Annotated in this window: 109 protein-coding genes, 1 tRNA gene, 1 other RNA gene and 1 other annotated feature (2 of these 112 only partly in view); of the genes, 76 read left to right on the plus strand and 35 right to left on the minus strand. The window is 45.2% G+C overall.

Annotation, left to right across the window (positions count from 1 at the left end):
• From MKX36_RS08390 to MKX36_RS08405, 4 genes are all read left to right on the plus strand, one after another.
• On the plus strand, window positions 1-342 hold the 3' portion of the coding sequence (locus MKX36_RS08390; protein ID WP_340864533.1) for a fumarylacetoacetate hydrolase family protein. The gene continues 282 nt to the left of window position 1, outside the view; 342 of the gene's 624 nt are visible here — the last part of the coding sequence; its start codon lies beyond the left edge, outside the window; the stop codon is at window positions 340-342.
• Window positions 343-505: 163 nt separating this feature from the next.
• A complete protein-coding gene (locus MKX36_RS08395; protein ID WP_025364557.1) occupies window positions 506-1,312 on the plus strand; it encodes a DUF92 domain-containing protein in 807 nt (268 codons plus the stop codon).
• 65 nt (window positions 1,313-1,377) lie between these two features.
• Window positions 1,378-1,956 (plus strand): TetR/AcrR family transcriptional regulator, encoded by a 579-nt coding sequence (locus MKX36_RS08400; protein ID WP_016819715.1) that lies wholly within the window; start codon window positions 1,378-1,380, stop codon window positions 1,954-1,956.
• A gap of 121 nt (window positions 1,957-2,077) precedes the next feature.
• Window positions 2,078-4,027 carry an ABC-F family ATP-binding cassette domain-containing protein gene (locus tag MKX36_RS08405; protein ID WP_340864534.1) on the plus strand — a complete coding sequence of 650 codons (1,950 nt, stop codon included), beginning with the start codon at window positions 2,078-2,080 and terminating at the stop codon, window positions 4,025-4,027.
• Between the two features lie 89 nt (window positions 4,028-4,116).
• Here the strand turns inward: MKX36_RS08405 and MKX36_RS08410 are convergent, their stop codons facing one another.
• From MKX36_RS08410 to MKX36_RS08430, 5 genes are all read right to left on the minus strand, one after another.
• A complete protein-coding gene (locus MKX36_RS08410) occupies window positions 4,117-5,154 on the minus strand; it encodes a M42 family metallopeptidase (RefSeq protein ID WP_016819717.1) in 1,038 nt (345 codons plus the stop codon).
• 13 nt (window positions 5,155-5,167) lie between these two features.
• Window positions 5,168-5,590 (minus strand): LapA family protein, encoded by a 423-nt coding sequence (locus MKX36_RS08415; RefSeq protein ID WP_016819718.1) that lies wholly within the window; start codon window positions 5,588-5,590, stop codon window positions 5,168-5,170.
• Window positions 5,591-5,646: 56 nt separating this feature from the next.
• Entirely contained in the window at window positions 5,647-7,443 is a 1,797-nt protein-coding gene (gene pepF / locus MKX36_RS08420) for an oligoendopeptidase F (protein ID WP_340866086.1), read from the minus strand.
• Between the two features lie 199 nt (window positions 7,444-7,642).
• Window positions 7,643-7,831: a hypothetical protein gene (locus tag MKX36_RS08425; protein WP_016819720.1), complete on the minus strand. Its 189-nt coding sequence runs from the start codon at window positions 7,829-7,831 to the stop codon at window positions 7,643-7,645.
• 7 nt (window positions 7,832-7,838) lie between these two features.
• Window positions 7,839-8,072 (minus strand): hypothetical protein, encoded by a 234-nt coding sequence (locus tag MKX36_RS08430; RefSeq protein WP_014599632.1) that lies wholly within the window; start codon window positions 8,070-8,072, stop codon window positions 7,839-7,841.
• Between the two features lie 173 nt (window positions 8,073-8,245).
• Between MKX36_RS08430 and MKX36_RS08435 the strand changes: the two genes are divergently transcribed.
• From MKX36_RS08435 to MKX36_RS08455, 5 genes are all read left to right on the plus strand, one after another.
• Window positions 8,246-8,443 carry a cold shock domain-containing protein gene (locus MKX36_RS08435; protein WP_016819721.1) on the plus strand — a complete coding sequence of 66 codons (198 nt, stop codon included), beginning with the start codon at window positions 8,246-8,248 and terminating at the stop codon, window positions 8,441-8,443.
• 208 nt (window positions 8,444-8,651) lie between these two features.
• Window positions 8,652-10,067, plus strand: a complete 1,416-nt coding sequence (locus MKX36_RS08440) for an MATE family efflux transporter (RefSeq protein WP_019686905.1) — start codon at window positions 8,652-8,654, stop codon at window positions 10,065-10,067.
• Between the two features lie 237 nt (window positions 10,068-10,304).
• The gene (locus MKX36_RS08445; protein WP_016819723.1) at window positions 10,305-11,384 is read left to right on the plus strand and encodes a tetraprenyl-beta-curcumene synthase family protein; all 1,080 of its coding nucleotides are present in this window, start codon (window positions 10,305-10,307) and stop codon (window positions 11,382-11,384) included.
• Between the two features lie 23 nt (window positions 11,385-11,407).
• Window positions 11,408-12,379: a 6-phosphofructokinase gene (gene pfkA, locus MKX36_RS08450; RefSeq protein WP_016819724.1), complete on the plus strand. Its 972-nt coding sequence runs from the start codon at window positions 11,408-11,410 to the stop codon at window positions 12,377-12,379.
• Between the two features lie 117 nt (window positions 12,380-12,496).
• A complete protein-coding gene (locus MKX36_RS08455; protein WP_017425844.1) occupies window positions 12,497-12,706 on the plus strand; it encodes a DUF3906 family protein in 210 nt (69 codons plus the stop codon).
• Here the strand turns inward: MKX36_RS08455 and MKX36_RS08460 are convergent.
• The 4 genes from MKX36_RS08460 to MKX36_RS08475 all read right to left on the minus strand — a co-directional run bounded on the left by MKX36_RS08460 (window position 12,703) and on the right by MKX36_RS08475 (window position 16,845).
• A complete protein-coding gene (locus MKX36_RS08460; RefSeq protein WP_031463242.1) occupies window positions 12,703-14,073 on the minus strand; it encodes an MATE family efflux transporter in 1,371 nt (456 codons plus the stop codon). The two genes, MKX36_RS08455 and MKX36_RS08460, sit on opposite strands and share 4 nt — an antisense overlap.
• Window positions 14,074-14,266: 193 nt before the next feature.
• On the minus strand, window positions 14,267-15,445 hold the full coding sequence (locus tag MKX36_RS08465; RefSeq protein ID WP_340864535.1) for a putative glycoside hydrolase: 1,179 nt from the start codon (window positions 15,443-15,445) through the stop codon (window positions 14,267-14,269).
• Between the two features lie 217 nt (window positions 15,446-15,662).
• Window positions 15,663-15,851 (minus strand): hypothetical protein, encoded by a 189-nt coding sequence (locus tag MKX36_RS08470; RefSeq protein ID WP_014599634.1) that lies wholly within the window; start codon window positions 15,849-15,851, stop codon window positions 15,663-15,665.
• 172 nt (window positions 15,852-16,023) lie between these two features.
• Entirely contained in the window at window positions 16,024-16,845 is an 822-nt protein-coding gene (locus tag MKX36_RS08475) for a YitT family protein (RefSeq protein ID WP_016819728.1), read from the minus strand.
• 326 nt (window positions 16,846-17,171) lie between these two features.
• On the opposite strand from MKX36_RS08475, the gene MKX36_RS08480 reads away from it, so the two are divergent.
• The 4 genes from MKX36_RS08480 to MKX36_RS08495 all read left to right on the plus strand — a co-directional run bounded on the left by MKX36_RS08480 (window position 17,172) and on the right by MKX36_RS08495 (window position 20,589).
• Complete coding sequence (locus MKX36_RS08480; protein WP_013370492.1) at window positions 17,172-18,749, plus strand: DEAD/DEAH box helicase; 1,578 nt, start codon at window positions 17,172-17,174, stop codon at window positions 18,747-18,749.
• 217 nt (window positions 18,750-18,966) lie between these two features.
• On the plus strand, window positions 18,967-19,728 hold the full coding sequence (locus MKX36_RS08485; RefSeq protein WP_016819729.1) for a YesL family protein: 762 nt from the start codon (window positions 18,967-18,969) through the stop codon (window positions 19,726-19,728).
• 58 nt (window positions 19,729-19,786) lie between these two features.
• Window positions 19,787-19,981: non-coding RNA, 6S RNA (gene ssrS, locus MKX36_RS08490), on the plus strand.
• A 215-nt stretch (window positions 19,982-20,196) separates the two neighbouring features.
• On the plus strand, window positions 20,197-20,589 hold the full coding sequence (locus tag MKX36_RS08495; RefSeq protein WP_039277012.1) for a DUF1499 domain-containing protein: 393 nt from the start codon (window positions 20,197-20,199) through the stop codon (window positions 20,587-20,589).
• A 93-nt stretch (window positions 20,590-20,682) separates the two neighbouring features.
• Here the strand turns inward: MKX36_RS08495 and tpx are convergent, their stop codons facing one another.
• The gene (gene tpx, locus MKX36_RS08500; RefSeq protein WP_013370495.1) at window positions 20,683-21,201 is read right to left on the minus strand and encodes a thiol peroxidase; all 519 of its coding nucleotides are present in this window, start codon (window positions 21,199-21,201) and stop codon (window positions 20,683-20,685) included.
• Window positions 21,202-21,322: 121 nt separating this feature from the next.
• Between tpx and MKX36_RS08505 the strand changes: the two genes are divergently transcribed.
• Window positions 21,323-21,946 carry a rhomboid family intramembrane serine protease gene (locus MKX36_RS08505; RefSeq protein WP_016819731.1) on the plus strand — a complete coding sequence of 208 codons (624 nt, stop codon included), beginning with the start codon at window positions 21,323-21,325 and terminating at the stop codon, window positions 21,944-21,946.
• A gap of 98 nt (window positions 21,947-22,044) precedes the next feature.
• A complete protein-coding gene (locus MKX36_RS08510; protein WP_025364562.1) occupies window positions 22,045-22,974 on the plus strand; it encodes a LysR family transcriptional regulator in 930 nt (309 codons plus the stop codon).
• 97 nt (window positions 22,975-23,071) lie between these two features.
• Here the strand turns inward: MKX36_RS08510 and MKX36_RS08515 are convergent, their stop codons facing one another.
• The gene (locus MKX36_RS08515; protein ID WP_016819733.1) at window positions 23,072-23,743 is read right to left on the minus strand and encodes a zinc metallopeptidase; all 672 of its coding nucleotides are present in this window, start codon (window positions 23,741-23,743) and stop codon (window positions 23,072-23,074) included.
• Between the two features lie 42 nt (window positions 23,744-23,785).
• Window positions 23,786-24,217, minus strand: coding sequence for a MerR family transcriptional regulator (locus MKX36_RS08520; RefSeq protein WP_023988024.1), 432 nt, complete (start codon window positions 24,215-24,217; stop codon window positions 23,786-23,788).
• A gap of 293 nt (window positions 24,218-24,510) precedes the next feature.
• Here MKX36_RS08520 and MKX36_RS08525 point away from each other — a divergent pair, with 293 nt between their 5' ends.
• From MKX36_RS08525 to MKX36_RS08540, 4 genes are all read left to right on the plus strand, one after another.
• Window positions 24,511-25,914 (plus strand): ammonium transporter, encoded by a 1,404-nt coding sequence (locus MKX36_RS08525; protein WP_016819736.1) that lies wholly within the window; start codon window positions 24,511-24,513, stop codon window positions 25,912-25,914.
• 48 nt (window positions 25,915-25,962) lie between these two features.
• On the plus strand, window positions 25,963-27,045 hold the full coding sequence (locus MKX36_RS08530; RefSeq protein ID WP_107734315.1) for a DUF294 nucleotidyltransferase-like domain-containing protein: 1,083 nt from the start codon (window positions 25,963-25,965) through the stop codon (window positions 27,043-27,045).
• Window positions 27,042-27,779 (plus strand): exonuclease domain-containing protein, encoded by a 738-nt coding sequence (locus tag MKX36_RS08535; RefSeq protein ID WP_285695183.1) that lies wholly within the window; start codon window positions 27,042-27,044, stop codon window positions 27,777-27,779. The genes MKX36_RS08530 and MKX36_RS08535 overlap by 4 nt, the downstream gene beginning before the upstream one ends.
• 173 nt (window positions 27,780-27,952) lie before the next feature.
• On the plus strand, window positions 27,953-28,600 hold the full coding sequence (locus MKX36_RS08540; protein WP_340864536.1) for a TlpA family protein disulfide reductase: 648 nt from the start codon (window positions 27,953-27,955) through the stop codon (window positions 28,598-28,600).
• A gap of 39 nt (window positions 28,601-28,639) precedes the next feature.
• Here the strand turns inward: MKX36_RS08540 and cimA are convergent, their stop codons facing one another.
• Window positions 28,640-30,256 carry a citramalate synthase gene (gene cimA / locus MKX36_RS08545; protein ID WP_340864538.1) on the minus strand — a complete coding sequence of 539 codons (1,617 nt, stop codon included), beginning with the start codon at window positions 30,254-30,256 and terminating at the stop codon, window positions 28,640-28,642.
• A 293-nt stretch (window positions 30,257-30,549) separates the two neighbouring features.
• On the opposite strand from cimA, the gene MKX36_RS08550 reads away from it, so the two are divergent.
• From MKX36_RS08550 to MKX36_RS08560, 3 genes are all read left to right on the plus strand, one after another.
• Complete coding sequence (locus MKX36_RS08550) at window positions 30,550-31,830, plus strand: DNA polymerase IV (RefSeq protein WP_090887366.1); 1,281 nt, start codon at window positions 30,550-30,552, stop codon at window positions 31,828-31,830.
• A 160-nt stretch (window positions 31,831-31,990) separates the two neighbouring features.
• Window positions 31,991-32,233, plus strand: a complete 243-nt coding sequence (locus tag MKX36_RS08555; protein ID WP_013309730.1) for a ferredoxin — start codon at window positions 31,991-31,993, stop codon at window positions 32,231-32,233.
• Window positions 32,234-32,389: 156 nt separating this feature from the next.
• Complete coding sequence (locus MKX36_RS08560) at window positions 32,390-33,814, plus strand: L,D-transpeptidase (RefSeq protein ID WP_340864539.1); 1,425 nt, start codon at window positions 32,390-32,392, stop codon at window positions 33,812-33,814.
• A 27-nt stretch (window positions 33,815-33,841) separates the two neighbouring features.
• Here the strand turns inward: MKX36_RS08560 and MKX36_RS08565 are convergent, their stop codons facing one another.
• The gene (locus tag MKX36_RS08565; protein WP_016819743.1) at window positions 33,842-33,988 is read right to left on the minus strand and encodes a hypothetical protein; all 147 of its coding nucleotides are present in this window, start codon (window positions 33,986-33,988) and stop codon (window positions 33,842-33,844) included.
• 218 nt (window positions 33,989-34,206) lie between these two features.
• Here MKX36_RS08565 and MKX36_RS08570 point away from each other — a divergent pair, with 218 nt between their 5' ends.
• The 3 genes from MKX36_RS08570 to MKX36_RS08580 are packed head-to-tail and all read left to right on the plus strand — an operon-like array spanning window position 34,207 to window position 36,718.
• A complete protein-coding gene (locus tag MKX36_RS08570) occupies window positions 34,207-35,301 on the plus strand; it encodes a quinone-dependent dihydroorotate dehydrogenase (protein ID WP_340864540.1) in 1,095 nt (364 codons plus the stop codon).
• Window positions 35,302-35,335: 34 nt separating this feature from the next.
• Entirely contained in the window at window positions 35,336-36,148 is an 813-nt protein-coding gene (locus MKX36_RS08575) for a GTP pyrophosphokinase (protein ID WP_016819745.1), read from the plus strand.
• Window positions 36,149-36,718: a DUF309 domain-containing protein gene (locus tag MKX36_RS08580; protein ID WP_340864541.1), complete on the plus strand. Its 570-nt coding sequence runs from the start codon at window positions 36,149-36,151 to the stop codon at window positions 36,716-36,718. It abuts the gene before it with no gap.
• A gap of 85 nt (window positions 36,719-36,803) precedes the next feature.
• Here MKX36_RS08580 and MKX36_RS08585 read toward each other — a convergent pair whose 3' ends face one another.
• Window positions 36,804-37,331 (minus strand): thioredoxin family protein, encoded by a 528-nt coding sequence (locus MKX36_RS08585; protein WP_016819747.1) that lies wholly within the window; start codon window positions 37,329-37,331, stop codon window positions 36,804-36,806.
• Window positions 37,332-37,494: 163 nt separating this feature from the next.
• Here MKX36_RS08585 and MKX36_RS08590 point away from each other — a divergent pair, with 163 nt between their 5' ends.
• Together MKX36_RS08590 and MKX36_RS08595 are read left to right on the plus strand one after the other, a co-directional pair.
• Window positions 37,495-39,162 carry an RsmB/NOP family class I SAM-dependent RNA methyltransferase gene (locus tag MKX36_RS08590; protein WP_340864542.1) on the plus strand — a complete coding sequence of 556 codons (1,668 nt, stop codon included), beginning with the start codon at window positions 37,495-37,497 and terminating at the stop codon, window positions 39,160-39,162.
• Window positions 39,159-39,941 carry a pseudouridine synthase gene (locus tag MKX36_RS08595; protein ID WP_019686917.1) on the plus strand — a complete coding sequence of 261 codons (783 nt, stop codon included), beginning with the start codon at window positions 39,159-39,161 and terminating at the stop codon, window positions 39,939-39,941. Before MKX36_RS08590 ends, MKX36_RS08595 begins: the two co-directional genes overlap by 4 nt.
• 125 nt (window positions 39,942-40,066) lie before the next feature.
• Here the strand turns inward: MKX36_RS08595 and MKX36_RS08600 are convergent, their stop codons facing one another.
• Complete coding sequence (locus tag MKX36_RS08600) at window positions 40,067-41,248, minus strand: GGDEF domain-containing protein (protein ID WP_016819750.1); 1,182 nt, start codon at window positions 41,246-41,248, stop codon at window positions 40,067-40,069.
• Window positions 41,249-41,453: 205 nt separating this feature from the next.
• Here MKX36_RS08600 and MKX36_RS08605 point away from each other — a divergent pair, with 205 nt between their 5' ends.
• Window positions 41,454-42,578 carry a glycosyltransferase family 4 protein gene (locus MKX36_RS08605; RefSeq protein WP_031463252.1) on the plus strand — a complete coding sequence of 375 codons (1,125 nt, stop codon included), beginning with the start codon at window positions 41,454-41,456 and terminating at the stop codon, window positions 42,576-42,578.
• Here the strand turns inward: MKX36_RS08605 and MKX36_RS08610 are convergent.
• Entirely contained in the window at window positions 42,575-43,681 is a 1,107-nt protein-coding gene (locus MKX36_RS08610; protein WP_031463253.1) for a YkvI family membrane protein, read from the minus strand. The two genes, MKX36_RS08605 and MKX36_RS08610, sit on opposite strands and share 4 nt — an antisense overlap.
• A gap of 141 nt (window positions 43,682-43,822) precedes the next feature.
• Here MKX36_RS08610 and MKX36_RS08615 point away from each other — a divergent pair, with 141 nt between their 5' ends.
• From MKX36_RS08615 to MKX36_RS08635, 5 genes are all read left to right on the plus strand, one after another.
• The gene (locus tag MKX36_RS08615) at window positions 43,823-44,428 is read left to right on the plus strand and encodes a DedA family protein (protein WP_016819753.1); all 606 of its coding nucleotides are present in this window, start codon (window positions 43,823-43,825) and stop codon (window positions 44,426-44,428) included.
• An 85-nt stretch (window positions 44,429-44,513) separates the two neighbouring features.
• Window positions 44,514-45,086, plus strand: coding sequence for a xanthine phosphoribosyltransferase (locus tag MKX36_RS08620; RefSeq protein WP_016819754.1), 573 nt, complete (start codon window positions 44,514-44,516; stop codon window positions 45,084-45,086).
• Between the two features lie 101 nt (window positions 45,087-45,187).
• The gene (locus tag MKX36_RS08625) at window positions 45,188-45,532 is read left to right on the plus strand and encodes a hypothetical protein (RefSeq protein WP_013370520.1); all 345 of its coding nucleotides are present in this window, start codon (window positions 45,188-45,190) and stop codon (window positions 45,530-45,532) included.
• Between the two features lie 139 nt (window positions 45,533-45,671).
• Entirely contained in the window at window positions 45,672-45,893 is a 222-nt protein-coding gene (locus tag MKX36_RS08630) for a hypothetical protein (RefSeq protein ID WP_016819755.1), read from the plus strand.
• Between the two features lie 116 nt (window positions 45,894-46,009).
• Window positions 46,010-46,339 (plus strand): carboxymuconolactone decarboxylase family protein, encoded by a 330-nt coding sequence (locus tag MKX36_RS08635; RefSeq protein WP_340866089.1) that lies wholly within the window; start codon window positions 46,010-46,012, stop codon window positions 46,337-46,339.
• Between the two features lie 135 nt (window positions 46,340-46,474).
• On the opposite strand, the gene MKX36_RS08640 is transcribed toward MKX36_RS08635, so the two are convergent.
• Complete coding sequence (locus MKX36_RS08640; protein WP_019686921.1) at window positions 46,475-47,011, minus strand: hypothetical protein; 537 nt, start codon at window positions 47,009-47,011, stop codon at window positions 46,475-46,477.
• A gap of 222 nt (window positions 47,012-47,233) precedes the next feature.
• Here MKX36_RS08640 and MKX36_RS08645 point away from each other — a divergent pair.
• The 3 genes from MKX36_RS08645 to MKX36_RS08655 all read left to right on the plus strand — a co-directional run bounded on the left by MKX36_RS08645 (window position 47,234) and on the right by MKX36_RS08655 (window position 49,105).
• Window positions 47,234-47,318: transfer RNA gene (locus tag MKX36_RS08645), tRNA-Leu, on the plus strand.
• A 211-nt stretch (window positions 47,319-47,529) separates the two neighbouring features.
• On the plus strand, window positions 47,530-48,042 hold the full coding sequence (msrA, locus tag MKX36_RS08650; RefSeq protein ID WP_016819146.1) for a peptide-methionine (S)-S-oxide reductase MsrA: 513 nt from the start codon (window positions 47,530-47,532) through the stop codon (window positions 48,040-48,042).
• 127 nt (window positions 48,043-48,169) lie between these two features.
• Window positions 48,170-49,105 carry a divergent polysaccharide deacetylase family protein gene (locus tag MKX36_RS08655; protein WP_340864543.1) on the plus strand — a complete coding sequence of 312 codons (936 nt, stop codon included), beginning with the start codon at window positions 48,170-48,172 and terminating at the stop codon, window positions 49,103-49,105.
• On the opposite strand, the gene MKX36_RS08660 is transcribed toward MKX36_RS08655, so the two are convergent.
• A complete protein-coding gene (locus MKX36_RS08660) occupies window positions 49,080-49,835 on the minus strand; it encodes an N-acetylmuramoyl-L-alanine amidase (RefSeq protein WP_340864544.1) in 756 nt (251 codons plus the stop codon). The two genes, MKX36_RS08655 and MKX36_RS08660, sit on opposite strands and share 26 nt — an antisense overlap.
• Window positions 49,836-50,119: 284 nt before the next feature.
• On the opposite strand from MKX36_RS08660, the gene MKX36_RS08665 reads away from it, so the two are divergent.
• Complete coding sequence (locus MKX36_RS08665) at window positions 50,120-50,311, plus strand: YqzE family protein (protein ID WP_016819149.1); 192 nt, start codon at window positions 50,120-50,122, stop codon at window positions 50,309-50,311.
• A gap of 102 nt (window positions 50,312-50,413) precedes the next feature.
• Here the strand turns inward: MKX36_RS08665 and MKX36_RS08670 are convergent, their stop codons facing one another.
• From MKX36_RS08670 to MKX36_RS08685, 4 genes are all read right to left on the minus strand, one after another.
• Window positions 50,414-51,475, minus strand: a complete 1,062-nt coding sequence (locus tag MKX36_RS08670; protein WP_340864545.1) for a hypothetical protein — start codon at window positions 51,473-51,475, stop codon at window positions 50,414-50,416.
• A 258-nt stretch (window positions 51,476-51,733) separates the two neighbouring features.
• A complete protein-coding gene (locus MKX36_RS08675; protein WP_025364582.1) occupies window positions 51,734-52,684 on the minus strand; it encodes a YqhG family protein in 951 nt (316 codons plus the stop codon).
• A gap of 2 nt (window positions 52,685-52,686) precedes the next feature.
• On the minus strand, window positions 52,687-54,579 hold the full coding sequence (locus tag MKX36_RS08680) for a DEAD/DEAH box helicase (protein WP_025364583.1): 1,893 nt from the start codon (window positions 54,577-54,579) through the stop codon (window positions 52,687-52,689).
• Window positions 54,580-54,714: 135 nt separating this feature from the next.
• Window positions 54,715-55,554: a helix-turn-helix transcriptional regulator gene (locus MKX36_RS08685; RefSeq protein ID WP_016819153.1), complete on the minus strand. Its 840-nt coding sequence runs from the start codon at window positions 55,552-55,554 to the stop codon at window positions 54,715-54,717.
• Window positions 55,555-55,718: 164 nt separating this feature from the next.
• Between MKX36_RS08685 and fabF the strand changes: the two genes are divergently transcribed.
• The 4 genes from fabF to MKX36_RS08705 all read left to right on the plus strand — a co-directional run bounded on the left by fabF (window position 55,719) and on the right by MKX36_RS08705 (window position 59,425).
• Window positions 55,719-56,957: a beta-ketoacyl-ACP synthase II gene (gene fabF, locus MKX36_RS08690; protein WP_025364585.1), complete on the plus strand. Its 1,239-nt coding sequence runs from the start codon at window positions 55,719-55,721 to the stop codon at window positions 56,955-56,957.
• 121 nt (window positions 56,958-57,078) lie between these two features.
• On the plus strand, window positions 57,079-57,603 hold the full coding sequence (locus MKX36_RS08695; protein ID WP_235193651.1) for a GNAT family N-acetyltransferase: 525 nt from the start codon (window positions 57,079-57,081) through the stop codon (window positions 57,601-57,603).
• A 20-nt stretch (window positions 57,604-57,623) separates the two neighbouring features.
• Window positions 57,624-58,577 carry a helix-turn-helix transcriptional regulator gene (locus MKX36_RS08700; RefSeq protein ID WP_025364587.1) on the plus strand — a complete coding sequence of 318 codons (954 nt, stop codon included), beginning with the start codon at window positions 57,624-57,626 and terminating at the stop codon, window positions 58,575-58,577.
• Between the two features lie 107 nt (window positions 58,578-58,684).
• Entirely contained in the window at window positions 58,685-59,425 is a 741-nt protein-coding gene (locus tag MKX36_RS08705; RefSeq protein WP_340864546.1) for a zinc ribbon domain-containing protein, read from the plus strand.
• Between the two features lie 85 nt (window positions 59,426-59,510).
• Here the strand turns inward: MKX36_RS08705 and MKX36_RS08710 are convergent, their stop codons facing one another.
• Window positions 59,511-60,746 carry an MFS transporter gene (locus MKX36_RS08710; protein WP_045244227.1) on the minus strand — a complete coding sequence of 412 codons (1,236 nt, stop codon included), beginning with the start codon at window positions 60,744-60,746 and terminating at the stop codon, window positions 59,511-59,513.
• A 194-nt stretch (window positions 60,747-60,940) separates the two neighbouring features.
• Here MKX36_RS08710 and MKX36_RS08715 point away from each other — a divergent pair, with 194 nt between their 5' ends.
• From MKX36_RS08715 to MKX36_RS08730, 4 genes are all read left to right on the plus strand, one after another.
• Entirely contained in the window at window positions 60,941-61,528 is a 588-nt protein-coding gene (locus MKX36_RS08715) for a TetR/AcrR family transcriptional regulator (RefSeq protein WP_017425814.1), read from the plus strand.
• A 22-nt stretch (window positions 61,529-61,550) separates the two neighbouring features.
• Window positions 61,551-61,943, plus strand: coding sequence for a hypothetical protein (locus MKX36_RS08720; protein ID WP_016819160.1), 393 nt, complete (start codon window positions 61,551-61,553; stop codon window positions 61,941-61,943).
• A gap of 32 nt (window positions 61,944-61,975) precedes the next feature.
• Window positions 61,976-62,527 (plus strand): O-acetyl-ADP-ribose deacetylase, encoded by a 552-nt coding sequence (locus tag MKX36_RS08725; protein ID WP_019686933.1) that lies wholly within the window; start codon window positions 61,976-61,978, stop codon window positions 62,525-62,527.
• Between the two features lie 84 nt (window positions 62,528-62,611).
• Window positions 62,612-63,085, plus strand: a complete 474-nt coding sequence (locus MKX36_RS08730; RefSeq protein WP_016819162.1) for an NUDIX hydrolase — start codon at window positions 62,612-62,614, stop codon at window positions 63,083-63,085.
• A 47-nt stretch (window positions 63,086-63,132) separates the two neighbouring features.
• On the opposite strand, the gene MKX36_RS08735 is transcribed toward MKX36_RS08730, so the two are convergent.
• Window positions 63,133-64,317, minus strand: a complete 1,185-nt coding sequence (locus MKX36_RS08735) for an aminotransferase class I/II-fold pyridoxal phosphate-dependent enzyme (RefSeq protein WP_340864547.1) — start codon at window positions 64,315-64,317, stop codon at window positions 63,133-63,135.
• A gap of 42 nt (window positions 64,318-64,359) precedes the next feature.
• Window positions 64,360-64,598: a binding site (T-box leader), on the minus strand.
• 190 nt (window positions 64,599-64,788) lie between these two features.
• Between MKX36_RS08735 and MKX36_RS08740 the strand changes: the two genes are divergently transcribed.
• A complete protein-coding gene (locus MKX36_RS08740; RefSeq protein ID WP_340864548.1) occupies window positions 64,789-65,397 on the plus strand; it encodes a DUF1349 domain-containing protein in 609 nt (202 codons plus the stop codon).
• Between the two features lie 90 nt (window positions 65,398-65,487).
• Window positions 65,488-66,189: a DUF1361 domain-containing protein gene (locus MKX36_RS08745; protein ID WP_017425809.1), complete on the plus strand. Its 702-nt coding sequence runs from the start codon at window positions 65,488-65,490 to the stop codon at window positions 66,187-66,189.
• A 60-nt stretch (window positions 66,190-66,249) separates the two neighbouring features.
• Here MKX36_RS08745 and MKX36_RS08750 read toward each other — a convergent pair whose 3' ends face one another.
• Window positions 66,250-67,179: an ArsR/SmtB family transcription factor gene (locus tag MKX36_RS08750; RefSeq protein WP_017425808.1), complete on the minus strand. Its 930-nt coding sequence runs from the start codon at window positions 67,177-67,179 to the stop codon at window positions 66,250-66,252.
• Window positions 67,180-67,690: 511 nt separating this feature from the next.
• Between MKX36_RS08750 and MKX36_RS08755 the strand changes: the two genes are divergently transcribed.
• From MKX36_RS08755 to MKX36_RS08805, 11 genes are all read left to right on the plus strand, one after another.
• Window positions 67,691-69,034, plus strand: a complete 1,344-nt coding sequence (locus MKX36_RS08755) for an ABC transporter substrate-binding protein (protein ID WP_025364595.1) — start codon at window positions 67,691-67,693, stop codon at window positions 69,032-69,034.
• A gap of 92 nt (window positions 69,035-69,126) precedes the next feature.
• A complete protein-coding gene (locus tag MKX36_RS08760; RefSeq protein WP_013370548.1) occupies window positions 69,127-70,017 on the plus strand; it encodes a carbohydrate ABC transporter permease in 891 nt (296 codons plus the stop codon).
• A gap of 27 nt (window positions 70,018-70,044) precedes the next feature.
• Window positions 70,045-70,887 carry a carbohydrate ABC transporter permease gene (locus MKX36_RS08765; protein ID WP_013370549.1) on the plus strand — a complete coding sequence of 281 codons (843 nt, stop codon included), beginning with the start codon at window positions 70,045-70,047 and terminating at the stop codon, window positions 70,885-70,887.
• 85 nt (window positions 70,888-70,972) lie between these two features.
• Entirely contained in the window at window positions 70,973-72,358 is a 1,386-nt protein-coding gene (locus MKX36_RS08770; RefSeq protein ID WP_117289693.1) for an arabinan endo-1,5-alpha-L-arabinosidase, read from the plus strand.
• Between the two features lie 40 nt (window positions 72,359-72,398).
• Entirely contained in the window at window positions 72,399-73,367 is a 969-nt protein-coding gene (locus tag MKX36_RS08775) for a glycoside hydrolase family 43 protein (RefSeq protein WP_016819171.1), read from the plus strand.
• A 341-nt stretch (window positions 73,368-73,708) separates the two neighbouring features.
• Window positions 73,709-75,817 (plus strand): class I SAM-dependent methyltransferase, encoded by a 2,109-nt coding sequence (locus MKX36_RS08780; RefSeq protein WP_330720420.1) that lies wholly within the window; start codon window positions 73,709-73,711, stop codon window positions 75,815-75,817.
• An 87-nt stretch (window positions 75,818-75,904) separates the two neighbouring features.
• The gene (locus tag MKX36_RS08785) at window positions 75,905-76,435 is read left to right on the plus strand and encodes a GrpB family protein (RefSeq protein WP_290409129.1); all 531 of its coding nucleotides are present in this window, start codon (window positions 75,905-75,907) and stop codon (window positions 76,433-76,435) included.
• A gap of 33 nt (window positions 76,436-76,468) precedes the next feature.
• Window positions 76,469-77,119 carry a hypothetical protein gene (locus tag MKX36_RS08790; protein WP_340864549.1) on the plus strand — a complete coding sequence of 217 codons (651 nt, stop codon included), beginning with the start codon at window positions 76,469-76,471 and terminating at the stop codon, window positions 77,117-77,119.
• A 92-nt stretch (window positions 77,120-77,211) separates the two neighbouring features.
• Window positions 77,212-77,637, plus strand: a complete 426-nt coding sequence (locus MKX36_RS08795; RefSeq protein ID WP_340864550.1) for a VOC family protein — start codon at window positions 77,212-77,214, stop codon at window positions 77,635-77,637.
• 225 nt (window positions 77,638-77,862) lie between these two features.
• Complete coding sequence (locus tag MKX36_RS08800; protein WP_016819178.1) at window positions 77,863-78,336, plus strand: MarR family transcriptional regulator; 474 nt, start codon at window positions 77,863-77,865, stop codon at window positions 78,334-78,336.
• 155 nt (window positions 78,337-78,491) lie between these two features.
• Entirely contained in the window at window positions 78,492-79,727 is a 1,236-nt protein-coding gene (locus tag MKX36_RS08805; protein WP_017425800.1) for an MFS transporter, read from the plus strand.
• Between the two features lie 141 nt (window positions 79,728-79,868).
• Here MKX36_RS08805 and nrdF read toward each other — a convergent pair whose 3' ends face one another.
• The 3 genes from nrdF to nrdI all read right to left on the minus strand — a co-directional run bounded on the left by nrdF (window position 79,869) and on the right by nrdI (window position 83,482).
• Window positions 79,869-80,834, minus strand: coding sequence for a class 1b ribonucleoside-diphosphate reductase subunit beta (nrdF, locus tag MKX36_RS08810; protein ID WP_013370558.1), 966 nt, complete (start codon window positions 80,832-80,834; stop codon window positions 79,869-79,871).
• A gap of 217 nt (window positions 80,835-81,051) precedes the next feature.
• Window positions 81,052-83,136: a class 1b ribonucleoside-diphosphate reductase subunit alpha gene (gene nrdE / locus MKX36_RS08815; protein ID WP_243537100.1), complete on the minus strand. Its 2,085-nt coding sequence runs from the start codon at window positions 83,134-83,136 to the stop codon at window positions 81,052-81,054.
• Window positions 83,123-83,482: a class Ib ribonucleoside-diphosphate reductase assembly flavoprotein NrdI gene (nrdI, locus tag MKX36_RS08820; RefSeq protein WP_016819181.1), complete on the minus strand. Its 360-nt coding sequence runs from the start codon at window positions 83,480-83,482 to the stop codon at window positions 83,123-83,125. The genes nrdE and nrdI overlap by 14 nt, the downstream gene beginning before the upstream one ends.
• 408 nt (window positions 83,483-83,890) lie before the next feature.
• Here nrdI and MKX36_RS08825 point away from each other — a divergent pair, with 408 nt between their 5' ends.
• From MKX36_RS08825 to MKX36_RS08835, 3 genes are read left to right on the plus strand one after another with little or no spacing between them, the layout of a single operon-like run.
• Window positions 83,891-84,253 (plus strand): DUF2500 domain-containing protein, encoded by a 363-nt coding sequence (locus tag MKX36_RS08825; RefSeq protein ID WP_025364603.1) that lies wholly within the window; start codon window positions 83,891-83,893, stop codon window positions 84,251-84,253.
• A 60-nt stretch (window positions 84,254-84,313) separates the two neighbouring features.
• Entirely contained in the window at window positions 84,314-84,874 is a 561-nt protein-coding gene (locus MKX36_RS08830) for a GNAT family N-acetyltransferase (protein ID WP_025364604.1), read from the plus strand.
• Window positions 84,875-84,876: 2 nt separating this feature from the next.
• Window positions 84,877-86,100: an MFS transporter gene (locus MKX36_RS08835; RefSeq protein WP_340864551.1), complete on the plus strand. Its 1,224-nt coding sequence runs from the start codon at window positions 84,877-84,879 to the stop codon at window positions 86,098-86,100.
• A gap of 63 nt (window positions 86,101-86,163) precedes the next feature.
• Here MKX36_RS08835 and MKX36_RS08840 read toward each other — a convergent pair whose 3' ends face one another.
• Window positions 86,164-87,855, minus strand: a complete 1,692-nt coding sequence (locus MKX36_RS08840; protein WP_031463280.1) for an ABC transporter substrate-binding protein — start codon at window positions 87,853-87,855, stop codon at window positions 86,164-86,166.
• Between the two features lie 278 nt (window positions 87,856-88,133).
• Here MKX36_RS08840 and MKX36_RS08845 point away from each other — a divergent pair, with 278 nt between their 5' ends.
• The 5 genes from MKX36_RS08845 (at window position 88,134) to MKX36_RS08865 (ending at window position 93,851) form a co-directional block, all read left to right on the plus strand.
• Window positions 88,134-89,201, plus strand: a complete 1,068-nt coding sequence (locus MKX36_RS08845) for a LacI family DNA-binding transcriptional regulator (RefSeq protein ID WP_340864552.1) — start codon at window positions 88,134-88,136, stop codon at window positions 89,199-89,201.
• A 208-nt stretch (window positions 89,202-89,409) separates the two neighbouring features.
• Window positions 89,410-91,962 carry a beta-mannosidase gene (locus MKX36_RS08850; RefSeq protein ID WP_340864553.1) on the plus strand — a complete coding sequence of 851 codons (2,553 nt, stop codon included), beginning with the start codon at window positions 89,410-89,412 and terminating at the stop codon, window positions 91,960-91,962.
• Between the two features lie 216 nt (window positions 91,963-92,178).
• A complete protein-coding gene (locus tag MKX36_RS08855; RefSeq protein ID WP_019686946.1) occupies window positions 92,179-92,919 on the plus strand; it encodes a DUF1361 domain-containing protein in 741 nt (246 codons plus the stop codon).
• A 69-nt stretch (window positions 92,920-92,988) separates the two neighbouring features.
• Window positions 92,989-93,192, plus strand: a complete 204-nt coding sequence (locus MKX36_RS08860) for a YwbE family protein (protein ID WP_016819189.1) — start codon at window positions 92,989-92,991, stop codon at window positions 93,190-93,192.
• A gap of 26 nt (window positions 93,193-93,218) precedes the next feature.
• The gene (locus tag MKX36_RS08865; RefSeq protein ID WP_107734284.1) at window positions 93,219-93,851 is read left to right on the plus strand and encodes a DUF2238 domain-containing protein; all 633 of its coding nucleotides are present in this window, start codon (window positions 93,219-93,221) and stop codon (window positions 93,849-93,851) included.
• Window positions 93,852-93,884: 33 nt separating this feature from the next.
• Here MKX36_RS08865 and MKX36_RS08870 read toward each other — a convergent pair whose 3' ends face one another.
• Entirely contained in the window at window positions 93,885-95,054 is a 1,170-nt protein-coding gene (locus MKX36_RS08870) for a glycosyltransferase family 4 protein (RefSeq protein ID WP_025364610.1), read from the minus strand.
• 355 nt (window positions 95,055-95,409) lie between these two features.
• Between MKX36_RS08870 and MKX36_RS08875 the strand changes: the two genes are divergently transcribed.
• From MKX36_RS08875 to MKX36_RS08895, 5 genes are all read left to right on the plus strand, one after another.
• Window positions 95,410-96,441, plus strand: a complete 1,032-nt coding sequence (locus MKX36_RS08875; RefSeq protein ID WP_031463284.1) for an FUSC family protein — start codon at window positions 95,410-95,412, stop codon at window positions 96,439-96,441.
• Window positions 96,442-96,801: 360 nt separating this feature from the next.
• Complete coding sequence (helD, locus tag MKX36_RS08880) at window positions 96,802-99,162, plus strand: RNA polymerase recycling motor HelD (protein ID WP_340864554.1); 2,361 nt, start codon at window positions 96,802-96,804, stop codon at window positions 99,160-99,162.
• A 104-nt stretch (window positions 99,163-99,266) separates the two neighbouring features.
• Window positions 99,267-101,108: an adenine deaminase gene (locus tag MKX36_RS08885; RefSeq protein ID WP_340864555.1), complete on the plus strand. Its 1,842-nt coding sequence runs from the start codon at window positions 99,267-99,269 to the stop codon at window positions 101,106-101,108.
• 124 nt (window positions 101,109-101,232) lie between these two features.
• Complete coding sequence (locus MKX36_RS08890) at window positions 101,233-101,814, plus strand: Crp/Fnr family transcriptional regulator (RefSeq protein ID WP_340864556.1); 582 nt, start codon at window positions 101,233-101,235, stop codon at window positions 101,812-101,814.
• 83 nt (window positions 101,815-101,897) lie between these two features.
• Window positions 101,898-102,239 (plus strand): darcynin family protein, encoded by a 342-nt coding sequence (locus MKX36_RS08895; protein WP_025364614.1) that lies wholly within the window; start codon window positions 101,898-101,900, stop codon window positions 102,237-102,239.
• 135 nt (window positions 102,240-102,374) lie between these two features.
• Here the strand turns inward: MKX36_RS08895 and MKX36_RS08900 are convergent, their stop codons facing one another.
• Window positions 102,375-103,223: a copper amine oxidase N-terminal domain-containing protein gene (locus tag MKX36_RS08900; RefSeq protein ID WP_039277095.1), complete on the minus strand. Its 849-nt coding sequence runs from the start codon at window positions 103,221-103,223 to the stop codon at window positions 102,375-102,377.
• A 243-nt stretch (window positions 103,224-103,466) separates the two neighbouring features.
• Between MKX36_RS08900 and MKX36_RS08905 the strand changes: the two genes are divergently transcribed.
• Window positions 103,467-104,744, plus strand: coding sequence for an ABC transporter substrate-binding protein (locus MKX36_RS08905; RefSeq protein ID WP_025364616.1), 1,278 nt, complete (start codon window positions 103,467-103,469; stop codon window positions 104,742-104,744).
• A gap of 31 nt (window positions 104,745-104,775) precedes the next feature.
• Window positions 104,776-106,479: a methyl-accepting chemotaxis protein gene (locus tag MKX36_RS08910; RefSeq protein WP_017425785.1), complete on the plus strand. Its 1,704-nt coding sequence runs from the start codon at window positions 104,776-104,778 to the stop codon at window positions 106,477-106,479.
• 63 nt (window positions 106,480-106,542) lie between these two features.
• Here MKX36_RS08910 and MKX36_RS08915 read toward each other — a convergent pair whose 3' ends face one another.
• The gene (locus tag MKX36_RS08915) at window positions 106,543-107,817 is read right to left on the minus strand and encodes an oligosaccharide MFS transporter (protein ID WP_016819200.1); all 1,275 of its coding nucleotides are present in this window, start codon (window positions 107,815-107,817) and stop codon (window positions 106,543-106,545) included.
• 558 nt (window positions 107,818-108,375) lie between these two features.
• On the opposite strand from MKX36_RS08915, the gene brnQ reads away from it, so the two are divergent.
• The gene (gene brnQ / locus MKX36_RS08920; RefSeq protein WP_340864557.1) at window positions 108,376-109,728 is read left to right on the plus strand and encodes a branched-chain amino acid transport system II carrier protein; all 1,353 of its coding nucleotides are present in this window, start codon (window positions 108,376-108,378) and stop codon (window positions 109,726-109,728) included.
• A 118-nt stretch (window positions 109,729-109,846) separates the two neighbouring features.
• Here brnQ and MKX36_RS08925 read toward each other — a convergent pair whose 3' ends face one another.
• Window positions 109,847-110,776: a helix-turn-helix transcriptional regulator gene (locus MKX36_RS08925; RefSeq protein WP_016819202.1), complete on the minus strand. Its 930-nt coding sequence runs from the start codon at window positions 110,774-110,776 to the stop codon at window positions 109,847-109,849.
• Between the two features lie 181 nt (window positions 110,777-110,957).
• Between MKX36_RS08925 and yicI the strand changes: the two genes are divergently transcribed.
• The gene (gene yicI, locus MKX36_RS08930) at window positions 110,958-113,282 is read left to right on the plus strand and encodes an alpha-xylosidase (protein ID WP_016819203.1); all 2,325 of its coding nucleotides are present in this window, start codon (window positions 110,958-110,960) and stop codon (window positions 113,280-113,282) included.
• Window positions 113,283-113,427: 145 nt separating this feature from the next.
• Here yicI and MKX36_RS08935 read toward each other — a convergent pair whose 3' ends face one another.
• Complete coding sequence (locus MKX36_RS08935) at window positions 113,428-114,381, minus strand: serine hydrolase domain-containing protein (RefSeq protein ID WP_016819204.1); 954 nt, start codon at window positions 114,379-114,381, stop codon at window positions 113,428-113,430.
• A gap of 276 nt (window positions 114,382-114,657) precedes the next feature.
• On the opposite strand from MKX36_RS08935, the gene MKX36_RS08940 reads away from it, so the two are divergent.
• On the plus strand, window positions 114,658-115,343 hold the 5' portion of the coding sequence (locus MKX36_RS08940) for a methyl-accepting chemotaxis protein (RefSeq protein WP_016819205.1). It continues 1,033 nt past the right edge of the window; the window shows 686 of its 1,719 coding nt (coding positions 1-686); the start codon lies at window positions 114,658-114,660; its stop codon lies off the right edge, out of view.

Genomic DNA, 115,343 nt, shown 5'->3' on the forward strand with positions numbered 1-115,343 from the left:
GTACAAAGTACGCTCAAGAAAAAAGGTCATCCATGGACTGCTGCCAAAGGCTTTAAATCGTCTGCACCTGTGACACCGTTCTTGCCTTTAGAGAGCTTGGACATGCTGGAGCAGCAGGATTTTTCCTTGCTCAAAAATGGACAAGAGGTGCAGCGTGGGCATGTCAAGGACATGATCTTTTCCATCCAGCACATCGTTGAATATATAGCGACTCAATATGGACTGGGTGAGGGTGACATTATTTTTACAGGCACTCCGGCGGGTGTAGGGCCTACAGCGAGCGGGGACCACTTTGAGCTTTATTGGGGGAGTGACCGTCAGGGAAGCTTCATCATCGGCTAAATCTACAGACGGCATTAATGAAGATGATTTAAAAAGCCTTGTGAAGGCCGTGTCCTGTGCGAAAGCATGGGGCACGGCTTTTATATAAGCGTATAGCATTGTACAATGATATACAGAACTAAAAGCGAAAAACAGAGATTCATCTCAAATGCGGGGGTATATCATGGACTGGATCATCGGATTACTTTCCGCTGCTGTAGTGGCGGGGGCTGCATTTTATAAAAAATCCTTAACCTTATCCGGCTTTGCTGCGGCTGTACTGATGGGAACTGTGTATTATGGGGCGGGCAACCTGTTTTGGTTCGGCACATTGCTCTTATTTTTTATCACGTCTACTCTATTGTCGAAGTTCAAAAAGGAGCGCAAGGCTGAGCTCGAAAAGTCATATGCCAAAACCGGTAACCGGGATGCAGGACAAGTGTGGGCCAATGGGGGATTAGGCATGCTGCTATGTCTAGGTCATGCGATATGGCCTCATGTTGCTTGGCAACTGGCATTTGTCGGTGTTATGGCTACAGTCACAGCTGATACGTGGGCAACGGAATTTGGAAGCCTGAGTCGTAAGCCGCCTCGTTCGGTGCTTACCGGGAAGGTGCTGGCACCCGGAACCTCGGGAGGAGTATCTGTATTGGGAACGGCTGCGGCCTTGGCCGGTGGCATACTGATCGGTATAGGCGCATGGGGCTTTGGATACGCCGTAGGTATGCCGGAATTGCCAATATGGCTGTGGGCACTGATCGGAGGGTTATCTGGCAGTGCTGGAGCCTTCGCTGATTCCTATCTTGGTGCTACAGTGCAGTTGATGCGTTTCTGCCCAGTTTGCAAACGGGAAGTAGAGGTAGACTTGCATTGTGGGCAAACGACAGTTTATCTACGAGGCTGGCATTGGATGAGCAATGATCGGGTGAATAGCATCAGCTCTATTTTCGGAGGATTGGTCGCTCTTGCAGGTATCTTCTTTATGCTATGAGCCAGGCTGGAGATCGTTCTAGAGAATAACTGCGTGCTTCAATCATTGTTTCAGGAGGTGCAAAGATGGGGGATATGCACGGAGATAAATATGAAGCTATTTTGGACGCCGCTTACACTGTCTTCGGCACCAAAGGCTTTTATGAAAGCAAAATTTCCGAAATTGCAGAACAAGCGGGTGTTGCTAAAGGTACGGTATACTTGTACTTTAAAAGTAAAGAGCAGTTATTTACAGCAGTCACACGTAGAGATTGCGAACAATATCTATCCGAAATGCAAGGTGCATTGGTCAATCGTACTTTGGGAGAGGGACTGCTGCGGATGGCGAATTTGCATCTCCACTATTATTACAAACGCAAGCAGCATACTAAATTATTTTTTATGACTCCTAATAGTGACCCTGATCTTATGGAGTTTATGCGGGGATTTATTCAGGACTATACCGATCTGGTCAAAAATAAACTGGCGTCAGAGGGTGTGCCGCAGCCCGAATTTCATGCCAAGGCATTCATTGGTATGATGGAACGCCTAAAAATGGATATTTTGTTGAACCAAAATTTCCGTGCATGTGACGTGGATCAGACGGCTGCATTGGCAGCTAATTTATTTATGCATGGCTGTGAGGCCGGAGTACAAAAATTCTGACATGTGGTCTTTTAAAACCGTACTGGCTTTGTTCAGCTAACGGTTTTTTTAATCATTGGCTGTGTCTGTGTTAAAATAAACAAGATGCATCACAAAATCGGGGAAGAGTAGGGAATCTGTAATGAATATTATGACCGTTGAACATATAACCAAAAGCTACGGCGAGAAAATGTTGTTCGAGGATGTTTCCTTTGGTATGGATGAGCGCGACAAAATAGGGGTTGTTGGTGTAAATGGTACTGGCAAATCAACGTTTTTACGTGTAATTTCCGGCCTAGAGCCGCCAGATGACGGTAATATTGCAGTGAACAACGATGTGCGAATTCAGTATCTGGCACAAAATCCGGAGTTTGATCCTGAAATGAAGGTACTCCAGCATATTTTTCATGGAAACCAGCTTGAAATGAAAGCAGTGCGTGAATATACAGAAACGATGGAATTACTGGAATTGAATCCGGGTAGCGAGGAGCTCCAAAACCGCCTGCTGCGAGCAAGTCAGCAAATGGATACGTTTCAAGCATGGCAGCTGGAGAGCGAGGCCAAAAATATACTTACCCGACTGGGAATCACTCAGTTTGAGTCTCGTATGGGCGTTCTCTCTGGTGGTCAGCGTAAACGGGTTGCTTTGGCTGCGGCTTTGATCCAACCTTGTGAGCTGCTCATTTTGGACGAGCCTACCAACCATATTGATAATGATTCCGTTGCGTGGTTGGAGCAATATTTGCAAAAGAGACGTGGTGCGTTGTTAATGATCACGCATGATCGCTATTTTCTGGATAGAGTTGCTAATGTCATGTTAGAGCTGGATCATGGTCGCCTTTTCCGTTATGAGGCTAACTATACCCGTTTTCTGGAGCTGAAGGCAGAACGCGAGGAGCGGGAAGCATCTTCGGAACAAAAAAGGAAGAACCTGCTGCGTAATGAGCTGGCCTGGATTCGTCGAGGAGCAAAAGCACGTTCGACCAAGCAGAAAGCGCGTATTGACCGATATGAGCAGCTTAGGGATCAGCAACCGGAAGCTCGTTCTGGATCTGTAGATATGTCCGTGGCCTCCACACGTCTGGGTAAAAAGATATTGGAGATCGAGCATTTGTCCAAATCGGTAGATTCCCGTAAGCTGATTCAGGATTTGAGTTACATTGCGGTTCCTGGTGATCGTGTGGGCATCCTGGGACCTAACGGTAGTGGAAAATCCACTCTGCTCCAAATGATTGCCCAGCGTGTAGAACCAGATTCCGGCAGTGTTGTATTGGGACCAACTGTGAAGCTCGGTTATTTTACTCAAGAACATCAGGAAATGGACGAATCCTTGCGTGTCATTGAATATATTAAGGAAGAAGCGGAAGTGATTCGTACGGCAGATGGTTCGACGATTACAGCTGCGCAGATGCTGGAGCGTTTTCTGTTTGCACCAAGTGCGCAATGGACGGTTATTTCTCGTTTGTCCGGGGGCGAAAAACGTCGCTTGTATCTGCTGCGTGTCCTTATGTCCGCACCAAATGTACTATTGCTGGATGAACCGACAAATGATCTCGATATTCAGACTCTTTCCGTTTTGGAAGACTATCTGGATGAATTCCCAGGCGTAGTTTTTATCGTTTCCCATGATCGTTATTTCCTGGATCGGACCGTGGACAAAATACTGGCATTCGAAGGGAATGGACAGGTACGTGTACATGTAGGCGACTATAGCGAGTATGCAGAATGGATCAGTAAAAATGCACAGCTTTCTGCGAATACGTCTGTCTCGCCGGGCACAGCTTCCTCGAATCGGTCTTCTGCACCTAAGTCTGCGGGTCCTTCCGAATCAGTCAATGGGGCAAATAAACCCAAGCTTAAATTTACCTTTAAGGAACAGCGGGAATATGAGCAGATTGATGAGCTGATTGAACAAGCCGAACAGAAACTGGTCGACATTCAGCGACAGATGGAGGAATCTTTCAGCGATTCGGCACGGTTGCAGGAGCTGATGGCTGAGCAAGCGAAGGCTGAACAGCATCTAGAGTACCAAATGGAACGTTGGACCTATTTGAATGAGCTAGCCGAGCAAATTGAACAAAGTAAATCTTAAAAATAAAAGCAAGTCTCCATTTAGATGGAGGCTTGCTTTTTTGTAGAAGTAGAAGTATGTGCACCTGTTTTCCATGCAGCATAGAATGGTTAGGCTGTTACATAAGCCACGAGCAGACGGGCAGTGTTTAATACGGCCTGCTTATGCGTGCGCTCCATTGCGTGAGAGGCGTGTACGCCAGGTCCGATCAGTGCGGCACGAATGTTATTGCCTGCTTTAAGCGCAGCCGAAGCGTCTGAACCATAGTGCGGATAAATATCTACCGCATACGGAATATTCAGCTCCTTGGCCAGCTCAATCAGACGGGTCGTCATGTTATAGTCGTAAGGGCCTGAGGAGTCTTTGGCACAGATGGAAACGTCCGTTTCCTTGCAGCTCAGATCTTCACCTATGCAGCCCATGTCGACAGCAATCATCTCACTGATTCCTTCAGGTATGTAGGCCGCTCCGTGCCCCACTTCCTCATAGTTGGAAATGAGCAATTTAACAGTATGTCGAGGCTTCCAGCCTCCATGTACAGATGATTCTAATAAACCAAACAGTGCCGCTACGCTGGCTTTATCATCCAAGTGCCGCGACTTGATAAAGCCACTGGGCGTTACGACTGGGCGCGCTTCGAACGAAATAAAATCGCCCACCGAAATACCGAGCTGAAGCACGTCTTCTTTCGACTCGACAAGCTCGTCAATCCGTACCTCCATATGGCTCTCCTTGCGCTCAAAGCTTCGTGCATCATCATAGACGTGCACGGATGGGTGGCTGGATAGAATAGTGCCCGTATACGTTTGTCCGCTTCTGGTATGAATAAGGCAGTATTCGTTCTCAATGCTGTTCATCATGAAGCCACCCACAGATGTCAGGCGTAGGGTACCTTGCGCTGTAATCGAACGAACCATCGCCCCCAATGTATCCACATGCGCGCTAAGCGCCACTGTATGGTCCGTTTCTTCACCTTCCAGAGTCAGGATAGCACCACCTTTTGCATTCCATTCGATGGGTACCCCTAGCTTTTCGGCTTCCTTACGAATCAGCTCCATCACATGATGTGTATATCCGCTAGGACTGGGCGTGTTCAAAAGCTGATTTAAAAAGCTCATGATATAGTTTTCATTGAATTGAATTGTCATTTGTTGCTCCTCCTCATTTGGACAACCGATCAGGGTTAGAGGACGGTTGCTCTATACCTGGGTCGGATGTAGACACCGTGCTGGAAGAACCAGTCGTGTCATTGGACACATTCGCGTATGCTTCCACTGCCGATGTGTGCTCTTCTTGTAGTGTATGAAGCTGATTAGTCAGACGCTTGATCTCTCTCTGAAGCCTATATTGACGGAAGATTCCGAAAGAACCGACAATAAGTCCACCTAAAAGAGTGCAACCGAGAATAAGCAGAATCAAAGGAATGCTGACCCTGCTAAACAGAAGGTTCACTTGAACCGAATTGACATTAATAACAGCAAAAACAGCTGTTAACAAAGCTATAACAAGTGCTGCAATCAAAGACCATTGTGTTTTCAAAATGCCACCTCCTCCCGTTACATTATAAAATCCCTTGTCCTCCATGGACAAGGGATTTATCCGTGCATCTTTTTAATGCGGGATTCGAAGTGTGCACGGTTTTACTTTCCTTCAGTTAGCTTTTCCATTTCCGTAATGACTTCTTCAAATACGCTCATGGCTTCGCGAATCGGCTGCGGAGAGGACATGTCAACGCCAGCTTTCTTCAAAATATTGATTGAATAATCACTGCCACCGCTCTTTAGGAAGCCTAAGTAACGGTCAACGGCTGGCTGGCCTTCTTCCAGAATCTGTTTCGAAAAACTGGTTGCTGCCGAGAAGCCGGTAGCATATTTGTAGACATAGAAGCTGTTATAGAAATGAGGTATTCGTGCCCATTCCATTTCTATGTCTTTGTCTACCTTCATGCCAGGTCCGTGATATTTCACATTCAAATCATAGTAAATCTCCGACAAAAGCTGCGGTGTAAGGGATTCTCCCTGTTCAGCACGCTCATGTACAATCTTCTCAAATTCCGCAAACATCGTTTGACGGAATACTGTTGTACGGAATTGGTCCGCATAGTAGGTGAGAAGGTACATTTTCTCTTTTGGATCGGTAGACTTGTTCAGCAAATAATCCATCAGCAAGGCTTCATTAGTAGTGGAAGCCACTTCAGCCAGGAAAATGGTATACTGTGCATCCCGGTACTTCAATGCGTTGTCTGAATAGTACGAATGCAGCGCATGCCCCATTTCATGCGCAAGCGTGAACATGCTGTTCAGGTTATCTTTATGGTTCAGGAGCACAAAAGGGTGGGTGCCATAAGCTCCCCAGCTATAGGCGCCTGTACGCTTATTTTCATTTTCGTATACGTCAATCCAGCGCTCATCGTAGCCTTTTTGCAATGAAGCCAGATAGTCCTCGCCCAGAGGCTTAAGGCCTTCTTTGGTTTGCTTTTTGGCGTCTTCATACGTAATGTCCATCTTGTATTCGTCCACAAGCGGAGCGAATAAATCATACATATGAAGCTCATCCACACCTAACAGCTTCTTACGCAGCTTGATATAACGGTGAAGCAGGGGCAAGCTTTCATGAATCGTATCAATAAGATTCGTATACACTTCTTTCGGAATATTATCACCGTATAGTGACATTTCCAGTACGGAAGGGTATTTGCGAACACGAGAATAAAAAATATTTTTGTTCACATTAGCACTCAATGTAGAGGCAATCGTATTTTTATTTTTGGCATATGTGTCATAAACCGCTTTAAAAGCACGTTCACGTACTTCGCGGTGTGGACTTTCGAGAAATTGGATGTAGCTACCATGAGTCAGCTCGACCTCTTTGCCATGCTCATCCTTGATTTTCGGAAACTTCAGATCCGCGTTGTTAAGCATCCCGAAAATTGTTTGCGGGGCTTGAGCCAGATTGCCAACCTGAGCGAGCAGTGCTTCTTCTGTTTTGCCCAAAATATGAGCTTTTTCCCGCTTCATTTCTTGAAGTGTAAACTTATAATCCGAAAGCTTCGGATCTTCAATGAAGGCATCAAGCTGATGATCGGGCAGCGCCAAAATTTCAGGTGTCACGAATGAAAGAGACTCGCTGACTTCCACGCCTAGTTTTTTAGCTTTTTGCGAAAGACCCTGATATGTAGGTTCAGCCGTATCTTCATCATGGTGAAGATGGGCATACACATATACACGCTCGGTTTTAAGTGACAGCTCATCTTCGAGTTTGAAGCAGTTGCCAATCGCTTCGGCTGAATTGAGCTTGCCTTGGAATTGAGCAGCCTTTTTGGCCAATTGTTTGACTTCTTCGTATTCTTGATGCCATGCCTTGCGGTTGGGGAACAGGTCTTCCAGTTTCCATGTATTTTCCACTGGCGCATCAGCGCGTTTTACAATTTCACTCATGGAGAGCCTCCTCTGATCGAACGTAATGTGGGATAGGGCTGCGGCGGTAAGGGACGGATGCCAAAACGAAGAAACCGCCACGCTTACCGTAAGCAGCAGGGCAAGAGGTTTTACAGGATGCATGTAACGGCATATCCTCCTTATACCATGGCTTGTTATGCCATAGTATGACCTTTTGCCCCTGAAAGTATAATTTTCCTTACTGTGGGTTGGAACCTATATTTAATAAGCTGTATACAATAAGATAAAAGGCAAGGCAAATCATGATTACGGCAGTGAGGGCCATCCACTTTTTGAGAGGAGTCGGTATCGTTTCACGCTTCATGATCAGCACTCCGCCCAGCGTGAAGGCCAGAATAATGAAGATGAGATAGCTGTTGGACACCATGAATAGGCTACACCTGTTTGAAAGCGTTCATGATCCGCTGCCACTCTTCCTCATTATCTTGAAAGGACTGCTTGGGGAAACGATTTTCAGCCCAATGCATCAGCGCCGGACGGCTCAAAAACGTGTGAGCTTCCTCGCCCCAATCATCAGATATTTCCCGCAGAACGATGTAACGGCCCTGCACCTCGACAGTCATCATATTCCACTTGTCTTTTTTGTATATTTCGTGTTTTTTCATCATATGCATGTCTCCGATTTTATAGATGTTTTGGTTCATGATACCGCAGTTTCTGCCGCAAAAGCAAATCATTCCAGACCGTAAAACCCGGAAAAACACCAATTGCAATGTGAAAAAGCATGAAGTATAATATGGATATTCGCCATAGATGGCGGTATTTTTAGGAGGTTGTTCACTTGAAAGGTACAGTTAAATGGTTTAACGCAGAAAAAGGTTATGGCTTCATCCAAGTGGATGGTGGCGAGGATGTATTTGTACATTTCTCCGCAATCCAAGGCGACGGTTTTAAAACTTTGGAAGAAGGTCAAGATGTTGAATTCGAAATTACTGAAGGCAACCGTGGACCACAAGCAGCTAACGTAATCAAACTGTAAGTGTAACTGAATTGTAAGAAATGTTCCGTTTTTACGGATGTCTTATATATTACGGTTAAACGATGAATTGAGAGCGCAGTTCCTTACATTTAAGGAGCTGCGCTTTTTTGCGTAAAAACGTTTATGATATGAGAAGGTTGGGCCGGAATAGGGTATTATACGTAATAAAACTAAGCGTGAGTTATCTTAAGTTGAGGGAGCTGAGAAAATGAGTGCAGCAGAGGCTAATCGTAATCCTTCCCTGATTGAAGGCCCTATTGCCAAAACACTGTTTATGTTCTCTTTGCCGATGCTGTTCGGAAACATTTTGCAATCCTTGAATGGAACGATTAATTCAATCTGGGTTGGGAAGTTTCTGGGAGAAGCCGCATTGACTGCCGCTTCGAATGGAAATATTATAATGTTCTTTCTGATCAGCTCGATTTTTGGAGTCACCATGGCGGCCACTATTCTGATTGGACAACATATCGGAGCGGGTGACATAGCAGAAACGAAGCGTGTAGTAGGTACAAGCGCTGTCTTTTTCCTGGTGCTTGCTTTTGCTATAGGTATTATTGGGTTTTTGGGCTCACCTTGGATTCTTCATGTGCTCAATACGCCTGCCGAATCAGTCGATATGGCGATCACCTATACGCGCATTATTTTCGCGGGTATGCCCTTTTTGTACGGATATAACTACATCATGACCGTAATGAGAGGGGCTGGAGATTCCAAAACACCATTTTATTTTCTGCTCGTTTCCGTCGTACTGGATGTTTTACTCAACCCACTACTCATATTCGGATGGGGGCCGATCCCTGCTATGGGCATCGGAGGCTCCGCCACAGCTACCCTGATTGCTCAAGGGATCAGCTTTGTATTGATTCTCATTTACCTATATCGTGTAAAATACTTTCTGCGCATTACATCTTCAGAGCTTCACTTACTTCAATTTGATTGGAAGATTATTTGGACTCTTATTCGTAAAGGAGTCCCGATGGGACTGCAGATGATTGCTGTCTCCACCAGTGCGATTGCTTTAATGAACCTGATCAACGGCTACGGGACAGTCGCAGCGGCAGCCTATACAGCAGCTAACAATTTGTCCAGCTATGTGCAGATGCCGGCCATGGCGTTAGGTGCAGCCGTATCTTCCTTCGCCGCTCAAAATATCGGAGCCGGACGCTGGGATCGAGTGCGCAGGACAACCTGGATTGGGATTGTGTATAATTTTGTATTGACTGGTGGGGCTGTAATATTTATTTACGTATTTAACCGTCAAGCCTTACTGATGTTTCTTCCTTCTACGGGAGGGGCATTGGAACTGGGTATGCAGATTAATCTGATCACCTTGTGGTCTTTTGTTATATTCGGTATTACCAATGTCATTACAGGGGTTGTTCGATCTACGGGCTCTGTAATGGTGCCGCTGTTCATTACCATTATTTCATTATGGGGCATTCGTATACCTTTGGCCTATGCATTTGTCGATGAGTATGGGCTGGATGCTGTATGGTGGAGCTTTCCTATTGGTTTTACGATCTCCGCCGTAGCAGTTATTTTCTATTACGTTTTCGGAAAATGGAAGCAGGCTAGCATGGGAGAGGGAAACCAAGGCATGAAGCTGGCCGAGGACAAGGGATAGATAGGACAATTCTACTATTTGCGATTAAAGTTTTATAAGGGTGGATCTAGTTTGACTGTTATTTTTGGCTAATTCAGTGGCACGGCTACAAAGCGTTTTTGTGAGAAGAGCTCATTTTTCTTGAATAGTAAAGAAAAAAGTGAGGTTGTTCATTTGTGCTAAAAGGTCGATCATATTATAATGAATATGGTTTGGATAGGTATAATTACGTAGACAACAATGTGGAGGCACCGTCATTTGAGTTATGTTGAGCAAGGACGTTATCAAGTACCGAGAGGCCCCATAGGTCTAATGAGCCGAATGTACAAGCACATTCTCCCTGAAACGAAACAAGAATTGAGTAACTGGAAGAGCAAGGCCGAACAAATTCCGGACCCTGAGCTGAGAAGTCAGGCGCTTGCGAGCATAGCAGAGAAGACGTTTCACTGCGTGGGGGGAGCGGTTTATGCTGCAGCCAATATGTCTGACCGGCAGACGCTAATTCCACTGATTGTGGCGTACCAGACGATTAGCGATTATCTGGACAACCTGTGTGATCGCAGTACGTCGATGGACCCGGATGATTTCAGGTTGCTGCATCAGTCGATGCTGGATGCGGTTAATCCGACGGCTAGGCCAGTGAATTATTATGAGTTGCGTCGTGAGCAGGAGGATGGCGGTTATTTGACCGGGCTGGTGACAACCTGTCAGTCTTGTGTAAGCAGGCTTCCGGGCTATGAGGCGGCAATGCCTTACGTTCAGGATTTGGCGCGATTATACACGGATTTGCAAGTATACAAGCATATTAAACCCGAGCTGCGGGAACAAGCGCTTTTGGACTGGTGGTCGATTCATAAAGATCGTACACCCGAGCTGCGCTGGAACGAGTTTGCTGCGGCTACTGGCTCAACCCTGGGGGTCTTTATGCTGTTTCTTGCTGCCAGCGACCGGCATCTCACAGATGCGGGGGCTGCCTCAATACATGCATCGTATTTTCCACATGTGTGCAGTCTTCATATTTTGCTGGATTATCTAATCGATCAAGACGAAGACCGGAAGGGCGGAGATCTTAACTTTTGCAATTATTATGAAGATACCGACATGATGCTGGACCGGATCGCCTACGTTGTGAATCGGGCGCGGGCTGATATTGCAGATGTCCCTGCCAGCTCCTTTCACCGGATGATTATCGAGGGATTGCTGGCTTTATATTTATCCGACCCTAAAGTTAGTGAGCAGCAGGATGTTCGCGCTGTTTCGAGACGTTTAATGAAAAATAGTCCGCTCATGCGTTTGTTTTTCTTATTAAACAGTCGATGGATAAGAAGGCTTATATGATTATTTTGAGGAGGTCATAAATCATGACAGCAGTTAAGAAAATTGCAGTATTAACAAGTGGTGGAGATTCACAAGGGATGAACGCGGCAGTTCGCGCCGTCGTGCGTAGCGGATTGTATTTTGGACTGGAAGTATTCGGGATTCAACGTGGATATCAAGGTCTTTTGAACGATGATATTTTTCCAATGGACCTGAGAAGCGTCGGAGATATTATCCAACGTGGGGGTACTGTACTTCAATCTGCAAGATGTCTGGAATTTACGACTGAAGAAGGTCAGAAGCGTGGCGCTGAAATTTTGCGTAATCGTGGAATTGACGGCGTAGTCGTCATCGGTGGCGACGGTTCTTATCAAGGGGCTAACAAGCTGACCAAGCAAGGCATTAAAACCATGTGTCTTCCAGGAACAATTGACAATGATATTTCCTTCACAGACTACACCATTGGTTTTGATACGGCGGTAAGTATTGTAGTGGACGCAATCAACAAGCTGCGTGATACGATGTCTTCCCATGAACGTTCTTCCATCGTGGAAGTTATGGGACGCCATTGTGGAGATATTGCTCTCCATGCGGGTCTGGCTTCCGGTGCAGAAACGATCTTGGTACCTGAGGTAGAATTTGACCTGAATGAAGTATCCGATCGGATGAAACAAAACTTCAAACATGGCAAACGCCACAGTATCATTATCGTTGCTGAGGGTGTAGGCAAAGGCGAAACAGTAGCCAAAGTAATCCAAGAAAACTGTCCGGATTATGAGCCTCGTGTTACAGTGCTTGGACACATTCAACGTGGAGGTACACCAACCGCGTTTGACCGCAACCTGGCAAGCCGTTTGGGTGACTTTGCTGTTCGTCAATTGATTGAGGGTGTATCTGACAAAGCTTGCGGAACGATCGACGGTAAGCTGGTAGCTACAGATATTGGCAAGGTTGTAAGCACCAAAAAAGATTTCAACATGGAGCTTTATGAGTTGGCTCTGCGTTTGTCCCAATAATAAGAACCTTTACGTTTAGTAGATGGGCTCTGATATGGGGAAAATTAAAATTATGCGGATGACCTGAGTCATCCGCTATTTTTTTAGCTTTGAATAGGGGTCAGGAGGTAATCATGCATGTATTTATTCAAAATGGAAGTGGACAGCTCGGAAGGAGCACTGACCGTCATTCTTGCTGCTGAGAATGAGGAACAGGCATTTGAGGAAATGGACCAACATGTGGAGAGACACTTTTTATATCCCCCCGAGCTAAAGGAAGTGGCTATCGTAGAGAAGAAACGAATTACTGCTGGTGTAGCATATGTAATCGAAACACGCAAAGACTAAGTAGCCTTTGCGTGTTGTTTTTGTTCGGCAAAACGATGTTGCACTCTTACCAAACGCCAGAGAAGTAAAATGGCGCCTACGGCCAGACCTGTAATCAAGCCAATCCAGTAGCCGTAAGGTCCCCACGTGGTCCAGCGTGCAAGTATATACCCTACAGGAAGCCCAATTACCCAATAGGACAGGAATGTGAGTAAAAAGGCCGGATTGACATCTTTATACCCGCGTAGCGCTCCTTGTGTTGGTGTAGCGACAGCATCAGAGATCTGAAAGAAAATCGCATAGATTAAAAAGTGCTGGGCCAATTGAATGACCTGCAGGTCAGTAGAGTAAAGTCGAGCGACCTGTTCACCCCAGATAAGCAGTATAATAGCTGTAATCAATGATAGGCCTACTGCGCTGCTAATGCCCATTACGCTATACGTTTTGGCATCTCGTGGACGGGAAGCTCCTGTTTCAAATCCGACCAAAATCGTAAGTGCCATGCAAATACTGAGTGGAATCATATACAGCGTAGATGCAAAGTTCATGGCTGCCTGATGAGCGGCTATGGTAGCTGTGTTATAGCTGCTCATGAAGAGCGTGACAGCTGAAAAGACGGCAGTCTCAAAAAATATAGCAAATCCAATAGGTACCCCGATTTTGATAAGTTCTTTTAAAGCACTGGCCGCAATCCCGTATATTTTGCTAAAGATTCGGTATTCGGCAAATATTTTTCCCCAATGCGCAGTAATACCAGCGACCAGCATAATAATCCAGTAGGTGGTAGCCGTTGCTACCCCGGAGCCTACACCCCCCAAACGGGGAAAACCCCAGTTACCATAAATAAGTAGATAGTTCAATAAAACATTGATGGGCAATGACATGAGCGTGATTAACATCGTAAAACGGGTCTGTCCTAATGCATCCATAAAGCTTCGGAGCACAGTGTAGGCAAATAGAGGGACAACACCAAAGGCCATCGCACAAAGATAGTACAGAGCCACATTATGAACTCTCAATTCCAGATTCATACCGTTTAATATAGGCTTTACCAAAATGATGCCAGCAATTAAAACGACGATGGATAGGGCGAGAGACAGCCAAAGAGCCTGAATGACATAGTAGGAGACTTTATCTTTGCGTTGTGCACCCACCAATTGGGATACAATGGGGGTAATAGCCATAAGTATGCCATTAAGGCCTGTTTGTACAGGGACCCATAGGCTTACTCCGATAGCTACTCCAGCTAGATCGGCAGGGGAAAAGTGTCCCGACATATTCGTGTCGAAAAAAGTCATGGCAGAGAGTGCAAGCTGGGTAATCAGAATAGGGAGCAAAATGTAAAAAAGCTGCTTCCATTTCTGTCCCATGGTTAGAGTCAATTGCATTTTTGTTATCCTCATTTACTAGGGGTTGATTATTTGTACATATCATAACATGTAAATTTTATTGTAAGGGATACTGCAACAATTGAACAGCCATAAAAAAGACTGCATCCGTTCGTCAAACAACGGGGCAGTCTTCGATAATAAAGATATAAGTTCTAAAATTCGTATAAAAAAAGAGGAGTCAGAAGGATAGTTATTTGTAGGTTACTCCGCTTGTATAGCGGTTAGTGGCATTCCAGAGTAAATATTCGTCCACCTTCATGTCCTTAAGCGCGCGAATTTGGTCCTCGACTTGTGTTTTCCCATACTTGGCATAATGTCCGCTTCCTAACCAACTTGCGGTAAAATCCTGAATCCACGGACGAATAATTGGCTTTAGCTTGCCTGTAGGATCGAGTTTTTTGTGTGTATCGGTCATGGAGCCTTTGATCGTCTGGTAGGGGTTTTTATCTGGGTCCTTTACACCAAACCAGCCTGTTGTATAGTGACTTGGATAAACCATCGGTGAAATGACATCCACATTTTCAGAAATTTTAGTGAAATCCTGTCCGATACCCTCGGCAGCAGGAACGGATGCGGCATATCCGAAAATATCTACCGATACCCTCACACCTAGTGGAGCAAGCTCTTTACGGGCATATTGTACGAATTCAGCGACCGTATCCGAGCGGGATTGATCGGATTTGGTATATTTTAGTTTGTCTGCTCTTTTTTCAAAACCTTCAGGGAAACGTACATAGTCAAATTGGATTTCCTTAAAACCGAGTTTTGCTGCTTCCTTGGCAATGGCGATATTATAATCCCATACTTCTTTATTATAGGGATTGACGAACCCATCTCCCTTGCCGTTTTTCCAAACAGAGCCGTCAGCATTGCGGAAGGACATCTCAGGATTTTTGTTGGCCAATACCGTATCCTTAAATACAACAATACGAGCAATCGGATAGACATTATGTTTTTTCAAACGGTCCATCAAACCGGAAATATCTTTAATGAATTTTTGCGGCTTGCCCAATTTCAGAAGCTCGGGGTTGGTCGTTGGATAAGTGATGTAACCTGCATCGTCCTTAATATCGATAACCATGGAATTGAGCTCTGTCTTGTCCAGTAATTCGAGTAGCTGAGTCATACGTGAACCGCCTGCGCTATAGGCTGTGACATAGATACCTTTAATAGCTGGCGTGGTCGGCTGTGGGTCAATTTTAACCGGCGGATTGGAGGCATCTACCTTTGTATTACTGTGTTGTGCCTGGATCATGGCACTGCTGATTGTCGTTGCCACCGTATCTTTTACATTTGGAGCGTTGGCTGACTGGCCCCCGTTTCCGCCTATTCCCATTGCCAATAGCATAATTGCCCAAATCATATTCATTTCCTAACTCTCTCCCTTATGTATGGCGCTTACCTGATTATACGTAAAGTTATGGATCGAAAAAACAACACGCTTGTAACCAATACTGGTATCATCAGGCATAGTCTTATATGATTAACCTAACTATCGCTCGATGAATCCGTAAATAGGCATAAATAATGCCGCTCTCTTCACGATTGTGGATGCAACCGGAAGAAGCGGCACTTGGCAAAAAAATTTATTGAAGATAGTTATTGTCTTGGTGCTCACAAATACTGTACTGAATAATTTCAAGCGCATCCGTTGGCTTGAGTATGGACAACCCGTCTCGAAGCACAATCATCGAGTTTAGCTCATTCTTTTTGAGAGAAGGGAGCATTTCCGGGTACCATCTTAAGACAATGTCGGACAGTTTTACCGTTTCCATTTCCACAAAAATCACCCTTTCCTGCTCGGAATCATTCCAAAAGAATCATTCAATACGATTCGGAAAAGCAAAGTGCCTGTGAAATAGCAGGTAAAGCTGGTCTTTATATACTATGGGAACAGCGCACATACAGTGTACCACAAAAACAGTATTTTGACACTTGGGTTTGTGCTTATCTTCGGCGGAATGAACCCATTACTCCAACCGTTTCCACAATATTGACAAAAGCAGAAGGGTCTACTTCCTTAATGATGCGTTTTAATTCAACAAGCTCGTAGCGTGTCGTAACAGTCATCAGCATGTCCTTTTCGGTATGTGAAAATGCACCTTCAATTTTTATTTTGCTGACACCTCGTGGCGTGGTCAACATTCGGCTGAGTAGCTGGTCAGTGTGCTCTGTAATGATGTAGACGGTGATCTTCGTATGGCTTACATAGATTTGATCCAACACTTTACCAGTCACAAAAATGGATAACATAGAAGCCAGTGCAATATTCCAATCATCGTTCAAATATCCTGCTGCGAGAATGACCAGTCCATTCATGCCCACAAGTACAGTTCCGACGGGGAAGTCACGATATGTGGTAACGATGGAGCCGATAATGTCAAAACCGCCCGTAGACCCTCCTACCCGAAAGGAAATACCCGCCCCAACGCCGACCATTACCCCACCAAAGACAGAGGCCAGCAGGGGATCAGACACAACAGATTGTACGGGTACCCAGGCCAAAATCCACGTGGTAACGATAACCGATAGAATGCTCAGACTAATAAAACGCTTGCCTAAAATAAACCAGCCTGCAATAAGCATCGGGATATTGATGATAAAATACATGGTGCTGATATCGAATTTTGTGAAATACCCAATTAGCATGGAAAGTCCGGCTACTCCCCCGCTCAGTAAGTGATGTGGGACGAGAAACAGATTAAAACCGCATGCTATGGCAGCGGCTCCAAGAATAACAGTTAAGCAGTTTAACACTATTTTTAACAACTTTTTTTCACCTCATTTTAATTATACAGAAAGCAACTTACTGGTATTCATGAATTGTTCTGTGCTATAATGCGATGTGGATATTCTTGAGTAGGGACCTATGTCCAGAGAAACACTTAAAATTTAAACTGTTTTAAAAAGGATAAATTCGTTTAAGATGTATCGGATAGGGTTCCCCGAATTCATTACAGAAAGATGCAGTTATAGAGTTAAATAAACTGTCACTGTATTGGGGAAAACTTATACAATAATATCGCTACTTAAGAATACAGACAACATTGTGGATTGTCCACCACATCCACCATTATGAAGGAGTTTGAATAAATTTGACGACATTTGCAGAATTTGATCTTGAACCGAAGGTAATTCAGGCGATTACGGAGCTGGGGTTTGAAGAAGCAACACCTATTCAATCCAAATCCATCCCGATTGCATTGCAAGGGAAAGACATGATTGGTCAAGCCCAAACAGGTACTGGTAAAACTGCTGCGTTTGGTATTCCGATGATCAATAAAATTTCTAAGAACGATGAAAAAATCAGAGCCCTGATTATGGCTCCAACACGAGAGCTTGCTATTCAAGTGGCTGAAGAAATCGAAAAACTCTCCCGTTTTAAAGGTCTTCGCACTTTGCCGATCTATGGTGGACAAGATATCGTACGCCAGATTCGCGCTTTGAAAAAGAAACCTCAAATTATTATCGGTACACCAGGACGTTTGCTTGATCATATTAATCGTAAAACCATTAAGCTAGAAGACGTAAACACCGTTGTTTTGGATGAAGCAGATGAAATGCTGGACATGGGCTTCATGGAAGATATTCAGTCCATTCTGAAGCAGGTTCCAGACGAGCGTCAAACGATGCTGTTCTCGGCTACAATGCCTCCTAACATTAAAAGATTGGCTGAGCAATTCCTTAAAGATCCTGAGCATGTATCCGTTATTCCTAAACAAGTTAGTGCTCCGCTGATTGATCAGGCCTATATTGAAGTTCCTGAGCGTCAAAAATTCGAAGCATTAAGCCGTTTGATCGACATGGAATCCCCAGAACTTGCTATCGTATTCGGTCGCACTAAGCGCCGGGTAGACGAGCTGGCTGAAGCTCTGCAAAAACGTGGTTATTCCGCAGACGGTTTGCATGGTGACTTGTCTCAAAACCAGCGTGATGCTGTTATGCGTAAATTCCGTGACGGAAGTATTGACGTACTCGTAGCGACTGACGTTGCTGCCCGTGGTTTGGACGTTTCTGGCGTAACTCACGTTGTGAACTTTGACCTTCCGCAAGATCCAGAGAGCTATGTTCACCGTATCGGACGTACGGGACGTGCAGGTAAAGAAGGGGAAGCTTGGTCATTCGTAACGCCTCGTGAAATTGACCATTTGCATTTCATTGAGCGTGTAACCCGTCACCGCATTCCACGTAAGCCTCTTCCAACGTTGGCAGAAGCTCTGGAAGGCAAACAACGTATCATCGCAGAACGCCTTCTAGAGGTTGTAGAAAAAGGCGAGCTGAATGAGTACAAAGGTTTGGCTATTCAAATGCTGGAGCAATATGATTCTGTACAACTACTCTCTGCTGCTCTGAAGCTGATGACTGGTGAGAAGAGAGAGGCATCTATTGAGCTGACTCCGGAAGATCCGATCCGTGCAAAACGTCGTAAACCAGACGTGCGTTCTGGCGGACGCAAGCCTTCCAACTATAGTGGACGCAGCAACGGTGGCTACAATTCCAACCGTGGCGGTAGCGGCAGTAAAGGTGGATACGGCGGTTACAACCGTGGCAAAGAAGGCGGTGGCTACAACCGTGATTCCGGAAGCCGCTATAGTGGAGATCGCAAACCACGCCCAAGCAGCAATGGCGAAACTCGCCGTCCTGCAAGACGTGAAGATTCCTCTTCTGAATAATAAGAAATAAATGATTAAAAAGTCGAAGCTAATGCTAGCTTCGACTTTTTTTGATCGGTAAGTATGAATTTTATGGGATTTACTTTAATGGACCACGTATGGATTTCACTAGCGCTTTAGGGATGAAATACGGTATGATATAGTCAAGAGCCGGAATTAACAGGCATAGCAACATAAGTCTTGGAACTGCCAAGGCTTGCGGAGGGAGAGACTAACATTGGAATTTAAAGGAGCTATGGGGGGGATTTACCGCCTAACCGAGTGGATTACCCGGCTGGCGGCTAGCAATTTGTTGTGGGTGTTATGTTCATCGCCTTTTGTATTCTGCCTCATACTGAAATTACTGGTTATGAATCAGAATTTGGCGAATGAATCGTTACAAATGAACTGGGCGATGGCTATTTTGGCACCGCTTACTTTATTTCCAGCAACATCGGCTTTGTTCTCAGTGGTTCGCAAATGGGTGATGGGCGATACCGATACAGGCGTGTTTCGTACCTTCTTTAAAGGATATAAAGAGAACTATAAGCAGAGTCTGATTGGGGGTATCTTTTACACGTTACTGTTTGTCGTCATGTATGTGGATTACACTGTATATATGACACAGCTCAGCAACTTGCAAATCGTGGGTGTTATCATGCTGATCCTCATCATTATTTTGCTTGTGTCTATGTTTAACTTCTTTTCGATGGTAGCTCATTATCATATGTCTACCGGACAAATTATTAAAAATGCGGTTTTATTGACGCTGATTCGACCATTCCGTGTATTTTCCACCATGCTCGGCAGCGCCGTTGTTATATACATTGGAGTTAAATATCCCGTGCTTTTCTTATTCTTCATCGGCAGTGTAGTTGCCTGGTTCGCTTTTTTTAATTTTTACGGAACCTTCCTCAAAATGCAGGATCAAATGGAGAAAATGAAACAGAAAGACGAAGAAAAGGCAACCATTGAAGACAAGAAAAGTGATAACCTCTAAAAATAAAACATATTTCTCCTAGGATTTACTTTCTGAGTGAGAAGCGCTATAATAAGGTCACATCCTGCGATGCACGTTACGGTCATTTGTTGTTTTGAACCAATGACAATGTCTAGGGAGATCTATACGAATGAATAGCTGAAAAGCCCTGTCAATTGCTGACAAGGGGACTTCAAAAGTTTATTCTGCGGTCACCCACCTGCTAAAGCAGGTTCAGAAGACGCTATGGTCGGACGGCATCGGCGGGTACTCCATAATGTAATGAACACACTCTGGTACTGCTTATGCAGAAACAGGGTGTTTTTTGTATGCAACAATGTTAAACTAAGACATGAGGTACTAAGGTCGCATACCACAGGCATGATCGGACTCAATTTCGGTTGTTTATCGTGTTTTATAAAGCGCTTGCAGCAGAGGAAGCCGATGTGTCGTATGATAGGTAGCGATTATCGTGAAGGAGGAAATGTCTTGTCGTTGAAGAGGACTCTGGTAGGGATTGTGCGCAGCCAAGAAGGTACAAGCGACCGGGTCAAGGACCCCCAAATGAAGACACGCTATTATAACTTATCGAGAGACAAGGCTTGGGAAGAAGTATCATCTATCCTAAAAAAGATTCCTGGCTACAAGGTACTCCATGAGGTAGCATCCGTAGGTGAGATTACGTTGGAGAAGCGAACGGCGTTCGGCAGAACCGTCGACATTACCGTTTCGATTTTATCTGTCTCACCAGTTCGAAGTGCGGTAGATATTTATTCTGCTTCACGTGGATCGTTAGGGGACTTGGGTGCGAATTACCGCATTATTTTGCAACTGTTCACTATGATCGACAAGAAGCTGTCTGCTTATAAGGTCGTACAGTAGTAGCAGGTTGTGGGAGCAGTGATGTGGTAGACAAACATCGAAAAAAGCGAGGAAGGCAATCCTTCACTCGCTTTTTTAATATTCGGTCCTGATTTAGACCAGTTTTTTTACGGCTGCAATCGCTTGATCATAGTCAGGATGCTCGGCCATTTCGCTCAAGTATTCTACGTAAGCGATTTTGTCATTTTGGTCAATGACAAAAATAGCTCTATGATCCAAATGGAATTCCTTAATGAATACACCATAAGCTTCACCAAAGGAATGATCTTTGTAGTCGGACAGTGTCAATACGCGATCAATACCAGCCGCACCGCACCAACGAGCTTGAGCGAAAGGCAAATCCACGCTGACCGTCAGTACCACAACTTGGTCCCCCAGGGAGTCTGCTTCCTGGTTGAAACGTCGCGTCTGTGCGTCACACACGCCTGTATCTAGAGAAGGGACAACGCTAATCAGTTTGACTTTGCCTGCAAAGTCTTGAAGCGTAGCTGCTTCCAATAAGTCTTTCTGTAATTTGAAATCAGGCGCCTGATCTCCAATTTTCAGTTCAGGACCTATGAGAGTCAAAGGATTGCCTTTAAAAGTAGCAACTCCTGTACGTTCTTGTGCCATATGTAATAGCCTCCTTTGGTTTTTGGCATTGGTTATCGTTGCCGAAATCTATTATAATCTTTTATAAAAGACATTGTCCAATTTGAATAAGGTGGAGACACCCCATGAAGGAAGGATTGCCTTGATTTTTTTACGTTATGAGAACTGGAAAAGTTATTTACGGTTTTACCCGGTAACCTGTCTGATTTTGCTTATCAATATTGTGATGTTTATTGTACTGACCGTGCAAGGTGGATCGGAAAATAGTTTGACGCTGATCCGGTATGGGGCTTTGATTAATGAGGCGCCGTTCACTGACCAGCTGTGGCGGTATGTGTCAGCTATGTTTTTACATGCAGGCTTTGATCATCTTCTGTTTAATTCCTTTGCAATACTTGTATTCGCTCCTCCGCTGGAGCGTTTGCTCGGGTCCTTACGATATGTGTTATTGTATCTAGTCACGGGCATTGTAGGGAATATACTGTCCATTGCACATTACAACATGCTGGCGGAAACGACAGTCTCTGTAGGAGCCTCAGGAGCGATTTATGGCATCTATGGGGCGTTTCTGTACGTTGCCTTATTCCAACGTTCCTTGATGGATGATGCTTCGCGCAAAACGCTGTACACGTTGCTTGGGTTTGGTATTCTGTTTTCTTTTGCTGTAGCGAACATTAACTGGACCGCTCACTTTGGGGGATTGCTCAGTGGGTTTTTCTTTTATGGATTATTGATTAGATTAACTGGCCAGCGCAAACGGCACTAAAGACAGCTTTATCGTAAGTTATCAGGGTAAGAAAGAGGATGATGTTCGATGGACATCTTCTTTCGGATGTTGAAAAACAGATTGGAGCGAATATCGGAGTGGAATTACGACAGTTGCAATACTTCATGAAAGTAGCGCAAAAAGAACATGTCACTCAGGCAGCCGAGGAGCTACATGTGGCGCAATCTGCGGTAAGTCGGCAAATTCATCAGCTTGAAGAAGAGCTGGGAGTTAATCTTTTTATGCAAAAGGGTCGCAATCTGCAGCTTACGCCAGTGGGACAGCTATTTTGCAAACGGGTGGAAACGATCATGAAAGACCTGGAGCGGGCTGTTTTGGAAGTGCATGAGTTTTTAGACCCTGAGGGGGGCGAAATCCGTATCGGTTTTCCGCACAGTTTGGGGATTCATCTTATTCCTACAGTGGTGGCTGAATTCCGTAAGCGGTATCCCAATGTTAAATTCAGATTTAAACAAGGAATGTACCCGAGTTTAATTCGTGATGTGTTAGCGGGTGAGGTGGATTTGGCTTTTGTATCTCCTTTTCCAGATCGACATGACCATGTCGAGGGGGATGTGGTGTTAACCGAGGAGTTATTTGCAGTTCTCCCGCCTAATCATCCTTTGGCTTCAGCCGAACACATCACATTGAGCCAGCTTAAGGGAGAAAAATTCATCTTGTTCAGAGATGGATATTCGTTACGCCCGATTGTCTGGCAGGCCTGTCTGGAGGCTGGATTTACACCGGATATTGCTTTTGAAGGCGAAGAGACTGATACGATTCGCGGATTAGTAGCTGCAGGTATGGGGGTTAGTCTTCTGCCTGAAATGGCGCTGTTTCAGACTAACCCGTTGCAACCTGCAAGGGTGTCGATTGTTGATCCAGAGGTGACAAGAACGATTGGCTTGATTCATCGCAGAGATGACAAGCTTCCATTAGTTGCTAAATCGTTCCGAACTTTTCTATTGCAATATTTTGGCCTTCATGGTAATGCTGCTACTTCGAACAAAACGGCAAAAGCAGATTGAGGCTACTAAGTATAGTTTATTGGCTTAAGATCAAGAAAAAAAGGTTGTTCCTCTACCGTCATTGGTGGAGGAACAACCTTTTTTGCAATACAAGTGATTAATCCCGGCTATTAAAGATGCCGATTAGGCGGATCAGTTCCAGCAAGGAAACGAGAGCTGCAGCCACATAGGTCAATGCAGCAGCATTTAAAACTTTAGCTATACCACGTTCTTCATCACTACGGATAAATCCTTCAGAAACCATGATTTCCCGTGCGCGATTAGAAGCATTAAACTCAACTGGCAATGTAATTAATTGAAAAGCAACAGTAGCCGAGAAGAAGATAATACCCAGACCGATCAGGTTCGTAAAGCTAAATAAGAAACCGGCAATCAGCAGAAATGGTGCAATCCCGGAAGCAAAGTTTACAATCGGAAAAATCCGGTGGCGAAGTGCCAGCATAGGATAATGCTCTTTATGTTGGATGGCATGACCGACTTCATGGCAAGCCACAGCAACCGCAGAAATGGATTTTTCGTAATAAACGGGCTCAGACAAGCGCACCACTCGTTGTATCGGGTCATAATGGTCAGATAGCGCGCCAGGTACTGGCTCAATAGGCACATCGTGCAAGCCATTACGATCCAGCATGTGCCGAGCTGCATCATAACCAGTCAGTCCATTTTCGTTTGGAACATCAGACCATTTGTTAAACGTACCTTTTACACGAAATTGCGCCCATAAGGATAATCCGAACGCAAGAATAATCAATATATACATACCCATCATAAAGCAACCCTCCATTATTGTTCATACTACTAGCTCGGGTATCTACATCATAGAACTATGCTCCAACAGATACTTCAAAGCCTCAATACAAGCAGCGCTTTGTGGCAAAAGACCGGTAAGCAGCTTGCGAGCTTGGACAGGCTTGAGCTGTCCGAGAAGAGGTTGTAGTTCATTGACTTCACGCTCTAGACGCTGCATGTGCATTTCTAGACTCGTTAGTTTGTCAGTAACGTGCTCTTCTCCTGCAACGGAGTTCCATTTAATCAGTGTCTGTCTGATTTCCTCGAGGCTATACTTCTCTTGTTTCATTTGGTTAATACGTTCAAGCCTGTTTAAGGTTTCATCATTATAAAGCCGATAATTTTTCAATGATCGTTCTTCAGGTGTGATCAAACCGAGTTTAGTGTAATAATCAATCGTTCGTTCGCTGACACCAGCCGCTTTGGCTAGTTCACCAATTCGATATAGCTTCATATCCCCATCTGTCTTCACCTCGCGCTCTTCGTTCAATCTTCAATAATAACATCTTAAACCGAGAGTTTATAAAGGATATTTTACATGATCCTCAACCATACAGTCAAACGTTATGCTTTTGATGAACACAAACGAGCTATTTATATAGTCAGAAAATATGACATGAAAGATTTAAAGGCTTATTTTTTTAACATAATAAAAAAAATCTTGTCAACTTTCATGTATTCTGCTTATAATGACAATAAGAATTTCACGAAATGTAAAGAAACCTAACATTCGAGGGAGTGGTCTTCATGAGAAAAAAGTGGTTAGTTGTATTATTGGCCATGCTGACGGTTCTGGCTTTTCCTGTAGGTGCGTTCGCTGCTGACGGGCCCACAAATATCCAACTTCAAGCTGGACTAAACACGGCCTTTACGTTCTTGGCATTTATACTTGTGTTTTTCATGCAAGCGGGATTTGCATTGCTGGAGGCAGGCTCGACACGAATGAAGAATGCGGGTCATGTCGCTGGTAAAACGATTCTTACGACGGGTGTTGCGGCTTTGTCCTTCTGGGCTCTCGGATTTGGCTTCGGCTTCGGCAATGATGGTGGTAACGGATTTATGGGGCTGACGGGTTTCTTCATGAGCGGGACAGATGCTGCTGCATCGTTTGATACTCTTTCAGGTTTGGATGTTCCAATTACGATTATGTTTTTGTTTCACTTTGCTTTTGCTGCGGTATCTCTTTCGATCGCATGCGGGGGGATGGCAGAGCGTGCAAAATTAAGTGTATACATTATTTTCGGTATTTTGTTCTCTATCGTGATCTATCCAGTTGTAGCTCACTGGGTATGGGGCGGTGGCTGGCTTGGCAAGTTGGGAATGCAGGATTACGCTGGTTCAACAGTAGTCCATTTGACAGGTGCTACGGCGGCACTCGTCGCTACGCTGCTGCTCAAACCGCGTCTGGGCAAGTTTAATAAAGATGGCAAGCCGAACATTATCCCTGGTCATAATCAGGTGTACTCTATCTTGGGTGTTATTATTCTCTGGTTTGGCTGGTTTGGATTTAACCCAGGTAGTGCTGTTTCTGCGATGAATGACGGATTCTTTGGATATGTAGCCCTGACTACAAATATTGCTGCGGCGGCAGGCGGGGTTTTCGCATTGCTCGTATCTTGGATGGTATACGGAAAAGCAGATATTCCAGCTATGCTAAATGGTGTGCTGGCAGCCTTGGTTGCCATTACGGGTTCTTGTGCCTTTGTGGCACCTTGGGCGGCATTGGTCATTGGCGCAGTTGCAGGAATCGTCACTTTCTTTACAGCGCAATGGTTTGAGCGTGCGAGAGTAGATGACCCGGTATATGCTTTCTCCGTACACGGTGTTGCAGGGATGTGGGGTGCAGTATCCACAGGGTTGTTCGCTACTCCTGAGCTTGTAAAAATAACAGGTGTAGGTCAAGCGGGTCTGTTCTATGGTGGTGGTTTTACGCAATTAGGAGTACAGTTGCTTGGACTGATTGGCACTTTGGCATTCGTATTCGTCATTTCCTTCATTATTTTGGGTGCGATGAAAGCAATTATGGGGATTCGTGTTACGGAAGAGGAAGAAACGATGGGACTTGATATCAGTGAACACGGTACGTACGGCTATCCAGAGCAAATGAAGTTAGTTACCGAAGCTGAAAAGCGTTCTGGAATTGTCAGCTAATATGTAAAATATAAAGAGCCAGTATGGATGAGCGGAGGAGATGGAAGTATGGAACTGCAAAATATGGCCTCTTGGGTGAGTTCCGCCGAAGCGATTGATCATGCAGACACACCTGAGTCGTTAAGGCAGGCCAGGATCGATTCTCAGAAATGGCTGCTGGCTTCCCAAGCCTCCGCTCCGTTATCAGACTGGTTACGAACGGTGAATAAAATGCATGACCGCATCGCAGCCAGAGCTGTACAAATGTGCGAAAAAGGGATGGTTGAGGATGGCTTTGGGCCTCCTCCCGTCCCTTACGCATTTATAGCCTTCGGAAGCATGGGGCGCTCGGAATCGACGCTGTGGAGTGACCAGGATAACGGTATGATTATCAGTGACCTTGTGTCTGCTGACAAAGAATTGTATTTCAGCGAGTTTGGTCGCAGAGTGTCTGCGATGCTAGAGTATTTGGGATATCCCAAATGCGAGGGGAAAGTGATGTGCTCGGAGCCATTGTGGCGCCATACATTGTCTGGATGGCAAGAACAGCTATCCAAATGGTCGGAAGATTTTGCTTGGGAGCCGATTCGTTATCTTATTATCTCGTCTGATATGAGACATATCGCAGGCGATCAGCAATTGTCTGCAGAATGGAAGCGAAGTTTTTATAAGTTGTTCCGAAAACATCCCGATTTACCTTCAGCCGTACTTAGGAACACGGTAAGGCATAAAGCGACACTTAATATTTTAGGTCAGATCGTTACCGAGCGATTCGGTGAGCATGCAGGCGATTTTGATGTGAAATATGGGTTATACATTCCGTTGGTGAACGCCGTCCGTTTTTTGGCATTGCAACATGGTGTAGAGGAAACTTCTACCTTGAAAAGGCTCAGGCGCCTCGCATCACTTGAAGCGGCACCATTACCTTTACTCGATGCTTGCGAGCGAGCCTTTCGGATCGCACTTCAGCTTCGAATGGCTACTCCAGTGAAGGAGAAGGATGGATTGCTTCTCAGTAATGGCTATTTGGCCGTCAAGCCGCTGAAGCAAGGGAAAGGCTGGCATGAGCTGCGCGAGGCTCTTTCGACAGTACGACGGCTGCATCGTGCGTTGCAAAGGCAGCTGCGATTTATGGAAGGGAGAAGGTCATGAAGGAACCAGCGCAGGGAGGTGGCTTCTGGAGTGCTCTCCGCAGAGGAGGGGTACCGTCGGCAATCGCATCTGTAATGGGGGCTCCTACGGCTCAGCAGATGGCGTTTATTCGGTCCTTAACACGGGAACAACGGCGTTCTGAAGTATTGCGTACCCCGCTGGAGCGTTTGGAGACGGTAGTTTTTGATCTGGAGACAACGGGATTTTCGGCACAGCATGGAGATGAGATTTTATCGTTCGGAGCGATTCGGGTAGTCGGGGATGTGATTATGGAAAAAGAGCAGTTTTATACGCTTGTTAATCCGCGGACTGATATTCCTAAACACATCACTGAGCTAACTGGGATTACCCGGGAAATGACGGATGAAGCTCCGCCGCTTATGAATGGACTACATGACTTTATGTCCTTTGTAGGTGGACGGGTGCTTGTAGCGCATGCTAGCGCTCATGATAAGGCCTTTTTAAATGCTGCGCTATGGAAAACATCTAAAGTTCAGTTAACTCACCGTGTACTAGACACAATGATGCTCGCCAAATGGCTGGAGCCACAGCAACACCAAACCTATAGTTTGGATGAATTGTTGGCCTATCAATCCATTCCGATTGAAGGGCGGCATCATGCGTTAGAGGATGCGAAGATGACCGCTAGGCTATGGGTGGCGTATGTTCAGGAAATGCTGAAGCGTAATGTGACCAATTTGGCAGATATCTACGCGCATTTAAGCCATGCCTGATCAGTACAAGGCATAACATCTGACCCCACATAATAACAGCAAGTTCGCGATTTTCGTGGGTTTGCTGTTTTTTTGTGTCCTGTTCAGATTGTAGAAGGTTAGAGGTGGGAGCAGTATGGGCATCCTATGGGGAAGGATAAAGGTCATTGTGATGAAAGGCAGGTGATAGTACTTTGAAAAGATTTCTTTTCATCAGAGCAATAATGGTATTGGTTATGGTTGGAGCTTCATGGGGAATTATTGCAAACACAGTCAATGCAGCAAGCCTGCCCGTGAGAAATGCACCATTGGAAGAAAAGTACAAAGGTGAAAAAGAGCTTGAAATTGAGAAGAATGTAGGGACTGAATCTGATGCGGCAGAGGTAATGAAAAGAATCAAACCTGGGCAACAGCTTCCTTCTATGATTTTAAAGGGATTAAACGGCAAGTCCTACGATGTAGGGGCTCCGCGAAATAAAGCGATGATCATTAGCTTTTGGGCTTCGTGGTGCGATCCGTGCCGATTAGAAGCGCCTATGCTGAATGAATTGTATAGTAAATACAAACATGCTGTAGATGTGTATGGCATCAATGTAACCCGCTATGATCGATTAGAGGATGTGCAGAAGTTTTCCCGTTCTTTGGCCCTCCGATTCCCCATTTTACTGGATGAACAAGGAGCATTTTTTGAACAATTTGGAGGAGCGGCTTTTCCAACTCATGTAATGATTGACCATCATGGACAGGTACGAGAAATCATAATCGGCATGCTCAGTGAACGGGAATTGGAGGGTAAAATAGAAGCTCTTCAAAAAAATAAAGTGACTTTAGGGGCCGATTAGACCGCCAAAGTCACTCTATTAGCTCATGCTTGTATTTGATTAGTGGTTAACTAAACCGTGATGAGTAAGCTCTGTTTGTTCATTTTTTGGAGTTGGCGCTTCCAGCAATGCGTAACGGAAGCTGTCCAAGAGAGCTTCCCAGCTCGCTTCAATAACATTTTCAGATACACCTACGTTACTCCAGACGTCCTCGTAATTTTTGGACTCAATGAGCACGCGTACCTTGGCGGCAGTGGCGTCTTTTTCGTCAAGCACACGCACCTTATAGTCAGCCAAATGCATGTCCCGCAAGGCTGGGAAATATTGAGAAAGAGCCTTGCGGAGTGCGTTATCAAGTGCATTGACAGGACCATTCCCTTCAGCTGCGGTATAGACACTTGTCCCTGCAACATTCAACTTTAAGAAGGCCTCGGAGACGACCGATCGGCCCGCTGTTTTTTCCACTAGCACTTTAAAGGATTCAAATGAGAACATTTCCTTTACTTCACCGCCAGCTTCACGAATAAGCAATTCCAGCGAAGCATCCGCGCCTTCAAACTGATATCCCTGATGCTCAAGTTCTTTGATGCGACTAATGACGCCACGTGCCTCATCACTGGACGGATCAAGGGTGATGCCCAGTTCCTGCGCCTTGGATACAACGTTGCTTTGTCCGGCCAGTTCGGAGACCAAGACCCGCTGCTTGTTCCCCACCAGTTCGGGAGCGATGTGCTCATAGGTTCGTGAGTCGCGCAGAATAGCTGACACGTGAATGCCTCCCTTATGGGCAAAAGCAGCATTGCCAACATAAGGCTGGTTTACAGGCAGATTAACGTTGGCGACTTCGCTCACAAAGCGAGCTGTATTGTGGAGTTGTTTTAGCTTCTCGGGATCTAGACAGTCGTAGCCCAGTTTGAGCTGCAAGTTCGGAATGACGGAGCAGAGGTTGGCGTTACCACATCGTTCACCGTAGCCGTTGATGGTGCCTTGGACCTGCCTTGCACCTGCTTGAATTGCACTTAGTGAGTTGGCTACTGCCAATTCGCAATCATTGTGTGTATGAATGCCCAACTGTGCCTTCGTTACCTGGCTTTGCAGTGTAGTAACAATTTCCTGTATTTCATGTGGCAGGGTACCGCCGTTGGTATCACACATCACGAGCCAATCCGCGCCTGCTTCCTCAGCTTTTTTCATAACGGCAAGTGCATACTCGGGGTTGTTTTTATATCCGTCAAAAAAATGCTCGGCATCAAAAATAACCTCCATGCCCCCTTGCTTTAAAAAGGCGATGGAGTCGTAAATCATAGACAGATTTTCCTCCAATGTTGTCTGTAAAGCAGTGTGTACATGAAAATCCCATGATTTACCGACTAGAGTAGCGGCCTGAGCGCCGGATTCCAGAATCCGTTGCAGATTGACATCTTGCGCTGCGATGCTATCTTTGCGGCGCGTGCTGCCGAAGGCGACAATTTTTGCCTGAAGCCCCAGCTCTTGTACCCGTTTGAAAAATTCGATATCCTTGCTGTTGCTCCCGGGAATCCCGCCTTCAATATAGTGAACACCGAGATCATCGAGTTTTTTGGCGATTTTCAATTTGTCATCAGCAGACAAGCTAATTCCTTCTCCTTGAGTGCCGTCTCGCAGCGTTGTGTCAAAGATAGAAATAGCGGTGGACATGAGGGACTCCTCCTTCGCGGATTGCTCAGATTGGTGATGCTCTGCTTTTTTAAGTACATTAATTTTAGTTGTTTAACGCTTAAAAACAGGAAAGCGTTAGTTTGTCGTGTTCGTATGATAGTCGATTATAACAACTAATGACTTCAAATGTAATATATAATTATCTTTTTTGAACACAAAACCTATATTTTTTATGTAAAATAGGAATAGCATTCAAGGGTAACCCAAGTATAAAATCAAAGGACATATTCCTGATCTAACGAGTGAATTACAGTTAAAAAGAAGGGTTGAGCATGAAAGATGTCAGTGCTTATTATCCGGTCGGTGGACGAGTTATTCTGCATGTGGATATGAACGCATTCTATTGCTCCGTTCATGCAGCAGAGGAGCCGGAAAAATACAAAGGATTGCCTACCGCTGTGGCAGGCAGCAGTGAATTGCGCAAAGGTGTAATTGTGACCTGCTCTTATGAGGCACGACGATTGGGCATTTCAACAGGGATGGTTGTTCAGCAGGCTCGCCGGATTTGTCCGCAACTCATCGTAATACAGCCTGATTTTCATTTATACCGTCGTTATTCCAAAGCATTTATGAGTATTGCTTACTCGTATACGCCTATGCTGGAAGCAACTTCAATTGATGAATGTTATCTAGATATTTCCGGTTCCAAGCAGTTTGGAACACCTTTGGATATTGCCGAGGAAATCCAGCGTAGAGTAGAAGAAGAGCTAGGCTTGCCTTGTTCAATTGGGGTAGCGCCCAACAAACTACTGGCCAAAATGGCCTCTGATCTGAAAAAGCCACGCGGGATATCTGTTCTACGTTTGCGTGATGTACCCAACATTTTGTGGAACCTTCCATGTGGGCAGTTGTTTGGTGTGGGCCGAAAAACGGCAGACAAGCTTCTACAAATGAACATTCGTACCATTGGGCAACTGGCTAAGGCAGATGAACACATGCTGGTTAGCATATTTGGTGTAACGGGTTCTTGGTTAAAATTGGCGGCAAACGGAATTAATCATTCTCCAGTCAGCGCTGAGCGGGAGCCAAACAAATCCATCGGGCACACCACCACCTTGCCTATGGATGTAGTAAAGCTCGAAGAAGCCCAAAGGATACTGCTTAACATTAGTGATCAGGTAGCCCGGCGGCTTCGACGGCACGGTATGCTGGCAGGAGGTATTCAACTGACGATTCGGACCCCAGATATGAAGACCTTTACGCGTTCTCAAGTCAGGAGTACGCCTACGGAAAGTGCAGAAGACATATATAAGGAAGCTTGTGCATTGTATCGTCGCCATTGGGGAGAAGATAAGCCGGTGCGTTTGTTGGGGATTACGCTGCAACAGCTCATTCCTAAGGAGGAAGCGGCTGTTCAATTAGATCTATTTGAATACCAGGACCAGCCTAAAAAAGAGAGTTTACTGAAAACGATGGATGCGCTGCGCGATAAGTTTGGTGAAAATGCGATTTTGACTGCGGGGATGCTGGGAGATGATCCTTCGGTACTTCTTCGTAATTCCAAGCTGCGCGGAACTTCGCTGCAAAAAGACAATCTACCCACTCCAGAGTGAACTTCGGGGAGGGTTATTGTTGTATCAGTAACACACGCTATAAGCGTTTTTTGCATGAAGGATAAAGGAAAATAATTTGTAATAATATTGGGTTTGTATTAATATGTGAATAGAATGCAAAAGCTGGTTTGTTCGATTGTATAGGAGGAAGAGAAAAGTTATGGCTAAATACACTTGGGTAGAAAAAGATACATGCATTGCTTGCGGAGCCTGCGGCGCTACAGCACCAGACATCTATGATTATGATGATGAAGGTTTGGCTGAAGTGATCTTTGAAGGGGATGCAAACCAAGGCATCAAGGCGATCTCGGAAGACCTGTTTGATGATATGCAGGATGCTTGTGACGGTTGCCCTACAGATTCCATCAAAGTTGCAGACGAACCTTTTAATAAAGAAGGTTAAGTGTAAGTTTTTTGGACAGGCATAGCACCGCCAGTACCCTTCGCCGTATAACGGTGAAAGTATGCTGGCGGTGCTGTTTTTTTATGTGCTGTCCATCAGACCTATTGTGACCGATATACATAATAGTAAGCAAGATTACACGATCAGGAGGATCCGATGGACCATTCGCCTCATCTTAAATCGTATGTAAAAAAGCACCCTGATAATAAAATGGCCTGGTATTTACTCGGTAAAGAGTATGAAAGCAGCGGCCAGGAGGGCAAAGCAAATTATTGCTTCAATCGTGCAGGGGAAGTGTTCGAAGCCTTTGAGCATAAACAGATTCCGGCAGACGTATGGATGGAATATCAGGATAAACTGGTCCAGATGTCCAAGGAGAAGGAGCGGAGAACCGCTCGAACACGCCACCTTCTAACTGCGTTAATGGTACTTCTGCTCATCTGGGTCCCTTCAGCCAATTCACCGAGCACTTTACCTGAGAGCGCATCCGTTCCATCCGGAACTGAGGACGCAGCGATTGATCATGCCGAAGTTGCAAAAGTGGCTACTGCAGATCCAAAGGAGGGGGCGCAGAACGGTGAGACTTATGTTGGTGGTGTGTTTACGGCTCAAGCCAGGCAAGGAAGTGGGGCTGGAACAGCGCTTACGGATATGTTGGCAAAGACGAGTCAAATGCCGTCCAAGACCACGGTGCTGGGCATGGAGCAGAGCGGGGCGTGGCTGATCTGGAGAGAAGGGATGAAGCCGTTACTTAGTGTACAGAACAAGGGAAACGGTGGATTAGCTGTTCAGTCTTACGACGCCGCTGCATGTGCTTGCAAGCCGTCAGATAGTGAAACCCTCCGCATAACAGGTCTAAAATGGGCTGCCGGACAGGAAGAGCTGGCTGCGCTGAATAGCGCCATACGTGCTTTTCGCTCGCAGCATCAACGTCTCCCCCGCAGTCTTGAGGAATTGACCCGAGATTTTCCCGATAACACGATGTACGGTACGACTGACGGGATGAAGAAGGCTTTTACACCTATGCGCAATTTACTTGCTTCTCCAGGACAGGGAACAGGGAAAGATCAGAACACTAGCGCAGCGGCTGAGAAAAGTTTATTGCTGGCATCGTCATTGCACGGGCGTCCTTTTCTGGGGCAACCGCTACGAATTGTGATAGACAAATCCAAGCACAGGCTAGCATTGGTGAGCGGCAATATACTTATTCGCAATTATCCCATCGGTTTGGGCGGAGAAAGAACACCGGAAGGGAAATTTGTGATTACCGATAAAGTCGTAAATCCGAACGGCAAATCCAACGGTGAGTTTGGTAGCCGTGGTATGCAACTGTCTGCAACGAATTATGCTATCCATGGTACGAACGAGCCAGACAGTATCGGCAAAAATGAGTCACTGGGTTGTGTCCGCATGGGGAAGGAAGACGTGGAGGAATTGTTTGCATTCGTACCTTCAGGTACGGAGGTGGTCATTGGTAACGGGGGACTGCCTGATCAAGTGCTTGTACCTGGTTCCCGATTTACGAGTGAGCCGCAGCACGACCAGACGAATCCCCGCAAAACCTATCACTGGCTAAATTAACGTTGTAATGCCGCTGCTACTTGTTGATTAACGATTTCCTGCTTGTGCTAAAACAATGACCAGAACAATCACAATGATGAGTAGAACAAAGCTGATGGCGGTCCATACGATCGCTTTCTTGTTCACCTCATCCTTTTTCTTTTGCAGACTGGGCGGTTTGCGCTTGGTCTTCATATCAGCAATCCCTCTTTTCTTGCGGGCTAAGATCCTGTCTTACTATGTCCATTGTAAATGGTTTGGTTATACATTTTCAATGACATCTCCATGACAACTGAATTGTTCTGATGTTGGACCTCGCAAATTACTTTCTTTTTGGTATGGAAAAAGCTAAACTATTTTGTAGAGATGTTTTTTTAGGATTGTGCAAGGGCATAGAACGGAGTGGATGAATCGTGTTGTATCGAAGGATCGCGAAACCTGTTTTTTTCAAAATGAGTCCAGAGAGGGCCCATCATGTAGTCATTGACGGCTTAAAACATGCTGGCTCACTTCCTGGTGGAGCGGCGACGTTGCGAGGGATGTATGGAGTCAAGGAAACGGAAGATCTTGCCGTTGACCTGTTTGGCATTCATTTTCCCAACCCGATTGGACTGGCTGCGGGACTGGATAAAAATGCTGAAGCGGTTGCCGGTTTTTCTTCCATCGGTTTTGGTTTTATGGAAGTAGGCACGGTGACACCTGTCGGACAGCCCGGCAATGATCAGCCCCGTTTGTTTCGACTGCCTCCCGATGAGGCATTAGTCAATCGGATGGGCTTTAACAATCTGGGTGCTGAGAGCATGGCCCAACGTTTGGCTACCCTTAAACATCGACCTGTACCGGTTGCTGTTAATATCGGCAAAAATAAAGTCACTCCAAATGAGGATGCCCATAAGGACTATGAGAAGTGTATTTCCGCACTGTATCCGTATGCGGACTTCTTTGTAGTGAACATTAGTTCACCCAATACTCCGGATTTACGAAAACTCCAGCATGGCAGTGAACTGAAGTCATTACTGGAAGCGGTTCGGGCAGAGATGAGAGTTCAGGCGACAAAGTATGGTAAAGCCAAGTCTGTACTGGTCAAAATTGCGCCGGATGTATCGGACGAGGAATTGGAATATATGACGGATGCGATTGCAGCTAGCGGAGTGGACGGCATTATTGCAACGAACACGACGATATCCAGAACTGGTCTGACGCATCGAAATGCAAGTGAAACCGGAGGATTGAGTGGTAAGCCGCTACGTGACCGTTCCACAGAGGTCATTGGACGGGTGTACCGCCAGACGGAAGGGAAGCTGCCTATTATTGGATCAGGCGGTATTTTTACCAGTCGTGATGCCTATGACAAAATTAAAGCAGGCGCTAGCCTGATTGAAATTTATACAGCATTGATCTATGAGGGGCCGGAAGTAAACCGGGCTATACATGCCGGTCTGCGTGAGTTGCTTCGAAAGGACGGCTTTAGACATATTACCGAGGCTGTTGGTGCAGCTCACAGATAAAAAAGTGTTGTCGGAAGAGACAGGAGGTACGGGGATGGACGGAAGAGACTGGGGAACATTTTTGCTGCCATACGATCAGGCGGTGGAAGAGCTTAAGGTCAAGTTCAAAACAATGCGTGCGGAGCTGAAAAAGCGCGAGGAATACGCTCCTATCGAATTCGTAACTGGACGGGTTAAAAAAATATCCAGCATCCTCGATAAGGCGAAGAGATTACAGGTTCCACCTGATCAGCTGGAGACGGGGATCGAGGATATCGCCGGCATTCGCATTATGTGTCAATTCGTAGAGGATATCCGGCGGGTAGCCGAATATATTCGAAGACGTAAGGATTTGACAGTATTGTATGAAAAGGACTACATCACCAATTATAAAGATAGCGGCTATCGCAGCTTTCATATGATTGTGGAGTACCCGGTTCAGACAGCAGTGGGGTTAAAGATTGTGCTGGCAGAAATTCAGATCCGTACGTTGGCTATGAATTTTTGGGCAACCATAGAGCATTCTCTTAGCTATAAGTATCGTGAGAGCTTGCCGGATGATATGCGGGCCCGGTTGAAAAAGGCGGCGGAGGCAGCCTTTGTGTTGGATAATGAAATGTCTTCCATCCGTCTTGAAATATTGGAAGCGCAGAAGAAGTTTGAGGATGAAGCCAATATCGTATCCAAAGTGCTAACAGGCATGCATCGTCTGTATTTCTACCATAAAATTAGTGAAACGATTGAGGCGCAGCGCAGATTCAATGAACTGTGGGAGCGGCACGACATGGAAGGAATCAAGCAGCTGCATGATGAGGTCAAGGAGATGCTGGAAGCTTCAACTAAGGAAGAAGACAGGGATGAGTTTTAAATGGTGAACCCTTCCTATGAACCGTTGTACGTGACTTATTTGGTATACTTCAATCGGGATCGGGATTACTTTGAATGTCATGAGGTACTGGAAGAGCTGTGGCTTAAGCTGGACCGAGACCCTGTATATAAAGGTTTGCTGCAAATTGCTGTAGGACTGTATCATTTTCGCAATGGTAACTATCGTGGTGGATACATGATGCTGGACAGTGCGGTACACAGGTTGGAACATGCTTCTTCGCAGGCGCTGGGTATTAATATGGCGAAGCTGATAGACGAGGCGCGCGCTTGCGCCCGGCAGCTTGCTGAAGCTGTTATGGAAGGTTCGGAAGAGCTTCATCGTCAACCGCCGATTTATCGGGACTTGACGATTGAAATCATCGAACCTGGGCTGCGTCGGGCCGTGGAGAAGGCAGCGTTGTCCGTTCCGGTCAACGTCCCTCAGCAGAGAGGTCCTCGGCGTGGCGAAAAGCATGAGCAGCGTCAGCAGGCGCTGGAAGCTTCGATTAGGCGAAGACAGGATGCTGGCAGCTTACGCTCAGCCCAGATGGAAACGAAGGATGCGCCTTGATGTTGTAGCGTATAATAAACGAGCAGCCCGATCCGTTTTATAGGGATCGGGCTGCTTTATCATTGTCAGACGTGAGGAGATTTATCTAAGAGGTCACGTTCTTTTTATATTTCTCAAAGAAGGCTTTGAAATCGTCTAGTGTGTATCCGTTGTCTGAAGGACTTTCCTTCAACCCACCTACCATACGTTCCTTTTCCACGCCTTTTTCGTAATAAACAAGCGTGGGAGTATACTCAATCTTGTACTTGTCCCAGCCAGCCTCATACTCACGCAGGTTAAATTCGTGCATCGTGATATTCTCCTGCTTGCTCAAAGGCATGAGCTTGGGAGTAGTGGCACGGCAGTGAACACAGTCGGAAGCGAAATGATAGACGAAAAAGCTTTCCTTTTTGTCAATTTTACTTTGTAAATCTTCTGGCTTAATAATTTGCTGATAGTTCGGATCATTTAGCAGTTCCTGGGTAGCAGGATTTAACGAGGCTGTGGAAACGCCGTACAGCTTGTTTTTAGTGCCCGAGTTTAAAGCGAGCAGCACTCCAAGCAAAATGACAAGCACAACAAAAAAGCCAATGACAGGGATAAGCTTTTTTTTGTTGGATTTTTGTGCGTTCAATGGAATCTCTCCTATCAAAATCTAAAATATGTAACTATGAACCTCATTATTATACAACATTACAGATTGTAGTGAAAGTTTGTAAATCACACAGATATTGCCGGATAACAGGTTGATTATGGTACAATAAAATTTATTTTAACAGGACAGGATGATTACGATTATGGGTGTACAGCTCCCCACAGCATTTGTAAAGCGCATGGAACAACTGCTCGGTGATGAATTTGAGGCTTTTATGGCTGCCTATGACCACACGCCCCATGCCGGGATTCGCGTCAATACATTAAAAATTCCAGTAGAGGACTTTAAGGAACGTTCTCCGTTCGAACTGCGGCCGATTCCGTGGTGCCCCACAGGTTTTTACATTCCGCACGGCACTAAGCCTGGACTTCACCCTTACTATCATGCTGGGTTGTACTATGTACAGGAACCGAGTGCGATGTCTCCGGTTGAACTGCTCAATATAGCTCAGGGTGAAGCTGTTTTGGACTTGTGCGCTGCACCGGGGGGGAAATCAACCCAAATCGCAGCCAAACTGCAAGGAAGTGGCGTACTGGTGACCAATGATATTAGCGCCGATCGAACCAAGGCGCTAGCTAAAAATGTGGAACTGTACGGTGTGCGCAATGCCGTGGTATTGAATGAAAGCCCGGATCGTATCGCAGATGCTTTTCCTCATTTCTTCAACAAAATTTTAATTGACGCACCTTGTTCGGGAGAAGGTATGTTCCGTAAGGATGAAGATATGGCCAAACAATGGGAGACACACTCGGTAGAAAAATGTGTGGTCATGCAACGGGACATTTTGCGTGTAGCGGCCTCGATGCTGAGCGATGAGGGAAGAATTGTCTATTCGACCTGCACCTTTGCCCCGGAAGAAAATGAAGGAATGATTGCGGAATTTCTGGAGGCTCATCCCGATTTTAACGTAGTCCCTGTTCCTTCGGAAGCAGGTTTTGCACCAGGCCACCCGGAATGGATGAATGAAGAGATTGCATCGGCACATCCGGAACTGCGAGGTACAGCACGCCTATGGCCGCATCTTGTAGAGGGTGAAGGGCATTTTATCGCCATATTGCAGCATCAGGGTGGTGGTCGTGTCACTTCGACAGCAGATCACACTAAGTCAGGGGAACTGGCTCCATATACGAACAAGAATGAAAGAATATTAAAAATAGAAGCAGCATATTCGCACAAGAAGCAACATTTGCCCGTCAAGGAAGCGCTGCTCCCAAGTGTCCAAGGAAGGCGCACGACTGATGAGCCTAAACGAACCGGAAAAGGAATGGGCGGAAAGTCAGGCAAAGGAAAGACCACGCGCGGCTTTGATGGTAACAAGTCACGTATGGGCAAAGAAAATGCAAAATCTGCTGTACGCTCCCCGCATGATGTGTTGGAATCTTATCATCAATTTGTTCAGGAGCAGTTGGAGGTTTCATTTGCAGGCTACACGGTGGTCTACGGAGATCGCATTTATCAGTCGCCGCTGGCATCACATCGTTTGGACGGTCTTAAGGTGGTACGTCCGGGTTGGTTTATGGGAACCGATAGAAATGGTCGTTTCGTACCTTCACACCCACTGGCGGTGGCTTTGCGCTCTTTTGAGGCGGTTAGAAGCATCAACCTTTCCAGCTCGGATGCTGAAGCCATCCGGTATTTAAAAGGTGAAACCTTGTCCATCCCTGTTGAGAGAATGGAGCTTCGGAATGAAGTCCAACCAAAGGGCTATACTCTCGTGTGTATTGATGGTTATTCGGCCGGGTGGGGCAAATGGCAGGACGGCATGCTTAAAAATGAATATCCTACAGGCTGGAGGTGGACATCGGTATGAGTGGAAAAGGAAGACAAACTCAGCGTTTGGACAAAATTTTAACCCATATGGGCTATGGTTCCCGTAGTGATATCAAGAGACAGGTAAAGCAAGGTATGATCACAGTAAACGGACGGATCATCAAGGATAGCGGCTTACAGGTTCATCCATATCAAGATCAAATTGAAGTGAACGGCGAACTTGTTGTTTTTAGAGAGTATATTTACATCATGCTGCACAAGCCCCCAGGTGTTATATCTGCAACCGAAGATACGAGGGAACGAACGGTGCTGGATTTGCTGAGTGCGGAGGAACGACATTTCGAGCCTTTTCCAGTAGGGCGGCTAGATAAAGATACAGAAGGCCTATTGTTATTGACCAACGATGGCAAGCTGGCGCACGAACTACTATCTCCGAGGCGTCATGTCCCCAAAACGTATGAAGCTACGGTGTTGGGACTTGTCACGGAGGAGGATATTCTTCAATTTACAGCAGGAGTGGAACTGGATGATGGGTATGTCACCCTTCCCGCGCAGTTGACGATTCTTCGGCATGAACAGCCGCATCAGGCAGATGGGGAAGTCATTTCCTATATTTCGCTTGTAATCCATGAAGGTAAGTTTCACCAAGTGAAGCGCATGTTCGAGGCGGTTGGTAAAAAAGTGACCTACTTGAAAAGAACAGCCATGGGGCCATTGAAGCTGGATGATCAGCTTCCACTGGGCAGCTATCGAGAGCTGACTAGCGAAGAACTGGCATTGATCGGCCGTGATATAGTTTCCGCAACATCAGAAGCTTGATGGTAAGATTAAATATAAATGACGCACAGACTCGTACGAGATTCCTGTGCGTCATTTTAGGATATAGACAATTAGACAGAGCAGTATTCATAGGCAGTCTTCGATAACGAATCGTAATTTGCGAATTATTGTGCGCGTGCTGCCCGATTTTGTTTCACTTCCGCTGCCTTATAAGCTGTAACCTTGTTTTTGCCTGTCGTTTTGGATATGTACATGGCTTGATCGGCCTGTTTGACGAGTTCATCCGGGTTCATTTCCTTCTTCACGGTACTGTGTCCGACACTGATAGTGACGATGCTTTCCTCAGCGACACGTTCGCGGATTCGTTCTGCGACCAGCGCCACCTTGGCCCGACGATCCACAACCATTGCGACCAGTTCCTCGCCACCGTATCGTCCGGTCAGCCCGATTTCATCCAGTTCGTCCTCCATAATCTGTGCGACCTGCTTGAGAACTTCATCCGCACGAGCATGGCCCTGCGTATCATTCAGCTTTTTGAAATTGTCAATATCGCAAAAAATGACCGACACGCGGATTCCCTGGTCCATATATCGTCGTAGTCGTCCCGAAAAATATTTACGGTTATACAGTCCTGTCAGGCCATCGGTAATGGAAGAACGATAAATCCTTTGGAGTAGCTCCACAATCCGTTCAAACAGGATGACAAATAACGTAGTGTAGTACAGCAATGGTAAAAATGACATCCACAGGATTGTGTTTGATCCGTCTGCTTCTTCAGGGATGTCATTTCGCAGCCAGAGAAAACCAAGCCAGAGCAGATAAGTGAATAGGCCTGCCATAAATTTCTTTGGCTGTCCGATTCGCGGGGTGATGAACAGAAGGCTTAATATAAGCACTAACACTCGATAAAACAAAGTGAATCCAACCAACTTCACTGGGCTAATCCAAGTGGGTAGCAAACCTAAAGTCCAAGCCATTACCGGCAGTATTAATAACGCAGCCAGCAACAGCAAGACCCATTTTTCCATAAGCTTTAGCTTTCGGTAAAGCTGAAATACAGCGGCATTGATGAGCACGAAGGCAAACGCCTCCAAAGCATTTTTCCACACGATTCCCTGCAGTTGCATTTGGCCGCCGCCTGCCGAATAGAGATTCATCGCTTCATATGTCATAATAAAAATAGCGGCAGCCGAAAAAAGGATATAGGCTTTTTTTCGTTGTCTGCTATATATGATCACGCACATTAGCGCCATCATGAGTATAATATACAAACCGCAGGCTGCACTTATGGCCCCGGCCAGAGATGGGGAGCCCAAGGTTCCCAATAAGGACAACAACGTCAACATCACCGACTCCATTTGTAAAATTAATCTATCTATTGAACGGACGATATCGTTCCGATACAATAGACAGGATTTATTCCAGTTAAAATGTTATAATTTTCTTTTGTGCCTAACATTTATTCTCAATATATCATCTTTCAGAAAATCCGGAAACCTATACATATATCCTGTGTTCCGGGCAGTTTAATGCTTGAAAGGGGAAGCACTCATGAAATTGCTACAGGCTCTCTTTTTCCCACCCGAGCAACCGGGAGGCGTTTCATCCATGATTCCATATTTGCAAGAGCGATTTACGTCCCCCCGTTGGGAAATGGAGTTATTTTCAATCCCTAAACGGATTCGTAACAAGGGTAGGGACGAAGTAATCTTTGATACCTTCGACTGGACGAGATATGAGCAATATCCTATCGTTCAAAAATATATTCAGACGTACCGTGATTATTTGTGGTGGACTCGGCTTCGTATTCAGAAGCCCTTTGACCTTATTCATGCTCATCATCCGATTGCCGGGCTAGCTATGAAAAACGTATTTCCTGATACCCCGCTCGTACAGACGATTCACTCTTCCTATGAGAAGGAGTTAATTCTGAACGGGAAAATAGAGGAGAACGGGCCTGAACACCAATTCTTAGTGTCACTGTACCGAGAAATGGAGCAGAAGGCGGATCGCCTGATAGCAGTATCGCAATCTTTTCAGCATTACTTAACACCTTATGTACAGCATCCGCAAGATGTTGTGGTTATTCCAAATGGATATGATGAGAAGCGATTTAAGCCCATTCCTCACGAAAATGAAGTGACACAGCTTATAACCGTTTGCCGACTTGTTCCCGCCAAAGGACTTGATATTCTATTACAGGCTTGCGCTGAGCTGAAAAAAAGAAATCAAGAATTTGTACTCCATATCATTGGTGATGGTCCGATTCGGCCTGAGATGGAAGAGATGGCGCGACAGCTGGATATATACCATGAGACGATTTTTTATGGATATACTCTTCACCCGGAAGAGTTTATGCCTTTCTTTGATGTATTTGTATTGCCTTCGCGGGCGGAGGCCTTTGGCTCCGTATTTGCAGAAGCGGCGTTGAGCTGTCTGGCATTGGTAGGTACAGAAGTAGGGGGAATACCGGAGCAGATTGAAAATGGGGTAAATGGTCTGCTCGTGCCACCCGATAATCCGAAGGCACTGGCAGACGCATTAGAAAAGGTCATCGCTGACCCTGCCTATCGTTATGAACTGGCTAGATCCGCCTGCGACAAGGCTAAATCAAGCTATTCATTAAGTCGTGCTGTTAACGAACTGAAGAAAATGTATTTGAAATTTCCGCACTAACCATGACGGGTATCACCTGGTTTGGAATCAGAATGCCGAAAGCTGGAGCGAGGACGTGAGGAGCGGAAAGGTCTTCCGCGTCCTGCTAAGATCAGTTTACTGACCCACATCAGACTGAGCATTCCAAAAATAGGATAAAGCACAGATAACAGTGAGCTGAAGCCGAACTGACTGATTAAAAAACAGGTGAGCATAATGAATAATGTAATGAGCTTGGGCGAAATTTGGACATGCTGACGAATTTGTAGACTGACTCCATAAATGTCGGCCACAAAGGTACTGAAGATCTCCATGAAAATGAGTAGAATGTATATGATTTCAACAAGGGCGCCTAGACGGTAAGCAATGCTTCCCATAGGGATTTCAAATTGCTGAATGCCTGGCATTTGCGCTGACATGACAAAATGTGCAGCCATCAGCATAAAGCCAACACCAATTCCGCCCAAAACACCGCCCCAGCGGATCGTTTTACGGGAGAAAGTTTGGCTGCCTAGAGGGACAAGCACGGCCTGAGCCATAGCCAGATTGAAGGACGTGTACAGGAGCGGAGATATCCATGTGCGTAGCACACTGTGGTCTGTCGTATTCGTAATAAAGCTTTGCGGATTGGGCATGGAAAGGGTACTGTGAACGAGCAAAAGAGATATAGTGATCATCAGCGGGACAACAATGGTGTTCATATGCAAAATCGCTTTAATACCTTTATTCAGCAGCAAGTAAGTTCCGATTAGTGTAATGAGCAGTCCAGTCTGGTAGTGCAGATGAAGGTGCTCCACAAAAACAGAGCCGGCTCCTGCCAGCATGACGCTGTTCACGCCAATCAGCACAAAAAGTGTGAATATGCTGATCCATTTTCCGGCATTGGCACCAAAAAGGTGCTTGTTCAGATCCTCGTAGGAGCGGGCTGAAATATCATGAGCGATCAGCATCATTTTCGTACCCAACCATACAAATATGAGTGTGGACAGCATAATCGTGATTGTAGCCCAACGTCCATATTGCGTAAAGAATTGCAATATTTCTTGTCCGGTAGCGAAGCCGGCACCGACGATTGTACCAATGTATGTAAAAGCAATCTGAAAAACATGAATATTACGTTTCATTCCCAGTCCCCCCTTGCCTGCTTGAATAACGCTGCAGCGAGCATATAATACAAACTATGTTCAACTGAAATAGGACATGACTGGATGAGACTGAAAATAATTATACTGCATTTAATGAATAGCTTGACGGGAGCGTAATTTATGGGTCAAATCCTTGCATGGATACTGGAATACGGATATTTGGCAATGTTCGGCTTGCTTGCCCTTGGAGTAGCTGGTATGCCGATACCCGACGAAGTGCTAATGATCGCCTTTGGCGGGCTCGTGTCTCAAGGACACTACAACTTTATTGCTGCGCTGGCAGTCACATTTTTCGGTAGTATGACAGGCATGATGCTTAGCTACACATTGGGTCGTCTGCTGGGCAAACCACTATTGCACCGATACGGTAAATGGGTGAGGCTTACGCCTTCCAGGATTGCCTCTTCCGAAAATTGGTTCGGGCGCTATGGTACCTGGGGAATTTTGTTCGGATATTTTGTCCCCGGCTTGAGACATGTGTCATCCTATCTGGCAGGTACAACCCGTCTAGGTGTTTTTCGCTATATCGGCTATGCATCGGCAGGAGCGTTGCTGTGGTGCGGTACATTTTTGGGGATCGGGCATGCGGTGGGTATGCACTGGGAACAGGTGGCTAAGCTGATGGAGAAGGTGACTCATCGGGTGGGCCTGATCGTTATTCTTTTAATCGTTTTGGGAGGAATCACCGCATGGTTCTGGAACAAACGTAAAAAAAATATCACATGAATGCATGGAAAGCAGGCTATAGCTTGAAAGCGACGGGTGAAGTATGGTACTTTTACCGCATAGGAATGCCGTGGGAGGTCATGGAATGGAAGTATTAAAGAAACGAATTTTAAATGAAGGTGTGATTGCGTCAGATCAGGTACTAAAGCTGGATGGATTGCTTAATCACCAGGTTGATCCAGAGCTGACAATGGAAATGGGACGAGAGTTCGCAGCCCGTTTTCGGGAAGAGAAGATCACCAGAGTAGTGACCGTGGAATCCTCAGGCATTGCCATCGGGTTTGCGACAGCGTTGGAGTTGGGTGTACCGTTGGTATTTGCTCGTCGTAAAAAGACTTTATTAGCTGATCCAGATGCGCTGTGTGAGCGTGTACCTTCGTTTACAAAAGGGATTGTCACAGATATTATGTTGTCTCGTCAATTTATTCATGAGCATGATCGTGTCTTGTTCATTGATGATATTATCGCTAATGGCGATGCGGCACGAGGCATGGTTAAAATTATTCAACGCTCCGGAGCGGAGTTGGTTGGATTCGGAGTTGCGGTTGAAAAAATGTTTCAGGCCGGAGCCAGAACCATTCGTGAGCAGGGCATTCGTGTAGAATCATTGGTTAAAATTTCGTCATTGGCTGACGGTAAGATAGAGTTTGCTGAATAGTAACAATTCTAAGCTTCGGATCCTTATTTCTAATAATAACCTTTGCATGAGCATCAATTTCGCTTATAATATATATAAGGTTTGGGAGAGGAGGCAGCAACATGGGGAATGAACAATTGACCGAACAGTTTTTTCTGGAAAAACTGGCAGCGGCTAAAGTGCATTTTGAACGCGCCTTGGATTGTAAGCATACGGAATTCGACGATTTGTATCCCTATATGATTGAACATCCTCAGTTTTTTTGGTATAAACGCTATGTGGCTTGGTCTGAGTTGCTGACATTGGTTAACCTATGCGAAGAATTGTCTTTCTCTTGGAAAGAAGAATTTACTGCTCACCAAGTGGAGTATGTAGAACAGCGAGTGTTGTCTGCACAAGTGCTGGACTTCTGGTACGAGAAGAACGATACAAAAGAACATGATCACAGTGTAAATCAGTCGGGATAATTTGTTGCTCTGTTGGCAATCCATATAAGTAGTAAGCGGAAAGAGACCTAAATGATTTGTTTAGGTCTCTTTTTAAACTTTTCCATGCATATAAAATTATGGCCGTTGTGTTGAAAAAATGGATAAGGAGGGGACATGAATGATAATGGACGAAGAATTGGATGCTTATCGACTTTCTGGTGAAAAGGTACGCGTCGTACGCGATGGATTGGAGTCCAACGATGTGGTTGGCATTGTACTGGCATGGGATGATGAACAGGTGCTTATTCGCCGCCAGAATCGACGTGTGGTCAAGTTGGATCGCAGCTATACATATCAGCCGTTCAGCGAGCCGCGTCACAATCCGATAGATCTGGATTAAGAAACGAGTTCCAAATGGGGATTGGCTAAAAAACGGTGTGTTTCATTAGGCATACAGAAACTCTAAATCGGACACAGTAATGAAGGAAAACTCAACAGAGAGGGCGTGCTGTGTCAATGACGGTTATGGACGAAAAAGTACATGCATACAAGGATCAAATCAGCCATTTGGAAGATAAGTTGCCCGAGGTAGTTCATGCCTATCATCGCTTTACCGGAGAATGCTTTCAAGCCGGCAGTTTAGATGGAAAAACCAAGCAACTGATTGCGCTAGGTATTGGCTTATTTTCCAACAATGAGGTGTGTACGTTTTATCATGTGAATGAGGCGCGTTCCAAAGGAGCCAGTGACCAGGAGATTATGGAGACCGTTGCTGTAGCTGCTGCAGTTGGTGGAGGACATGCTCTAAGTCAAGGGGTTACCCGTGTACAGAAGGCGTTACATTAAAGCGAATCATTCATACAGATAACTTATAATCGTAATAGCGGACATAGATTGATCTCAACAAATGATGGTTATGAAAAGAAGCTTCCGAGCACAGTTAGTGCCTGCGGAAGCTTCTTTTTGCGTGTAGTGCGGGGATTATGCTCTTTTACTTGCAGCAAAAGCAGCAGGGCGAGGGGATTTATGCTTGTAGGCAGAAGAGGATGCAACCCAACTTCGCCCAACAACGCGTAGGGGTTTGGGGGTTGAGTTATTGGGTAATTCGGGGCGATATTTCTCTGGTAAAGGTAGAGCTGCCGTATGAGGCAAAGAGGTAGGGAGCCCCAAATAAGCTCGCATTCGTTCATACATTTCTTTGCGGAATGCGGACATAGGCATACGGAACTGTTCTTTGACGCCTTTATATATATAGGTGGCGTGAACGCCGGAGTGGTTTTGTTGGATGTCTAGAACACGAATGTGATACTTCTTAAATTCATGTTTGATTTCAGATAGCAGGATTCCGGTACGATCTATTCCTGCGTTAACCATTTCGACATAAAGATCAGGGGTTTTCAGCACGCCGCTTTCCTCAAGAATTAGACTGTCACGCTCAAATACTTTTTGAATAAAGGTAAGGAGCAGATAACTTTTCACAAGAGAGCATGGATGCTGAGTAGTATCTGAAGAGATCATTACCATTCACCGCCTTAGGGAAATGTGATGATAATTCATAGTCATCGAAGTGAAAGAACATAAGTTAATAGGAACTTATGTTCTTATATTATCGTATTATTCCTTTTTTATCAAGAATAAATAAAGAAAAATAAAAGGTTTGACAACTTTATTTGAGCATGGTATGATCTATCTTGTCGCTAAGAAAGATTGATTCTTTTGAAATAGACGACAAATATATATGCGGTCGTGGCGGAATTGGCAGACGCGCACGGTTCAGGTCCGTGTGGGCTAACCCCCCGTGGAGGTTCGAGTCCTCTCGACCGCATCCATTTAGAAAAGGTTTATAGAATTGCTCTCGTAGCAGTTTTATAAGCCTTTTCTTACGTTTCGGAGTTATTGCAGATTTCCCAGGAAGGACAATATAAGGACTTGAATTTTATTCAAGTCCTTGAGCAATTCTTTTATAAGTTCAATTTTTAAGATATGATAGAAAGTAACACGTTTTATGATGAAGCTATTGAAAGGTTGGATGGAAGATGGAGAAAGCAACTTTTGCAGGTGGGTGCTTCTGGTGTATGGTGACTCCGTTTGAGGAGCAGCCGGGGATTCATAGTATTGTCTCAGGCTATACTGGAGGGGCGATTTCCGATCCGACCTACGAACAGGTTAAAACAGGAACAACAGGGCACTATGAGGTGGTGCAGATTACGTTTGATCCTGAGCTGTTTCCTTATGAAAAGCTACTTGAATTGTATTGGCCGCAAACAGATCCTACCGACGGAGAAGGTCAATTTCAGGACCGAGGCACACAATATAAACCTGCCATTTTTTATCATACGGAGCAGCAACGTGAGCTTGCACAGCAATCCAAGGAACAGTTGGTACAAAGCGGACGCTTTGATAAGCCAATTGTAACGGAGATTCTTCCGGCTTCGATTTTTTATCCGGCAGAGGATTATCATCAGGATTATCACAAGAAGAATGTGAAACATTATAAGGAAGATCGAGCCCAATCCGGTCGTGATGAATTTATCGACAAAAACTGGTAAGCAGCTTTAATATACGTCATTATGCGCACTTCAAGGCAGATCAGAGATTATATCTCAGATCGCCTTGTACATATTTAAACGGTTTTACTCACACAATGAAGGGACAGAGAAGGAGGCTGACCCGCAAATGAGTACACGACGGAAACTGCACATGAGAAATATAATAAAAAAGGCTTTAAAAGCATCACGCAGCCGGAAGGATTCGTCTTATGCGCTTGCACACCATACAAGATCTAGAATGCAAATAATTGTAGTGCTTTGTATTTCAGTCTGTATGTTATTTATGATCTGTAAAACTGCTGTTGCCGAAGCAATAGACCAGCAGAACCAGCAGCAAAAAAGGGTTGCTGTCATTATTGATGATTTAGGGAACAATATGAAAGGTACCGAGGAGATTCTAAATTTACCCGTCAAAATCACCGTTGCTGTCATGCCCTTCCTGCCAACAACCAAACAGGACGCTATGGAAGCGCATAAGCGTGGTCATGATGTTATCGTCCATCTTCCAATGGAGCCCAAGCAGGGCAAGCCTGAATGGCTTGGACCGGGAGCAATCAAGGCTAATATGACGGATGAAGAAGTACGCGCCAAGGTGACAGCAGCAATTAAGGATGTTCCTTATGCCATAGGAATGAACAACCATATGGGCTCCAAGGTCACCTCAGATAAGCGCATTATGTCCGTCGTTCTTGATGTTTGTAAGGAATATGGACTATTTTTTGTTGATAGCCGTACTAATTATTGGTCAGTGGTGCCTGAACTTGCTGCTAAAAAGGGAATGCCACCGGTGCGAAATGATGTTTTTTTGGATGATGTTCATACACTCGCTCATGTGAATCGGCAACTTAGTAAAGTGGTCGAATGGTTGGCAGAGCACGATACCTGTGTAACGATTGGACATGTCGGCGTGTCCGGCATGTATACCTCCTCAGGGCTTCATTCATCGGTCCCTAAATTAAAGGAGCATGCACAATTTGTCGGTATTAGCGATCTGGTGCGTGATGTATGGGGATGGACAGGAGACCCAGCCACGAATACTACCATGCCGTCAGATGCGCAATAATGCCTTCGGCTATAGCTTGAGCAATGCTTTTTTGACCGTGATCCCCGGAAAGCATGGCTCTGTCCTGCTCGTTGCTGATAAATCCGGTTTCCACAATTACAGCGGGATGCTGGATTTTATTTAGAAGATAAAAGGGTTTTCCGTACATGGTTTGTCTATTCATGCAAAATAAGCGGTTTAATGAATGCTGAATCCGTTCAGCTAACAGATAGCTGCTGCCTTCATCCTGATACAGTACAATGGGTCCGCGTTTTTCGGCCCGTTTGGCCCAATTGACATGCAGGCTTACAACCACAGCAGTGGGCAGTTGTTCTGTCAAGCTTTTACGTTGGGCGAGGTCTTTAAGATGCCGTGATTTGGACTGCAACCAACGGTTATCATCACTCAGTGCGTAGTCCTTGTCCCGATTCAGAACAGCAGGGTAACCCTGAGAGCGTAAGATTAGGTACAGTTTTTGAGCAATAGCAAGATTAATATCTTTTTCCAGAAGTCCTTTGTGACTTGTTCCACCATCCACACCACCATGACCTACATCAATCAGGACGACGGGTTTGGCAAAAGCGTGATAGGACCGGTTAAACTGGATTTCTGCATGCTTGTTTGTCTCGGTGCTTTTCTCATCAGGCTGAGTAGTTGCATAAGCTAACGGGGGAAATATAGCACTGCAAAGGATACAAAAACTTAAGCCCAGCCCAATCAGCCATATCCTGTTTAACTTTTTATTCAACACGTTCTATTCCTCCAATGGACGAATTGATTGTTTACTGAAAACCATGCATAACAGACATCAAACCTAAAGAGCACTGCTGCCTTTAAATAGAACCATTAGCCTTGGGGTAACTGTTAGTTGAAGATAGTATGTTCCATTTAAGGGGAACCATGCATAGTTATCCCGCAAGGGTTAGAGCTGCTGAAAACTGTGCAAGCTAGTGGTATCTGAACCTAACGTGTAATTTGGTATTTCCAAGATACGGTGATCGGAAATGTTAGGTCAGATGAAGGAGGTCATGGAGGATGGCGAAGAGTGACGAACTGGTGACGTATATTACAGAGCGGATTGTGCGTTATATGGAAACGCCGCGCGATGTTCGACGCAGCCAAAAACAAGCCAAGGAGCCGTGGGTAAGCAAATGGTTTGGAATGTTGCCTCTCGCTCTGAAAATGTGGATAAAATCCACACGCAGAGAGCGAAGAGAGCAACGTTAAACACGCCAAAGAGACCACAAGAGGCATGGGGTATGCCATTTGAGGTCTCTTTTTATGTTGTTTAGGGATAATTTCGAATTATTTTTAATGGTCCTAAAACTACTAAGATTCCAAACGGTAAAATTGACCATGAGACAACAACTGTTTTAGTGGCACAAATCGGGAAAGACCATCGTGGTAGGTTAATGCATATAAAATGGGTTCGGACGGATGATCTGTAGATACCCAAGCTTGAAACCCGCTAATGGATAAGGGTCCCCCAAAGGCAAAATTGATGCTTGTGGCTGAAAAAATCATACGTGGTGAATTACTTACCGCGTCCATAAATTGGTCTGTGTCATGAATGGAAAGTTTTTGCTTAGGTTGAAGCCAGCCCAGATCCTCATAGGGATCGAAAGGATCAGACGAGACAGTAACTGCTTGGGCCTGAGTTTTCAAAAAGGGTATAGATGAAGAAATCGCGTTGTTCTGAAGCTTATATTTCCAGCTCCCATCTGTTACTTCTGCAGGTAGCGGATCGCCAGTAACAGCATCAATACATATTTGGCTACCCGTAGAGGAACGTACCTGCCAGTAGGCTAATAGAGGTTCCTCATACATAGGTGTAATTTGTAGCTTGTCGATAGAAGAAAATTCGGTTTCTGTGAGCGACTTCAGGGATTGGCGAAGTATATCCATACTATAAGGTCCGCCTGGCCCATTCCCGTATTCGTTGAGTTGATAAGCGCCGTTTGAGTCTGATCCGATAATCAGGTAGCCAATGTATTCTCCTGCATGGTTCACTTGAACAAGCCAGCTATGGGTTCCAGGTCCGAGCGGATGGTAGCTGAGTTCGGCGTCTTTCCACGAAGCAAAAGGGGGTTGCGACGATAGAGATTGGACGGTATCGCTCGCTGTCCGTTTCACGTCCTCAGGCACCCCTTGCTGCTGAGTAGGAGGCTTTGATGAAACGTCACCCGGGGATGTGGAAGAAGTAGTAGGGCTCCTGGATTCCATTGTAGGAACCTGGGAGCTTTCGTTGTAGTTGGATGCTGAGCTTACATTGCTTTCTTGAACGGCTGAGGGAGCCGCATGAATGGAAGCGAACGGACAGACTGCGGACAGGCCGATCAGCACAGCTGCGACCATACCTACGCTATAATGCCCGGAATGATTTTTTTTCAATGGAATCCACCTTTCTGTCGGATGGCTTGCCGACGGAGGCAATCTTTTTTAACCAGCATACAGCTTGTCCGATGAAAAGACTGCTGTACCCTGTCGGTGCAAATGTCGTATCCAGGTTCGCTTTTTGCTGTCGATACATAGGAGACAGGCTAGACTATGCTTGTGTTTGCAGCAGCAGAAACTGATGTAGGCTGAAGCAAGATGTTACAACTTGGCGACATGTCTGCAACTAATCTGCGAAGGAGCGTGAGATATCAGTTACCGCAGATGAAATATGCCGCAGTTAATGGCGGATACGAGTACTTTTGGCTCATATTGCCATACCATTTCTTTACGACGGGCTTGATGCTGCTCTAATACGGATTCTTTTTTATCCTCTTCCTCTTTCTGTTCCTTGATTAGATCTTCGTAGTAGTGGTCAATAACCTCTAGTTCCATGCGCAATCGTTCCTTCGCCTGCTCAGCCCAATCATAATCTTGCTGTCGGAGCTGTTCGGTGAGATAGCTTTCAAGCGAGGTGGAAGCCTCAGGGACAGATAGCTGCGCTGGCTGTACATGCATATTGCCTGCCAGCAGCGGGCTGAGCTGCCGGGTTTCGAGCATAGCGCCAAAATTAGCTACAATAGTGCCACTTTTGAGTGAAATACCTAGCCAATGAAGTTCCTCGCGCTTCAAATCGCAGGCAAACTCAATCTTGTAGCAGACGCTGAGCCAAGCTTCATAGACTACAGGAGAACGGGCAGACAACTGACGGGCATCCGGCTGCTCGAACAAATAAACATATTTTCCTCCATCCCGAGCAGCTTCAAAAATTTGATGCAGCCGACGGCTTCCGTATCGAAGCTCCTCCTGCATAATGCGACCAGGCCCTAATTGCGGTAACGTCGGTACATGACCGAAGTAACGCCCCATGACCTGATCTTGTGCTGCGTTGCCAGCTACAGGAGCTGGTGGCGTCTGATCCGCTAAACGTTCCTGTTCTGTCCGATAGGCTTCCCCATCAAAGATGAATGTGAAGGACATGGTTTGTGCTGGAACGCCAGTACGCTCTACGTATCCCCAATAGTAGGGGCGATTTGTCAAGGCTTTATCTGCCTCTGGAGACAGCTTGACAGTTACATGGTGGGGAGACCTCTCAATGATGCTGCACCCAGTAGATTCCAGATAAGTGTGGACAAAACGCTGGACTTGCTGTGCATTCATAGTCAAGGCTAACGCCCCCCTTTCACACTGCGTCGAGCTTTGGTTGGAGGAACTGCATCACCTGCTAAGCCTAACAAATCCTCGGTAACACTTGAGCTTACTCCTGTTAGCCGTCCTTTAAGCTGTTTTGTTCCAGGTGACTTATCGGTTACTACATTTGGAGAGACTGACGGGTCTGTGCGTATTTGTGCTATTTCTTGTTTGATGGAATCCAGCGAGTGGCCCAACTTTTGCATTTTTCTGCGAATTTCATCATCACTACTGGACTCAAGCATGATTTTATATAAACTCTTTTCAATGGATTCTTTTTTCTCAAACTTTTCCAGAATAACGTCCAATCCGCCAATGACCATCTCAAACATATTAATCTTTTCATGCAGAAGGTGCAGGATATGCTCTTCAATCGTTCCGGTAGTGGATAGGTTGAAGATATTTACGTCATGCTTCTGTCCAAGTCGATGCACCCGTCCAATCCGCTGTTCCACGCGCATGGGATTCCACGGCAAATCGAAGTTAATCATGTGGTGACAAAATTGCAGATTAATGCCTTCACCGCCTGCTTCTGTAGCAATCATGACCTGAATGCGACCACGGAACAGATCCATCATCCAATCTTTGCGGCCCCGGTTCATACCGCCTCGGTAAGGAACGGCAGACAGTCCGCGATCCCGGAAATAGTTTAGTAAATATTCCTGTGTGGCCCGATATTCTGTAAAAATAATCACTTTTTCGTTCATCTTCCGGATGAGCTCCAGTGCTTTTTCTGCTTTGGAATTGGCCTTGATCGCTTTAATGTGTGCGACCAAGTCCCAAACACGATCACGTAGGGGAGAGTCAGGAGCCATCTTTTTGGACAAATTGACCAGCGTGACAAACACAGCGTCCCGGCTACTGCACACCTCCCGTTGAAGGGTAACGAGAGACAGCATGCTGCTTAAATTTCCGCCATTCGCCTGATATTGTTCTTTGACAAAAGAGGTCACCCCATCGTACAGCGCTTGCTCTTCTGGCGAGAGTTCCAAGTGAATGTTGGAAACATTTCGTTTAGTGAATTGAACAGGACCTTCTCCACGACGATTGCGGATCATGACTTTAGACAGCTCATCTTTGAGCTGATCTTCATTTTTGGGCAGACGTTTATCTACAACAAAGTTGGCTGAAAAATCGCCTTGTCTTCCCAATTGACCGGGCTTGAGTAACGTGATCAGATTAAACAGCTCAGATAGATCGTTTTGTACAGGTGTTGCTGTCAGGAGCAAACAATATTTTTTACGCAACTTCATAATGAACTGGTAGTTGGATGTTTTTTTATTCTTCAGCTTATGAGCCTCGTCAATAATGAGTAGGTCATAATCGGTATCTAGCAGGATGTTACTATGTGGCTCCCGTTTGGCCGTATCCATAGAGGCGACGACGACCTCGGAAGACCAGGAATACGCTTTTTTCTGGGCGACTGCGGGAATGCCGAATTTGCTATTCAGCTCACGCACCCATTGCAGGACCAGAGAAGCGGGTACAAGAATAAGCACTTTGGAAGCCAGCCCGCGAACCAGATATTCCTTAAGGATCATTCCGGCTTCAATCGTTTTGCCTAGACCGACCTCATCGGCAAGAATGGCACGTCCAGACATCTCAAACAGTACCTTTCGAGCGGTATCGAGTTGATGGGGCAGTGGAGTGAGGTCTTGCAAATGCTGAAGACATTGAAGCTCATCAAAGCTCGGCACCAGCTTGGCCTTTTCCGCCTCGATTGCCAGCTGATACAGATCCCAATCTCCCCAAGGACCTCCCTTGTGCAGGCGTTGGTCCAGCTCGTCCTGCCAGCTGCGGTCAAATTGTATCGGAACAGGCAATGGTGCTTGGCTTTGTGCGTGCTGGGAACTTGTCGGTTTGGCTTTCATGATGATTCCCTCCCTCCTAGTAGTAGCACCGTTGAAGCTCTTGGCTCTGTCACATATATGACATCTATTTTGCACAGATCGTAGATGTAGTATGGACGGAAAAAGATATCTTCATAACAGGAGGGATAAAATCCTTTAGCTGCCTTCCATTAACTTTTGGAGTTTACTTTCCGTAGAAGTTTGCGCATTGGGGGTGTATATGCTGCAACGGAGATCGACACTGCCTTGTACCTGAAGGGAAGTCAGGTCAAATAACATTTTGCCAGCCTTAGCATGACGAAATTCAATGAGCACTTCTGGAGCGGAGCTTACCTCACTCTGATTCCAAAGCTCGTTAAACTCTGGGTAGGCCTGACTCATGTTTTGTATAAACTGAGCATACCAGGGGTCTGTCACGTATTGCCCGTAATAAGCGCGGAATATAGCAAGAAACCCCTTTACAAAGTGTTCCCAATTCACAGCCAGACTTTTAAACTCCTTTTTGGTAAATAGCAGTTCGATCATATTGCGCTGCTCATGTGGTAGTTCAGCAAAATCCATAAAAACATGAGCAGCAGCTTCGTTCCAGCCGACAATATGGCAGCGCCGATCTGAAATAATAGCAGGACAGTAGTGCAACTCTTGTACGATCTTTTGCAAAGATGGAGAAATGATCGCTTGTTCTTCAGGAGCAGGAAGGTTATGAGACCCGGCTTCCAGCGCTAAATCGTACAAATATTTACGCTCATCCGTGTTCAACTGCAAGGCAGCAGCAATAGCATCCAGCACGGAGGCAGAGACCTTAATATCCCGACCCTGCTCCAGCCAGGTATACCAGGTTGTACTGACACCTGCTAGCTGAGCGACTTCTTCTCTGCGTAAACCTGGTGTTCTGCGACGTGATCCAGGGGGAAGACCAACCATATGCGGATGTAGGCGGGCCCTTTTTGTTTTCAGAAAAACAGATAGTGCTTCCAGACGTGCTTCCGTTTTCATTAGATATTTTCTCTCCATTCGATGAGTGTATCTGAAGTAATTAATTCAGGCGCTTACTATAGTAGTGTTCATTATACCAGGATAAACAAACACTTGTAATAGGATAAGACGAGGGTAAAATGAGGATTATAAGTAAGCCATCGAGCAGGAGGAATGAATAGCTTATGCAAAGAGTAGTGATAACAGGTATGGGTGTCGTTTCGCCATTGGGCAATGAAGTAGGCACGCTGTGGAACAATTTGCTGGAAGGCAATTCAGGTATACGTAAAATAGATTCATTTGATGTGTCCGATTTAAAAGCACAAATTGCTGGACTGGTACAGGATTTTGATGCAGAAAAGCAGTGGGGGCGTAAGGATGCCAGACGAATGGATCGATTTACCCAGTTTGCATTATATGCGGCAGAGCAAGCGCTCAAGGATTCTGGTCTGGAACTGGATCACACTGATCTGGAGCGTGTAGGTGTCTATGTGGGGTCAGGAGTCGGCGGTTTGGATTCGTTGGTAGATAATGTGGACGTGCTGTTACATCGTGGTCCGGGTAGAGTTAGCCCAACGCTGGTACCTATGATGATCTCGAATATGGCTGCTGCACAAATAAGTATCGCGTTCGGAGCGATGGGTCCTACGCTTTCACCTGTAACGGCTTGTTCTATTGGGAACACTGCAATTGGAGAGGCGTTTCGGACCATTCGTACAGGAGATGCGGATGTCATTTTTGCTGGCGGAGCTGAAGCCGCAGTGTCCCGATTGGCCTTGGCAAGCTTCGCTAATGCAACTGCCTTGTCAACACGTAACGAGGAGCCTTCGACAGCAAGCCGACCGTTCGATCAGGATCGTGACGGCTTCGTCATGAGTGAAGGAGCGGGTATCCTGGTACTGGAGTCGCTGGAGCACGCTACCCGGCGTGGGGCGGAAATCTATGGTGAGGTCATCGGTTATGGAGCGAGTTCGGATGCCTATCATATGGTTGCACCGCATCCTGAAGGAACCGGAGCTTACCTAGCAATGAAAGCTGCCCTTCATTCGGCTCGCATCTCCCCTGAAGAAGTGGATGTGATCAGTGCCCATGCAACGAGTACGGCTGTAGGGGATATTGCTGAGACCTTGGCGATCCACAAGCTATTTGGTGAATATGCCTATCAGATACCGGTTACCGCGAATAAGTCCATGCTAGGTCATATGCTAGGAGCCGCAGGCGGTGTCGAAGCAATTGCGCTTGTTCAAAGTCTTCGGGAAGGTATCATTCCGCCAACAATGCATCTAGACAATCCCGACCCTGCTTGCGATCTGGATTATGTACCTAACGAAGCACGCAAGGCTCCACTAAATATTGGGTTATCTAATTCTTTCGGCTTTGGGGGTCATAATGCGGTCATTGTGCTGAAACGCTATGAGTCATAATACGTAATGAGTTTTGAACCTCAGGTGCTCTATCCGACTGGATCTAGCATCTGAGGTTATTTTAATCTAGGCATTATAGATTCAATTTAAATAAGAGATAGAGTAAGATGGAGGAAAACATTTGGAGGGACGGGAAGCCATGATCATAATCAGGAACATAGAGCCAGCAGACGCTGAAGTATTTTGGAATTTAAGACTGGAAGCCTTAAAAATGAACCCCGAAGCTTTTGGAACCTCCTACGAGGAAGCTGTACAAGTTTCGTTATCTGATGTAGTGAAGCAAATACAAAATAAGAGAGACCATTACATACTTGGTGCATTTACAAAGGATCATCAGCTGGCTGGTATGACCGGATTTAGAAGAGAAAACAAAATAAAGACACAGCATAAAGGTGCGATTTGGGGAGTTTATGTACCACCGATTTACCGAGGTCAGGGGATCGCTAAGAAACTTTTATTGGAAGTTATCAGTCGAGGTAGAAAAGTGGAAGGATTGAAACAAATCAATCTGAGTGTGGTGGCTGCCAATCAAGCAGCTATCGAGCTTTATAGGAAATTGGAGTTTAAAACCTATGGTATTGAAAAGAACGCTTTGGAATATCAAGGTCAGGGATATGATGAGGAACTCATGGTTTATTTTTATTAAGGGTGAAAGGTTTTGAAAACATGAAAATTGATCGATTGCTTTCTATCGTCATTTTGCTGCTGAAAAGAAATAGAATACAAGCAAAGGAACTCGCTGATTTGTATGAGGTTTCGATTCGGACGATTTATAGAGATATTGAAGCGATTAGTCTGGCTGGTATCCCAGTAGTAACTTTTCAGGGAGCAGGTGGAGGAATCGGCCTGATGGAAGGATATCGCCTGGATCGTAGTATGTTGACGGATCATGATATCAAGGACATTGTGATGGGCTTGCAGAGTTTGTCCTCGTCGTTGGGCGGTCCCAACGTATCCCGGTTACTTCATAAATTTGAAAGCATTATACCAGAGTCTGAAAAAGAGCAATTTAGTGTCCGTACCACACAGTTTATCGTCGATCATTCGGGATGGGGAAATCAGTCTGTCCAGGAAGCTAAATTAATCAAGATAAAAGAGGCAATGAGTCAAGCCCGTACGGTTGCTTTTACCTATCGAAATGCGGAAGGAGCCCGAACAGAACGGGATGTGGAACCGCATACGCTTGTGCTGAAAGGGCAACAATGGTTTGTGTATGCGTATTGTCCCGACAGGGAGCAATTTCGGTTGTTCAAGCTTTCCCGTATGAATGAGCCTGTGGTTACAGAGACGGCTTTCATTCGCAGGGATCTTTCTAATGAAGTGCTGCCGTGGAATGAGGGGCGGATGACGGCATCCAGCGCTGTACAACCATTTACGCTACAATTTAACCGCACCTCAAGACATCTGGCGGAGGATTGGTTTGGTGTGGAAGCATTGAACGAGCAGGAGGAAGGGATTTACACGGTTTCAGTCCCGTTTCCTGAGGATGCGTGGGTGTACGGATTTATTTTAAGCCTCGGACCGGATGTGATTGTCAAAGAACCAGCCCATTTGCGAGATAAGATTTATAAGATGGCGTTGCGTATTGCGTCTAATTATGAAGAAGAACAGAAATTATAAAATAATTATTAGACTAAAGTAAAACGAACCTGACCCATAGTTGTCAGGTTTGTTTCGTTATACTGGTGGCATACCAGATACGAATTGGCGAAAGGGGATTTACGAGAATGGATAAAGCTTGTCAAAGTTGCGGGATGCCACTGGAGCATGAGGGTCAATATGGGACGGATGCACAACATCATAATACAGATGAGTATTGCAAGTATTGTTACAAGGAAGGTGCATTTGTACAGCCTGACTTGACGATGGAGGGAATGATCCAGCAGTGTGTGCCGATCATGGTAGAAGAGGGGATGCAGGCAGAAGAGGCGATTTCGATGCTGCGTAATTATCTACCAAACTTGAAGAGGTGGCGATCTTCAGAGGATGCAGAGCTTCAATTTGATGGCCCCATTCGGGAGGAGTACCGAGGTGAAATCCATTTAATTGGACTAAAAGCACGTACAAATAATCAGAAGGAACAAACGTCCCACGGGATCATTCCAAACATGTGGGAACGTTTTGTAGGTGAGGATGTGGCAGGCCGGATCAGAGGTCCTCATGGACTTGCTTCCGTCTATGGTTGCTATACTGATTATGAAAATGGAGCTTTGGGCGAGTATACATTTTTTATCGGAAAGGAAGCGGCTGAGGATTTCCAAGCTCCTGACGATCTTGAAGAACTTGTAATTCAGGCTGCACGCTACGCTATTTTTCAGGCAACCCATGAACCTTCTTCTGTCTTCCGTGTATGGCAGACAATTTGGGCATGGGCCGCCACGGGACAAGGAGAGCGGACCTACACAGGTGATTTTGAAGTATATGGCAATCCAGATGAACCTGTTTTGATTTATATTGCAATCAAGTGATGATTTACAGTGATAGAAGAGAACCGTCTAGGCCGTTGTTGAGGCCCGGGCGGTTTTTGTTTGTTCAATCCATATGGATTTACCATCAAGTTGAACGTCGAGTCATCGCCCAAAAAATGAGAGCCAGAGCACTGACACCCGCCCCCAATAGGCAAACTCCGTTCCACCCAGCATAGGTATACATGTGAGTGGAGGTAATGGCTCCAGTGGCGCTACCGATGGAATAAAAGATCATGTAGCCTGCGGTAAGTCGGCTCCGTGCTTCAGGGCGAACGTTGAAAATCAAGCTCTGGTTAGTGACATGTACAGCCTGTACGGCCAAATCCAAAAGAATGACACCAAGAGTTAAAGCGAATAGAGAATGCTCGGTGTAGCGTATAGGTAGCCAGGACAGCAGTAATACAACTAGTGCGATACCTGTCGTTCGTTGTCCCAAGCCTTGATCAGCAAGTCGCCCTGCTTGGGCTGCTGCTAATGCTCCGGCGACTCCAGCCAGGCCGAAGGCCCCAATTGCAGTGTGTGAAAGAGACAATGGGGGAGCACTAAGAGGTAATACAAGCGAAGTCCACAATATGCTGAACGCTGTGAAAATAAGCAGCGCAAGGACAGCACGAATACGCAGAATTCGTTCTTGGGCGAACAGTGCGATAACCGAGCGAATCAGCTGCGCATAGGAGAGTGTGGCGCTTGTGGGTTCGTTCTTTGGGAGTACTCGCAATAGAGCCACAGCCATAAACAGCGTAAGTATAGCAGAAATAAGGTAAACTGAACGCCAGCCTGCCAGATCAGTTAATACACCGGCAACGGTTCGTGCGAGTAAAATGCCGATAACGACTCCGCTGGTTACCAGTCCTACGACCTGCCCGCGTTCAGTCGGATGAGCCAAGGTCGAGGCGAATGCCACGAGTGTTTGAGTCACTACAGCCAGCAACCCAACCATTGCCATGCCCATAAGCAGTATTGTACGGGTAGGGGCAGAGCTAACCAGGATTAATGCCAGCACAGACAGCAGCATCTGTCCTGTAATCAAGCGCCGCCTGTTCAAGAGATCGCCAAGCGGGACGAGTAGCAGCAGTCCTAACGCATAACAAATTTGCGTGACGGTAATAACGATACCGACCGATGAGTGTGTAATGCCAAACTCGTGCGCCAGCGCATCCAGTAATGGCTGTGCATAGTAAATGTTAGCGACAGCCAGCCCGCAGGCTATGGCAAACAAGAGCGCCACAGACCGGGATAGGACCGGAATGGGAGCTATTTCGGCAGTGCTGGCTACCGTTTGATGGGGGAGCAGTATCGCTTTTTCTTCTGACGTCTTCATTTTCACATACCACGTCGCTTTCTGTGATTTACATACCGATCAGTATAATATACCGATCGGTATGTAATAATTTTAGGTCAATATAACTCTCGTAAATAAGAATTGTCAAGAGTTTAATCCGTACAATTTGACAGCCGCTTCTGAAGGTCATACAATCTTAATATACTGAACGATACAAAAAGAAGGGGTTAAATATGGTTCGACCACGAGAATTTGATGAAGATCAAGCGTTGGATGCAGCGATGCAAGTTTTTTGGGAAAAGGGATTCGAGGCCACGTCTTTAAGTGATTTGACCTCCCGTATGGGAATACAACGCCCCAGCATATATGCTGCCTTTGGAGATAAAAAGCAATTATTCGAAGCTGCGCTGCGTAAATATACGCAATCTCATGCAGCTTGTGTAAGGGCTAAACTGCAAAATAGTTCATCTGTAAAAGAAGCATTTTACAATTTTTTTGGGGGAGTGGTGGCGGAAGAGTACGAGAAGGAGTCTAACAAGGGATGTTTTTGCATCAATACAATGGTAGAGTTAGCCCCTCATGATGAGAGGTTTGAAATTTTAACCAGAGAACATCAGATGTATCTTTCTGCTGTCTTTCAGGCGACCCTCGAACGTGGTATTCAATCTGGGGAGCTTGAGGTGACTATGGATGCACGAGCTTTGGCACATACTTTAGTCTCTTTGTTAATCGGGATAACTGTGATGATGAAGTCACGCCCAGCGCGTTCTTTTGTGGATCATGCGGTTGCGACCGCACTTATGTTGCTGGATGGAAAATAATTTAGGACAGGGGAACACTTGGATGCCACACATAAAAGCTATTCAAACACCGCTTGGTGAATTGCATGGACGGGATGCGGTCTATTTGGATCAGGTTCATATGAATTATGTAAAAAAAGAGCTGGTTTTGAAGGGAGAGATTAATGGGAGTTTAGCGCCGGAAGCAGTAGACGATTTTGTACCCTATGAGCTCATATTTACAGGAGTCTATTACTTTAATATGATTGAACTGGATGTGGCTCTAGACATGTCTGAGCAGAAGTATGCGCAAGGTAGCAGTTTTGACGAGCTTACAGATACGCCAATATTAGCGACAATAGCTAGTGCACGGGGGAAAAATCTAAGACACTTTCTGTTGAAAACCTATGACGATATATTAGAAATCGCTTGTAGAGACTATAAGATGACTATATAACAAAGCTGGTTTTTAGAAGAGAAGGAGGATCAATGGATACCCAAATTGAACGATTTAACGTGATCATACGTGTGGTGCAAGGGGATATTACCCGTTGTAAGGCGGATATTATCGTCAATGCAGCAAATACAAGCTTGCTGGGTGGCGGTGGTGTAGATGGTGCGATTCATAGAGCTGGTGGTCCGGCTATATTGGAGGATTGTGTCCGTATCAGAAACAAACAAGGGGGATGTCCGGTAGGAGGCGCGGTTTATACGACGGCTGGCAAGCTGGATGCCCAATATGTTGTTCATACGGTCGGCCCAGTCTGGAATGGTGGCGACCATCAGGAAGAAGAACTATTGGCGACATGCTACCGTCATACACTGCAATTGGCTCTAGAATTGAATGCAAGCAGCATTGCTTTTCCCAATATCAGCACAGGCATCTACCGATTCCCAAAAGAAAAGGCGGCCGAGATTGCTATACAGGAAGTGACATGTTTTGTACAGGAACATGCTGGGTTGAATGAGATTATTTTTGTTTGTTTTGATGCGGAAAATGCTCAGTTATATAGCCGTAAGCTACAGTCACCTAAAGATTAATTTTTTAGTATACATACTTAAGCTCCTCATTTACCTTAATCCAACGAATGAGTTGATGTAAGAGTGCTCAACTGGAGGTGTGTTATGCTGGCTAAGCTGGTAAATAAGATCCCGCGGGATTGGCTTGTATTCATGTATAAGCATACGCCGTTTACTCGATTGAAAAATGCTTTGGTGTACCGGGCACAACATAAATTTTTAATTGCTGTGCTGGGCATTTTCACGAATGAGGCCGGGGAAGTGCTGCTATTAAAGCACGTATACCGGAAGCAGCCGTGGGGGATTCCCGGCGGCTGGATGGAGCTAGAGCAGCCGGAAATTGCCCTGCGGCGCGAAGTCCGGGAAGAAACCGGGCTGGAGGTAGAGATCACCTCATTGGCGCAAGCCCAGTTTGGCCAGTTGCCGAACCGTGTGGATCTTATTTTTACAGGCCGGGTAATCCCGGGTACCTTTCGACCAAGCGCTGAAATCTCCGACATTTGTTATTGCCGCGTAGGGGAATGGCCGGAAGGTTTGCCAACACACCAGAAAAAGCTTATTCAGAAGTTGCTGAAGTAAATGTTCACCCCATGCTCATGTTCAGTCCATGTTATGGAAAATCGGGTTTACAGGCGTTTCAGGAATACGCTGATGCGTTCCAGAGCCATTTCCAACTGTTCACGCGATGACGCATACGAGCATCGGATAAAGCCTTCGCCGCCTGGGCCAAATGCGGAACCCGGGACCGTTATAACTCCTTGTTCTTCCAGCAGTCGCTTGGCAAACTGTTCGGAGCTTAACCCGGTATGCGCAATGGAAGGAAAAGCATAGAAGGTACCGTTTGGTTCATGACATGGAAGTCCTGTCTGACATAGGCCGGCAACGAACCATTTTCGACGTTGATTATAGGACTCCATCATACGATCTTTCTCCTCTAGCCCGTTGCGCAGGGATTCAATCGCGGCAATTTGCCCGATAATAGGAGCGCACATGGCTGTATACTGATGGATTTTCAGCATGGCTGAAATCAATTCTTTCGGACCGCATACATAGCCGACCCTCCAGCCTGTCATGGCAAATGCTTTGGAAAAGCCGCTGATGAGCAGGGTGCGTTCTTTCATTTCTGGCAGAGAAGCGAAACTTACATGCTGCTGTCCATAGGTCAATTCAGCATAAATTTCGTCCGATATGACAATAAGATTATGCTCCTCAACCAGACGGGCAATGGGTAGCCAATCCTCATAGGTCATCACCCCGCCTGTCGGGTTGTTCGGATAACAGAGAATAAGCACTTTGGATCGTGGAGTCAGCTTGGATTTGAGCGCCTCAGCTGTCAGCTTAAACTGCTGGTCGGCAGACGTTTCAACCGTTACGGTATGTCCTCCGTTCAAAAACGTGATAGGCGAATACGAAATATAACAGGGTGCTGGTATGAGTATTTCATCGTGTGTTGTGATGAGGGCGCGTAGCGCCAAATCCAATGCTTCACTGCTGCCAACAGTGACCATGATTTCATCTGCCGGGTTATAGGATGTACTGAAGCTGCTCTCCAGATATCCGGCAATTTCCTCGCGAAGCTCAGGGAGACCTGCATTGGGTGTGTATGAGGTTTTACCATTTTCCAGTGCTGTGATACAGGCCTTTCTCACATGTTGAGGGGTTATAAAATCCGGTTCACCGACACCAAGCGATACGATATCTTTTCTGCCTGCACTATATTCAAAAAACCGACGGATACCTGAAGGCGGCATTTCCCGTACAGCCGGAGTCAAAAAATCAGTTATAGATACTGCTGTCGATACATTTGTCATGTTGATTCCTCCTTATTGAAAAACAAAAAAACCCGCCCCTGTAAAAGGGACGAGTTTATACCCGTGTTACCACCCTAGTTTCATTCCATAGGAAATGACACTCTGTTCACGTATCCATCAATACATGTTCCGGTTAACGCTGGAAAGGCGGCAGAGCTTACTTCAGGTTCAGCCCGCTTCTCAGAGATGGCGTTCAGCTACCCTCGGAATGTTGGCTTTCACCTGCCCCAACTCTCTGCAAATCCGCTGTATAGCTTACTCGTTCTCGTCATTGAAATTTGTTACCGTATCAATTTAGGTGTAATTATAAGCACAACATTTCAGAATAGCAAGTCTTTTTTTATAATTCTGGAAGACAGAAGCATCATCATTGACGACTGGAAGATTACGTATATAGTGGTATCATGGGGAATTCTGCCCCAAAATTTCACTGTGTTAAGACTATATTGGCTAGAGAGGGATGGTGTCCATATGAATGTATTTGAAGGCTTTAACGAAAAGGTTTTGCCTCAAGGATGGAGGTGGATCAACGAACCAACTGTATGGAGCTTCGATGAATCCAAGGCTTTACAAGTCTCTGCACCTTCACAGGCAGATTTTTTTAGAGATCCGTCCGGCGCAGTTATCAAATCGTCCGCTCCTTTTTTGCATACCACCCTACATGGAGATTTTACAATCTGGACGAGGGTTCGTGTCGATATGAAGCAGCCCTATGATTCAGGATGTTTGATGGTGATGGCGGATGATACTCATTGGGCTAAGGTATGCTTTGAATACTTTGAGAATACCCCCTCGATCCTTAGTGTGGTCACACAGGATACATCCGATGATTGTATATCGGGGGCGATGGATGCTTCTAATCCATATTTGCGAGTAACACGAGCTGGAAATTGCTTTGCCTTTCATTATTCCTCGGATGGTCAACATTGGAAACTGGCCAGATATTTTGGCATGAATGTTACCAGCCAGCTAAAAGTTGGGGTTGTCGCACAATCTCCGGTAGGGGAGGGGTGTAATGTTACCTTTGATACTTTGACGATAACAGATCATGTGTTCGAGGATATACGAAACGTGGAATAAATAAAAGCCCTCTTTCTAAATGTGAAAGCGCTATAAGAGAGAACTGAAGAGACGTAAATACGCGTTCTTAGGCAGGAGGTAGATGGAAGTTTGCTGTTAAGAAGGAAGGGTTACAAGCTGCCCGGTTTGTTGGGGGTGATGCTTGTAGCTACGTTGGGCTGTTTCGGACTCATTATGTATCTACAGTCCACAAGCGGGACGAGAATATATCAATTTCTGTACTGGGATATATTCCTGGCATGGGTTCCGGTGTTTATTTCATTGTTCATGGTGGCGTTATTCAGATTGCGAAATGCAAAAGTAAGAAATATTCTTTTATTTTTCGCCGCATGGGTATGGTTGTTTTTTCTGCCGAATGCTCTTTATTTAGTGACCGAACTACTACATGCATTCCGTTTGTACGATGTGAATCCTGGTACGCGTTTTTGGTTGAATACTCAATTTTGGCTAATCTTATTTACGTCCTTTTCGGCCGCTGGAATTGGTCTTTTTCTTACATCCCTTTGTGTATTGATGATCCACCGTATGTTGAGGAAGATTTGTTCAGGTTGGCTTGCATGGGCTGTAGTTTTTGTGATGTTATGGCTGGCCAGCATAGGTGTGTATATAGGCAGATTTGCCCGCTGGAATAGCTGGGATGTGTTGCTGCAACCGCTGGTGCTTTTTGCGGATCTTTGGAGATGGGCAGTACATGCAGGGGAGAAGCTTCATTTGCTGTCCTTTAGCTGGCTGGTGTTTGGGATGGCAATCATCTTTTATCTATTTATTTATATCTCTTTAAGTGAAGATTAGGATTTAGGCCGAGGACATGTATTCAATGAATACAGACTTCGGCCTTTTATCTGTGGCGAATTAGGAGTTGGAGTTATCTTCTTCGTGTACATCGTAAAGCACGCGCACAAGCAAATCTTGGCCGAAATTTCCGAATCTTTTACCAAAAATAGTGAGTCCTCCTTTGTTTTGCGATTGATCAGATACGGATAAACGCAGTGTAATATCGCTTTTGTAATCAAGTCCAATATCGTCTATGGTGACTTCTGATATACGGCACCCGTCAATGAAGCTTCCATGCTGGTTGATGCGAATTAACTTCAGCATGCCGTATTGATTCAAGTGTGGGGGCCACCAATCAGGATTGAGAACCCCGGGAACAGCTCCAAAATCGCCTGGGCTCGTCCAGTGACCGATGGCAATACCATTTATATGAAAACAAATATCAGACGGATAGTCCTCACAATAACACGGTGCTTCTGATCCCAGCTCTGCGGAAAATTGAATTTCGGTAAAGGATTGATTCGCTTTTAAGTAGTTAGGAATGCGGTATTCCAGAAAGCCTTCTGCCATCCAGATCATTTCAGAGTCCAGTCGCGCGGGATCTGCAAAATAGCGTGGATCATCAAAATCGCCGATAATGCTGTCTTTGGTCACTAATCCACAAGTAGGAACCGCCTGGTAGTTACTATAATGACCGATGCGAATTTCTACCTCATACACATTTTTTTGTTCTCTGCTGCGCAGATCTACCATTAGCTTTTCCTTATTTAAATAGCACATTTTTCGGGTCCCGTGTTTACCGCTTACCGTATTGATTTCCACAAGCCCGCATTCTTCCAGTTTGCGAATATGCATCGTAATGGTGCCGTTGCTCAAATTTAGCTTGCTCGCAATATCATTCATACTTTGTCCTTGAACAGCAAGTAACTCAAGAATTTGAATGCGAATTTCCGAGCCCAGTGCTTTGAAAATATCTAACCCCGACATTAAGTCCTTAATATAAATCATAGCTATAGCCCATCCTTATCTATAAAAAATGTAATGTAAGCGCTTATATTTTTACTTTGATTTATGTTAAAATAAAATCATAAAGAAGTAAACTGCTTTTCTGTAAATATTTTTTACTAAAAGAAGAAGAGAGGAAATGACGTTCTAAAATAAGTTGTTTTTTATTATATAAATCGTATTTAAGTATTTTATTTAGTATTTATTGCGAAAATATACTTAAATGCGATTTAATTTTGCTTTTTAAGTTACTCCAATCTATGTTTTATAATTATTTAAAAAGATTGAAAAATGCATTGACGAACCGTAGAATGGCGTGCTATATTTTATTTGTAAACGAATTCATTATTGATAAAGGTAAATGTTAATTATATGGTACATGAGAGGGATGATAATCACAGCGGCAATCAACAACGGGTTGTGTACCGCACAGTTAAAGATTAGGCCGAGTGGTATGAAGTTATTTTAACACTTAATGTATGCGGTTTCATTTTTAATTTTAGGAGGGGTCGCGTTGACAAAGAAAAAAGGTTTTGCACTAACAATGGTTGTTCTGTTGTTGATGGTTGCTGCACTGGCAGGCTGTAGTGGAGGAAGTTCCAGTAGCGATGGAAGCAAGGAATTGACTTTCATGTTCCGTGGAGGAACGGATGAGCAGAAGGCTTATAAGGATGTTATCAAGAAATTTGAAGAAGAACATCCTGGTGTAAAGGTTAAAATGGTCGTGACGGCAGCAGACCAATATGCTACAAAGCTTAGAGCTGCAATTACAGGTAACAATCTTCCAGATATCTTCTATTATGCCCCTGGAGATTTGAAAGCTTATGTTAACAGTGGGGTGTTGAAGGATCTGACACCTTATATTGAGAAGAGCAAGGATATAAATCTGGATAACATTTGGAAATACGGTGTAGATTTGTATCGCTATGACGGTAAAATGGCTGGTCAAGGAAATATTTACGGTATGCCGAAGGACTTGGGTCCATTTGCCTTGGGTTATAACAAAACCATGTTTGAAAAAGCAGGTGTTCCATTGCCTGACAAAGACAAACCGTATACATGGGAGGAGTTCATCAAGGTTAACCAAGAGCTGACCAAAGATACTAACGGGGACGGCAAGCCAGATCAATACGGAACAGGCTTTAACGTTCAGTGGGCATTGCAAGCCTTTGTATGGAGTAATGGCGCTGATTGGCTGGATGAGAGCAAAACCAAAGTAACGATTGATGATCCGAAATTTGCGGAAGCGCTTCAGTTCTTTGCTGATATGCAAAACAAATATAAAATTACACCTGGCATTGAACAATCACAAACATTGGACACATATCAACGCTGGATGAAAGGCGAAATGGCGTTCTTCCCAGTAGGGCCTTGGGATATGAGTACATTTGAAAAACTGCCATTCGAATATGATTTGTTGCCTTTCCCAACAGGATCGACTGGCAAACCGGCAACATGGATTGGTTCTCTGGGTATCGGTGTTTCCTCTAAAACAAAATATCCAGATGAAGCTGTAGAATTGGTTAACTATCTGACTACTTCCAAAGAAGGCATGAAGCAGCTCGTAGATGCCAAGGTACAGATTCCGAATCTGCTGGATATGGCTGATGAGTGGGTCAAAGATACAAAAACAAAGCCTAACAACAAACAAGAATTTATTGATATCGTAAAAGACTATGGACGTGCATTACCAGGTAACTATACGTATAACGCAGAATGGTACGATATTTTCTTCACAGATATCCAACCTGTGCTGGATGGCAAAATTACGGCAGCAGATTATGTGAAGCAAGAACAACCGAAGATGCAGAAACTGCTGGATAAAGCGGTGGAGCAAGAGAAAAAATCACAGAAATAATGCGTAAATAGAGGGAAAAGGATGATGTTAGTGGCTGAATATCATGCTGCTAACATCATCTTCATTCCAAATCAGAAACAGAGGTGAGCCCTGTGATAACCAAATCTAATCTCTACCGCAAAGAGAAGATATATGGATACTTATTTATTCTTCCGCCTATTCTCGGTCTGCTAATCTTTACGTTGTTCCCGTTTGTCTATTCGTTATACGGCTCTTTTACAGACTGGGACGGATTGGGACAAATGAACTTTATTGGGTTCGACAATTTTAAGGATTTATTTAGCGATGAACTCTTTTACAAATCGATGTACAATACTCTTTTCTTAATGTTGGGTATTCCAATAGGTCTTGTACTAGCTTTACTACTGGCACTGGGACTGAATCGCAAGATTCCAGGTACGACAACATTTCGTGTGATCTATTATATTCCGGTCATTTCTTCGTTGGCTGCCGTTTCTATTATGTGGAACTGGGCCTACAACGGAGATTATGGTTTGGTGAACCAATTCCTTGAATTGTTCGGTATTAAGGGACCTAACTGGCTGATGGATAAGGACACAGTCAAACCGGCCCTGATTCTCATGACTGTATGGAAAGGTCTCGGATATACAATGTTGCTATATCTGGCTGCGCTGCAAAGCGTATCTCGCTCTTATTATGAAGCAGCAGAGCTGGACGGAGCTAGCGGATTCCAAATGTTCCGCAATATCACTTGGCCAATGGTGAAACCAGTAACCTTCTTCCTGGTCGTTACCAACATTATTGGTGGTTCGCAAATCTTTACTGAAATGAACATTATGACACCTACAGGGGGTCCGGAATACTCATCCGCCTCAATTGTCTTCTATATTTGGGATAAGGCATTCAAAAACCTGCAAATGGGATATGCCTCCGCGATGGCTATGATTCTCGGCATCTTCATTTTTATCGTAACTTTGATTCAATTTAAAATGAATGAAAAATCATCCTTTGATGGGGATTGATTTTCGCGGAAAGGAGTGAGGCTGATTATGTCCCATAGTCAAAAAACGAAAGTTACCAATATCATTATCTTTATTGTACTGGCGATTGGAGCGATTGCGATGATCGCACCGTTGCTTTGGATGTTGTCCACTTCGGTAAAAGAAAAGCAGGATGTCTTTGCACTCCCACCAGTATGGATACCAGAGGTGTTTCAGTTTGGTAAGTACAAGGAAATTTGGGAAGCAGGTCCTCTATTAAGCGGGATCAAGAACAGCGTGATTGTGGCTGTAAGTGTCACGGTTGTGGGTACCTTCACATCTAGTGTAGCTGCTTTTGCATTCGCAAAGCTGAGATTCCCTCATAAAAATAAACTGTTTTTGGCACTCATCGCATCCATGATGATTCCTTACCCAACAGTTATGATTCCACAGTTTATGATGTTCTCCAAACTTGGCTGGATAGATACGCTGTTGCCTCTGATCGTTCCCGGCTTGTTCGGTAATGTAGTCATGATCTTTTTCTTGCGGCAGTATTTGCTCAGTGTACCGGATGCTATTATCGAAGCTGCTAAAATTGACGGAAGCTCTTATTTCCGACTTTATTCATCGATTACGTTTCCACTCATTAAGCCGGCAGTTGCGGCACAGCTAATTTTATGGTTTATGGGAATTTGGAACGATTACTTGGCACCGATTATTTACTTGAACTCACCAGAAACGCAGACATTGCAGCTGGTTATCGCGAATTTTAATGCGACTTACGCCATTCAGACGGACTATCCACTTATTATGGCGGCTTCCATTATAGCCTTGTTACCTGTGTTGATTATATTCCTAATCTTCCAGAAACAAATTATTGAGTCGGTTGCCATTTCTGGTGTCAAGGGTTAATTGACACTTGCACTTGGACGATTCGGATAATGATGTAACGCAGTCACCCTATGTACTGAGTAAAGGAAGGAGGAGAATAACAGTTATGGTTATGCTGCTAATGCTGGGTCTATCCGGCTGTGGGGATAACACTCCGGACCCTGTATATCCGCAGGCTCCGCCTCCTGATCACTTGTATGATCAAAGTACGATAGACGATGAACAGCGCTGGACTATTAACAATGCTCATGACCCAGCGATTATCAAAACTGATCAGGGATATTATGTCTATTCGACGGATGTAAAGACAGGTGGAGAATTGAGGCCGGGTGTTATGGTGCGCAAATCGACCGACCTGATTCACTGGAGCTGGGTTCAATATGCTTTACCCGGCATTCCAAAGGAAGCGGGGGCATGGTCATCAGCAACGAATCTGTGGGCCCCGGACATTATAAAGATGGGCGATACCTATCGAATGTATTATTCTGCTTCCACATTTGGCAGCACACGATCAGCTATTGGGTTGCAGACATCCAACTCCCCGGAAGGTCCTTGGAAGGATGAGGGGCTGGTTATTAAAACGGATGAGCATGACAAGCTGAACGCAATTGATGCTAATCCGGTATTGGATGCCGAAGGAAATCTATGGATGGTATACGGATCATTTTTTGGCGGGATTCATATTACACCGCTCGATCCGCAGACTGGAAAGCTCAAAGAGCCAGGCTATGGTAAAAATATCGCTGCCAGAGATCGGGCAACCGAGGACGGAGCTGTGGAAGGACCGTACATTGTGTACAATCCTGTGTTCCGTAAATACTACTTGTTCGTCTCGTATGATTCTTTATTCGAGGACTACAATGTTCGCGTAGCCCGCTCGGATTCTATCACAGGTCCGTACGTGGATATAAATGGACATGATATGGCGGATACCAGTTATTTGCCTCAATATGAGATTGGGAACAAGGTGCTGGGTGGTTATCGTTTCAGCGAAGGAGAAGGCTGGGTTGCGCCAGGTCATAATTCCGTGCTGAAGGACGGAGACGATTACTACATTGTTCATCATGCGCGGGGAGAAACGGATAAGAGCTGGCCTTACTTGCATGTGCGCAAAATATTATGGACGGCTGATGGTTGGCCTGTCGTATCGCCGGAGCGGTATGCGGGCGAAAAGGAGCAGGATATACCCAAAAGGTTATTATCCGGCAACTGGGAGCGCATCGTGATAAGGCAAGAAGTAGACGGTCAGGTGGAAGCTGAACCGCTTCGTCTGGAAGCTGGAGGGCGGGCAACCAGTGGTTCTCTGGAAGGTCACTGGAGTTTTGATGGTAGACGTACGCTAACAATGGATTGGAGCAATGCGTCCGAAGGGTCAAAGGAGGAATTGCTATTGCTTCCTTCATGGGACTGGGAGCTCGGTCGTCATACTCTAATTTTCACGGGTATGAATGAAAAAGGAATTTCCATCTGGGGAAAACGTATCACCGATTAATCATATGAACTACATATTACACATAGAGGAGAGAAAAACCATGAATCAACCTGTATCTTTTAATAATCCGGTCATTGAGCAACGTGCAGACCCTTGGATTTACAAGCATAGTGATGGGTATTATTATTTTACTGGATCTGTGCCAGAGTATGACCGCATTGAGGTTCGGCGGGCACGTACTATTCAAGGCTTGAATACAGCAGAACCAGTGGCAGTGTGGCATAAATATGAAACGGGTCCGTTAAGCGCGAACATTTGGGCACCGGAAATTCATTATATTAACGACAAATGGTACATTTATTTTGCAGCAGCTCGTACTACAGAAACGAAGGAAGGTCTGTTCGACCATCGGATGTTTGTGCTGGAAAATGCTTCAGCTAATCCGCTGGAAGGTGAATGGGTGGAAAAGGGACAGATCAAAACTCGCTGGGAGACGTTTGCTCTCGATGCGACAACCTTCCAGCATAATGGCGTTCTATATTATGTATGGGCTCAGAAAGATCCGGACATCGTAGGTAATTCCAATTTGTATATATCAGAAATGAGCAATCCGTGGACGCTGCGTGGTGAGCAGGTCATGATCTCAACACCAGAATATGACTGGGAAGTTATCGGTTTTAAGGTAAATGAAGGAGCAGCCGTTCTGAAACGGAACGGAAGGATTTTTATCAGCTATTCAGCTAGTGCTACAGATCACAATTATTGCATGGGCCTGCTAACGGCAGACGAGAATGCCAACTTACTTGACCCGAAATCGTGGGCAAAGTCTCCTGCGCCAGTATTCTGCACGAATGAGGAGACAGGTCAATTCGGGCCTGGTCACAACAGCTTTACTGTTGCTGAGGATGGTAGTGACGTTATCGTATATCACGCTCGTAATTACAAGGAAATTACAGGTGACCCGCTGTATGATCCGAATCGTCATACACGTGTTCAGCGTTTGAACTGGAATGAGGATGGAACACCTGACTTTGGTATCCCGGTACCAGATGGCGTTTCTGTTGGTTAATCCAGTCGAAATATATGCTAGATGATTGACGTTTCACACAGCGACACTATAATTTTATAAACAACGTAGGAAAATAATTTTGCTGCGTATAACAATGGTGATAAGATACCTTCGACCTTAGGGTTGGAAGGTATCTTTTTGCTTTTGGGAGACGGAGCGAAGTTACGGGTACTTTAAATTATGGGATGCGATACACAGAACATGTCAAGCGAATAATTGATACAAATGTTTAATATTTTCCACGAGATGGAAGCTACAAATGTATGGTAAAGTGTAGGGTATACAAGATATTTTCAAAAGTCTCCTGTGCATACCGAATCGAATCACACGAGGTGAGAAAAATGTTACAATCGTTAAAAGCCATTGCTAATTACAGGAAAGAAAGTGATCTGGCCTGGGATACACCGACCTGGCTAAAGCTACTTGTTTCGGCTGAGGAGCGTATTGTAAATTTGGAGCGCATTCGATCCATAGGTGAGTTAAAGGATGCTAATCCTGTACTGGATTATGTGGAGCGCACACTGCTTATTTTGGACGGCCTTCCATTGTCATTCTGGGTTAAAGAGCTACTGGAGGATGTATTGGTATGGTCTGAGACCGCCAAAGGAGGCACAGTCCGCGAACGGCTACGCTGGCAGCATGAGGGCATTAATTTATTTGTACATAATATTGGCTCCTCCCAGCTGTATGTCAGACAGGCTCAAGCAGAGTCCCCTGCATACCCGCGTAACAGCATGACCCGGATTCTGATTGAGACGCATGGATTGATCGGACAGTATATACGGGGAGAAATACCTTTTGCGGAAAATCGACTGCTGCTTGAAATTACTCGTAAAGGCTGGCTGAGCTCGGAGGAATTGGAGCTTGTGTTACGAGCACTGAACGAATGCATTATCGCTGGTGTAGATCCTGCATTATGGGAGCAAGTACGCGGTGAAGTGGAGCAGTTAATCGGCTGGATTGCCTGGGATAACGCCCCTGTAGTCTGGAGTGTAAAGGAGCGACTGGAGAGATTGCGGTCGGTTTCGATTCATGAAGGTGAGCCGTTTGAGCAGGCTTACGCCGAGCTGGAGCGGGAGCTGAATGTAGAGAAGGCGCTGGCTCCGCTGGAGAATCGGACACTTTGGTATGTAGAATCAGCATTGCAGGATTTTTCACTTCAAGAATTGGTTAAGGTATTTTTACTCACGTTGAGGGATGGCACAGGGCAGGAACAGCCTGCAACGGTACGGCATATTAGTTTTGAATCGCTTATGAATACGATGTATTATGACTATCGTGGTGTTAAGAAAATTAACGTATACAAAAAAAGAATGATAGAAAAATATTTAAGCGCATTGTCCTGGCAGGATATCACAAAAGGGAAACGGGAGCATAATCCTCATTTGAGTGTAGTCGTAGAGCATAAGGAGGAGCTGCCAAGTACCGTATTTTTTAATTTTGTATTTTCATCAGCTGCAGAAAAATTGATCGACTTTTGTATTGAGGCAGAAAAGACGCCTCTGTATGACAAAGCAGTCCTGCTGCTGTTTGATCTGTTCGGATTACGGCGCGATGCCTATGATCGCTTTCACAATGAGGAAACATACCTTACAGATATGAACCAGACCGCCGATTTCAAAAGGGTCATTCTAGATTACGTGACTGGAACCCGTATACTGGATATCGGACCTGGCGGGGGCGTACTGCTGGACCTGATCGAGCAAGAAAGACCGGACTCGAAGCCGTTGGGTCTTGACATTTCTGTGAATGTGATTGAGGCCCTTAAACGTAAAAAGCAATTGGAGCACCGTCGTTGGGATGTCATCAAAGGGGATGCGCTTCAATTAGAAGAGTATGTGGAAACGGAGAGCATGGATACGGTTATTTTCTCTTCGATTCTTCATGAGCTGTATTCCTACATTGAACGAGATGGAAAAAGGTTCAATTCACAAACAGTGGAGGCTGCTTTGCATAGCGCCTACCGTGTACTTGCACCCGGCGGGCGCATTATCATTCGTGACGGTATTATGACCGAACCAGTAGAGCAGCGCAGACGCATTCGATTTTTGGAGCCGGACGGAATGGAATGGCTGATGCGGTATGCGCAGGATTTTGCGGGTCGCCCCATTGAAATAGAGCGCATAGGTGAGCATGAGGCTGTTTTGCCGGTAAATGATGCAATGGAATTTCTGTATACCTATACATGGGGGGCGGAAGCCTATGTGCATGAGGTACAGGAGCAGTTTGGTTATTTTACTCCGTCACAGTATGAAGAGTGTATTCGTAACACACTTGGACCACAGGCGATTATCCGGTTGAGCCGCCACTATTTGCAGGAGGGCTATGCCGAAGCGCTGTCCAGTCGTGTTGAGTTCATGGATGAGCAAGGTCAGCCGGTTCCTTTGCCAGACAGTACCTGTCTGATCGTAATTGAGAAGCCAAATAACAGGGATGAAGCAACTAAATGATTTTTAATTTAAACAAGAGAATGCCTTCTGAGTTGTGCCAAGCGCACTGGGAAGGCATTTTTTTGGAAAACGAATGGAGGTGCGTTCATGTCCGCGCAGGTAGTGATATCCGAATATAATCCGCAGTGGGTAGCAGAGTACATACAGGAACGAGCCAAATTGATAGCGGCTCTCGGAGACGTGTGTGTCGGCGTAGAGCATATCGGTAGTACATCCGTTCCTGGTTTGGGAGCCAAGGCTATTATCGACATTATGGTTGGAGTAGAAGATTTGGCGATGATTCAATCCGAACAGCGAGAGCGTTTGCTAGGTATTCAATATGAATATGTACATAAGCCTGATTTTCCAGAGCGAGCTTTCTTTCGCCGTGGAGAATGGGGAGCTGGGACCCATCATTTGCATATTTACAAGTATAAAGGAGAGCATTGGGAAAACCATCTATTATTCAGAGATTACTTGAAAGCGCATCCTGAGAGCCTGGGAGCGTATGAGACTTTAAAAAAAGATTTGGCTCACCAATTCAATCATGACCGTGCAGCGTATACCGAAGCCAAGGGACCTTTCATTCGGCAGGTGGTTGAGCAAGCGAAGCTTGAAAGACAAAGTAGAGACAAATGAAATTTTAGTACGCGTGGACAAGGTGGAGGAATGATGAAGAATAGGATGCTTGATGCACAGGTAACACCGAATGGTTTAAAAGACAGAATGCTGCTGCTGTCAGCACTGGATATTATATTGTCTCCAGAAGATTGGTTGCGCACGTATCGTATGCAGTCTGAATGGTCTGGTGATGTGTGCCTAGGTGAGGTGAACAACGGCGCTGGAGATACGATTCATATGCTATGGACGCGTGGAGGTGTGCTATTAAAAGGTTTTGACCACGAATCCCCTGTAAGTCCTCATGCAAGAGACGAATATGAGATCTGGCCGGGCATGTACGAAGGTGTACCTGATGATATGATGGAGCTTTTAGAAGATGAAGCGCTGGAGAAGGAGGACGTTACCTTTTGTATGTGGAGGGAAGCGGGAGATAAGGAGTGGCGTATGGGCAACGTGAACATTCCTGATGAATATGACGATGGCTCATCCTTTTTGCTGGGGAAAATTATAGTTACACCGGAGGAATATCAGGATTGGGCTGAAAGTTACTATGAGCTGTCGATTTCTCTAGGGGTGGTAAGCCAGATTTTCAACGGCGTTCCGATCACTGCACAGATGATCTCTGCGCTTCATCCACAGCGTAACGTTAGGGAAGCGATAAAGGAGCTAAAACAGCTTGGCATTCAGGTGCATGAAAGCTAAGAATACAGATTTGTTTTTCTTGACAAGTTTTGTATATCATACAGGAGAAATGGCTGGGCTAATTACCTCGAATTAAAGGAGCTGTGTTGAAGATGTCCAAACGTTTGATTCCTTACATCACGATGGATGGAAATACAAAAGAAGCAATCGAATTTTATGAAAAGGCATTGGATGCTCAACTGCTTTTTATCCAAACCTTTGGGGAAATGCCGGAAAACCCCGATTTTCCCATTCCCGCAGAGGTCAAGGAACGTGTGGGACATGCCACCCTTAAAGTGGGCGAAACAGAGCTCATGTTTTCGGATACCTTTCCCGGATCGCCGTTTAGCAGCGGAAATCAGGTGAGTATCTGTATTACAACCGATAGTGTGGAGCAAGCTCAAAAAATGTTTGATGCTTTACAGCAAGGAGGGCAGGTGGGAATGCCTTTGCAGGCAACCCATTTTAGTCCAGCTTATGGGAATGTAACAGACAAGTTTGGTGTCACCTTTCAAATGTTCACAGAGGCTCGGTCTTAAGAAATGGAAAACGGCTGGGTTCGCTACTTTAGCGATCTGGCCGTTTTTTTGCGTGCATGTCCTCGTCTGAAAAATAAATATACATACATAAAACATGGGGAGTGTTCGGATCTCTTTTTTCATGTATCGCTCAATTTCTAAAATAATTGTTTTAATATTGTTGAAATGGAAACCAAAATATATTATATTAAATTGTTAATGCACCAACGGGTGGGAGGACAGTCCATGAACAAAGAAGAACAGGTCATAATGGGTTTCAGGGACTTATATAACAAGATGGTTTGGCTTAATAAGGACAAGATGGAGGACAGTCTTAAGGGTTATAAGCCTTCTGAAGTACATTGCATGGAATACATTGAAAAAAATGTAGATTCCAACGTGACAACACTTGCGGAGTCCCTTTATATGACTAGCGGTGCCATAAGTAAAATAACTAAGAAGCTCATAAAAAAAGGCCTTATCGAAAGCTACCAGAAGCCGGATAACAAGAAAGAAATTTATTTTAGGCTTACTGAGCAAGGGAAAGTAGTCTATAAAATCCATGAGGAACTGCACAAGGAGTTTCAAGAGCGGGATAAAGCCGTATTTGAGCAGGTAACCGAGGAGCAATTTGACAGTATGCTTAGCTTTTTGGAAAAGTATAGCAGGCATTTGGATGCAGAAATAAAGAAAAAGGATATAGATATCAAGTCGAAATAAATTTGAATAATGAAAATCAAACCACAGGCAGCCGGGCTCTATTGAGAACGGGCTGCATTTTTTTATTATTATTTTGTTTCCAGGGAAGAAAAAATGTGATACGATAATTTTGTTTCCTAGGAAGTAAAATCGCAACTTTTGAGGGGAGAATTTAAGTGTTCAAATTTAGATCACACCATAAACAGACCACAGAACAAACCGTAGATAAACACGCTTTAATATTCGGCCTTATCTCTGTGTTTCTTTGCGGAATAAGCTTCAGTATTATAATACCTGTCGTCCCATTCTTAGTGCAGCCTTATACAAGCAATCCGGGAGAACAAGCTATAGTTGTTACGCTCCTGACCTCTGTTTATGCATTCTGCGTGTTTTTTGCGGCTCCCGTACTTGGAGCTTTGAGCGACAAATATGGCCGTCGACCCTTGCTCTTAGTCTGCCTTTTGGGTTCCGCAATCGGGTACTTAGTTTTTGGTATAGGAGGAGCTGTATGGGTACTATTTGCTGGGCGTATCATAGAAGGTATAACAGGTGGGAGCATAAGCACGATCTTCGCCTATTTTGCAGACATCATTCCTCCAGAACAGAGAACTAAATACTTTGGATGGTTGAGTGCAGTTGTAGGTGTCGGCACTGTCATTGGTCCAACTCTAGGTGGATTACTTTCCAAGTTTGGTTATTCTGTACCTATGTATTTTGGAGCAATAATCACTTTATTGAATGTTGTTTATGGATTCTTTTTTATGCCTGAGAGCCTTGACAAGAAACATAGACTGAAAGAGATTACCTTTGTAAGACTGAATCCATTTACACAGCTTGCAAACGTACTTTCCATGAAAAACGTGAAAAGGCTACTTGTCTCAGCGTTCTTACTTTGGATACCCAACGGATCTTTACAGGCAGTTTTCTCTCAATTTACAATGGATACCTTCAGTTGGAAGCCTGCACTAATCGGACTTATGTTTTCAATTATGGGTTTCCAAGACATCATTTCACAAGGTTTCATCATGCCAAAGCTTTTAAAAAAACTTAGTGATAAACAGATAGCCATTCTTGGAATGTTCTCCGAGATTATAGGCTACAGTCTTATTGCGCTATCTGCTTTGTTCTCATTCTATCCTCTTATTATCGCCGGAATGTTTATATTTGGTTTTGGTGATTCGATCTTTGGGCCCTCATTTAATGGGATGCTCTCCAAGTCTGTCGATTCTAGTGAACAAGGAAGGATTCAAGGCGGTAGTCAATCTATTCAGGCTTTGGCAAGAATGATTGGGCCTATCATTGGAGGTCAAATCTATGTATCACTTGGTCATGCCACACCCGCTTTTATGGGGATGATTCTTATAGCAGTGGCAATACCCGTTTTATATAAGAGAACGGATGTGAATATGTAAACTACCGCTCGAAGCTTTCCGTAATCACCTGCATAGCAGGTAGTTTTAAGAAAATAATAGGGTTTCAGAACTTAGGAACAAGTTCTGAAACCCTATTATTTTACAGTAACGCCTTGCTAAATTAATTTTACGTATGTGTACTTAAACGCCAAAGTTAAAATCATCATCTGTCAGCGGCTCTACATTCATTGCCCGTACATAGCCGTTTCCTTTTTTAGAAAAGAAATCGTGCTGCTTGGTGTGGGTGCTGATGCCGTTGAATACAATGGGATTGACTTCTTCTTCTTCAAAAAGTGGGTCAAAGCCCAGGTTCATCATGGCCTTGTTGGCGTTGTAGCGCAAGAAGACTTTAACATCGTCTACAAGGCCAATAGGGGCATAAATTTGCTCGGTATATTGTTCTTCGTTATTGTGCAAGTAGCGCAGCAAGCCTACCAGCGTCTGGTAGAGGTCACGTTGTTCTTCCTCGTCCAGTTCTGCATAAATCTCCTGTGCCAGTACACCTACATAGACACCGTGAATACTTTCGTCACGCAGGATCAGGTCGATAATTTCCCCGCTGCATGTCAGCTTGCCTTGACCTGCCAGATAGAGAGGGTAGAAGAAGCCGCTATAAAACAAATAGCTTTCTAACAGTACCGACGCAGCCATCGCGAGATACAGGTCTTTCGGTGTATGGATGTTCATATAATACTGACGAATGGTTTCTGCTTTGGTCTGAAGATGCGGATTTTCTTCCACCCAGCGGAATACACCGTCAATTTCTTCCGTGGAAGCCAGGGTGGTAAAGATGCTACTGTACGATTTGGCATGAATTTGCTCCATCATCGCCATAAAGCTTAATACCGCTTTGCGTTGCAGTCCGTCTACATGCTCCATAATTTGCGGCATCCCCACACCGCCTTGAATGGTGTCTAGCAGAGTCAAGCCGCCCAGCACCTTCATGTAGGCTTCTTTTTCGATATCACTGAGGGTTACCCAGGACATTTTATCGTCAGACAGCGGAATTTCATCATCCGTCCAAAATTGCATAATATTCTGATTCCAGAACATCAGTGTGAAATCATCGTCCGAGCGGTTCCAGTTTACGGCTTGTATACCTGTCATTGTTAGCATTCTCCCTTCAGCTTGCGAGATTCCCTAGAAACACACGTGAGATGTTACCGGAGAGTCATCGTATGCTTGACATACGGAAGCTGTATCCGTGAGGGCTTTGTCCAATCCTGTAAAGGTCTGAACCACGCGCTGGATACAGCTTCTAATGCCAAGCATTCATATCTATTCAAAATCTAATTTTATTTTATAGCTTGTTACCATATATGCATTAGATGGAACAAGTGAGGCACTCTTCCACAGACAGTTTTTTGGTACGTGTGTAGTATAACGATTTAAGTCCTTTATGTGCGGCATACAGATAGCAACGTGCTAACTGACGCGTAGTCACGTCACTGTTCACATGAAGTACAGTCGAAATTCCTTGGTCCACGTGAGGCTGGATTTCGGCAATCAGATCAAGCACTTTGAATTGGTCCATTTGATAAGCGGATTTGTAAAAGAATACATTATCCTTTTGCAAATACGGCATCGGATAGTAAGTCGTCGAATTCGCATAGGTACGAGTCTCGATTTGCTCAACAATTGGCATAACGCTGGACGTTGCATTTTGAATGTACGAAATGCTGGCAGTAGGAGCAATCGCCATACGATAAGCGTGGTACAGACCGTTCTTCTTGACGTCTGCTTTTAGTTTGTCCCAATCCGCTTGAGTTGGAATATAAATGTCCTTGAACAATTCTTGCACACGTGCCGTTGTTGGACGATAATCCGTGTTCAGATATCGGTCAAAATATAGACCTGTCGCATAATCTGATTCCTCAAATCCATAGAAGCTTTGTCCGACTGCTTTTGCGATTTCCATACTCTTTTCAATAGAATGATAGTTCATCGTCATGAAGAAGGTACGGACAAAATCCTTCGCTTCATTGCTTTCATATGCAATTTTATTCTTGGCAAGGTAGCCGTGCAGATTCATGACACCCAGACCAACGGAATGCATTTCACGGTTCGCTTTTGCAACACCTGGGGCATTAGCTACTTGGGTCATATCGCTGACCGAGGTAAGAGCAATCATACCCTCATGAACGGACTCACGGATTTTGCCGTGTTCCATCACATTTACAATGTTCAGGGAAGCCAGGTTACAGCTTACATCCCGGCGAATGATATCCTGTTGTCCATAATCTGTAATCTCGGAAGTCTCCTGCAACTGGAAGATTTCCGTACATAGGTTCGACATCTTGACTTGGCCCACGTTTTTAAGAGCATGCGCCTGATTTGCGTTACTTTTGTTCATAATATATGGATAGCCAGACTCCAACTGAATCATGGCAATTTTCGTCAGCATATCACGTGCGCTCATCGCTATTTTTTTCTTCACTCGATCGTCAGCGAGCAGCGTATCGTACATTTCATCCAGATCCATGTCGTCCAAATGTGTTCCATAAGCCTTGAACACACTATAAGGTGCAAATACATGCAGTGGTTCATTATCTTGTGCCAGCTTGTAAAAGCGGTTTGGCACCAGCAATCCGATCGAAAGTGTCTTGAGACGTACTCTTTCATCAGCATTGATTTTTTTACTATCTAGGAACTCCAGCACGTCCCATCCGAAAATGTTGTAATAGGCTGCACCAGAGCCTTTACGTTGACCCATTTGATCCGCGTAGGAGAAACCATCTTCCATCAGCTTCAGCACAGGCATAATGCCTTTTGCTGCGCCTTCTACACCTTTAATTGCCTCGCCGCGTGACCGCAGCTTCGACAGGTTAACCGCAACACCGCCGCCAATTTTGGACAATTGCATGCAAGTGTTCAATACATAGTTGATTGAGTTCAGAGAGTCATCCATTTCGAGCAAGAAGCAGGACACCAATTCCCCACGGCGGCTTTTGCCAGCGTTCAGGAAGGTTGGTGTAGCTGGCTGAAGACGTTGCTCCATCATCGAGCGGGACAACAGGCGCGCCGTATCGGCGTTGCCGCGTCCCAAATGCAGGGCGACAGCAGCCACCCGGTCAGGGTAGTGTTCCAGATAGACTTTACGGTCGTTACTCTTCATTGCATAATCAGTATAAAACTTGGATGCTGCCATATAGGAAGGGAATTTAAAATTATAGCTATGAGTGATATGGAAAATATCATTAATTTCATCAGCTGTATAGCTGTTATAGAAATTTTCGTAATAATCATTCTCAATCATATACAGCACTTGAGCAGCTGTGTCAGCAAACTTCAAACTCCGTTCTTGAACTTCCTTCATAAATTCTGCTACAGCCTCTTGGTCCTTTTCCAATTGGAAAAAGCCGTCTGTATCGCGTTTCATCAACATGTTGTTCAATTCAATATGCCGCAACTCGGCTCACCTCCTGTTTAAAACGCTCTACATCTCCGAACGTTCCAGATAATTCAAATTTGCTAATCACGGGGACATTATAATGGTCGGCAATCAAATCCGCACTTTTGGCAAATTTCTCACCCCAGTTACGGTTGCCGCTTGCAGCTACACCAACAAGGTTTTGTGCATTTTTTTTCAAAAATGAAGATACCCTCTCAGGTATCTGCCCAAACCCGGTTGTATATGTAATGAGTACGTAAGGTTCTTCTATAGTCATTTGCTCCTCAATCTGAACCGCCGGAAGCTTGAGCTTGTTTATAAATCTTTTTACATTGCCGGTCTTGGAATCATAAGCAATCAGCATGGTGTGCAACCTCCTTAACAATTAACGAAAAAAAGAAAACGGCATTGCCAAGAGACCCATCATAGCTGTAATCCCTTGCTGGCTGCGCCATTTAAGATTTTTGACTCTATATTTACATGTATTTTCATACCTTTATCTTCAAGATATCGGGCATAAATACGTTTTTTACACTATATTTAGAGTACATTTTCTATTTTATATCTATATATAGTTTTGTCAATCGGTCTAGAGAGGCTCAGAGGACCCAGATCGGGTGTAAGTCCAAGCAGGGTGCGGAAAAGAGCGAAAGAACTTTTTTTTCGTAAGTATGTTAAAAAAGTATTGGAGTTTTTTAAGCTGAGGATGTACGATTTGTCAATGGGCAATAGAGTGGAAAATTTACATTTTACTGTAGAAAGGATGAAGCAAATGGGAAGTGGTTTTATGGCATTTCAACCGTTTAGTATTATCTTTTTTGTCGTGTTTGGACTCATTGCTTTTGTAATCATTATGGGAATTGTCAAATCGATAAGTGCAGGTCTTTCCAATCAAGCAGCCGAACAGGTCCAACGTTCTTGCAAGGTTGTGGATAAGCGAACGAGAGTGCGTGGGGGATCAGGCAATTTTTCAGCTTCGACCGATTACTATATCACCTTTGAATTTGACAGGGGGGAGCGTAAGGAGCTGGAGGTGAAGGATACGGACTTCGGAATGATTGTAATCGGGGATCGCGGGGAGGTTCATTATAAAGGTACACGTTTCCTGGAGTTTGTGAGATTAATGGGAGCGTAAAAGGGGGACAGGGTGATAGAGTATTACCAGAACCAATACATAATAGGGAGGAAGCTGACGATGCCACATATCATTGGAGCACGAATTGTATTAAGAGAGTACCGTCAGGAGGATATACCTGATATCCGAAGATGGGTTAATGACCCGGCAATCACACATGGATTAAGCGACGTATTTATCTATCCGCATTCACAGGCTAATAGTGAATCTTTTGTACAGATGATGATTGACGGCAACTCTGAGATCAAGGGCTTTGTCATTGCACATAAAGATACACTGGACTATATTGGACAACTCGATTTATTCAAAATCAACTGGGTAAATCGGCACGCCACCCTTGGTATTGTAATCGGGCGCGACGGTGATCTGGGCAAAGGATATGGGCGGGAAGCGATACGATTGATACAAAAATTTGCATTTCATTCACTGAATCTGCATCGGCTGGAGCTGGAGGTCTATGCGTTCAATGAACGTGCATATCGTTGCTATCTGGCATGTGGCTTTAAGGAGGAAGGCCGACTACGAGAAAAGCTATTCAGGGAAGGACAGTACTATGACATCATTCAGATGGGGATGTTGCGAAGTGAATATGAGGCTGTAGAGCAAGCGAAGGAGCCCTGAAAGTGAGGCCACATAAGCTATTTTACTCCGTCAGCTTTCTTCAATTTTTTATGAGTGAAATCACGGGAACTACGCTCATCTTATTTCTGTTAGCTAAAGGACTTTCTCTGCAAAGTGCGAACTTCTTGCTGGTTGTATTCTTTGTAAGTATTTTTCTATTTGAAATACCAACAGGAGCTATTGCAGACAAATATGGAAGAAAAATTTCTATTGTTTTGGGGCTTTGTTGTTTTCTAGTCTACAGTGTATTGTTCGTTTGGACAGATCGCATGTGGCTGCTTGTGTTCGCACAAGTTTTTGGGGGGCTGGCAATATGCTTGCAATCAGGCTCGTTGGAATCCTGGGTTGTGGAAAACAGTGATAAGCCCATGGAAGTTCTTTTTACAACCTCAAACAGTATACAGTACATTTCGGGATTTATTTGTGGTCTGTTGGGGGCCTTCCTCGCAACATTTAACTATTCACTTCCCTGGGCAGCCAGCATTGTCTCTATTATCTTATGTATTATTCTATGCTACTTTTATATGAAAGAGAAGAATATTACCCATCAAAAAGCATCTGCTACTCGTATTACAACGATTATCGGGGAAAGTGTCCGTATCGGTTTTGAAAATAAGTCGATCTGGATTGTGTTTGTTATTGGTTTATTTATCAGCTTTTCGAATTCGGCGGGGAATACATTTCAACAGCCACGTCTGGTCGGTCTTTCTGAACAAGGAATTTGGATTATGGGATTGATCAAGGCGGGCTATTCACTATGTATGACTTTGGGAAGCTATTTGGTTCGAAAGCTAGGCGCACGTTATAGTGATGTACATATACTCATGTATGCTTGCGGGATGATTGGGATATGGCTCATTTTAGCCGGTGCTTTCAACACGTTTTATCCTGTACTGCTTACCTTTTTAATCTATGAAATTGGGCGAGGGATGTACCCGGTTGCCAAACAAATTTTTCTAAACAAAAGAATCTCTAATGAGTATCGTTCAACACTGCTATCTCTGGATTCTGCCATTTCCCAACTAGGTATGTGCATAGGTTTAATCGTGACAGGAGTCGTAAGCCGTAATTTTACCAATCTTGCTTCAGATCAAACACCTATTCAGATATCTTGGGTGCTGTGTGGCGGGATTGCATTGATTCCAATCTTTTTGTTGCTTTATGTCCACCGGGTGTCCAGGAAAAATAATAGCTGGAAAGAAAAAGTAACAAAACAGAATGTTTAGTGTAAAAAGGGGCTGACAGGTCTTGACTGTCAGCCCTTATATACTTTTAGTAGCAATCAATCTCTACTTCTCCCCATACCATAGCTTCAGACGATTTTGAATCAGGCCAGTGAAGATTTCTTCAGCCTTTGGTACACCCGCCTGATCCAGCTCTTGGAGCATGCGGTCATACACGGCATCGAATTGATCTGGCTTGGCGAGTACGGCCTCAGGAATCCGTTTGCGTACAATGTCCTGCGACTTCTGATAAATAACATTGTAATTTGTATTGGTCGGAACAGGCATGTTGTAGGCAGCACCCCACTCTTTTACCGGAAAATCCTTTTCGTTCGGGAACAGGTCTTTCCATGTCCGAGCTTTATATGCCTGAAGGGATTCTTTTTCCGCTTGGCTATAATTTTCGGTAATCATCTCCGGATAATTGGTTGTGTAATAGTTGCCAGTAGGGTCCTTCACGCTATCGCCGTAATGTGGTCCCCATATCCAATACAAACCGATACCTGATTCTCTGCTAAAAGAAGCGTTATCTTTGTTTTTGCGTTCTTGCACAGCTGCAGGAATGACTCGTTTGCCGTTCTCTACATTGTAATGCTGGCCTTCGATTCCCCAATTACGTAAAATTTGCCCTTCATCGGAGGCCAGGAAGTCCAGAAACTTGATCGCTCGCACCGGATTTTTGCATGAAGTTGTAATGCCAATCCCAGACGCAGTATCGAAACCAATGGGCTGGAGGGAATGATCCTCGTATTGCTCATTTAAAGTGACCGGAAAGTGGGAATAGGTGTATTCATCCTTACCTGCTGCCTTGAGCGCATTTTCGGCATCCTGGTAGTTCCATTCCTGATCAATCAGTCCGATGACACGACCTGCGGCGATTTTGGATTTGTATTGATCACTTTTTTGTACAAAAGTATCCCTATCCAACAGACCTTCATTGTACATATGGTTTAACCAACGAAAATACTCTCGCTCCTCCGGGCGTTTGTAGTGAAGAATGGCTTTGTGTGTTTTAGGATCAATATAATATTCTCCATCGTCTGGTCCACCTGTAGCTGTAACTGCCGGGTTTGTCACAGTAATCTGCATTTTCCAGTCCTCGGCATCGAGTGATAGGGGGATGGTAGGTTGGCCATTGGTAGTAGGGTATTTGGCAACATAATCTTTAAGTGCTTTTTCAAAATCTTGAACGGTGCGAATTTTGGGGTATCCGAGTTTCTTAAGGGCTTGATGCTGGATTTCGAAGCCTGCTTGTGCATCAAACGCGATGTGATCTACGCCCAAATTGGTTGGGATGGTGTAAATGGCGGGATCTTCACTACTGTATTTAATACGATTAAAATAATCTCCATACACTTTCTTAATGTTAGGACCGTATTTATCAATCAGGTCGGTTAAGTCAATGAGTGCTCCGGCATCGACCAGCTTTCCAATGTCTCCTTTGGGGTACACGAGATCAGGGTACTCTCCGCTAGCAGCCATTAGGGCAAACTTTTCCTCACCTCGACCGTTAACAGCATGTTCGGCATTTAGTGTAACACCCGTTTTCTTGATAATTTCCTGCCCGACAGCGTCCTTCATGTTGTTCCAGTTGGAGCTTGAGTCACCGCCAAAGAACGTTAATGTAATGGGACTGGTGTCATCGGGGTCTTCCTTTTCTGCCGTACCGCCTTTGCTATTCGCGCAGCCCGTTGTAACAAGCAGCAGCAAAGCCAGAAGCAGGATGGAGCATTGTTGTACCGACCTGTTCGTGAACATCTGCAAATCCCCCTTAATAAGTATGATTTACACAATGTAAGTGCTTTCATTAGTAAATTGTAGGAAATAAAGAACCTTACGTCAAGTTATTTATGTTTATTTGTTATGTGTTTTGTTTTTTATTAAGCAAACATATTTAATGAAAGGTGTGGATTTGTGCAAATCCATCGTTTGATGATCTAAAACAAAGTATGCTACGATGGTACCAGTTTATAGGCATACCTGTATATTTAGAAGACTAAGGTAGAAAAAGATTTCGAATAGGGTTGGGTGAGGAGATGCGTGGAAAAGTAACATTGCAGGAAATTGCGGATGCGGCGGGTGTTTCAAAGTTCGCTGTTTCACGTGCACTGTCAGGCAAACCCGGTGTAAGTGAAGAGACGAGGGCGCTGCTGGTTAAGCTTGCTGCCCAGATGGGTTATTTTCGCAGTCATCCCAAAATGACCGGGGTAGAGCCTCGGGACACAGATGCCAGAGAATGGTCGGGTACCGTGCTGGTGTTATTTCCGAATATTCGACACCAGAATCGGGAGTCCAGATACTGGGGACCTGTATTTGAAGGGATTTCCGAGCGTCTGAACCGCAAGGGATTGGATATGATCACGTTAACGGAGCCTTCAACTGATGATATGTTTTCTTTGCTGAACCCGGAGGCCATTAAAGGGATTATCACAGTAGGAACAATTTCAACTACGTTGTTGCTGAACATTTATCGAATGGGTATTCCAGTCGTCATGGTGGATCATTGGGACTCTGCATTTTTAAGTGATGCGGTGTTTACGGATAATCGCACATGCATGAATGAATTAATGAAGGATTTGCTGTGTAGGGGTTATGCCCACTTTCAGTTTGTGGGTCATATTGACGACGCTCACAGTTTCTATGAACGTTGGGAAGCTTTTCGGTCCGCACTGGAAATGAGCGGAGTAGAATTACGGCAGAACAAAGCCCTTATTTATGGGGGAGCGCAGGCACTTGCCGAGGAAATGGACGAGTTGCCCGAGGATGAGCTGCCAGAGGTTTTTGTTTGCGCTAATGACGTGACTGCTTCGCAAGTCGTGGAAGTGCTGAAAGGAAAGGGGATTGACGTTCCGAGGCGGTGCGGGGTGACCGGGTTTGACGATACGAATGATCAAATGCCGATCTATGCCACGGTGAGAGTGGATAAGGAACTGTTGGGGATGCGAGCGGTGGACCAGTTATTATGGCGCATCATGAATCCAAGCTCGCCTGTGGAAAAAAAGCTGCTGCACGCTGATCTACTCATACGGGAAGTTCACGCGCCACGGATCAGCCGGGAAAATGATGATCGTGATCGTTCCTTTAGCACAATTAAATATAGTTGATGTCCGGATATGTGGGATGAATTCGATCCACAGTGAAGACGAGGGAAGTCGCTTTTAGCCTATTTAGGGGTAGAGGGCGACTTTTATTTTGTGTTTTACCGGTTGTTCCAAAAAAACAATTGACTAACTTGTTAGCTTAATGTTATTTTTGTTATGTTAATGAGTGATCCAGATGTTCCCAATCATCCTTATAGGGAGGCTTGCGACGATGATTAATGTAATAGGATTGGATGGCTGGAGGTTTAGGGAAGCACAAACTGATGAGTGGCTCAGTGCGAAAGTGCCGGGTTGTGTGCATACCGATCTTTTGCAACATGGTAAAATTCCTGACCCTTTTATCGGTATGAACGAGATAGAGGTACAGTGGGTTGATAAGCAGGATTGGATATACGAAGCCTATTTTGAGATAGATGCAAATCAGCTTCAATGTCAATGTGTAGAGCTGGTGTTGGAAGGCCTGGACACATACGCAGATGTAAGAGTAAATGGTCAAGCTGTCTTATCGGCCAATAATATGTTTCGGGTATGGAGACAGGATGTGAAGGCATTTGTTCAGCAAGGGAAAAATCGGCTTGAAATCCATTTTCGCTCTCCGATTACGGAAGATGTGCCTAAGCTGGAAAGGTTGGGCTATGGACTTCCCGCACCGAATGATCAGTCCGAGATAGGTGGCTTGTCCGATAAAAAAGTAAGCGTTTTCGCTCGTAAGGCTCCCTATCACTATGGCTGGGATTGGGGACCAAGGCTGGTGACGAGCGGGATCTGGAGAGAGGTTCGGCTTGAAGCTTGGTCTGGTCTGACTATGAGAGACCTGTTTATTCGACAGGACCAAGTGAGTACCGAGAGGGCTGAACTCACGGCAGTAGTAGAGATTGAAAATGCAGATGAGATTAGAGATGTCGAGTTGTGTATTTCTGTTGACGGCGGGGTATGGTCCAAACCGGTTCGCCTGCGGAAGGGAAAGCAAACAGTGGAGCTGGGGCTGGTGATAAAGGAGCCGAAGCTGTGGTGGTGTCGTGGACTGGGAGAGCCGCATCAGTATACGTTTGTAGCCGAATTGAAGGAGCAGGCACAGGAAGCGGTGATTGCGGAAAAATCAGTGAAAACGGGACTGCGATCAATTCGTCTTGTACGTGAGCGGGATACGGCAGGCGAAAGCTTCTATTTTGAGCTGAATGGAATCCCCGTGTTTGCTAAAGGAGCCAACCATATTCCGAATGACAGCTTTGCTGCCGAAGTTACGTTGGAACGATATCGGCATGAAATTGCCAGTGCAGCCGCCTCCAATATGAATATGTTGCGGGTGTGGGGTGGCGGTATTTATGAACAAGACGTATTTTATGACTTGTGTGATGAATACGGCTTGCTCGTGTGGCAAGATTTTATGTTCGCATGCAGCATGTATCCGGGGGATCAGGCTTTTTTGGACAATGTGACGCAGGAAGCCGAAGATAACATCAAGCGATTGCGCCATCATCCTTGCATTGCGTTATGGTGTGGCAATAATGAGATTGATTCTGCGTGGGCCCATTATGAAGAAAATGCGGGCTGGGGCTGGAAAAAGGCCTACACGCCTGAGCAACGGGAACGCCTATGGGATGATTATGAGACGCTCTTTCACCGGATTTTACCGGAGGCGGTAAATACCTGGGCTCCGCAGACGGCATATTGGCCCTCCTCACCGCTAATTGACCTGACCGGAGATCGAAACCAGCATGCTCATCCGTCCTCAACAGCAGGAGACATTCATTATTGGGGAGTATGGCATGCGTCTGAGCCGTTTGAGAATTATCACATACATGTGGGCCGTTTTATGAGTGAGTATGGTTTTCAGTCCTTTCCTGAATACAAGTCTGTTCGCACGTATGCGGAAGAGAAGGATTTGGAACTGGAATCTGCGGTGATGCTGGCACATCAAAAAAACGGTTCAGGCAATCGGTTGATTCAAGAATACATGGGACGGTACATGCGGCAGCCCAAGGATTTTACATGTTTTCTTCTCATGAGCCAAGTTTTACAGGCAGAGGCGATGAAAATGGCTATAGAGGCCCATCGTCGTCACAAGCCCTATTGCATGGGGACATTATACTGGCAGATGAATGACTGCTGGCCCGTTGCCTCTTGGTCGAGTATGGACTATTTTGGTCGTTGGAAGGCGCTTCAATATACAGCTAAACGCAGCTTTGCCGATGTGCTCTTGAGTGCAGTAGATACGGAACAGGGGAGTAAAAAACTGCATCTGGTTAACGATACGCTAGAGCCGATAGCAGGTACGCTGCGGCTGACGCTTTTGCATATCCGTGGCAGTCAGGCTATTCGTGATGAGAACGTTAAGGTAGAACAGCCGGCGGGCGGCGCAGGGATCGTACATATACTGCCTACCGACCAATGGTTGAATGGCCTGGATCGTACGGAGCATATGCTGGTCGCACGTCTGATACAAAACGGTGAACAGGTGGCCTCGAGCGAAATTTATTTTGCAGGCACGAAAGAGATGGATTTACCTCTGGCGAAAATTGAAGTGACAGAGATACAGGGAAGTGGGGGCAGTAGGTTCATGCTCTGTTCGAATACACTTGCTAGACATGTGTGGTTGACCGCAGAACAGGAGGGGATTTTCAGTGACAACCACCTAGATCTGGCGCCTGGTATTCCCAAAACGGTGGAATTTCTGACCTTGCGTAACAGTGCCTCCGCATTTGAGGCAGCTGCGCCAGGTGCATTGACGGTACAATCATTGGTCAATTGGATACAAGGGTAGAGGACGGTAAAAGCTTATCCGCCTTGAATACAGTAAGCATCTGTCTCCCGGGGACATGAGGTCAACTTCGGGAGAACAGATGTTTTTTTTATCTTCATTTTATGCAGAGTGGAGCGCTTCCATTGAGCTTGAAGCCATTGTGGTGTACACTGTCCAGAACAGGTGTAAATTGGAACGTCAGGAAGGATGGACGGTTACAAGGAGGGAAAGTAACATATGTATGACCGTTTAAGATCGTTAAATTATCCAGTCAAACTTTATATTTTTATTGCACTGGCCTTATGCTCCGTAATCAGTACATTGTGGATCATTAACGTGCGATTGCCCTCAGGGGGCCGCCCTTATTTTTTTATTTGGTGGAATATGATGCTGGCCTGGATTCCTATGTTGCTGACGCTTTTGCTAGATGTCATTCATTGCTCGTGGAGACGGGGAACGAGGACATTTATGCTCTGGATCATAGGGGCTGGCTGGCTTTTCTTTTATCCCAATATACCCTATTTGATTACAGATTTGCTGCATGTATTCGCCAGATATCCATTTCTCGGGGAGCAGCGTTTTTGGGGCAATCCGTACTTTTGGAATCATGTATTAGGGATGCTGCTGGTAGCTGTGCTTGGCCTCACCATGGGGGTTGTATCGCTTGAATCCGTACGACAATTGGTGCAGCGTGCTCGAGGCGGGCTTGTCAGCTGGTTGTTTATGCTGGCGGTACTCCTGCTAAGTAGCCTGGGGATTTATATTGGTCGTTTCTTTCGAGGAAACACATGGGATATTGTGTCTGCGCCGTCCCAGTTGTACACACAAATATCTTCCATATGGGCAGACTCTTTGCAACGCACGCATTTCGTGGAGTTTAGCGGGATGGTATTCGTGATTATGCTCGTTAGCTATGTATCCATGATGTGCGTGGTCTGGATGGGGAACAGCCGCCGGGACGAATGGCATCGCTGGTGATTACGATGGGGCTGAGTGGCTAATTATCATCATAAGATAAAATGTAAAGGCAAAGGAGGAATAGCTACAATGAACGGACAGAACCGATCTGATATCCGCGCTGGTCTTCAGGTGGATATTGTGCTTAAAAAGGATCAGCCCACGGGTAAGCTGACGCGAGGAACGGTGAAGGATATTTTGACCAATTCCCCGCGTCATCCGCATGGAATCAAAGTACGTTTGGCAGACGGGCAGGTTGGACGTGTCAAACATATTGTAATGAAAGAAGGATAGAGCTGTAGGCTTAGGAGGGATGATGTATGAATCAGGCAACGGCATGGTCTAAAAATGATCGTTACCCGCTTGTTTTACTTGTACTGCTGGTGCTTGCTCTCATTTGGTCCTTGGTTCGTCCGGCGGATTATTTTACATGGGTACTGGAAGTTCTCCCAGCCGTTTTGGGAGCTGTACTGCTGGCGGCTATTTACCGTCGATTTCGGTTTACCAATCTGGTATACACCCTCATCTGGCTACATGCATTGATCCTGATTGTCGGCGGGCACTATACCTATGCTGAAATGCCGCTATTCAACTGGATTCGGGATACGTTTGGGCTGGAGCGCAATTATTATGATCGACTTGGGCATTTTGCGCAAGGTTTTGTGCCTGCACTCATTGTCAGGGAAGTGCTGCTACGTAAGACGACTTTGGGAAGCGGGAGCTGGCTCACTTTTCTGACGGTTAGTGTATGTCTTGCGATCAGTGCTGTGTACGAATTGATTGAGTTTGCCGTTGCCAAGGCAACCGGTACAGCGGCAGAGGCCTTTTTGGGAACACAGGGAGATATATGGGATACTCAATGGGATATGCTTCTTGCGTTCATCGGTGCCCTGACAGCGGTGATTTTGTTAAGCGGGGTACATAACAAGCTGCTCAAGCAGCTAAAGGTGTAGCAGGGTTTCTTGAATTTCCAATATTTTTGAGGGTTATATTCGCGTCACAGGGTAACTGTCGAGATGTAGGGTCGCTGCATCCATGTAGCTGTCCAGCAGCCGCTCAAAAATACGGTCCCATGTCTGCTCCAGACTGTATGCTCTACCGGTTCTGGACAGAAAGTCGCGAAGTGGGGCATCCTCGTACAACAGGAGTACAGCTTTGGCAAAGGCAGCCGCGTCCCCAGCTGGACACAGTAGCCCTGTTTCCCCATCGATTATATTGTCTTTGACCCCGCCTTCATTCGCGCCAATCACGGGTGTGCCACTGGCCATAGCCTCCAACACGACGTTACCGAAGGTTTCTGTAGTGGAGGGAAAGAGGAATACATCGGCTGCAGCGTAGAGTTCAGCTAATTCCGCTCCTTTTACAAAACCAAGCCAGTGAACTGTGTGCTCTGGCACCCCGATATCTGCTGCAGTTTTGTACTTAAACAATGGGCCATCTCCTGCAATGACCAGTACTGAGGCTGCGCGGACGTCGTCGGGTAACTGGAGATAGGAATCCAGTAACGTGTCTATCCCCTTTTCCGGTGCAAGTCTGCCCACATATAAAATCACAAATGCGTCTGCATGAACGCCCCATTTTTCCCATATCGCTTCGCGATTCACTGTGGGCTGGAAGCGGTCGGTATCAATTCCTCTACCCCAGATTTCGAGCTGTCCCATTCCTTTATTGCGTAACAATTCCATGGTTGACCGAGAGGGGACATATACCCTTTCACAATGTCTGTGAAACCAGAGCATGTATCTCCATAATGCAGGTTCAAGCCAGCGAAGCTTGTAATATTCGAGGTATTTATCAAAGTGGGTGTGATAGGAGGCGACGAGTGGAATATGGTGTTTGGCAGCGTAGCTTGTTCCATACAAGCCAAGGTTAAACGGAGTAGCGACATGAATTAGATGCGGGGAAAAGGCTGACAGGCGCTCGTTGATTTGTTTGGCATTAGGGATCGCAAGTCTGCATTCCCGGTACAATAAAAAGGGAATACTTCGAAATCGCTCCACGCCCGGCCCCGAGGACAGATGATGATCTGCCTCCGGTGCGAAGACAAGCGTAGATACCCCATGTGTCTCCAAATAGCCAATCCATCGTTCCAGTGTCAGAGCAGCGCCATTGACGTCAGGCGTATACGTGTCAGTAAATAATGCGACTCGAAGCATGCCTTCATTCCTCCTCCGCCATTCTCATTTATTCTATGACGTTCCAGGGGAGTCCGCTTGGAGGCTCCGGCTTTTATTGTGTCATGATTTTGTTTACGGGCTTGCTGGGTTTTGTAAAAGTTGGCCTGCGGACAGGCGCTCTTCTCAGATTTTACTAATCCGTGACACGATAAGTTCCTCTTGTGAGGTTGATGCATATCGGTTAATTCTGTTGATATGTATCCTAGTAGGAGCTGTACATTTCATAAATATTCCTGATCTCCGATGGTTTTGGGTAATAATAAAACATGGACTTTGTCTTGAAATTTCATTATAGTAATTCGGTATGAATAAATTTGAAGGGTAAGCAGGAGGGATGGCTGTGGCTTTTGGAGCACGGGTGTTAAAAACGGGAATCGCAGTGACGCTCGCCCTTTTTCTGAGCACGCTTTTGAACACCCATTCGCCTGTGGGGGCAGCGATAGCCGCTATTTTTGCCATGCAACCGTCGATATATAGGTCGTGGCGTTATTTTCTGGATCAACTCCAAACAAGCACATTAGGTGCAATCATGGCGTTGCTGGGCGGAATGGTATTTTCGAATGAGCCGATTGCGGTCGGACTGGTATGTGTATTGGTACTTATGATATGTCTGAAAATAAACATGGCTGATACGGTTGGATTGACACTTGTGACCGTTGTTTCTGTCATGGAAGCTTCAGGGGACTGGAAATTTGCGGTAACCCGCTTTGCGCTGACTCTGATCGGGATTGTGTCTGCTTTTGTCATCAACATTACCGTTTTTCCTCCCAAACCGAAAAGGCAGTTTATCAATCAGATTCAAAATGTATTTAACAGCATGTCCTTGCTGCTGCGAACTGCCATTTCCGATGAGATTAAGGAGTCTGTCTTTAGAGAGGAAAAAGGAAATTTGGAGGGAGCTATTAAATCACTCTCGGATAAATATCATTTGTTCGAAGAGGAGCAGAAAAAGCTCAAGCGCACCAAGTTCAGTCAGACGAGACAAATGGTCGTATACAAACAAATGCTCGAAAGTTTGCACAAAGGTTACGAGGTCTTGGATGCGGTGGAAAGGCACTACTTCCAATCTTTACGTCCAGAGGGAACAGATGCGTTTTTTGACGACCATCTGGAGCGGCTGATTCGTTTCCACGAGCACGCTCTGCTGAAATTCGAAAATAAACTGAAACCAAATGAGGATGAAAGTGAATTGTTCCAGCAGGCTAACGGTGATTTTATGAAGCATGCAATTACACGTTTTGACCATTGTCAGGAGGGGATGCTACGGCTTTCCATCGTAGCTGCGACGATGTACGACTATGGTCATCAGCTGGAGCGATTGAGCAGACTGGCCGACCATATTCATCCTGTGGAAGAGAGCCGATAGGCGATTTCGGAAAAAAGAAAAGGCGACCGTATTCATCAATCAGATGGACGGTCGCTTTTTTATGTAATGAATTTAATAAAGTAGGAACAGGCTAATGGAAGGTTGCCAGAAAGCACAAAAAAAGCCCACTGGTTGCGAACAGGGACTGAACTTGCTACAATAGAGGATGCTATGTTTTACATAGTAAAACCGTATTGCATAAGTTGTTAACACACTACTTGTTACATTATAGCATGCTTCAAAGGAATAGTCAATTTTCCCGGATCAGGGGGATGCGATGAGTATGCCCGGGTCCATAATAGAGCATAGTTTGTACGCAAGGGAGCCCTGCGCGGAGCAGGAGGAAACGGAACAGGAGCGATGTCAGTGACTACTGAGCAGCAATGGAATGAGGAACAACGAAGAGTAGAAGATGTGACCGCAGTCATTAGCGGGCGTATTCGGAAGCTGGAGACAGAGGTTGGTTCTGTGCGAGGCGATGTCGTCGATATGCGTAAAGACTTCTGGGATGAGGTAACGATCAATTTCAGTGAGGCGGATGATGTGGGAGAGACGTCCACCAGTTTGCGTCAGCAGTCTGAGATTTTGTCTGAGCGGGAACGAAGACACAAGCATTCCACTGAGGCGTTAGGTCGTTTGAAAAAGTTGCTTGACTCACCTTATTTTGCACGTATTGATTTTGCTGAGGAAGGGCAGACTGCGGAGCGTATTTATCTGGGGATTGCCTCCCTGCTGGATAACCAGGATGAGGAATTTCTGATCTACGACTGGCGCGCACCTATTTCGAATCTTTATTACGATAACATGCCAGGTCCCGCTTCTTATAAGACCCCAGCAGGAGAGATGGAAGGAGAACTGACGCTCAAACGCCAATTCTCGATCCGTGACGGACAGATCCGCTTTATGTTCGATACCGGCGTCACCATTGGAGACGAACTCCTTCAAGCCGTATTAAGCCGGAGTTCGGATGCTCAAATGAAAAGCATTGTCGCCACCATTCAAAAGGAGCAGAATCGCATCATTCGTGATGATCGAAGCCGGATGCTGATAGTTCAGGGAGCGGCAGGAAGCGGCAAAACCTCCGCTGCGCTTCAGAGAGTAGCATATTTGCTATACAAGTATCGGGATCGCTTGCGAGCAGATCAGGTCGTGTTATTCTCGCCAAACCCCATGTTCAACAGTTATGTTTCGACAGTATTGCCTGAATTGGGTGAGGAAAATATGCTTCAGGCCACATTTCAGGAATATTTGGAACGGCGTTTGGGCCGGGAGTTTCAGCTAGAAGATCCTTTTGAGCAGCTGGAATATGTGCTATCAGCGTCGTCACAGCCTGGGTATGAGGCTAGGATGGAAGGTATCCGCTTTAAGTCATCCAAGACGTTCTTACATGTGATTACAGGCTACAAAGCGCACCTGGAACAAAAGGGAATGCGTTTTAAACCGGTTCGTTTTCAGGGACGTGAGGTGATTTCAGTAGAGCAATTGGCAAGCAAGTTTTATGGATTTGACTCGGCTGTGCGGCTGGCGAACAGATTGGAGCTGCTGCGTGATTGGATGCTCAAAGAACTGGCTCGCTTTGGTAAGGAAGAATGCTCCGCTCCTTGGGTGGACCAGCAGATGGATCTGATGGAGCCGGAGGATTATCAGCGTGCATATAACCGCATGCGCCGGAAATCCAAGAATAAAGGCGATACCTTCGACGACTTTACGCGAGAAAGAGAAATATTGGCGCGTATGGTGGTCAGTGATCGCTTAAAGCCCCTGCGCAAGTGGATTAAGGCACTTCGCTTCGTGGATACAACCCGTCTATACAGCGAGCTGTTTATGAACGAGACGTTATTAAGCGAACTGTCGAATCATGCAGAGCTGCCCGTCAACTGGAGTGAAATTAGTCGGCAAACTCTGAAACGCATTCAGGCTGGAGAACTAGCGTATGAGGATGTGACGCCCTTTTTATATTTGCGTGAGCTGATGCTGGGCTTCCGCTCCAATAGCAACATCCGTCATGTGTTTATTGATGAGGCACAGGACTATTCACCATTCCAGCTGGCGTTCTTCAAACGATTATTTCCACAGGCTAAAATGACAGCACTGGGCGATTTTAATCAGGCTATCTATGCCCATGCTTCGGTGCTTCAGGATGCAGAACCATTGTATGACCTGTATGGAGCAGAACAGACCGAGATGATTTCCCTGACACGCAGCTATCGTTCCACACAGGAGATTGTAGAGTTTACCCGGGGGATGGTAGCAGGAGGGGAGCATATTGTTCCGTTTAACCGTAAGGGTGAGAAGCCTCTGGTAACCGAGGTGAACTCGCGTGAAAAGCTGCATCAACTGATAACTGAGAATGTTACAAAATTGCTGGCAGAGGGTTATGAATCCATAGCGGTGATCTGTAAAAATGCTGATGAAAGCGCGGCAGCCTACGAAGCACTAGAAGGACAACTGCCAGTAAAGCCAAAATTAATTAAGAAAACAACTCCCGCTTTTGAAAAGGGGATTCATATTATTCCGGCCTATCTGGCGAAAGGCGTGGAGTTTGATGCGGTTCTCATTTATGACGGATCGGCCCAAGTATACCAGCGTGAGAGTGAGCGTAAATTGTTCTACACGGCCTGTACGCGAGCGATGCATTTGCTGCATATCTATAGCATAGGGGAGATTACGCCATTCGTGAGTTCGCAGGAATCGGAGACGTATATCCGTAAAGTGAAATAAAGTGACCAGGTTCTTTAGGGGCGGCTGGCAATATTGAGCGTATTCCAGTAACATAAGCAAATAAGCCATACAGGTAAGAAGCATAAACGGAGGTTACAAACGTAATGGACATGAAAAGAGTATTTCAACGCCCACCGCTGGCGGACTGTGTGCCCGAGTTGGTAGCTACAGCTAGAGGGGAGCGCAAGGCATCGCTGGTGATCCGCGGAGGAACGCTGGTCAATGTGGTATCGGGCGAATTGTTACCGGGCATGTCTATTGCTGTGCAAGGCTCTCGTATCGCCTACGTCGGTAGAGACGTTAGCCATACGATTGGAGAGGACACCGTAATCATTGAAGCGGAAGGCCGCTATATGGCACCGGGTTTACTGGACGGACATTGTCATATCGAAAGTACGCAGCTCACCGTAACTGAATTTGCGAAGGCTGTACTGCCGCTGGGCGTGACGGGTGGTTTTTTTGACCCACATGAAATTTCCAATGTGCTCGGTCTAAAAGGGCTTCGTCTAATGCTGGACGAAGCCCGCACGACACCGCTGGCTGCTTACATGCAGGTAGCTTCCTGCGTGCCTTCCACAGGCCCAGAGCTGGAAACGACCGGTGCCTCTTTCGGTCCGGCGGAAGTCGCAGAGGCTCTAAGCTGGGGCCCAGATATGATTGGACTGGGCGAAGTAATGAATTTCCCTGGCGTCGTCTATGGTGACGACGTGATGATTGGGGAAATTCAGGCCACGCTGCGCGCCGGCAAGGTGGCGGACGGCCATTTTACATGGGCCTCCGATGATTGGCGGCTGCCGGTCTACGCAGCCGCAGGAATTACGGGCGATCACGAATGTGTCACGCCCGAGGATGTAGCCGAGCGCATCCGGCTCGGCATGTATGCCAAGATGCGGCAAGGCTCCGCATGGCATGATGTGGCCGAGACGATCCGTGCCAGCACGGAAATGGGTCTCGACACGCGCCGCATGATGCTGGTGACGGATGATCGCAGTGCGGAATCCCTGCTCCATGAAGGGCAGATGGACTTCGTGGTGCGTCATGCGATTGCGCAGGGCGTTAAACCCGTGACTGCCTTTCAAATGGCAACGCTGAATACGGCAGAGCGCTTCGGCGTAGCACGGGACATTGGCTCGATTATTCCCGGTGCGATTGCCGATATTATCCTGCTTGATGGCCGCTTAGCCGAAGTGAATGTGACGGCTACCATCGCAGCGGGCCAACTGGTGGCTGAGTACGGACAAATGGTCGCCGACTGGGAAGGCTTTGTTTATCCTGCGGAAGTGATGGACACGGTCCATTTGGGTCGAGAGCTGAGTGCCGCAGATTTTCGTATTGCGGCTCCAGTACAGGAAGGGAATGTACCTGTACGGGTAATTCGTGTCACGGAAAATCATGTGGATACGAAGGAAGTGCGGATGACCGTTCCGGTGCGTGATGGTGAAGTTGCATCAGATCCTGCGCAGGATTTGTGCAAAATCGCCGTTTTCGAGCGGCATCATGCCAGTGGCAGCGACGCGGTGGCGCTTGTGACAGGCGTCGGCTTCACCGAGCCGGCTGCAATTGCCATGACCGTAGCGCATGACAGCCACAACCTGCTCGTCATTGGTAATGATGACGAGCTCATGACCCAGGCGGCGAAACAGGCCGTTGCCCTGCGTGGCGGCGTGGTGGTTGTATCCGCCTCGGGTGAGACGCGCTTCCCGCTCCCGATCGCTGGGCTGATGTCCCCAGCTCCGTTTGCAGAGGTGGCTGCGCAGTCCGAAAGTATCAGCCGGGCACTTCAGCAATCCGGCTGCATGCTGAACAACGCGCTGATGACACTGTCGTTGCTCGCACTGGTCGTAATCCCTGAAATCCGCCTGTCGGATCAGGGACTTGTCGTGATCGGAGCCGACGGTATACGCAAGGTGTCTCTTTTCGTGGAAGAGGATGCTACGGAAGCCTGATAGAATACGTCGCTGGGGGTTGTCCTGCAGGTCTACCCAGACCTGAGGGATAGCCCCTGTTTTCTTATATAGTCCGAAAGGTATCTTTAATTCCTTAATCAACGTTTTGTGGGGTGGTGAGCAGATGCAATTATATTATCGTTCATTAGAAAAAATGGCTCATCAAGCCTCAATTATAGATCAGGATTGGAACAGGTTTGTAGAGCAAACCCGTGTGAGGCATGTTCAGCAGGGTACATATCTTATTGAAACAGGGGAACCTGTGAAACATGCTTATTTTTGTTCGGAGGGATTATTCCGGTTGTTTTATACTTTGGTAGATGGTAGAGAATATAATGTTGGTTTTTCACCAGAAAATGATTATGTAACCTCTTATGGCGCTATGGTTCAAGGTAAACCATCCACTTTTACGATTGAGGCCATGGAAGATTCGGTTGTTATTGAAATTCCATATCATGTCCTGAAGGAGCTTATGGATACAAGCCATATGTGGGAAAGATTCGTGCGTAAGAGCGTGGAAAGACTATACATTCGCAAGGAGGAACGAGAACGCGAATTGTTGTATCTTTCTGCTAGGGAACGTTATGATGCCTTTCTTCTCAAGTATCCCGGGTTGGACAAACGAGTTGCACAATACCATATAGCTTCGTACATAGGTGTATCCCCCGTCTCACTTAGTCGTTTGCTGCGCAGCGAGCCGCATTAACCTATGTTAATGCGGCTTGGCAGACAAGCAGCGTACAATAACGATAAATCCATTCAAACTTCACAAAAAAAGGAGATAGGCATATGCGTTATATGATGATTGTATTGTTGGAATTCTACCCTTCCTGGTTGGCTCTACCCCGGGAAGAACGCCGAAAACATGCGGGGGCCTTGCAGGCTCATATTCAGAAGTACAGCGAACATGTTCAGGTTCGTTTTTTTGATGCAGAAGCGCTGCCCGGAAAGGACTATACAGATTTCGTCGTATGCGAAACAGAGGATATGAAGCAATATCACTATATGTGGGAAGAAATTCGTGATTCGGAGCCGTATACGAAAGGCTACATGAAGATTAAAGATGTAGTAATGGGGATGGAAAATGCGTTTCAGTCCTATGAGTCTGAAATGCTACAGATGGACAAATAACCCATCCATACTCCCTTATTATGTAAAAATAAAAGTTCAGCTTGTATAGGCATTAAACAAGGCGAATTCCCAGGCTTTTCTATTAGCTAGGAATTCGCCTTTTTCTATTAAAGACGCTAATAAGACAAAATCGCATTATACAACAGTATTACTTATAACCGTCAGAAAACCATTATTTGTAGCATTATTAATGATCTTATATATGGATTGACTTGCGGTATCGCTAAACAAATACCACTCATTATTGGACACATCATGAACCAAAGTCTCAGGGTATTCTTTTAAAAGTTCAGATGGATAAGTGCGAATTAAAGAATAAACATCATAACGAGCTAAGCTTTTCCCTTTTGGGTCTAAGAAATCGTATTGGGCATTTTTATAATAAGATCCAGGTGTGTCAAGAGTTAAGCTCCAAGAATAGTTTTCAGGTGCTTCAACCTTTTCACCTTTGTTTTTTGCAAACATATTATAAATGGTTTTGTTATATGCATTGCCATGAATTTGCTGAACTACGCCGCCCAAAGTCATTCGGTATTCCTGTTGAAGTGACTTTACTTGTACACCGTTTATGAACAATGGTTCAGTAGTAATAGTCACTATAAGGTTGCTGTAATTGACTTTACATCCAAACGCCTCTGCAATAAAACGAAGTGGAACATATATGCGATTGTTTTTCACGTATGGTTTTACATCAAGCAGTATCTTTTTACCGTTTTTCTCCGCTATGCTTCTGTTTATTGCTAATTTTACTTTCATATCGCTCTTAGCGAGAATAACCCCGGAATCGGACCACACGACGCTAGCCCCCAAACTTTCGCTAATAACACGTAAAGGTACCATTGTACGTTTGTTCTTCATTTCTGGCTTCGCATCGGTTGCAATAGCCACACCGTCAATTTTGATTTGATTTTGTGCTGCATATGTAGTGGACGATGAAATACATAAAAAGATAGCAAGAAAAAAAACAAAGAATGCTTTGTTCATAAATGACTTCTCCTTTTTTAATTAAATTTGTTGCGTAGCAACTTTTCACCATATTCAGACGCGACTGGATAAAATTCGTTGCGCTTTCCTATTCATTAACTTAACGTAACAACCAGTTTGTACTATTTAATCTGATTTCCGATATTTACCAACTAAAAACTTCTAATCTCCCTGGGGAATTATGTCGATAACATTGAATATTGTTCATAAAATTTACAAAGTAAATCTTTAGGGGGAAAGTTAATGAGAAAACAGCTAAAAGTTGCGATTTCTCTAGCATGTTTATTGATGTTTATAGGTTGTTCAGCATCACCAGTATCAGAGCAGACGACTAAGATTACATTTTTGAATTCCAAATCTGAAATAAAAACCCAATTGGAAGAAGTGGCAAAACAATACAATCAAGAGCATCCGGAAGTATCTTTAGAAATTATTACTGCTCCAGAGGGAACGTCTGCATATCAAAAGCTGATGTCGATGTACGGCTCAGGAAGTCCAGCAACGATGTCGATGCTTGACCCGGGAGACACGCAGACATTCCTGGATAAAGCCGTTGATTTAAGTAAAGAGAAGTGGGTAGCCGATACGATAGAAAATGGACTTGACGCCGTTAAGAAAAATGATGCTGTGCTGGGATTTCCATTTGCAGTGGAAGGCTATGGATTAATCTATAACAAAAAAGTATTGGACAAGGCAACAGGGGGTTCTTTTGATCCTTCTTCGGTGAAAAGTAGAAGCAGCCTTAACTCATTAATGGCTAAGATTCAGCAGTCAGGAGTAGCACCGGTCATGCTTTCACCAATGGACTGGTCTCTCGGCTCTCATCTTTTAGCTCTGTCTTATTCTGTTCAACCCGAAGGTTTTCCAGAGTTTGTTAAAGGTATGCAGAACAACTCCATCGATTTGTCCCAAAACAGTGTAATGTCTGGATGGGTACAAACTTTAGACCTGCTCAAGGATAACAGCATCAATAAGCACTCGCCTTTGGACAGTACGTATGACGATGGTGCCAAAGCTTTGGGAGAGGGCAAGGTAGGGCTTTGGTTTATGGGTAACTGGGCTTGGAATGGAATAAAGAGCAATGATACGGCAAATGAGGAATACGGTTTTTTGCCTCTTCCGTTAAATGATAATACGAATGATCCCAACAATTCAAAGATCACAGTTGGTGTGACAAAGTATGTATTCATCGACTCCACAGCTACCACGCCTCAGCAGCAAGAGGAAGCCAAGAAATTTTTAAACTGGCTGGTATACGAAAAGTCCGGTCAGGAACTTTTGGTCAACAAGGCCAATGTTATACCGGCCTTCAAGAGTATTGACTTGGTGCCTACCGATCCCTTGAGTAAATCGATCAAGTCATATTTGTCGAGCGGAAAGACGCTGCCGTTTATGGCAACACTTCCACCTGATCATGGGGCCATCACAGGAGCATCTATCCAAAGCTACATTAGTGGAAAGATAGATAAGGCTGAGCTGTTGCGCCAAATACGCATATACTGGAAAGCTCAGCAGGGATGATATGAGACCAGTCACGGGAAGGAAGATAAGGATGTTTAAATTAACGTTAAAGAAAAAAATAATTAGTGCAGCTCTCATACTGGTTGTCGTACTGTCCCTTTCAAGTGTTATAGGCGTCATTAAGATGTCGGAAATGGGAGAGGCTTCTGATAAGGTAAATAACAGGTCTTTACCTGCGGTTATTCTTCTTCAGGGTATGGATAAGCAGATTACAGAAATCGATAGACTAACTGTTCGATTGATACTCGAAGAGGATGAGGCTATTCGCACCACTTATCAAGAAGAACTAACCAAAGCTACAGCTTCAATGGATAAGAGTGTAAATAAATATCAAAGTTTAGCCTCTACAGCGGAGGAAAAAGAACTGTTCACCAACTTTTATGGTCAGTGGGCAATGTATCTTCGCCATCTAAAGGTGGTTTCCGCTGCCATGGAAGAAAACGACAAAGTGATGGCCTACATGATCGTTCATGGAAATTCTTCTATTTATAAGGCGGCATTAGACGATGTAAATAAACTGAAGGTGCTTAATGAGCAGTATGCCACTGAGGCAGCTAATCAATCGAGTCAATCTTACCATTCAGGTAGACTTTTGATGATTTCTTTGACTATCATATGTACGATCCTGGGAATTATCGGTTCTTTTTTACTGGCTCAATCGTTCACTAAGCCCATATTAAGGATAGCGGAACAGATAAAGCTGGTAACGAGGGGGAACCTGCAAGTGGAACCTCTTAGGGTCCGATCCAAAGATGAGGTCGGGGAATTGGCATCCGATTTTAATGAAATGTGCGATTCACTGCGCAACCTTTTAAAGGAAGTTGTGGATAATTCCTTACTGGTTGCTTCTACGGCTGAACAGTTAACAGCCAGTGCAGAACAGACAAGCATTGCTACCGAGCAGATAGCTATAAGTGCCACTCAAGTCGCAGAGGGATCTCAGACACAGCTTGCAGATATTGCTGAAACGCTGAATTACACGGTAGGTGTTTCTAAAAGTGTAGAGAACATAACCAATCGCTTTGTGAATGTAGCTAATCTCACAATCCAAGCACAAGAAAAAGCAAACAACGGAAAAACCCAAATGTCTTCCACTGTCTCTCAAATAAGAGATGTGCATACCAAGGTAACTCAATCCGCTGAAGTAGTAAATATTCTAGGAGAAAAGTCAGCGGAGATTAGACAGATCACAGCTATGATCAGTGATATAGCAGCCCGAACCAACTTGCTTTCACTCAATGCGAGTATAGAAGCTGCAAGAGCGGGAGAGCAGGGAAAAGGATTTGCGGTTGTCGCTTATGAAGTACGCAATTTGTCGGCACAAGCAAGTGAAGCAACCGGCAAGATTTCCTCTCTGGTCAACGAAATCGCATTAAGAACAGACGAAGTTGTCATCTCGATGAATGAAGGTGTTCAATCACTAAATGAAGGTATGATGCTTGTCGAAGGTGTCGGTAACGTCTTTTCTGAAATTGTCGGTGCCGTTGAAGAAGTGAGCGGTGAGGTAGACACTGCGGCTGTAGAAGCAAGATCCGTAAATGAAGGAACCGTTTCTATGGTGGAATCTATGAAGAAAATTGCCGAAATCTCCGAACGTGCAGCCGATTCTACTCAAACAGTCGCAAGCGTAGTCGAGGAAACTACTGCTTCCATGCAGGAAGTGTCTGCAGGTGCTAACATGCTTGCCAAGCGGGCGGAAGAGATGAATCAAACGGTGTCTGTATTCAAAATTTAAAGTAAGTTGGCGGTAGCCTTGGACGAGAAAAACAAGTCCTAGACTACCGCTGTTACCATTAGATTACGATTGAACGGCTTCAGCTTTTTTAGCAGCTCTTTTCAGATCCTGTTTACGGCGTTCCTCTAGATACCGTTCTCCATTTTTCTTGTCAGCTGTCAGCGTAAAGCAGGAAATGATGGTGAACAGACCGGCAATGGAACCCAAAATAACATAAGTGATCGGGAAATTCAGAACTTCATACATATGTCCGACAATAGGTGAGAAAACAGATACCACCAGGGAGCCCATAAACAAATACAGCAGGTACATGGTGGACGATAAGCGCTGGTCAAAGTTGACGGTAATGTACTTGAAGATGGCGACCAGAATCAGCGGTTTTTCCAGGGAGTGAATCATCTTCATCGCAGCCACCCATATGGAACCGAACGGCAGCGAAGAACCGATAATACGCAATGACATGATCGCTCCGGCAATAATCAATGCCCATTTGGCAGTCGTTTTGTTGACAAACCATGGGGTAACAAACAGAAACACAAATTCCAGGAATACTTGCACAGCACTTAAATCACCAAGGAATTGATTTCCTTCTGCTTTAGAACTGAACTGAGATACGAAATAGGTGGCAAATTGCTGGTCATATACCTCATAAATTTGGGTCACGCCAACCATGAATAGCATTAGAAACCAGAACTTTGTGGTGCGTACGAGATGCAGTACGTCAGTGAGCTTCAACGATTCAGTTTTCTGCTGCTCCTGTCCAGAAATTTCGACTTTGGTCAGGAAGATGCAGATCATAGCAACAACGGCAGATACGGAGGCAATCCAGAAGGTCAGATTCACATTGATATTGATGACCCGTCCCGCAACAAAGGTAGCAGCTGCCCACCCGAGTGAGCCCCACATACGAACTCGTCCGTATTCAAACCCGTATTTGCGTGACACTTTGTCCATATAGGAATCGACGACACCATTACCTGCATTAAACACCAGGCCGATAAATAGGGCGCCGACAATAGCACCAATGACGAACTGCGTTTGAAGCAATGGACCGTACACATAGATAAAAAAGGGTCCGACGAGCAAAAGAATCGTAAAAAGTATGTACAGCAGATGTTTTCTCAAGCCCAGCTTGTCGGATAAGTACCCAAACAGGGGTTGCATGATCAAGGCGACGATAGAGTTAGCCGCGTATAAAAACCCTGTGTAGGTTTCTGAAATCCCCAGGCTTTGTCCTAGCCAAATGACAAAAAAAGACATGGCGGCAGACCATGTAAACAGATAAGCGAAGTTAAAAACGCTCAAAGACCAATAGTTGCGTTTTGCCAAATTCCTCATGTATAAGCACCCCTTCAAATTGTAGCTGCTCAATGTGTTGACAACGTCATTAAGCATTGTCTGTACTATTAATTGTAAGGAGGATTGAATTGAATCCATAGGGCATTTTCCCAAGATTTCCTGTGCTTATTGCAATCAATTGCCAGGTTGGGTTGTACATAACTTTTCTCATCTTGTAAGAAATAAGTCCTACGTGTAAAATTCTTTATAGTTCATTGAGCTCATTTAGTAGGAGGAGAAACACGGCAAGAAGTAGAATTGTTCTAAGGTCTGGCTGACATGGTCATACTGATAGCACAATAAATTGCTAAAGCAAGGGGATGAAGTGGTTCTTTCGCAAGTACAAAGTTACTTGATACCGTGAACGTATATAGAGTATTGTGTAATGATGAGTTATCGAACCCCACATCTTGAATAACGTTTCACACCGGTCGGGAAGGGTTAGCGGATGGCTATCCCTACTTGGTGCTGCTATAACCCTATGAGCATGTACTACACAAAATAAAAAGAAAATGAATGATAACAAACTGTTGTGATTTCATGGTTGGAGGATTTATTATGTCAAAAAGTGTTTCTTCGTCCTTTATTATTATTATAGGATCGATGCTATTTGCCTTATTTTTTGGTGCAGGGAATCTAATCTTCCCACCTATGCTTGGTCAAATGGCTGGAAAGAATGTGTGGATAGCCAATGCGGGTTTCTTGGTTACCGGAGTTGGCTTACCGTTACTAGCCATCACTGCCTTTGTTTTTTCAGGCAAAAGCAATTTACAAACTTTAGCGAGTCGTGTACATCCTGTATTCGGGATTGTCTTTACAACGATTCTTTATCTAGCCATTGGCCCGTTATATGCAATTCCAAGAACCGGTAGTGTGTCGTTTGAAATTGGAGTCAAGCCTTTTTTTTCAAACCATACAGATCATCCTGTCGCACTTTTTGTATTTACCATTCTTTTTTTTGGGGTTGCATGCTTGTTATCACTTAACCCTACAAAAATTATTGATGTGATCGGAAAGTTTTTAACACCTATTAAATTGACATTCATTGGGATTCTGGTGGTCGTAGCCCTTATTCACCCCATAGGAGCCTTCCAAGCACCTGCCGAAGGCTATACTTCGCACGTCTTTTTCAAAGGCTTTCAAGAAGGTTATTTAACATTGGATGCTCTTGTAGCCTTTATTTTTGGAATTATTATTGTGAATGCAATTAAGGAAAGAGGAGTTACTGCCAAAAAAGAGCTGATGATCATTTGTGCCAAATCGATAACCATTGCGGTTGTCCTCTTAGCATTTATCTATACGTCTCTTGCTTACATGGGAGCTTCTAGCGTTGAAAAACTGGGTGTTTTAGAAAATGGTGCTGAGGTGTTAGCCAAGGTTTCATCCTATTATTTTGGATCTTACGGCTCCATTTTATTAGGCTTAATGATTACAGTAGCGTGTTTAACGACAAGCGTAGGGCTTATTACGTCATGTTCTTCCTTTTTTCATACCTTGTTTCCGAAAGTTTCTTATAAAAGAATTGCTCTCATGTTATCCATATTTAGTACCATAGTAGCCAATATAGGTTTAACACAGCTCATTAAGGTTTCAACGCCAGTGTTAATTGCAATATATCCTATTGCGATTTCTCTAATATTTTTAACATTTTTACATTCCGTGTTTAAAGGAAAATCAGAAGTATATCAAGGCAGTTTAATATTAACCTTCATTGTTAGTCTATTTGACGGCTTGAATGCTGCTGGAATAAAAATCAAAGTAATTAATGACTTTTTTACTCAAATTCTTCCGTTATATGATGTAGGATTAGGCTGGTTAATTCCCTCTGTTTTAGGAGGAGTAGGGGGGTATATATTCTACTATATTAAACGAAGAAAAGTTGTCCTCATACTTATGAAGCCCAAAAAATAAATGATTTGCTTATTCGGTGAATTGGACATGTATAACAAAAAGAAAGAACGAACGGAGAACTTGATCTTCTGTTCGTTCTTTCTTTTTGTAACTTTACGCGCAGCTATTCAAAACAAAATCATAAATTTCCGTCTGTTATAGAAAGGACAGCAAGCGCCTGATCTGCTTCGTGCTGCTTGCGGTATAGCGAAGGAGTCAGACCGTTCCATTTTTTAAAGGTTGCAATAAAATAGCTTAGATTTTCAAATCCCACATCCAGCGCAATATCAACTACTTTGCGGTCACTTTGCTCTAGCAACCTGCAAGCCTTCTGAATCCGCTGATAGTTGATATATTCAACCGGACTTTTCTGCACCATCTGCTTGAAGAAACGACAGAAATGTCCCTCACTCATCCCAACCTCATCTGAGATCTCTCGCAAACGAATGGGCTCATGCGCATGGCTGTTGATGTACGCCAGTGCTTTTTTGATCCGTTCGACCTTGTTGCGTTGACTCGCCATAACCACGTCCTCTCCGCTAGCCGGAGTCATGTGCGGGAACAGGCAGGCAATTATGCTATAGAGCTGCGCCTTGGTCGCCAGTTCACGGGCAGGCGCATTCTGTTCATGGCTAGTGATAATACGTTTCAACGCGGTCAATAGCTCCTGCTCCCAAGGCTGCACACCGCGAATGTGAGGGGGAGGGACGAGTTTTTTATTGATAAATGGTTCAATAAACTGCGTCTGAACTGTATCTTGCGTGCGGCTGTGCAGCATATCCGGGTGAAACACCACCGCAGAAAATACACAGCGAGGACTTTTTTGTAAATAACCAGCGTGAAGCTCGCCACTGTGTACAAAAAGGGCTTCACCTTCGCTAACCTCCGTATAGACCATATCCGTCTGAAATATAGCGCTCCCCTGTTCTACTACGATAAACTCCATTTCCTCATGCCAATGGGACTCCAATATACTATTTCCGTTCAATTGCTCTACGCTCGGATATACGCTGACTGGATACATGGGATTGCCGTGAATACGGTTTTCTCTTAACATTTCCCTTTGCATTTTACTGATTCCTTTCGGCACACTGATTTATATAGAAAACATCAAAATATTAATACTAAACGTCAAAATAAAAGAAGTAAACCCTTACATAAATCAATATTATTATAGTAAGGATTTCGAAAAAATCCAATCAGCGATTTGGGAACAAGGAATATAAAAGTCGAGATGGAGGAAGAGACAGATGAAATTTACTGATGGCTATTGGTTGGTTCGCAAGGGCTATGAAATACAAAATCCTGCTGACATCCGTGATATCGTGACGGACGATGCTTCCATGACGGTATATGCAGCAACCCACCGGATCGAGCACAAAGGGGATACGCTAAATGGAGCGTTACTGAAAGCGACCTACAGCTCTCCCATGCCGAATGTTATTCGGGTGCGTCTGAACCACCATAAGGGACGGGTGCATCATGGACCAGATTTTGAAATTCACACCTTGCCGACAGAGGTGGATATTACGGTGGGTGAGGACGTAGCAGTGCTGAAGAGCGGCGATCTGAGTGTGCGAGTCGGTCGTGGAAAGAGCTGGGACGTAGGCTTTTATGTCAAGGATCGTAAAGTCACGGGCAGTGGGCATCGGGGACCCGGCTATATTACAGACCCGCAGGACCAGCCATTTTTCCGGGAGCAGCTGGAACTGGGTATGGGAGAGTACGTATACGGCCTTGGAGAGCGTTTCACTCCATTTGTGAAAAATGGTCAGGTCGTTGATATTTGGAATGAAGATGGCGGGACCAGCAGTGAACAAGCATACAAAAACATTCCATTTTATTTATCCAATAAAGGGTACGGTGTATTCGTCAATCATCCGGAAAAGGTATCTTACGAGATTGCATCGGAAAACGTTTCGAAGGTACAGTTTAGCGTTGCTGGCGAATCGTTAGAGTATTTTATTATTGGTGGAGCTAATCCTAAGGAGGTACTGGACAATTATACCAAGCTGACAGGCAAGCCTGCATTGCCACCGGCCTGGACCTTTGGTTTGTGGCTGACCACTTCGTTTACGACCGATTATGATGAAGCGACAGTAAACCATTTTGTCGACGGGATGGCTGAACGGGATCTGCCACTCTCGGTATTCCATTTTGACTGCTTCTGGATGAAGGAATACCAATGGTGCGATTTTCAGTGGGATCAAGATATGTTCCCAGACCCAGAAGGTATGTTGCAGAGATTGAAGGCTAAGGGACTCAAAATTTGCGCATGGATCAATCCGTATATTGCAGAAAAGTCCATTTTGTTCGATGAAGGTATGGAGAATGGCTATTTGGTCAAAACAGCTGATGGCAGCGTGTGGCAATGGGACATGTGGCAGGCGGGGATGGGGCTGGTTGACTTCACGAACCCGGCTGCAGTTGCCTGGTATCAGGATAAGCTGAAGGTGCTGATCGATCAAGGCGTGGATTGCTTCAAAACCGACTTTGGTGAGCGTATTCCAACAGATGTAGTTTATTATGATGGCTCTGATCCAATGAAAATGCACAATTACTATACGCATTTGTACAACAAAGCTGTGTTTGATGTGCTGGAGGAAAAGCTGGGCAAAAATGAAGCCGCATTATTTGCACGTTCTGCCACAGCCGGGGGACAACAGTTCCCAGTTCACTGGGGCGGAGACTGCTCGTCCACGTATGAGTCGATGGCAGAGTCCTTGCGGGGCGGATTATCGCTTGGTTTGAGTGGCTTTGGCTTTTGGAGCCATGATATTAGCGGCTTTGAACTAACGGCTGCGCCGGACTTATACAAACGGTGGGTACAGTTTGGATTGTTATCCTCCCATAGCCGTCTACACGGAAATGTGTCATACCGTGTTCCTTGGCTGTTTGACGAAGAGTCAGTCGACGTGGTGCGCAGCTTTACCAAACTCAAGTGCTCACTGATGCCACACCTGTATGCTTCTGCTGTGGAATCCTCGGTGAGGGGACTGCCGATGATGCGGGCTATGGTATTGGAATTCCCGCAGGACCCAACCTGTGCAACGCTGGATTTACAATACATGCTGGGGGATTCCATTTTGGTAGCCCCGATCTTTAATAAAGAAGGCAATGTAACCTATTATGTACCCGAGGGACAATGGACGAATTTGTTAACGAATGAAATCGTGTCTGGTGGTCGTTGGGTCAACGAGCATCATGATTTTACAACCTTACCTGTGCTCGTGAAGCCAAACACATTGTTGGCCATCGGTCATGAGGATCGTCGTCCAAATTATGATTATGCAGATCAAGTGACGCTTCATTTGTTTGAGCTCGGCGAAGGGCAACAGGCTCATTCGGTTATCGTGAATACATCAGGCGAAGAAGAGCTCACGGTTACTGCCAGCCGTAAGGATTCTGTCATTACGGTGAAGGCAGAAGGTGCCGTTAAACCGTGGTCGTTAGTACTACGCGGTATCCATGAGGCTGTTCAAGTGGAGGAAGGCAGCAGTCTGGCGGGAGAACAGGGAGTAATTATTACACCAGCCTCCAGCGGACAGCAAGTGCTCACTATTCACTTGGGATAGGCCAGGAGTTCATCCGTGAATGGATAGTTTAATAATGTAGCGATTATATTGCGAAAAAAAAGGGCTTGCCTGATACAAACCAGGCAGGCCCTTTTTAATGTTGCATCTGATAGAAAATATCTTCAATCTAGCTTGATGTTGTTCCCTATGCATTCTCTTGAAGTAGTAGTGGTACAAGGTATTGTCGGAAAATATCCACAGGATTCTGTTTCTTCTTAAACTTATCAGCCGTGAGGACAACTACCAAGTCATAGGACGGGACCACAATAATATATTGCCCACCAAAGCCGAGTGCGTAAAAATAGTCTATTTCGGTTCCTGTTTCTCTCTCATCCGAAAAGGAAGAAGCCCACCAGTGACAGCCGTAATATGCTTTTTGTGGTTTGGAGGCTGGAAGAAATGGACGAGTCGAATATCGGACGGTCTCTGTCTGGATGATCTGCCGTCCTTCCCAGCTTCCTTCGTTCAGATAAAGCCGCCCGAATTTGAGCATGTCCAGCGGTCTGAGATGTAGCCCGAAGCCTCCGGTGTGAGTGCCTTGCGGATCGGTTTCCCAATGATAGTTATCGATACCGAGTGGCTGGAATAATTGCTCCTCAGCAAATTCAGCAACGGCTTGTCCAGAGGCAGAACGCAGCAAGGTGGCCAAAAGTTGAGAACAGCCAGAGCTGTACTCCATTCGCGTACCTGGTATATCCGATAATGGCTGTGAAAGCACAAATTGCACCCAATCGGACGTTTTGCTCATGGTAGGAAAAGAATTTTGTCCCCCAAATTCCGTCCAGTTAAAGCCAGCAGACATCGTCAGCAGGTGTTCAATCGTAATATCACGCTTTCGAGGGTCACTATCTTTGGCCAGCTGGGGGAAAAATTCGAGGATCGGTGTCTCTGGTTTGGGTACCAGTTGTTGATCCATAGCCATACTAACTAATGCGGAAATCACACTTTTGGTACAGGAATTTATTTTATAGAGTTCGTTGGCAATTTGAGGTTCACGGTAGTAATCCATGATCATGTTTCCCTGCTGCTCAATAAGACAGCTACGGGTTTCCAACTTGTTAAGCACGTGAATAAGTGGTTTGAGCTCCAGAATTTTCATGCAAATCCTCCTTGAGGCTTATAGCATACCATTACATAGTATATCATTTTTAACCTTCCAAATCCGACAAGTACAAACGGATAATAGTTCTTATCTTTTTCCCTAATTTGAATTTTTTTGTTTTTTGATATAAAAAAACATATATATGTTCACTTAATAGACACAAATATATTTAAAAATCTATACACTTTTCCGCTTTCATTTAAAAAAACAGACCAATAAAACGATATATAGTAAGTTGAACATTTTATTTTGAAACAACTGGGGGACCAATTCATGAACTTAACAATTAAGGCCAAAATGATTCTCAGCGCGATACTGATCCCAAGTGTGATTGCTGCCATGCTGCTGACCAATTACATTTTAAGTATACATAGTGAGAACGAGTACAAAGATATTATGAATCGTGAAGAGACGATTGCGTATAACTCCAAGTCTCTTCAATTTTTGTTAAACGGGATATCCAATGATGAGCGGGCATATTTGCTGACTCGTGACGAACAGTATGGGAATGAGATCGGAAACAAGCAGAGTGAAGTTGCAAAGTTGCTACAGGAGACAGAAGCTCTACTCAATACAGGTAATGAGGATACAAAGAAGAAGATGACTGAGCTCAAAACAGGGATTAATACCTATATGAATCAGGTTCATAGTCTACTGACTACAGCGGGGTATAAGAGTACAAGAGATGATGCTTTCCCTCCATTTTCTGAATTGCTCGATGATTTTGAAAACGAACGGGTTTTGCGTAAGCAACTTGATACCAAGGTGGTAGCATTTGTCAAGGCGCAGGAAGATATGGTAACGGTGAAAATACAGCAGGCGCACCAAACGATGACGAATACAACTTTGATTACGAGCATTGTAGGGCTTTTGGTTATTATTTACAGCATTGCTCAATCTATCGTTTTGATTCGTTCGATCCGTCCATTACACCATATGAATGAGCAGTTGTTGCAAAT

Source organism: Paenibacillus sp. FSL W8-0439 (assembly GCF_038008995.1).
Lineage (GTDB): Bacteria > Bacillota > Bacilli > Paenibacillales > Paenibacillaceae > Paenibacillus > Paenibacillus polymyxa.

Coding starts and splice junctions, on each gene's coding strand:
- MKX36_RS08395 (WP_025364557.1), top strand. CDS start 506: ATGGACTGGATCATCGGATTACTTTCCGCTGCTGTAGTGGCGGGGGCT.
- MKX36_RS08400 (WP_016819715.1), top strand. CDS start 1,378: ATGGGGGATATGCACGGAGATAAATATGAAGCTATTTTGGACGCCGCT.
- MKX36_RS08405 (WP_340864534.1), top strand. CDS start 2,078: ATGAATATTATGACCGTTGAACATATAACCAAAAGCTACGGCGAGAAA.
- MKX36_RS08410 (WP_016819717.1), bottom strand. CDS start 5,154: ATGACAATTCAATTCAATGAAAACTATATCATGAGCTTTTTAAATCAG.
- MKX36_RS08415 (WP_016819718.1), bottom strand. CDS start 5,590: ATGGAGGACAAGGGATTTTATAATGTAACGGGAGGAGGTGGCATTTTG.
- pepF (WP_340866086.1), bottom strand. CDS start 7,443: ATGAGTGAAATTGTAAAACGCGCTGATGCGCCAGTGGAAAATACATGG.
- MKX36_RS08425 (WP_016819720.1), bottom strand. CDS start 7,831: ATGGTGTCCAACAGCTATCTCATCTTCATTATTCTGGCCTTCACGCTG.
- MKX36_RS08430 (WP_014599632.1), bottom strand. CDS start 8,072: ATGATGAAAAAACACGAAATATACAAAAAAGACAAGTGGAATATGATG.
- MKX36_RS08440 (WP_019686905.1), top strand. CDS start 8,652: ATGAGTGCAGCAGAGGCTAATCGTAATCCTTCCCTGATTGAAGGCCCT.
- pfkA (WP_016819724.1), top strand. CDS start 11,408: ATGACAGCAGTTAAGAAAATTGCAGTATTAACAAGTGGTGGAGATTCA.
- MKX36_RS08455 (WP_017425844.1), top strand. CDS start 12,497: ATGTATTTATTCAAAATGGAAGTGGACAGCTCGGAAGGAGCACTGACC.
- MKX36_RS08460 (WP_031463242.1), bottom strand. CDS start 14,073: ATGCAATTGACTCTAACCATGGGACAGAAATGGAAGCAGCTTTTTTAC.
- MKX36_RS08465 (WP_340864535.1), bottom strand. CDS start 15,445: ATGAATATGATTTGGGCAATTATGCTATTGGCAATGGGAATAGGCGGA.
- MKX36_RS08470 (WP_014599634.1), bottom strand. CDS start 15,851: ATGGAAACGGTAAAACTGTCCGACATTGTCTTAAGATGGTACCCGGAA.
- tpx (WP_013370495.1), bottom strand. CDS start 21,201: ATGGCACAAGAACGTACAGGAGTTGCTACTTTTAAAGGCAATCCTTTG.
- MKX36_RS08515 (WP_016819733.1), bottom strand. CDS start 23,743: ATGATGGGTATGTATATATTGATTATTCTTGCGTTCGGATTATCCTTA.
- MKX36_RS08520 (WP_023988024.1), bottom strand. CDS start 24,217: ATGAAGCTATATCGAATTGGTGAACTAGCCAAAGCGGCTGGTGTCAGC.
- MKX36_RS08525 (WP_016819736.1), top strand. CDS start 24,511: ATGAGAAAAAAGTGGTTAGTTGTATTATTGGCCATGCTGACGGTTCTG.
- MKX36_RS08530 (WP_107734315.1), top strand. CDS start 25,963: ATGGAACTGCAAAATATGGCCTCTTGGGTGAGTTCCGCCGAAGCGATT.
- MKX36_RS08535 (WP_285695183.1), top strand. CDS start 27,042: ATGAAGGAACCAGCGCAGGGAGGTGGCTTCTGGAGTGCTCTCCGCAGA.
- cimA (WP_340864538.1), bottom strand. CDS start 30,256: ATGTCCACCGCTATTTCTATCTTTGACACAACGCTGCGAGACGGCACT.
- MKX36_RS08550 (WP_090887366.1), top strand. CDS start 30,550: ATGAAAGATGTCAGTGCTTATTATCCGGTCGGTGGACGAGTTATTCTG.
- MKX36_RS08555 (WP_013309730.1), top strand. CDS start 31,991: ATGGCTAAATACACTTGGGTAGAAAAAGATACATGCATTGCTTGCGGA.
- MKX36_RS08560 (WP_340864539.1), top strand. CDS start 32,390: ATGGACCATTCGCCTCATCTTAAATCGTATGTAAAAAAGCACCCTGAT.
- MKX36_RS08565 (WP_016819743.1), bottom strand. CDS start 33,988: ATGAAGACCAAGCGCAAACCGCCCAGTCTGCAAAAGAAAAAGGATGAG.
- MKX36_RS08575 (WP_016819745.1), top strand. CDS start 35,336: ATGGACGGAAGAGACTGGGGAACATTTTTGCTGCCATACGATCAGGCG.
- MKX36_RS08580 (WP_340864541.1), top strand. CDS start 36,149: ATGGTGAACCCTTCCTATGAACCGTTGTACGTGACTTATTTGGTATAC.
- MKX36_RS08590 (WP_340864542.1), top strand. CDS start 37,495: ATGGGTGTACAGCTCCCCACAGCATTTGTAAAGCGCATGGAACAACTG.
- MKX36_RS08595 (WP_019686917.1), top strand. CDS start 39,159: ATGAGTGGAAAAGGAAGACAAACTCAGCGTTTGGACAAAATTTTAACC.
- MKX36_RS08600 (WP_016819750.1), bottom strand. CDS start 41,248: ATGTTGACGTTGTTGTCCTTATTGGGAACCTTGGGCTCCCCATCTCTG.
- MKX36_RS08605 (WP_031463252.1), top strand. CDS start 41,454: ATGAAATTGCTACAGGCTCTCTTTTTCCCACCCGAGCAACCGGGAGGC.
- MKX36_RS08610 (WP_031463253.1), bottom strand. CDS start 43,681: ATGAAACGTAATATTCATGTTTTTCAGATTGCTTTTACATACATTGGT.
- MKX36_RS08615 (WP_016819753.1), top strand. CDS start 43,823: ATGGGTCAAATCCTTGCATGGATACTGGAATACGGATATTTGGCAATG.
- MKX36_RS08620 (WP_016819754.1), top strand. CDS start 44,514: ATGGAAGTATTAAAGAAACGAATTTTAAATGAAGGTGTGATTGCGTCA.
- MKX36_RS08625 (WP_013370520.1), top strand. CDS start 45,188: ATGGGGAATGAACAATTGACCGAACAGTTTTTTCTGGAAAAACTGGCA.
- MKX36_RS08630 (WP_016819755.1), top strand. CDS start 45,672: ATGATAATGGACGAAGAATTGGATGCTTATCGACTTTCTGGTGAAAAG.
- MKX36_RS08635 (WP_340866089.1), top strand. CDS start 46,010: ATGACGGTTATGGACGAAAAAGTACATGCATACAAGGATCAAATCAGC.
- MKX36_RS08640 (WP_019686921.1), bottom strand. CDS start 47,011: ATGATCTCTTCAGATACTACTCAGCATCCATGCTCTCTTGTGAAAAGT.
- msrA (WP_016819146.1), top strand. CDS start 47,530: ATGGAGAAAGCAACTTTTGCAGGTGGGTGCTTCTGGTGTATGGTGACT.
- MKX36_RS08655 (WP_340864543.1), top strand. CDS start 48,170: ATGAGTACACGACGGAAACTGCACATGAGAAATATAATAAAAAAGGCT.
- MKX36_RS08665 (WP_016819149.1), top strand. CDS start 50,120: ATGGCGAAGAGTGACGAACTGGTGACGTATATTACAGAGCGGATTGTG.
- MKX36_RS08680 (WP_025364583.1), bottom strand. CDS start 54,579: ATGAAAGCCAAACCGACAAGTTCCCAGCACGCACAAAGCCAAGCACCA.
- MKX36_RS08685 (WP_016819153.1), bottom strand. CDS start 55,554: ATGAAAACGGAAGCACGTCTGGAAGCACTATCTGTTTTTCTGAAAACA.
- fabF (WP_025364585.1), top strand. CDS start 55,719: ATGCAAAGAGTAGTGATAACAGGTATGGGTGTCGTTTCGCCATTGGGC.
- MKX36_RS08700 (WP_025364587.1), top strand. CDS start 57,624: ATGAAAATTGATCGATTGCTTTCTATCGTCATTTTGCTGCTGAAAAGA.
- MKX36_RS08705 (WP_340864546.1), top strand. CDS start 58,685: ATGGATAAAGCTTGTCAAAGTTGCGGGATGCCACTGGAGCATGAGGGT.
- MKX36_RS08710 (WP_045244227.1), bottom strand. CDS start 60,746: ATGAAGACGTCAGAAGAAAAAGCGATACTGCTCCCCCATCAAACGGTA.
- MKX36_RS08715 (WP_017425814.1), top strand. CDS start 60,941: ATGGTTCGACCACGAGAATTTGATGAAGATCAAGCGTTGGATGCAGCG.
- MKX36_RS08720 (WP_016819160.1), top strand. CDS start 61,551: ATGCCACACATAAAAGCTATTCAAACACCGCTTGGTGAATTGCATGGA.
- MKX36_RS08725 (WP_019686933.1), top strand. CDS start 61,976: ATGGATACCCAAATTGAACGATTTAACGTGATCATACGTGTGGTGCAA.
- MKX36_RS08730 (WP_016819162.1), top strand. CDS start 62,612: ATGCTGGCTAAGCTGGTAAATAAGATCCCGCGGGATTGGCTTGTATTC.
- MKX36_RS08735 (WP_340864547.1), bottom strand. CDS start 64,317: ATGACAAATGTATCGACAGCAGTATCTATAACTGATTTTTTGACTCCG.
- MKX36_RS08740 (WP_340864548.1), top strand. CDS start 64,789: ATGAATGTATTTGAAGGCTTTAACGAAAAGGTTTTGCCTCAAGGATGG.
- MKX36_RS08750 (WP_017425808.1), bottom strand. CDS start 67,179: ATGATTTATATTAAGGACTTAATGTCGGGGTTAGATATTTTCAAAGCA.
- MKX36_RS08765 (WP_013370549.1), top strand. CDS start 70,045: ATGTCCCATAGTCAAAAAACGAAAGTTACCAATATCATTATCTTTATT.
- MKX36_RS08770 (WP_117289693.1), top strand. CDS start 70,973: ATGGTTATGCTGCTAATGCTGGGTCTATCCGGCTGTGGGGATAACACT.
- MKX36_RS08775 (WP_016819171.1), top strand. CDS start 72,399: ATGAATCAACCTGTATCTTTTAATAATCCGGTCATTGAGCAACGTGCA.
- MKX36_RS08780 (WP_330720420.1), top strand. CDS start 73,709: ATGTTACAATCGTTAAAAGCCATTGCTAATTACAGGAAAGAAAGTGAT.
- MKX36_RS08785 (WP_290409129.1), top strand. CDS start 75,905: ATGTCCGCGCAGGTAGTGATATCCGAATATAATCCGCAGTGGGTAGCA.
- MKX36_RS08790 (WP_340864549.1), top strand. CDS start 76,469: ATGAAGAATAGGATGCTTGATGCACAGGTAACACCGAATGGTTTAAAA.
- MKX36_RS08795 (WP_340864550.1), top strand. CDS start 77,212: ATGTCCAAACGTTTGATTCCTTACATCACGATGGATGGAAATACAAAA.
- MKX36_RS08800 (WP_016819178.1), top strand. CDS start 77,863: ATGAACAAAGAAGAACAGGTCATAATGGGTTTCAGGGACTTATATAAC.
- nrdF (WP_013370558.1), bottom strand. CDS start 80,834: ATGACAGGTATACAAGCCGTAAACTGGAACCGCTCGGACGATGATTTC.
- nrdI (WP_016819181.1), bottom strand. CDS start 83,482: ATGCTGATTGCTTATGATTCCAAGACCGGCAATGTAAAAAGATTTATA.
- MKX36_RS08825 (WP_025364603.1), top strand. CDS start 83,891: ATGGGAAGTGGTTTTATGGCATTTCAACCGTTTAGTATTATCTTTTTT.
- MKX36_RS08830 (WP_025364604.1), top strand. CDS start 84,314: ATGCCACATATCATTGGAGCACGAATTGTATTAAGAGAGTACCGTCAG.
- MKX36_RS08840 (WP_031463280.1), bottom strand. CDS start 87,855: ATGTTCACGAACAGGTCGGTACAACAATGCTCCATCCTGCTTCTGGCT.
- MKX36_RS08845 (WP_340864552.1), top strand. CDS start 88,134: ATGCGTGGAAAAGTAACATTGCAGGAAATTGCGGATGCGGCGGGTGTT.
- MKX36_RS08850 (WP_340864553.1), top strand. CDS start 89,410: ATGATTAATGTAATAGGATTGGATGGCTGGAGGTTTAGGGAAGCACAA.
- MKX36_RS08855 (WP_019686946.1), top strand. CDS start 92,179: ATGTATGACCGTTTAAGATCGTTAAATTATCCAGTCAAACTTTATATT.
- MKX36_RS08860 (WP_016819189.1), top strand. CDS start 92,989: ATGAACGGACAGAACCGATCTGATATCCGCGCTGGTCTTCAGGTGGAT.
- MKX36_RS08865 (WP_107734284.1), top strand. CDS start 93,219: ATGAATCAGGCAACGGCATGGTCTAAAAATGATCGTTACCCGCTTGTT.
- MKX36_RS08870 (WP_025364610.1), bottom strand. CDS start 95,054: ATGCTTCGAGTCGCATTATTTACTGACACGTATACGCCTGACGTCAAT.
- MKX36_RS08875 (WP_031463284.1), top strand. CDS start 95,410: ATGGCTGTGGCTTTTGGAGCACGGGTGTTAAAAACGGGAATCGCAGTG.
- helD (WP_340864554.1), top strand. CDS start 96,802: ATGTCAGTGACTACTGAGCAGCAATGGAATGAGGAACAACGAAGAGTA.
- MKX36_RS08885 (WP_340864555.1), top strand. CDS start 99,267: ATGGACATGAAAAGAGTATTTCAACGCCCACCGCTGGCGGACTGTGTG.
- MKX36_RS08890 (WP_340864556.1), top strand. CDS start 101,233: ATGCAATTATATTATCGTTCATTAGAAAAAATGGCTCATCAAGCCTCA.
- MKX36_RS08895 (WP_025364614.1), top strand. CDS start 101,898: ATGCGTTATATGATGATTGTATTGTTGGAATTCTACCCTTCCTGGTTG.
- MKX36_RS08900 (WP_039277095.1), bottom strand. CDS start 103,223: ATGAACAAAGCATTCTTTGTTTTTTTTCTTGCTATCTTTTTATGTATT.
- MKX36_RS08905 (WP_025364616.1), top strand. CDS start 103,467: ATGAGAAAACAGCTAAAAGTTGCGATTTCTCTAGCATGTTTATTGATG.
- MKX36_RS08910 (WP_017425785.1), top strand. CDS start 104,776: ATGTTTAAATTAACGTTAAAGAAAAAAATAATTAGTGCAGCTCTCATA.
- MKX36_RS08915 (WP_016819200.1), bottom strand. CDS start 107,817: ATGAGGAATTTGGCAAAACGCAACTATTGGTCTTTGAGCGTTTTTAAC.
- brnQ (WP_340864557.1), top strand. CDS start 108,376: ATGTCAAAAAGTGTTTCTTCGTCCTTTATTATTATTATAGGATCGATG.
- MKX36_RS08925 (WP_016819202.1), bottom strand. CDS start 110,776: ATGCAAAGGGAAATGTTAAGAGAAAACCGTATTCACGGCAATCCCATG.
- yicI (WP_016819203.1), top strand. CDS start 110,958: ATGAAATTTACTGATGGCTATTGGTTGGTTCGCAAGGGCTATGAAATA.
- MKX36_RS08935 (WP_016819204.1), bottom strand. CDS start 114,381: ATGAAAATTCTGGAGCTCAAACCACTTATTCACGTGCTTAACAAGTTG.